The 115343-nt window shown below is 48.5% G+C and carries 97 protein-coding genes and 2 pseudogenes (2 of these 99 only partly in view); 52 read left to right on the top strand and 47 right to left on the bottom strand.

Translation table 11 applies throughout. The features are described from left to right. The 3 genes from ACJJIY_RS03300 to ACJJIY_RS03290 form a co-directional block, all read right to left on the bottom strand. Positions 1-231: the 5' portion of a hypothetical protein gene (locus ACJJIY_RS03300; RefSeq protein ID WP_445359096.1), read on the bottom strand. Its footprint begins 150 nt before the window's first position; only the first 231 of its 381 coding nucleotides appear in the window; it begins with the start codon at positions 229-231; its stop codon lies off the left edge, out of view. A 134-nt stretch (positions 232-365) separates the two neighbouring features. Continuing rightward, complete coding sequence (locus tag ACJJIY_RS03295; RefSeq protein WP_445359095.1) at positions 366-893, bottom strand: hypothetical protein; 528 nt, start codon at positions 891-893, stop codon at positions 366-368. Positions 894-1130: 237 nt separating this feature from the next. Then, a complete protein-coding gene (locus ACJJIY_RS03290) occupies positions 1131-1637 on the bottom strand; it encodes a hypothetical protein (protein ID WP_445359094.1) in 507 nt (168 codons plus the stop codon). 1054 nt (positions 1638-2691) lie between these two features. On the opposite strand from ACJJIY_RS03290, the gene ltrA reads away from it, so the two are divergent. Next, positions 2692-3963 carry a group II intron reverse transcriptase/maturase gene (gene ltrA / locus ACJJIY_RS03285; protein ID WP_444926033.1) on the top strand — a complete coding sequence of 424 codons (1272 nt, stop codon included), beginning with the start codon at positions 2692-2694 and terminating at the stop codon, positions 3961-3963. Between the two features lie 78 nt (positions 3964-4041). Here ltrA and ACJJIY_RS03280 read toward each other — a convergent pair whose 3' ends face one another. From ACJJIY_RS03280 to ACJJIY_RS03235, 10 genes are all read right to left on the bottom strand, one after another. Then, positions 4042-4542: a hypothetical protein gene (locus ACJJIY_RS03280; RefSeq protein WP_445359093.1), complete on the bottom strand. Its 501-nt coding sequence runs from the start codon at positions 4540-4542 to the stop codon at positions 4042-4044. Next, positions 4502-4912: a hypothetical protein gene (locus ACJJIY_RS03275; RefSeq protein ID WP_445359092.1), complete on the bottom strand. Its 411-nt coding sequence runs from the start codon at positions 4910-4912 to the stop codon at positions 4502-4504. Before ACJJIY_RS03275 ends, ACJJIY_RS03280 begins: the two co-directional genes overlap by 41 nt. Positions 4913-5351: 439 nt before the next feature. Beyond that, the gene (locus tag ACJJIY_RS03270) at positions 5352-5789 is read right to left on the bottom strand and encodes a hypothetical protein (protein ID WP_445359091.1); all 438 of its coding nucleotides are present in this window, start codon (positions 5787-5789) and stop codon (positions 5352-5354) included. Between the two features lie 50 nt (positions 5790-5839). Next, on the bottom strand, positions 5840-6685 hold the full coding sequence (locus ACJJIY_RS03265; protein ID WP_445359090.1) for an IS3 family transposase: 846 nt from the start codon (positions 6683-6685) through the stop codon (positions 5840-5842). 8 nt (positions 6686-6693) lie between these two features. Continuing rightward, the gene (locus ACJJIY_RS03260) at positions 6694-7002 is read right to left on the bottom strand and encodes a transposase (RefSeq protein WP_444895975.1); all 309 of its coding nucleotides are present in this window, start codon (positions 7000-7002) and stop codon (positions 6694-6696) included. A gap of 541 nt (positions 7003-7543) precedes the next feature. After that, entirely contained in the window at positions 7544-7987 is a 444-nt protein-coding gene (locus tag ACJJIY_RS03255; RefSeq protein ID WP_445357965.1) for a hypothetical protein, read from the bottom strand. Between the two features lie 287 nt (positions 7988-8274). Beyond that, positions 8275-9225, bottom strand: coding sequence for an IS5 family transposase (locus ACJJIY_RS03250; RefSeq protein WP_444895065.1), 951 nt, complete (start codon positions 9223-9225; stop codon positions 8275-8277). A gap of 56 nt (positions 9226-9281) precedes the next feature. Further along, complete coding sequence (locus tag ACJJIY_RS03245; protein ID WP_445359089.1) at positions 9282-9629, bottom strand: hypothetical protein; 348 nt, start codon at positions 9627-9629, stop codon at positions 9282-9284. Positions 9630-10700: 1071 nt separating this feature from the next. After that, on the bottom strand, positions 10701-12953 hold the full coding sequence (gene ptsP, locus ACJJIY_RS03240) for a phosphoenolpyruvate--protein phosphotransferase (protein ID WP_445359088.1): 2253 nt from the start codon (positions 12951-12953) through the stop codon (positions 10701-10703). A 108-nt stretch (positions 12954-13061) separates the two neighbouring features. Then, complete coding sequence (locus ACJJIY_RS03235; protein WP_445359645.1) at positions 13062-13568, bottom strand: RNA pyrophosphohydrolase; 507 nt, start codon at positions 13566-13568, stop codon at positions 13062-13064. Between the two features lie 338 nt (positions 13569-13906). On the opposite strand from ACJJIY_RS03235, the gene ACJJIY_RS03230 reads away from it, so the two are divergent. Both ACJJIY_RS03230 and ACJJIY_RS03225 read left to right on the top strand, forming a co-directional pair. After that, positions 13907-14575: a histidinol-phosphatase gene (locus tag ACJJIY_RS03230; RefSeq protein WP_445359644.1), complete on the top strand. Its 669-nt coding sequence runs from the start codon at positions 13907-13909 to the stop codon at positions 14573-14575. Between the two features lie 42 nt (positions 14576-14617). Further along, positions 14618-15802 (top strand): imelysin family protein, encoded by a 1185-nt coding sequence (locus ACJJIY_RS03225; protein ID WP_413663580.1) that lies wholly within the window; start codon positions 14618-14620, stop codon positions 15800-15802. Between the two features lie 68 nt (positions 15803-15870). Here ACJJIY_RS03225 and mepK read toward each other — a convergent pair whose 3' ends face one another. The 5 genes from mepK to ACJJIY_RS03200 form a co-directional block, all read right to left on the bottom strand. After that, entirely contained in the window at positions 15871-16404 is a 534-nt protein-coding gene (gene mepK, locus ACJJIY_RS03220; protein ID WP_282930973.1) for a peptidoglycan L,D-endopeptidase MepK, read from the bottom strand. Between the two features lie 862 nt (positions 16405-17266). After that, complete coding sequence (locus ACJJIY_RS03215; protein ID WP_445359087.1) at positions 17267-18445, bottom strand: L,D-transpeptidase family protein; 1179 nt, start codon at positions 18443-18445, stop codon at positions 17267-17269. 56 nt (positions 18446-18501) lie between these two features. Beyond that, a complete protein-coding gene (locus tag ACJJIY_RS03210) occupies positions 18502-19725 on the bottom strand; it encodes a L,D-transpeptidase family protein (protein WP_444907055.1) in 1224 nt (407 codons plus the stop codon). A 187-nt stretch (positions 19726-19912) separates the two neighbouring features. Beyond that, the gene (locus ACJJIY_RS03205; RefSeq protein ID WP_444907056.1) at positions 19913-21865 is read right to left on the bottom strand and encodes a L,D-transpeptidase family protein; all 1953 of its coding nucleotides are present in this window, start codon (positions 21863-21865) and stop codon (positions 19913-19915) included. Positions 21866-22279: 414 nt separating this feature from the next. Further along, the gene (locus tag ACJJIY_RS03200; RefSeq protein WP_444907057.1) at positions 22280-23101 is read right to left on the bottom strand and encodes an NRDE family protein; all 822 of its coding nucleotides are present in this window, start codon (positions 23099-23101) and stop codon (positions 22280-22282) included. Positions 23102-23189: 88 nt separating this feature from the next. Here ACJJIY_RS03200 and lgt point away from each other — a divergent pair, with 88 nt between their 5' ends. The 10 genes from lgt to ACJJIY_RS03150 all read left to right on the top strand — a co-directional run bounded on the left by lgt (position 23190) and on the right by ACJJIY_RS03150 (position 31752). Then, a complete protein-coding gene (gene lgt / locus ACJJIY_RS03195) occupies positions 23190-24041 on the top strand; it encodes a prolipoprotein diacylglyceryl transferase (protein WP_413665894.1) in 852 nt (283 codons plus the stop codon). A gap of 6 nt (positions 24042-24047) precedes the next feature. Next, a complete protein-coding gene (locus tag ACJJIY_RS03190) occupies positions 24048-24881 on the top strand; it encodes a thymidylate synthase (RefSeq protein WP_444895885.1) in 834 nt (277 codons plus the stop codon). A 9-nt stretch (positions 24882-24890) separates the two neighbouring features. Next, on the top strand, positions 24891-25400 hold the full coding sequence (locus ACJJIY_RS03185) for a dihydrofolate reductase (protein ID WP_444895886.1): 510 nt from the start codon (positions 24891-24893) through the stop codon (positions 25398-25400). Positions 25401-25687: 287 nt separating this feature from the next. Next, positions 25688-26470, top strand: a complete 783-nt coding sequence (locus ACJJIY_RS03180) for a DUF3450 domain-containing protein (protein WP_444895887.1) — start codon at positions 25688-25690, stop codon at positions 26468-26470. Continuing rightward, positions 26467-27837 (top strand): MotA/TolQ/ExbB proton channel family protein, encoded by a 1371-nt coding sequence (locus ACJJIY_RS03175; RefSeq protein WP_444895888.1) that lies wholly within the window; start codon positions 26467-26469, stop codon positions 27835-27837. The genes ACJJIY_RS03180 and ACJJIY_RS03175 overlap by 4 nt, the downstream gene beginning before the upstream one ends. Before the next feature lie 14 nt (positions 27838-27851). Continuing rightward, positions 27852-28379: a MotA/TolQ/ExbB proton channel family protein gene (locus ACJJIY_RS03170; RefSeq protein WP_108734755.1), complete on the top strand. Its 528-nt coding sequence runs from the start codon at positions 27852-27854 to the stop codon at positions 28377-28379. 112 nt (positions 28380-28491) lie between these two features. Beyond that, the gene (locus ACJJIY_RS03165) at positions 28492-28893 is read left to right on the top strand and encodes an ExbD/TolR family protein (protein ID WP_108734754.1); all 402 of its coding nucleotides are present in this window, start codon (positions 28492-28494) and stop codon (positions 28891-28893) included. A 5-nt stretch (positions 28894-28898) separates the two neighbouring features. After that, positions 28899-29516: an energy transducer TonB gene (locus ACJJIY_RS03160; RefSeq protein WP_444895889.1), complete on the top strand. Its 618-nt coding sequence runs from the start codon at positions 28899-28901 to the stop codon at positions 29514-29516. Between the two features lie 14 nt (positions 29517-29530). Continuing rightward, the gene (locus tag ACJJIY_RS03155; RefSeq protein WP_444895890.1) at positions 29531-30883 is read left to right on the top strand and encodes a tetratricopeptide repeat protein; all 1353 of its coding nucleotides are present in this window, start codon (positions 29531-29533) and stop codon (positions 30881-30883) included. Between the two features lie 224 nt (positions 30884-31107). Next, positions 31108-31752, top strand: coding sequence for a TonB family protein (locus ACJJIY_RS03150; RefSeq protein WP_444895891.1), 645 nt, complete (start codon positions 31108-31110; stop codon positions 31750-31752). 42 nt (positions 31753-31794) lie between these two features. On the opposite strand, the gene ilvD is transcribed toward ACJJIY_RS03150, so the two are convergent. The 7 genes from ilvD to ACJJIY_RS03115 all read right to left on the bottom strand — a co-directional run bounded on the left by ilvD (position 31795) and on the right by ACJJIY_RS03115 (position 41116). Further along, entirely contained in the window at positions 31795-33627 is a 1833-nt protein-coding gene (gene ilvD / locus ACJJIY_RS03145) for a dihydroxy-acid dehydratase (protein WP_445359086.1), read from the bottom strand. 127 nt (positions 33628-33754) lie between these two features. Next, positions 33755-35077, bottom strand: coding sequence for an amino-acid N-acetyltransferase (argA, locus tag ACJJIY_RS03140; RefSeq protein ID WP_445359085.1), 1323 nt, complete (start codon positions 35075-35077; stop codon positions 33755-33757). 59 nt (positions 35078-35136) lie between these two features. Next, positions 35137-36300 carry an acetylornithine deacetylase gene (gene argE / locus ACJJIY_RS03135; protein ID WP_444934355.1) on the bottom strand — a complete coding sequence of 388 codons (1164 nt, stop codon included), beginning with the start codon at positions 36298-36300 and terminating at the stop codon, positions 35137-35139. After that, complete coding sequence (locus ACJJIY_RS03130; protein WP_444934354.1) at positions 36278-37156, bottom strand: carboxylate/amino acid/amine transporter; 879 nt, start codon at positions 37154-37156, stop codon at positions 36278-36280. The genes argE and ACJJIY_RS03130 overlap by 23 nt, the downstream gene beginning before the upstream one ends. 152 nt (positions 37157-37308) lie before the next feature. Continuing rightward, on the bottom strand, positions 37309-39000 hold the full coding sequence (locus ACJJIY_RS03125; RefSeq protein ID WP_108734747.1) for a thiamine pyrophosphate-binding protein: 1692 nt from the start codon (positions 38998-39000) through the stop codon (positions 37309-37311). Between the two features lie 153 nt (positions 39001-39153). Further along, complete coding sequence (locus ACJJIY_RS03120) at positions 39154-40428, bottom strand: inorganic phosphate transporter (protein WP_282930993.1); 1275 nt, start codon at positions 40426-40428, stop codon at positions 39154-39156. Positions 40429-40438: 10 nt separating this feature from the next. After that, positions 40439-41116 (bottom strand): TIGR00153 family protein, encoded by a 678-nt coding sequence (locus ACJJIY_RS03115; protein ID WP_413663563.1) that lies wholly within the window; start codon positions 41114-41116, stop codon positions 40439-40441. Between the two features lie 146 nt (positions 41117-41262). Here ACJJIY_RS03115 and tfpB point away from each other — a divergent pair, with 146 nt between their 5' ends. From tfpB to ACJJIY_RS03100, 3 genes are all read left to right on the top strand, one after another. Next, on the top strand, positions 41263-43038 hold the full coding sequence (gene tfpB / locus ACJJIY_RS03110) for a type IV pilus assembly ATPase TfpB (RefSeq protein ID WP_445359084.1): 1776 nt from the start codon (positions 41263-41265) through the stop codon (positions 43036-43038). A gap of 169 nt (positions 43039-43207) precedes the next feature. Beyond that, complete coding sequence (glnE, locus tag ACJJIY_RS03105) at positions 43208-46051, top strand: bifunctional [glutamate--ammonia ligase]-adenylyl-L-tyrosine phosphorylase/[glutamate--ammonia-ligase] adenylyltransferase (RefSeq protein WP_445359083.1); 2844 nt, start codon at positions 43208-43210, stop codon at positions 46049-46051. A 59-nt stretch (positions 46052-46110) separates the two neighbouring features. After that, positions 46111-47064: a branched-chain amino acid transaminase gene (locus ACJJIY_RS03100; protein WP_444895899.1), complete on the top strand. Its 954-nt coding sequence runs from the start codon at positions 46111-46113 to the stop codon at positions 47062-47064. 52 nt (positions 47065-47116) lie between these two features. Here the strand turns inward: ACJJIY_RS03100 and ACJJIY_RS03095 are convergent, their stop codons facing one another. Both ACJJIY_RS03095 and ACJJIY_RS03090 read right to left on the bottom strand, forming a co-directional pair. Continuing rightward, a complete protein-coding gene (locus ACJJIY_RS03095; protein WP_445359082.1) occupies positions 47117-48460 on the bottom strand; it encodes a UDP-glucose dehydrogenase family protein in 1344 nt (447 codons plus the stop codon). A gap of 24 nt (positions 48461-48484) precedes the next feature. After that, positions 48485-49762: an O-antigen ligase family protein gene (locus tag ACJJIY_RS03090; RefSeq protein ID WP_444895901.1), complete on the bottom strand. Its 1278-nt coding sequence runs from the start codon at positions 49760-49762 to the stop codon at positions 48485-48487. A gap of 343 nt (positions 49763-50105) precedes the next feature. Between ACJJIY_RS03090 and ACJJIY_RS03085 the strand changes: the two genes are divergently transcribed. Beyond that, complete coding sequence (locus tag ACJJIY_RS03085; RefSeq protein WP_444895902.1) at positions 50106-50993, top strand: ELM1/GtrOC1 family putative glycosyltransferase; 888 nt, start codon at positions 50106-50108, stop codon at positions 50991-50993. Here the strand turns inward: ACJJIY_RS03085 and ACJJIY_RS03080 are convergent. From ACJJIY_RS03080 to ACJJIY_RS03070, 3 genes are read right to left on the bottom strand one after another with little or no spacing between them, the layout of a single operon-like run. After that, entirely contained in the window at positions 50990-51445 is a 456-nt protein-coding gene (locus ACJJIY_RS03080) for a YrbL family protein (protein WP_444898276.1), read from the bottom strand. The genes ACJJIY_RS03085 and ACJJIY_RS03080 overlap by 4 nt on opposite strands. 40 nt (positions 51446-51485) lie before the next feature. Beyond that, complete coding sequence (locus ACJJIY_RS03075; protein ID WP_445359081.1) at positions 51486-51656, bottom strand: YrbL family protein; 171 nt, start codon at positions 51654-51656, stop codon at positions 51486-51488. Next, positions 51649-52779 carry a glycosyltransferase family 4 protein gene (locus ACJJIY_RS03070; protein WP_444895903.1) on the bottom strand — a complete coding sequence of 377 codons (1131 nt, stop codon included), beginning with the start codon at positions 52777-52779 and terminating at the stop codon, positions 51649-51651. The genes ACJJIY_RS03075 and ACJJIY_RS03070 overlap by 8 nt, the downstream gene beginning before the upstream one ends. A gap of 238 nt (positions 52780-53017) precedes the next feature. Between ACJJIY_RS03070 and ACJJIY_RS03065 the strand changes: the two genes are divergently transcribed. Further along, positions 53018-53938 carry a glycosyltransferase family 2 protein gene (locus ACJJIY_RS03065; RefSeq protein WP_413663554.1) on the top strand — a complete coding sequence of 307 codons (921 nt, stop codon included), beginning with the start codon at positions 53018-53020 and terminating at the stop codon, positions 53936-53938. 103 nt (positions 53939-54041) lie between these two features. Beyond that, positions 54042-55367, top strand: coding sequence for a lipid IV(A) 3-deoxy-D-manno-octulosonic acid transferase (waaA, locus tag ACJJIY_RS03060; RefSeq protein WP_445359080.1), 1326 nt, complete (start codon positions 54042-54044; stop codon positions 55365-55367). 14 nt (positions 55368-55381) lie between these two features. Here waaA and ACJJIY_RS03055 read toward each other — a convergent pair whose 3' ends face one another. Beyond that, positions 55382-56905, bottom strand: a complete 1524-nt coding sequence (locus ACJJIY_RS03055; protein ID WP_445359079.1) for a TolC family outer membrane protein — start codon at positions 56903-56905, stop codon at positions 55382-55384. Between the two features lie 350 nt (positions 56906-57255). On the opposite strand from ACJJIY_RS03055, the gene ACJJIY_RS03050 reads away from it, so the two are divergent. The 4 genes from ACJJIY_RS03050 to ACJJIY_RS03035 all read left to right on the top strand — a co-directional run bounded on the left by ACJJIY_RS03050 (position 57256) and on the right by ACJJIY_RS03035 (position 61533). After that, positions 57256-57909 carry a paraquat-inducible protein A gene (locus ACJJIY_RS03050; protein ID WP_445359078.1) on the top strand — a complete coding sequence of 218 codons (654 nt, stop codon included), beginning with the start codon at positions 57256-57258 and terminating at the stop codon, positions 57907-57909. Between the two features lie 136 nt (positions 57910-58045). Beyond that, entirely contained in the window at positions 58046-58582 is a 537-nt protein-coding gene (locus ACJJIY_RS03045) for a paraquat-inducible protein A (protein WP_444934342.1), read from the top strand. Further along, the gene (locus tag ACJJIY_RS03040; RefSeq protein ID WP_444918388.1) at positions 58575-60959 is read left to right on the top strand and encodes a PqiB family protein; all 2385 of its coding nucleotides are present in this window, start codon (positions 58575-58577) and stop codon (positions 60957-60959) included. Before ACJJIY_RS03045 ends, ACJJIY_RS03040 begins: the two co-directional genes overlap by 8 nt. Before the next feature lie 22 nt (positions 60960-60981). Continuing rightward, positions 60982-61533, top strand: coding sequence for a DUF4136 domain-containing protein (locus ACJJIY_RS03035; protein ID WP_413663548.1), 552 nt, complete (start codon positions 60982-60984; stop codon positions 61531-61533). A 69-nt stretch (positions 61534-61602) separates the two neighbouring features. On the opposite strand, the gene ACJJIY_RS03030 is transcribed toward ACJJIY_RS03035, so the two are convergent. Together ACJJIY_RS03030 and ACJJIY_RS03025 are read right to left on the bottom strand one after the other, a co-directional pair. Continuing rightward, positions 61603-62655, bottom strand: coding sequence for a glycosyltransferase (locus ACJJIY_RS03030; protein ID WP_445359077.1), 1053 nt, complete (start codon positions 62653-62655; stop codon positions 61603-61605). A gap of 37 nt (positions 62656-62692) precedes the next feature. Then, complete coding sequence (locus ACJJIY_RS03025) at positions 62693-63733, bottom strand: glycosyltransferase family protein (protein ID WP_444892190.1); 1041 nt, start codon at positions 63731-63733, stop codon at positions 62693-62695. 146 nt (positions 63734-63879) lie between these two features. On the opposite strand from ACJJIY_RS03025, the gene ACJJIY_RS03020 reads away from it, so the two are divergent. The 9 genes from ACJJIY_RS03020 (at position 63880) to asnB (ending at position 76451) form a co-directional block, all read left to right on the top strand. Further along, on the top strand, positions 63880-64542 hold the full coding sequence (locus ACJJIY_RS03020; protein ID WP_445359076.1) for an NUDIX domain-containing protein: 663 nt from the start codon (positions 63880-63882) through the stop codon (positions 64540-64542). Between the two features lie 87 nt (positions 64543-64629). Further along, positions 64630-65151, top strand: coding sequence for a DUF1249 domain-containing protein (locus ACJJIY_RS03015; protein WP_444926083.1), 522 nt, complete (start codon positions 64630-64632; stop codon positions 65149-65151). A gap of 41 nt (positions 65152-65192) precedes the next feature. Next, entirely contained in the window at positions 65193-66017 is an 825-nt protein-coding gene (cpdA, locus tag ACJJIY_RS03010) for a 3',5'-cyclic-AMP phosphodiesterase (protein ID WP_444892187.1), read from the top strand. Positions 66018-66361: 344 nt separating this feature from the next. Then, complete coding sequence (locus tag ACJJIY_RS03005; RefSeq protein WP_444911643.1) at positions 66362-67036, top strand: hypothetical protein; 675 nt, start codon at positions 66362-66364, stop codon at positions 67034-67036. 102 nt (positions 67037-67138) lie between these two features. Further along, on the top strand, positions 67139-67732 hold the full coding sequence (locus ACJJIY_RS03000; protein WP_413663541.1) for a YqiA/YcfP family alpha/beta fold hydrolase: 594 nt from the start codon (positions 67139-67141) through the stop codon (positions 67730-67732). 12 nt (positions 67733-67744) lie between these two features. Then, on the top strand, positions 67745-69631 hold the full coding sequence (gene parE / locus ACJJIY_RS02995; RefSeq protein WP_445359075.1) for a DNA topoisomerase IV subunit B: 1887 nt from the start codon (positions 67745-67747) through the stop codon (positions 69629-69631). Between the two features lie 487 nt (positions 69632-70118). Beyond that, a complete protein-coding gene (locus ACJJIY_RS02990) occupies positions 70119-70628 on the top strand; it encodes a hypothetical protein (RefSeq protein ID WP_445359074.1) in 510 nt (169 codons plus the stop codon). Positions 70629-71990: 1362 nt separating this feature from the next. Continuing rightward, on the top strand, positions 71991-73646 hold the full coding sequence (locus ACJJIY_RS02985; protein ID WP_445359073.1) for a histidine kinase: 1656 nt from the start codon (positions 71991-71993) through the stop codon (positions 73644-73646). An 870-nt stretch (positions 73647-74516) separates the two neighbouring features. Further along, positions 74517-76451, top strand: a complete 1935-nt coding sequence (gene asnB, locus ACJJIY_RS02980; protein ID WP_445359072.1) for an asparagine synthase (glutamine-hydrolyzing) — start codon at positions 74517-74519, stop codon at positions 76449-76451. A gap of 138 nt (positions 76452-76589) precedes the next feature. Here asnB and ACJJIY_RS02975 read toward each other — a convergent pair whose 3' ends face one another. Further along, a complete protein-coding gene (locus ACJJIY_RS02975) occupies positions 76590-77381 on the bottom strand; it encodes an SDR family NAD(P)-dependent oxidoreductase (RefSeq protein ID WP_445359071.1) in 792 nt (263 codons plus the stop codon). A 111-nt stretch (positions 77382-77492) separates the two neighbouring features. On the opposite strand from ACJJIY_RS02975, the gene ACJJIY_RS02970 reads away from it, so the two are divergent. Further along, a complete protein-coding gene (locus ACJJIY_RS02970) occupies positions 77493-77849 on the top strand; it encodes a winged helix-turn-helix transcriptional regulator (protein ID WP_444907094.1) in 357 nt (118 codons plus the stop codon). A 60-nt stretch (positions 77850-77909) separates the two neighbouring features. Continuing rightward, positions 77910-78623 (top strand): NUDIX hydrolase, encoded by a 714-nt coding sequence (locus tag ACJJIY_RS02965; RefSeq protein WP_445359070.1) that lies wholly within the window; start codon positions 77910-77912, stop codon positions 78621-78623. Between the two features lie 20 nt (positions 78624-78643). Here ACJJIY_RS02965 and ACJJIY_RS02960 read toward each other — a convergent pair whose 3' ends face one another. The 3 genes from ACJJIY_RS02960 to ACJJIY_RS02950 form a co-directional block, all read right to left on the bottom strand. Further along, the gene (locus ACJJIY_RS02960) at positions 78644-79483 is read right to left on the bottom strand and encodes an ADP-ribosylglycohydrolase family protein (protein ID WP_445359069.1); all 840 of its coding nucleotides are present in this window, start codon (positions 79481-79483) and stop codon (positions 78644-78646) included. A 34-nt stretch (positions 79484-79517) separates the two neighbouring features. Next, positions 79518-80933, bottom strand: coding sequence for a nicotinate phosphoribosyltransferase (locus tag ACJJIY_RS02955; RefSeq protein ID WP_445359068.1), 1416 nt, complete (start codon positions 80931-80933; stop codon positions 79518-79520). Between the two features lie 204 nt (positions 80934-81137). Next, positions 81138-82196 carry a bifunctional nicotinamide-nucleotide adenylyltransferase/Nudix hydroxylase gene (locus ACJJIY_RS02950; RefSeq protein ID WP_445359067.1) on the bottom strand — a complete coding sequence of 353 codons (1059 nt, stop codon included), beginning with the start codon at positions 82194-82196 and terminating at the stop codon, positions 81138-81140. A 193-nt stretch (positions 82197-82389) separates the two neighbouring features. Between ACJJIY_RS02950 and ACJJIY_RS02945 the strand changes: the two genes are divergently transcribed. Further along, positions 82390-82785 carry a hypothetical protein gene (locus ACJJIY_RS02945; RefSeq protein ID WP_108734714.1) on the top strand — a complete coding sequence of 132 codons (396 nt, stop codon included), beginning with the start codon at positions 82390-82392 and terminating at the stop codon, positions 82783-82785. 57 nt (positions 82786-82842) lie between these two features. Here the strand turns inward: ACJJIY_RS02945 and ACJJIY_RS02940 are convergent, their stop codons facing one another. After that, on the bottom strand, positions 82843-83757 hold the full coding sequence (locus ACJJIY_RS02940) for a LysR family transcriptional regulator (RefSeq protein ID WP_444934325.1): 915 nt from the start codon (positions 83755-83757) through the stop codon (positions 82843-82845). A 117-nt stretch (positions 83758-83874) separates the two neighbouring features. Here ACJJIY_RS02940 and ACJJIY_RS02935 point away from each other — a divergent pair, with 117 nt between their 5' ends. Both ACJJIY_RS02935 and ACJJIY_RS02930 read left to right on the top strand, forming a co-directional pair. Further along, positions 83875-84597 (top strand): SDR family oxidoreductase, encoded by a 723-nt coding sequence (locus tag ACJJIY_RS02935; RefSeq protein WP_444934324.1) that lies wholly within the window; start codon positions 83875-83877, stop codon positions 84595-84597. A gap of 131 nt (positions 84598-84728) precedes the next feature. Then, the gene (locus ACJJIY_RS02930) at positions 84729-85259 is read left to right on the top strand and encodes a hypothetical protein (protein ID WP_444895923.1); all 531 of its coding nucleotides are present in this window, start codon (positions 84729-84731) and stop codon (positions 85257-85259) included. A gap of 67 nt (positions 85260-85326) precedes the next feature. On the opposite strand, the gene mmsB is transcribed toward ACJJIY_RS02930, so the two are convergent. Together mmsB and ACJJIY_RS02920 are read right to left on the bottom strand one after the other, a co-directional pair. After that, on the bottom strand, positions 85327-86220 hold the full coding sequence (gene mmsB / locus ACJJIY_RS02925) for a 3-hydroxyisobutyrate dehydrogenase (protein WP_444937112.1): 894 nt from the start codon (positions 86218-86220) through the stop codon (positions 85327-85329). 18 nt (positions 86221-86238) lie between these two features. After that, positions 86239-87750: a CoA-acylating methylmalonate-semialdehyde dehydrogenase gene (locus ACJJIY_RS02920; RefSeq protein ID WP_445359066.1), complete on the bottom strand. Its 1512-nt coding sequence runs from the start codon at positions 87748-87750 to the stop codon at positions 86239-86241. 325 nt (positions 87751-88075) lie between these two features. Here ACJJIY_RS02920 and ACJJIY_RS02915 point away from each other — a divergent pair, with 325 nt between their 5' ends. After that, positions 88076-89119 (top strand): hypothetical protein, encoded by a 1044-nt coding sequence (locus tag ACJJIY_RS02915; RefSeq protein WP_445359065.1) that lies wholly within the window; start codon positions 88076-88078, stop codon positions 89117-89119. Positions 89120-89294: 175 nt separating this feature from the next. Next, the gene (locus tag ACJJIY_RS02910) at positions 89295-89519 is read left to right on the top strand and encodes a DUF7661 family protein (RefSeq protein WP_282931038.1); all 225 of its coding nucleotides are present in this window, start codon (positions 89295-89297) and stop codon (positions 89517-89519) included. Between the two features lie 212 nt (positions 89520-89731). On the opposite strand, the gene ACJJIY_RS02905 is transcribed toward ACJJIY_RS02910, so the two are convergent. After that, the gene (locus tag ACJJIY_RS02905; protein WP_445359064.1) at positions 89732-90334 is read right to left on the bottom strand and encodes a GNAT family N-acetyltransferase; all 603 of its coding nucleotides are present in this window, start codon (positions 90332-90334) and stop codon (positions 89732-89734) included. Positions 90335-90795: 461 nt separating this feature from the next. Here ACJJIY_RS02905 and ACJJIY_RS02900 point away from each other — a divergent pair, with 461 nt between their 5' ends. Continuing rightward, entirely contained in the window at positions 90796-92271 is a 1476-nt protein-coding gene (locus ACJJIY_RS02900; protein WP_444908396.1) for a DEAD/DEAH box helicase, read from the top strand. Between the two features lie 126 nt (positions 92272-92397). Here the strand turns inward: ACJJIY_RS02900 and ACJJIY_RS02895 are convergent, their stop codons facing one another. After that, positions 92398-93699, bottom strand: a complete 1302-nt coding sequence (locus ACJJIY_RS02895; RefSeq protein ID WP_444907107.1) for a M20 family metallopeptidase — start codon at positions 93697-93699, stop codon at positions 92398-92400. A 714-nt stretch (positions 93700-94413) separates the two neighbouring features. Between ACJJIY_RS02895 and ACJJIY_RS02890 the strand changes: the two genes are divergently transcribed. Genes ACJJIY_RS02890 through ACJJIY_RS02880 form a run of 3 tightly spaced genes read left to right on the top strand, consistent with a single transcriptional unit; the run spans position 94414 to position 98763 of the window. Beyond that, entirely contained in the window at positions 94414-96771 is a 2358-nt protein-coding gene (locus ACJJIY_RS02890) for an efflux RND transporter permease subunit (protein ID WP_445359063.1), read from the top strand. Further along, complete coding sequence (locus ACJJIY_RS02885; RefSeq protein ID WP_445359062.1) at positions 96752-97567, top strand: outer membrane lipoprotein-sorting protein; 816 nt, start codon at positions 96752-96754, stop codon at positions 97565-97567. The genes ACJJIY_RS02890 and ACJJIY_RS02885 overlap by 20 nt, the downstream gene beginning before the upstream one ends. 11 nt (positions 97568-97578) lie before the next feature. Next, positions 97579-98763, top strand: coding sequence for a hypothetical protein (locus ACJJIY_RS02880; RefSeq protein ID WP_445359061.1), 1185 nt, complete (start codon positions 97579-97581; stop codon positions 98761-98763). A gap of 69 nt (positions 98764-98832) precedes the next feature. Here the strand turns inward: ACJJIY_RS02880 and ACJJIY_RS02875 are convergent, their stop codons facing one another. Further along, positions 98833-99426, bottom strand: a complete 594-nt coding sequence (locus tag ACJJIY_RS02875) for a TetR/AcrR family transcriptional regulator (protein ID WP_444903287.1) — start codon at positions 99424-99426, stop codon at positions 98833-98835. A 319-nt stretch (positions 99427-99745) separates the two neighbouring features. On the opposite strand from ACJJIY_RS02875, the gene ACJJIY_RS02870 reads away from it, so the two are divergent. Then, positions 99746-100045: a hypothetical protein gene (locus tag ACJJIY_RS02870; RefSeq protein WP_445359060.1), complete on the top strand. Its 300-nt coding sequence runs from the start codon at positions 99746-99748 to the stop codon at positions 100043-100045. A gap of 48 nt (positions 100046-100093) precedes the next feature. Next, complete coding sequence (locus ACJJIY_RS02865; RefSeq protein ID WP_445359059.1) at positions 100094-100405, top strand: cupin domain-containing protein; 312 nt, start codon at positions 100094-100096, stop codon at positions 100403-100405. 965 nt (positions 100406-101370) lie between these two features. Here ACJJIY_RS02865 and ACJJIY_RS02860 read toward each other — a convergent pair. Beyond that, complete coding sequence (locus ACJJIY_RS02860) at positions 101371-101544, bottom strand: hypothetical protein (protein WP_445359058.1); 174 nt, start codon at positions 101542-101544, stop codon at positions 101371-101373. A gap of 592 nt (positions 101545-102136) precedes the next feature. Between ACJJIY_RS02860 and ACJJIY_RS02855 the strand changes: the two genes are divergently transcribed. From ACJJIY_RS02855 to ACJJIY_RS02845, 3 genes and pseudogenes are all read left to right on the top strand, one after another. After that, complete coding sequence (locus ACJJIY_RS02855) at positions 102137-102850, top strand: cysteine hydrolase family protein (RefSeq protein ID WP_445359057.1); 714 nt, start codon at positions 102137-102139, stop codon at positions 102848-102850. A gap of 853 nt (positions 102851-103703) precedes the next feature. Further along, a pseudogene (locus tag ACJJIY_RS02850) lies at positions 103704-103814 on the top strand (DDE-type integrase/transposase/recombinase); the annotation flags it as partial. Positions 103815-104042: 228 nt separating this feature from the next. After that, positions 104043-104162, top strand: a pseudogene (locus tag ACJJIY_RS02845) (IS3 family transposase); the annotation flags it as partial. Positions 104163-104546: 384 nt separating this feature from the next. Here the strand turns inward: ACJJIY_RS02845 and ACJJIY_RS02840 are convergent. Then, positions 104547-105854 (bottom strand): NAD(P)/FAD-dependent oxidoreductase, encoded by a 1308-nt coding sequence (locus ACJJIY_RS02840; RefSeq protein WP_445359056.1) that lies wholly within the window; start codon positions 105852-105854, stop codon positions 104547-104549. 1097 nt (positions 105855-106951) lie between these two features. Continuing rightward, positions 106952-108826, bottom strand: a complete 1875-nt coding sequence (locus tag ACJJIY_RS02835) for an MFS transporter (protein ID WP_445359055.1) — start codon at positions 108824-108826, stop codon at positions 106952-106954. Positions 108827-109066: 240 nt separating this feature from the next. On the opposite strand from ACJJIY_RS02835, the gene ACJJIY_RS02830 reads away from it, so the two are divergent. From ACJJIY_RS02830 to ACJJIY_RS02815, 4 genes are all read left to right on the top strand, one after another. Further along, entirely contained in the window at positions 109067-109375 is a 309-nt protein-coding gene (locus ACJJIY_RS02830) for a DUF1272 domain-containing protein (protein ID WP_445359054.1), read from the top strand. Between the two features lie 188 nt (positions 109376-109563). After that, positions 109564-110526 carry a glucokinase gene (gene glk / locus ACJJIY_RS02825; protein ID WP_282931051.1) on the top strand — a complete coding sequence of 321 codons (963 nt, stop codon included), beginning with the start codon at positions 109564-109566 and terminating at the stop codon, positions 110524-110526. 170 nt (positions 110527-110696) lie between these two features. Then, positions 110697-113537: a TonB-dependent receptor gene (locus tag ACJJIY_RS02820; protein WP_445359053.1), complete on the top strand. Its 2841-nt coding sequence runs from the start codon at positions 110697-110699 to the stop codon at positions 113535-113537. Between the two features lie 135 nt (positions 113538-113672). Beyond that, positions 113673-115184, top strand: a complete 1512-nt coding sequence (locus ACJJIY_RS02815) for a tryptophan halogenase family protein (protein ID WP_445359052.1) — start codon at positions 113673-113675, stop codon at positions 115182-115184. 90 nt (positions 115185-115274) lie between these two features. Here the strand turns inward: ACJJIY_RS02815 and ACJJIY_RS02810 are convergent, their stop codons facing one another. Continuing rightward, positions 115275-115343: the 3' end of a hypothetical protein gene (locus ACJJIY_RS02810; RefSeq protein ID WP_445359051.1), read on the bottom strand. 231 nt of this gene lie beyond the right edge of the window; only the last 69 of its 300 coding nucleotides appear in the window; its start codon lies beyond the right edge, outside the window; it ends in the stop codon at positions 115275-115277.

The following is a 115343-nucleotide window of genomic DNA, read 5'->3' as shown; positions in this document are numbered from 1 at the left end:
TGATTTTCGACTAAGGACCCATGGCACTGCACCAAGTACAATCCCAGCACATACTATTGAAAGCCCAAATGCAGTAATCGCGATTTTAATAAGAAAGCTACCAAGTTTCAATTGCCCCGAATTAAGAAGCGTAATCAGAAATCCAAAAATTGCAGTTTGAACACCAACCATCCAGGCGCTTGACTCGCGAAGTAGTTTTAATGACTCGAGAGTACGTTCGTCCTCTGTCATTAGATGATTCCTCTTAGGTTAATGCCTTATAACGCCTTTGTAACGGGCCGGAGTAAGATGGCGCCGTTTTTTGGCGACAGCTTACGGAGGTCCAGCCTAACAGCCCTACCGTTGGGTGGTCGTTGATAAACTTGTTAACTGACATTGCATTGAGCTTCAAATTTATTATTGTTACTACAAACAAGATTTAAGTTTGAAAGTGTAATAAATACCATAATACCCGCTCCACCCAAGAACCAAGGAGTTAATGCAGGGTGATTGAATGCTTGCAACATTACACCCCATGATTCTTGAGTAAGAAGCAATATATCAGTATTTTTAATATCTGGCATATTCCCATTTGAGACTATTGTATATGCTGAAAAAGCGAAAAAAGCATACAGAAAAATAATATTGAATATTACAATAGGAATACTAGTTACTGAAAGTCCAGGCCACGACCAATTGCATTTAGCTTTATATATGATTGATGCCAAAATTAAGGCTATTCCTAATGCCATTGCAAACATAGCTTGATTTAACGGGCTTTCTATAGGTCTCCCACCAAATAAAATCATCATAGCTATGTGATAAATAAAGAACAACTTAAAATCGAATGACATATTTCTAGGAGAATATTTCTCATTCTTTGCTTTAAGTTTATTTAGTAATGATTCGAACATACATCAACCTCTTAAGAGAGTTAACGAGGGCGTAGAAAAACTCAGCCCTCTTTTCTTATTGTGCTTCTACGTGAAAAATAGCCTACTTATCTGTGAAAGTTAGATCAGAATTCACTTAGAATCACCATTTATGGTTAATATTTAATCACGCCCAAGAAAGCAAAGACATAAATTAGTTTTTCTACAGCCTGAACGCCAAGCTCAACCGGCGCGTTAGCGATCAGTTGTAGTACCTTGTTAACTGTTACATTCTAAATTCGACTGCATCCAGGTTAAAAGATCTTCGGCTCGCCGGATTTTCTCTAGCTTTAACCAGCGCGATTGCAACGAGGGGTTAGCGAGTTCTGCTACTACAGCCACAGGCTCTTCATCAGTTCCGGACCGAATAATCAACTCACCTGTCCTGCAAATTTGAAACAAGGCCTTAGCAAGCGATATATCTAAATCATCGTACTCAAATGCAATACCCACCAAAGATTCATTTTCTAGAAAATTGAATATTCCTAATCTTAGCGTCGTGCCACTTTCTAGTGGCACATAAACATAAGTATCTTCTTCAGAAGTTGCACCTAATTCTAACAAGAGCTGCTTGAGGTTACTTTTTGCCGAAGCGGTAATAGGATTATCTACAGATGCATAGGAAACCTCTTCAGTAAAGGGGTTTACCATCTTGCGTGTTTTGGTTGTCAAATTGATTGTATATAGGTCCATAGAAAATACAGTTAACGCTTCGATAATCGGCATGCGAAGCGCAGCGTAGCATGTCCGGTGAAGCCCTGTAAGGACGGAGCGAAATTCATCAACGTGTTATGTGCTAGCAAGCTGCAACTCAAATAGAAACAGCGTGCATATCGCAGAGATTCCGACTCCGCAACCAAGTCCGATAGTAACCATTTGAGTTTGCCAGCGATTGAGAGTATTGGATTTGAATACGAGAGGGGCTAATGAGGCTGATGTGATAGTTAAAGCCGAAGTGAGTGCGACAACCCCAATTTGAAGCTTAGTACCGTTGCCATATATCTGAATAAGTACAGTTAAAATTAGTGCGGATACTGAAATGAAAGCGATTTCAGCACAGTGATAAATACGCTTCCAATGCCTTTTCTCTTTCTGACAATACCATGCAATTTTTTCAGATAGTGACTTCAAGACTAGATCCGATTGTTGAATTTATGACTGCACATAATGCCGCGCTCAGCCGCCGGAGGTCGGTTGCAGTGCCTTGGTACGCCCAGCATGGGCGTGAACTAATGGGGTGAAAGTCCCCTGTAGGAGGATCACCGTTTAATGGATTCCATTAAATGCTAACTACTAGCGAATGGCAACTGCAACACCGTGAGGTCTTGTGGAGAGGAAGCCGCTAGCAAAGCTACGAGCTGACGGACAGAAACATCATATAAGGCTTAGCCTGGAGGCGAGGTGGCCAAGAACACCGAAGCCATGTGATCTAACGGGTAAAGTAAATGATGCAGTTGTGTAGTGAAAGTTCACGTTCTTATCTGGGGAGATCTGTTCAACCTGCTGCTGTAAAGCTGTCAGCGTGGCCGCTGACTCATAAGTAGGCCCAGCCCGCTAGCCACCATCGAGGGGGTAAACAAAATTGGTGGAACACAGCGGCGCCTCGGCCAGTAATGGCCAAGGTGATTGAACAGAAGTCAGCCGACGGCATAGTAGCCTAATGCCAAGATTAATACCTTGGATACGGTGAAGGCTTGAACCCAAAATCCACGAGTTAAAAGACAGGGCTAGCCTACCGATGTGTTGCCAGCCGGATATAAAATTGACGTAGCGCACTGCCATGACACTCAACTCAAATGAAAATCTGCTTGAAGTCATCCTCAGCAAAGAAAATCTTAATGCTGCATGGAAACACGTGCGAAGCAACAAAGGTGCAGCAGGCATTGATGGGGTCACCGTTGATGATTTTGTGCAGCACTTCAAGGTAGTTGGGAATGAAATTATCGAAGCCATTCGGCAAGGTCATTACCAGCCGTTGCCTGTTAGACGCGTCTACATTCGCAAGTCAGATGGTGGTCAGCGAGGGCTAGGGATACCTACGATTTTTGATCGTGTTATTCAGCAAGCTATCGCGCAAATCATCAACCCTATTTTCGATGTGACTTTTTCAGAGTTTAGCTATGGCTTCCGGCCAAAGCGATCACAGCATCACGCGGTGAAAAAACTACAAAAGTATATCGAGGGTGGCAAGCGAATAGCGGTGGATGTCGATCTATCCAAGTTCTTCGATCGAGTGAATCATGACTTTCTCATGAGCTTACTCGGCCAAAGAATTAACGATAAGCGTTTACTCAAACTGATCGCAAGCTACTTGCGCGTAGGCTGGGTAGAAGATGGATGTTGGCAAGCGTGTTATGAGGGGGTGCCGCAAGGTGGCCCTTTATCGCCGCTGCTATCCAATATTGTACTCGATCTGCTCGACAAAGAGCTGGAAAAACGCCGACACAATTTCGTCCGCTATGCGGACGATTTCGTGATTGTCGTTTCCTCTAAACGCTCAGGTGAACGGGTTATGGCCAGCATCAAACGCTTTGTTGAGCGCAAGCTTAAACTCAAAGTTAACGATGCTAAAAGCCAAGTAGTCCCCGTTAGCCGGTGTAAGTTTCTGGGGTTTTCTTTCCGTGGAGCAAAGCTTGTCTGGCATGATAAGTCGCTGCGCCAATTTAAATATCACGTCCGTCAGATTACAGGGCGATCCCGTGGTATTTCGATGGAGAAGAGAATGAAAGAGCTTACCGTATTCCTCCGTGGCTGGATTAATTATTTTGGTATAGCACAAGGCTACCAAAAATGTATTGATCTAGACTGCTGGATACGGCGGCGATTAAGAATGAGCTATTGGAAGAATTGGCGTAGGGTAAGAACGAAAGTTCGAAATTTGCTACGCATGGGTGTGAGTGAATCGCTGGCAGTTACCTGCGGCTCGTCTGCTAAAAGTTACTGGCGAAGCGCAAAAACTGAGGGTATTCATATTGCGCTTAATAATGAGTTCTTCGAAGAGATGGGCTTGATCTCATTGCGAGATCGTTGGGTAGAGATTCATTACGGATAGGGAACCGCCCATTGCGGACCCGCACGATGGGTGGTGTGGGGGGCGGTAGTTAGAAACTACCGGCTACCCGATTTATTACTACCCTTTTAATACATAGCTAAACGTTCTACTTTTCAAAAGCTTAAAACTTGGATCTAAGCCTTCTGATGTATTAGGAGTATATCCAGTACGTGAAATATATATACCACTTTCACTCACGAACGATTTATCCAACGTAATATAAATCCCTGTTTCACCTGTGCGAACAGAATAAGGCTTTAATTTTGACAAAGACAATGGCAGCTTTTCAATATTTACGATCGAATTCCCTGGATTTGATTTCAAAATTTCTATTGCCGACTTTTCTACTAAATCAATATCAAATTCATCTTCAGAGTGGTGCTTTACACAACCAGTTAAAATAAAGATGAGAATCAATAATTGAAAGATACGCATTACTTCCCTTTGTAGCAATAACATTTCCAGCAAGGGCAGCCGAAGCGGAGCATAGGCTGTCCAGCCCAGCCCCGAAGGGGGTGGGCGAGCTTGACTGGCCTGGTTAATTTTCGGGGCTGGCCGAGGAGTTCTTGCCTGCCTCAATGTATGTTTCTATGTAATCTTCCGTTATACTGTGTGGATATGAGTTGACCATTAGATCAAGCATATCATAGAGCTTTGTATCTTTTATTGCCGCAGACTCTGTAGCGAGCACTCTTTGAAGACTGTTGTATGTATCCATGTTCTGGACAATGAACTTTTCGCCCCATTCATACATTTTTTCTTCTTCCCCCTGCCTCGCATATCCGAGAAGAAGAGCAATCATATTTGCTTCATCTACTGACCTTCCCGATGAAGCAAAAACTGTAGAAATTTCTACACCCCGCTTGAACCCCCGATGCTCGCCAACATAGTAAGCAGCAACGACTAAAAAAATCACTACAACAGATCTAATAATATTCTTGTAAGGCATGGCTACTCTTAGAAAATTAACGCCGCTAGCAAGGGCAGCCGAAGCAACGCGTAGGCTGTCCAGCCCAGCCCCGAAGGGGTTGGGCAAGCTTGCCTAGCCTGGTTATGGCTGGCGCGCTCAGGACTACCTACTGGCACTTTGCCAGCCACAGCTTGGCTGGACCCTGCCCAATATTTAAGAGGGAAGAATACCGCACTTTCCCTAACCAATTCCTATCTTACTGGCAATCCGCGAAATTGCAGCGGACTGCCTTTTTTTACAACACCCGAGCGAACACTCTTGGAGCGAAACTGCCTGAATAGCAATCAGTAAAATTGCTCAATACCAGATGCTATTTAGTGGCACGAAACCTTCAGTTACCACGAAAAATCAATAAAACCGACCGCCACAATAACGCCCGCAACAGCCGTGAGCGTAGCGAGTCGACTACTTGCGTTTGTTAGCGCAACCGATCTAGCTCATTCTTTATTTGATTAATTTGTTTTGCAGAGAACACAGTCTGACTAAATTTTATGCTGCTTTTACTGCCTATTATGCAAATAGTCATTGGCCACCACCCCTTAACTACATAATCCTTATACTCAGAGATAGGCATGTAGCCAGATCCTGACAAGCTACGAAAAACTATTGCATCTTCAGTAACTGAAAATGAGTACTCCTCGACCTTAGACTTACCACTATTAAATACTGCGAGCCAAACTGTTACCCCAATTGGAATGGTGAAAAGTCCTGTCACGTAGAGTTTTATATAATTTTGAGGAATATCCTTTCCAAAAAATACCATTGCAATCGACATCAAGCAGATACCAATTAGAGGGGGGACTAAGTTATCTAATCTATAGATAAGCCCTTGGACACGAGTTTGTACAACTTTCATACTTATCGCTCTTATGACGTGGTCTTGCCCACAAAAAGTAGACACTCTAACTATACGTATTTTCGCTCATACTCTGCTGGACTTACATAGCCCAATGCAGAGTGCCTACGAACCCTATTGTAGAAAATCTCAATGTATTCAAACACCTCAGATTTTGCTTGCTCTTCGCTTTCGAATGTTCTGGCATAGACCAGCTCGACTTTTAGCCTGCTAAAGAATGATTCCATTGCCGCATTATCCCAACAGTTAGCCTGGCGACTCATGCTCGGCTTGCACTTGCTTTCGGACAAGAGATCCTGGTATTTCTGCGATCGATATTGCACACCCCTGTCAGGGTGAACTAGCAGTCCAGGCTTTATTGGTCGTCGCTCTAGGGCCATTTTCAATGCTCGACGTGTCAATTCATCGGTCATCTGGGAGTCGAATGCCCAACCTACAATACGTCGAGAGTACAGATCCATAACTACCGCGAGGTATAGCCACCTATCCAGAACCCAGATATACGTAATGTCACTGGTCCAGCGGCAATTTGGTCGATCCACATCAAAGCAACGCTTAAGTAAGTTGGCGGAGACGTTAATGCTCCCCTCCACGGGCTGACTATATCGAAAGCCTTTGCCGTTTCTCGCTTTAATATGTTCCTGTTGCATAAGCTTAGCGACGTAGTTCCGCGAGCATGACTCGCCTAACTCTTGAAGCTCGCAAGCAATTCTAGGCGCGCCATAACGACCTTTAAACTCAGCAAACGTCTCTCGGATTTTCTCGATTGTTCGTATCTCTCTAATCGTGCGAGCAGATGGCAATCGCCCCCGCCATCGATAATAACCCGATCTTGAGACTTCTAAACACCGACACATCAAGCTAACCGGGAATGACCCTACATGCTCTTGTATCAATGCGTACTTTACTCTTGGTGGTTCGCAAAGTACGCAGCTGCCTTTTTTAGAAACTCAACCTCCTGACGAGCTTCATGCAGCTCCTTCTTGAGTTTGCGAACTTCAGCGCTTTCCTGTTTGGAATAGTCGACACCGTCTAAACTATTGAACTGCTTATCAGACAGTCGATTAAATTGACGACGCCAGTTGTAGATCTGCTGTGCGCTGACGCCTAGCTCTCGCGCCACAGAAGCCGTTGTTGCTCCAGGCTTTTCCGCTCTCTTAACTGCTTCTCTGCGGAACTCCTCCGTATACGCCTGAGTTCTTTTCTTACCCATGATACACCTCCGTGTTAGGCCTAAACCTAACTATACAGGGTGTCTACTAAACGTGGGTAAGTCTTGACGCTAACGCCGCTAGCAAGGGCAGCCGAAGCAACGCGTAGGCTGTCCAGCCCAGCCCCGGAGGGGTTGGGCGAGCTTGACTAGCCTGGTTATGGCTGGCGCGCACTGAACCACCTACTTGCTCTCTACCAGCCAACTTTGGCTGGCCACTGCCCGATAAATTTAAAGGGGAAAATACCATACTTTCCCAACCGGTTAACTATCTGATTGGCACTCCATGATGGCGTAGCTGGCTTGCAGGGCTTGCTGACTTAAAACGATGGCACTGGAACGAAACTGCAGTACCAAATTGCAGGAAAACTCTCAGAAAAAAGTGCTCAGATAGAGATTGATGCTTGCAGCAGCTACAGAACATCTGAAAATCGGCCGCCACAATAACGCTCAGCACACGGGCGGCCGAAATGAAGCGAAGCGCAATGTAGGCCGTCCTGCCCGGCGTCTTTTGCCGGGCATTCGTGCTGCTGCTTGTTAAGTTTTACTGGTACCACTTTACGCCCTTGGTTTTATTCTTGTGTTCAACTGAATACAGATGCTCAATGGTTCCCTTGTATTCACCATGTTGAAACACGAGACGAACGTAACTACGATCATCTGGTGATACCGGTAGTTGCAAATAAAGAATATCATTTGCGCTACCCAATACGAATACTTGGCCAAGATCAATATATGTTACCGGCTTAAAATCTATTTTTGGTATTTGGATTTCTTTGCCGCCTAGCTCAAAACTCACTCCCTCAAGTTTATAGTGAACTCTGTGCGGGTAAGTCGATATCTCTACACTTGAAACCTCCAAGCTCGCCTTATAACTCAGGCCTCTAAATTCGCCAGACATACCAACATGTGTAATGGGGCGAGCCACATCCTCTACTGCATTAGCGGAAAAAGAAACCAAGAATATTAAAACTAAAAATTTACGCATAATCTGATTAAAACTTAACGCTTCACTCAGCTGCGTTTTTGAAGGAGTCCGTTTGTGCTATAAGCACAAAAAGGAGCGACGGAAAAAACGTCAGCTGGAGTGACTTGTTAGCCATGTAATTCATCGATTCTATTTAGGGACCCTCTGATCAACGAAGCATTTTTCCAGAATTAAGCTGAGCTGCTTGAAAAATTCACTTTATTACGCACAAACGCGTAATTTGCGCGTAATAGTCCACTAATTTTTCATCTGAAACCCTCAATAGGTGGATTTCAGGCGAACCACCCCTAGGCAGCCAAGTATTTTCTCCCTATTATTAAGTTGGTAAAGCCTGCCAGTAAGCACAGCCTCTCAGTATTTTTTACCAGTCCCCGATAGCGGACCTTGTCATAACCAAATACCCGTTTGATGTAGCGGAAGGGGTGCTCGACCTTCGCTCTTATCTGCGCCTTGATCTTTTCCGCTTTACGAAGTGCATCACGCCCTGGAAGAGTTTTTAGCTTGCTCGGCTTCATTGCTATATACCAATCCGCCTCCCGCTCTTTCAACTCTTCACGTTTCTCCGCACCAATGTACCCAGAGTCTCCCCAGATTCTTTTCTCCTCCCCGTGGAGAACTCGCTCTGTAGTTGTGACATCATGCGAATTCGCTGCTGTTGTATCTATGCTATGTATTACTCCGAGCACATCATCAACCCCGATATGCATTTTCATTCCAAAATGCCACTGATTGCCTTTCTTTGTTTGATGCATTTCTGGATCACGTTTTTTCTTTTTATTCTTGGTTGAAGTTGGCGCAGAGATAATAGTGGCATCTACAATCGTACCTTCACGCAGTACCATGCCATTCTCAGCAAGATGCTTGTTGATTTCATCAAAAAGAGCTGCACCTAGCTGATTGAGCTCCAGTAAGTGGCGAAAGTTAAGAATCGTTGTTTCATCGGGAATTGGGCCGCTCAAAGTCAATCCAGCAAAACTACGCATGGATTCAATTTCATACAGTGCATCCTCCATAGCGGGATCACTGAGATTATAAAATAGCTGCATGCAATGAATACGGAGCATGACACTCAATGGATATGGCTGTCGGCCACGTTTGCCTTGTGGATAGCAAGGAGTGATCTGAGCTTCTAGTCGCTGCCATGGGATGAGGGCTTCCATTTGAGAAAGAAACTTCTCTCGGCGAGTTATACGGCGCTTTAGCTTATATTCTGCTTCGGCAAAGGTGACTTGGTGCATAATTCATCGTAGTCTTGATGGGTAGGTGAATATTACCAATATTGGCTTGGAATTATTCAGAGGTTCCTTAATACTTTTAACTCGATACGCTGCCATTTAGCAATACCATCCTCTTGAGACAATATTCTTTTCCTTACTCCCCGAAGATGGTTTAACTCTTCGAAAAAGACAATTTCTGATTCTTTGCCTTTATAGGTTTCATCTTCCCCAAGACTCCAAATTGCCTCTGAAGTATCGATATTATCAAGCAGTAAAGTATCTATATCAATGTAATAGCGTTGTAGTCCTTGACTAGTTTCAACGGGACCAAGTAATACCGTTTGAATCAACCCGTCTAGACTATCCAGGGATACAATTCCTTCTAAGTAATCGCCTATTAATTCTTTAATCTCGTATTTATCCATGAGCTACTTCTTACGGCTAACGAAAATAGATATGCGGAACCGTTAAGAAAGTTGGCAGTGCCTTTGTGCAAGCAAAGGGAATGACAATTTTTAGGTTTCCGCATAATCGGGTTGTTATTTGTTGCTCGTGGCACTGTGTACAAATCCACTACAAATATCTTTCTTTTATTGTCTACCACGATTCGGAGAGAGAAACTAGCAGCACTAGGTTCGCGGCCTTGCTTCGAAGCGGCTGCGCCGTCCGCATTAACTTCGTTATGCGAGCGTCGCTGAAGCTTCGAAGCTTACATGAAGGTCGAACCGTTGGCTATGGGCTTTCCCGCCAATACTGTTTTTTTATACAGCAACCTAATAATTACCTGCTATTCTTTATTGAACCCCCGCAAAACTGGAGCGAGCGACCAATAACATTTATATAGTATTCATTCTGACCACTTTTATCATGATTACTATTTCAGAATCAATTTTCCCGCTGTAATGAAAATTTTAAATTAAAACCATAGAGTTAGATGTAATTACTACTAAAGTACAAACTACAAAAATGATCACTTTGACTACTATCCCGGTTTTTAACTCAACTTATAACTTACTGATTTGTAATGTATTTCTACACATTCTACGTGAAGCTAAAAAATAACGGTCAAAATGATCATAATTACCTGAGCTGGCATTCACTAACTTGTCAGAATTATCGGAAATTTAGAATTGTGATGAGGCCAAGGCTTCAGGGTTGAGTGTTGTGAAGGGTTAGGCATTTTTTTGCTTTGAGTGTACTAATTGAGTATCACGTGTATTTAGTAGTTATTTGTTTTTTTCTTTTGGTGGGGGATATTCTGCTATTCCATTGACACACTTAAAAATAAAGTGAGCTTGCCATTTCTGAAAAGCAGCTTAAGGATTAGGAAACATTGAGAAGCTATTTGGTGGGTCAGAATAAGGTTGAGCGATATAGCTCTTCGTTAGTCGCTTGGGCAAATATCTTGCTGTTGCGAGGGACAAACGGTTTGGTTGTTAGATATTTAACTCAGGCTTTATAAAATCGGGTAAATTTAGATTTAAATACCTCATCATTTACGGCTGCAAAGTGACCTTCAACCCTGCCTCATTAAGAAACCCTTTCACGGTACTTTCAATTTGCTCGGGGCTATTCATCTGCAAAACCTGTTGCAGGAGCAGCTCAATATCAGCTCGGCTAACGGCGCGTAGCGTAGCTTTTATTCGCGGTAAGTTAGTGGCGTTCATCGATAGCATATCGTAGCCCATGGCTACTAATAACAATGCACCGCTAGGTTCTCCTGCTAGTTCTCCGCAAATCCCAACTTTGGTGCCAACGGCATGGGCTGCCGTTACGATTTCCTGTAAAGCGCGCAATACTGCTGGGTGCAGGGCGTGGTAAATATTGGCTACGCGGCTGTTATTACGATCCACCGCCAGGAGATATTGAGTGAGGTCATTACTGCCTACTGATATAAAATCTGCATGTACGGCGAGTTCTCGCACTTGGTAGACGGCAGAGGGCACCTCTACCATTACCCCGAGTGGGGGCATAACGATTTCGTAACCTTCCTCAAGCAGCTCCCGGTAGGCTCTTTCCACCAGTTTGCGCGCGGCTTCGAGCTCGTTCAGGCCGCTGATCATGGGGAGCATAATCCGCAGGTTATTTAGCCCCAGGCTGGCTTTCATCATGGCGCGTACTTGCGCCAGGAATATTTCCGGGTGGTCAAGAGTTACGCGAATGCCACGCCACCCCAGAAAGGGATTGGTTTCCTCGATCGGGAAATAGGCCAGTGCTTTATCGCCGCCAATATCCAAGGTGCGCATAGTGACGGGCAGGGGGGCAAAGGCTTCCAGTTGCTCCCGGTAAATTTCCCGCTGCTCTTCCTCGGAGGGGAAACGGTCTCGCAATAGGAAAGGTACTTCGGTGCGGAAAAGTCCTACTCCTTCAGCGCCGCGCTCCAGGGAGCGAACAACATCGGCCATCAGCCCGGTATTTACCATCAGGCGAATGCGATGGCCATCGGAGGTGATTGCCGGGAGTTGAGCCAGGTGGTCCAGGTTGCGGGCCAGTTGCTGCTCTTCTGCAACAATATCGTCGTAGCGGCGCTTGAGTTCTGCGCCGGGGTGAATATGCAAATCGCCTCGATAGCCATCCACCACCATATCGACACCGTCGATGGTTTCGTAGGGCAGGTCCTGGACTCCCATTACTGCGGGCAGTCCCATGGCTCGGGCAATAATAGCCACATGGCTGTTAGAGGAGCCTTTAACCGATACGGCTCCGATCAGCTTTTCCCTGGGCACTTCTGCCAATACCGCTGCGGTTAGCTCTTCGCCGATCAGGATGGTGTTATCGGGGAAGTCCCGGTCGCTCTGCTGCTGTTGCCGCAGGTGCATCAGCACTCGGGCGCCCAGGTCGCGAACATCGGCAGCCCTATCGCGAAAGTAGGAGTCGGACATGGCTTCAAAGCGCCGCACATGTTCCAACATAACTTCGGCCCAGGCCCGCTGGGCACTGAGCTGTTGTTGGATGCGATCGCACACCTCGACGGCGAGGGAGCTGTCATCCAACATGCTGATATAGGCATCGAATAGCGCCCGTTCCTCGGGGCTGAGGTCGCTCTTCAGGCGCTCACCGACTTCGCGAATTTCCTCTTGGGCGGCAGTCAGGGCCTGTTGAAACAGGGCTAGTTCAGTGTCCACATCCTCGCATTCGGAGTAGGGCACTGTGCCGAGATTCGCATGCGGGGTGACAATATGTACCCGCCCGATAGCCACACCGGGGGATGCGGCAATGCCGGAAAAGTGAGTTTCCCGTTGTTGCTTGCCAATACAGGCGAGAAGACCGGTGGCCTCAGCGTGGGCGATAACGCCGGCGAGCTGCGCCGAGAGTGTGACCAGAAAAGCTTCCTCCCACTCGTCGAATCGGCGCTTCTCTTCTTGCTGCACAACTAGGACACCCAGTACGGCGCGGTGGTGAATAATCGGTGTGCCGAGAAAGGCGCTGAAGCGCTCTTCTCCTGTAGAGGGGAAATATTGGAAGGCGGGGTGGGCTTCGGCCCTTTCCAGGTTAATCGGCTCTTCGCGGGTAACTACATTGCCCACCAGTCCCTCGCCGGGGGCCAGGTGGACCTGGCCAACCGCTTTGGGGTTGAGGCCATCGGTGGCCATCAGGACATAGTTGCCGTGTTGCTTGTCGCGCAGGTATACGGAGCAGACGCGGGTGTGCATGATTTCCCGCACGCGATGCACAATGATTTCCAGCACCGCGGTGAGGTTCCGGGCGGCATTTACTTCCTGAACGATACTGCGCAGAGATCCGAGCAATGGCCTGTCCTCGCCAATCAACGGAGAAATTCGATGGCCCCGGAAAGTAGAATTTCGATGCTGATCGGGGCCATTTTGTGAAGATACGCTGCTAACTACCCTGTGCGGTCAGCTGTCCTGTCCGCGCAGCCAGCGTCTCTCCAGCTGTATTTGTTGTGGGGCCAGCTCGGTTAGTGCGCGCCGGTATACTTCACGCTTAAAGGTCACCACCTTACTCAGTGGATGCCAGTAGCTTACCCAGCGCCAGTGGTCGAATTCAGGTTTGTAACCATTGTCGAAGCTGATAGAGGCCTCTTCTGCCTCGAGCTTCAGCAGGTACCACTTTTGCTTTTGCCCGATGCACAGTGGTTCGGAGCGACGTCGAATCAGCCTTTGAGGCAGGCGATAACGCAGCCAGCCTCGAGTACAGGCAATCATACTGACTTGATCGCGAGTAAGGCCTACTTCCTCGTACAGTTCCCTATATAGCGCCTGTTCAGGGGTTTCGCCCGGATTAATACCACCCTGGGGAAATTGCCAGGCGTCCTTGCCACCTACCCGCCGCGCCCACAGTGCCTGACCGCGGGCGTTGAGCACGATAATACCGACATTGGGGCGGAACCCCTCGGCATCGATATTGCTGCTGCTCTCGCCACTCGTGCCCCGGTTCTTGTTACCGGCCGGGGCTTTATCATTGCGATTCGAATGCTTGGCGGGCTTACGGCGGTTCTTTCGTCCGGCCTGTGCCGGCTTGCCGTCGCCCAAAATACCATCCTCAATACTGTTGTGTGCGGCCGTGCGCTGCACTTACTTGTTCTGCATTGTTCCACAGCGGGGGGTTTACAGCAATTCAGTGACGCAGTCCGTGTGCTGTCGTGCGGCGCAAGGTAAAATTAGCGGCCGCGCAGGGGACGTTTCCGGCTTCCTGGCGGTCAAATGCTTATGGGGAACCTATAGTTATGGGAGAGTCGACGGTGCACTTGGCAATCTTTGATCTGGATAACACGCTGATAGGTGGTGATAGCGATCATGCCTGGGGCGAATTTCTGGTGGAGCGTGAACATGTCGACGGGACCCGTTACCGCTCGGCTAACGATCGCTTTTATCAAGATTACCAGCGCGGTGAATTGGATATTTTTGCCTACCTGGAATTTGCCTTGGAGCCCCTGGCTCAGCTTTCCCGTGGTCAATTGGATAACTTGCAAAGCGAGTTTATGCAGGAAGTTATCAGTGAATTGTGGCTGCCTCGGGCCCAGGAGTTAATCGGCGAACACCGCCGCAAAGGCCACCACATCATGATTATCACTGCGACCAATCGCTTTGTGGTTGAACCCATTGCCTCGCGCCTCGGTGTCGATACCCTGCTGGCCACTGAGCCAGAGGAGGATGAGGGGCGGTTCACCGGGAAGGTCGTTGGTGAACCCTGTTACCAGGGAGGGAAAGTTGTCCGGTTGCGCCAATGGTTGGCCCACAATCCGGAATACGCCAACAGTGAAAAGTGGTTCTACAGTGACTCCATCAATGATCTGCCCTTACTGGGCGAAGTTGAGCACCCAATTGCGGTGGACCCGGATAATCGCCTGCGCGCAGAAGCTGAGGCTCGCGGCTGGCCGGTGATCAGTTTGCGGGAAGAGAGTGAGTAGGTGCTTGCCAGTATTTGTGAAATGCACAAGATGGGGAATTGAGTGAACGGATCTATTATCCAGTACCGGGCCCTGGCTGTTTTAATTGGGGCCCTGGCCGGACTTTCTGCCTGTGAGCAAAAAGCGGTAGAAAAACCGCAGCAGGTATCGCAACAAAGTATTGCGCCGCAACCTGTGAATGAAAAGGCTGCGACCGAGTTATCCCTGGCAATTTGGCAGGCGGGTGAGGCCCAGGTTATCCACGCCCATGCCGCTGTTGAAACTCTGCAGCGTGAAGTGGATGGTCTCCTGGCTCAGCCGAATGAAAATAAGTTAGAAAATGCCAGGCTTGCCTGGCTGGATGCCCACAGGGAATTTGCTGCTGCATTGCCTTATATCCAGTTGGCTTTTTCTTCGGGAGAGTTGCGCAGCCAGGGTAGAAAATTACTGTTATCAGTAGATAGTTGGCCGGCCCAGGCGGGCTACCTGGATACAGTGCCGGGTTATTCTGAGAGCGGTATCGTTAACGATACGGCCATTGATCTGACTTTAACGAACCTGCGCAAGCAGCACCGCTTGACGGCACATGAAGAGGCCAGCACCGGTTTTCACGCCCTGGAAATTATGCTCTGGGGGCCCACCAGCGAGCGGGTTGCGGAGCAGTTTTTAGCTAAGTCCGATGGGGAAAAACCCGAGGCCCTGGCCGTCAATCGGCGCCGTGAACTAACCCGCTTGATCGTTAAAGGTGTGGAAGAGGATATGGCAGGCTTGGCCCGCCGTTGGCCGACGGCAGCCAACAGCCTGTCGCGGCCCTATCTATCCCTTGGACCGGTTGCCCGATTGCAGCAAATCCGTGCATCGCACACCCGGGTGATTGATGAGCAGCTGTTGCGCAGGTTGCCGGAGAGTTCCGAGAGCGATGTGGAAAGTAGCCGTGCTGCGGATTCAAAGCAGGCGATATTGGCAATTATGGCAACTCTCCAGTCAAACTGGATTCCCACCGGTGGGGGCGGCTTGGCGGAGCTGTTGCTGGATCGACATCAGGTGACGGCTTTAGAGCAGGCTTTTGTGGATTTCGAGAGCTTGTTGTTGCAAATGGAAGACCCGATTGAGCTGGCGGAGCTGACCCAATTGGCCCAGGCACGCAAACTTCTGGAACGTATCGCCGGGTTGATGGCAGGTACTACCCAAGTGCCAGTATCCGATCAGGATGTGATGCCGGTTAGCTTACCGGTTGATGGTGAATAAATCTTGCTCTCACAGGCATAACAAAAAACCCGGCGACTGCCGGGTTTTTTGTATCTGTTGGGTGGGGATTACCAGCGACGTACAGGGCCAGTATCCACGTGTACGAAGTTACTCTTCGGGTAGTATCCGACACCGCCCGCTTTCAGGTTGAGTGCTGCCTGGCGCAACTTCGACAGGGACACTCCCGGCATACGGATATCCAAGGCCATACCACGTGTGTGGTAACTGCGTTTCGCTACGCCTCGGCCAGCTGCACGCAGCTTGGCATTGGTTTTAGGTGAACGGTATCCAGAGATAATCTCAATGGTGCCGTTGTAATTGAACTTCTCCTTCAGCTTGTAGACGATATCTAGAAGCTTGGGGTCCATTCGGGTCACTTCGTTGGCGCGGTGGTCACGAAGCAATTTGTTGAACTGCTTCAGGCCTCCGCTGCTGTAATCTCCGTTGGTCCAGTAGGCGGCCTCCAGCTTCTCCCCGGTGTGCAGGTTGCGCATTTTCAGGGTGCGGGAGCTACCTACTTTTGCGAAAGTCGGTCCGGCGCTGACGGCCGCCGCAGTTGCGCAGGTCACTGCCAGGAATCGACGTCTGGATGGATTCTTCATAATTCCGCCTCGTCGTTAAATCTCTCGTCGGTTTGCCTTAGTTGGCGCAACCGGGTACGGCGGAAAATGTACAAAAAATAACCAGCTGTTACAAACCTGAAGCTGCTAATTCGGAAATAATTAGATAGCCTGGGTGGTATATTTTTTCTTTTCTGCTACCTGAAATTGGAAATTTTATTGCTGATCAGTCGATAGTGCTGAATAGATTGGAGACAGCGTTGTCATTGCACGCTAATCACTAAAAAATTATTTTTCTGCGACTTATAAGTTTCATCGGGCGGTTTCGTCAGTGTACTTGGGAGCTATCCGATCACCTCTTCGGTCATGAGCTCGATAGCCTTCTTTATTAGTGGCTGGTTTACCCATCTATATACAGAGGACAACCTAGATATATAGAAGATAAGAATTTGTATGTACATGTATATACATGCAGATTGGGTTCTGCTAGCGTAGTATTTCTCCGGACATTCAGCTGTTTAGGTTATCCGGCATCCAGGACCGCCCTATATTTGGGGGGGCGTATTGATCTCAACTTCCTGGAGCCTGCCATTAGCAGCAGGCGATAAAAAGAAACCTGGAAAAATAAGATCCGGCCAGTATTGCTACCACGGTTGTGAATATGGCAAAGCTCTAATTTTTTAATGACAAGGATGTAGTTTCCAAACCAAGGCCAGGGTTTAAATAGGAATGTGAGCAGTGCTTTGAAAAATTAAATCAAACTTGCTTAGGTGGTTATTCTGACCGGTGTCTTTCAAGTTCTATTGTTTGGAGAACTTTAGCGTTATAGAGCGCTGCCAGCGAAAATGAGAACAGGCAAAATCCTTTAGCGATACTTAATATTTTTCACTTGCCGATAGGCTCCCTAATTTGGATAAGGCTGTTCTTTGTCACGATGATAAATATCAGAGCGGAATTGGGGGCGCCCATCCCTATCTATCCAGGCGGTCATATAAACGATGTAAATACGGGGTGATCCCTTCACCTTTACATTCAGAGCATCGTGCCCATTGGCTGCCTGCGCTACCCGGGTTCTGTCCCACCCCTGGTCACGAAGAAGAAAATAAGCTAATTCTTCTGGTGCTTGTAGCCTAACGCATCCGTGACTTAATGCCCGCTGGCGAAGTTTAAACAGGCTTTGAGCCTGGGTGTCATGGAGAAAAATAGCCTGCTTATTGGGGATAACAAATTTCACTTTCCCCAGGGTATTCTCAGGTCCACTCAATTGTCTCAAAGTAGCGTGTCCACCGGCTGCCTTGGCGATAGTCTCCTCTGTAATAGGGGACGATTTACCGCTGCGATATTGCACTACCCGATAACCCCGTTTGTGCATAGCTGTAGGGTTGTGTCGTGCCTTGGGCAAAAGCTCAGTGACAAGAATACTTCGGGGGACAGTCCAGGTTGGGCTGAAAACAATATTGGTTATTCGTGTGCGCATATCCGGTGTGCGCGTGCTGCTTTTTCCTACGACGGTTTTCATATCGAGAGCAACTGAACCATCTTCGATAAGCTGTAAGCGATAGTCAGGCACATTAACGATTACGTAGCGATCATCCTCAGGGAGCTTTAGTTTCTCCCATCGGGATGCATTCAATTCCATTTGCTGAGCGCGCTCTATTGGAGATACGGCCAAGGCTGCAAGTGTGTCTTCATCGGCGATGCCTGTAACGTTCAGTCCGTGACGCTCCTGAAAGCGCTCCACTGCAGCTTGGAGCGCACTGTCAAATCTTCGGGGGTCTTTTTGTGGGGCGGAAAGCGGCCCGGGTTGACCGTGATAATCCTTATAAATTGCCAGCAAGTTACGTAGTTGCAGGACACGAGGGCCTTTGTCTCCGGGCTGTAAAGTTTTCCCCTGGGCAATCGGTCGCCAGTTTTTCGCTAACACTCGGTAGGCCTGAGCGGTATCGCGCAATTGCTGGGTTGAACTGATTGGCTCAATAATGACATCGGTCTGCCCAGTGAATGAAGCATTCAAAGGGCTGGCCGAGGCAATTATGAGGCTTATCAGTGCGGCGATGCCGAGCTGGAATGGGCCATTTGCCATACTGATAACTCAGTAGTCCCTATAGCTCTTTATCCGCTTCACTCCGCTACCTCCTATTACTGATCCCGGTTATAGATATCCGGCCGAAACTGAAGCTGCCCATTTTCATCGATCCAGGCAGTCCAGTAAGCGATATAAACCGGTAGGGGATTTTTAAGGGCAACACCATGGGTGCGACCACTTCCCAGCGCGCGATTGATACGGGCATCACTCCACTTGTTTTGCTGGGCTAACATCATGCGAGCAAACTGCAATGGTTTTTCCAGGCGAATACAACCGTGGCTAAAGGCTCTTTGGGATTTTTTGAATAAATGCTTGCTATTTGTGTCGTGGAGAAAAATGGCCTGCCGATTGGGGATAACAAATTTCACTCTTCCCAAAGCATTTCCCGGCCCGCCTTTTTGTTGCAGTGAAACTTGTCCTCTACGCACTGCAGCCACATTTCCACGAGTAAAAGGCACCGATCTGCCCCGATGATTCATTAGGCGATAACCCTTAGCTCTCAGTGCGGAGCTGCCCTTGGGTAAAAGTTCACGCAGCGCAATACTGGGCGGGACACGCCATACAGGATTAAATTCCAGTCGCGTCATACGGGTAGCGATTTGCGGTGTTTTGTGTTTTGGTTTTCCCACAACCACACGCATACGGAACTGCTCTTTATCGCCTTCAATTAGGCGCAAATTAAATTCCGGGACATTCACGATGATATAGCGAGGCCCTAAATCCTTGGGAAGTTGTTTCCAGCGTTCAATATTCGCTGCCAGAATTTTGGCAACTTTATCTGGCGGGGTATTGAGTCGACTCCGGGTTCCCTCATCAACCAGTGCCGTTTGCTTTAATCCGTGACGTTTCTGAAACCGTTTAACGGCCTGCTGCAGTTTTTTGTCGTAGACATCTGCTTTAGAAGTATCTGCTCCGTACTCTTCGGGGTGGTGATCACCATAGAGCATTAACAGGCTTCTCAATTGCGCAACCCGGGGACTGCGACTGCCCGGTGCGATAGGTTGTCCAGCACTGAGCGGTTTCCAGTAATTACCTTGTGCCAGGGTTTGGTAGCGTGCTAACGCTTCGCTGAGTAGGGAAAATTGCCTGCCCTGAGGTAAAAAAGGATCGCGACTGCCGATCAAGTCAGGTTCGACGGTATCTTGAGCTTCGGCGAGTATTTGTGGTGAGTGAATGCCTAGCGATATTGCTATGGCAATCGCAGCGGCACTCGCCCTGAGGGAGGTTAGTTGGTTGCGTGGCAAAAAAGCGCAAAGTGAATTGTTGGCAGCACCCATAAGTCACCCCTGCAAGCACTGAGAAATCAGTGAGATTTATCACTGTGCTCACATTGATAACTTGTGACTGATAGTCTTTAAATAATTTTCAGGAATGGCGCTGCTTAAGAAAGGCTAATTAATGGAATAACACGCTCAATAATTCCTTGGTTATAACCGGGGCGACGTATAGCCGCCCCGGTTTCTTTTAAAATTGATTATCGGTCAGTCCATCTTTGCCATAAATATCCGGGCGGAAGTTCAGGTTGCCCTGACCATCGACCCAGGCAGTCCAGTAGGTGATATAAACCTTCACCAATTGGGACATATCCACTTCCGTGGTTTCCTCTCCTGTGGTCAATTGATCGATACGCCACTGATCCCAATCCCCTTGGGGACGAAGCAGCGCTTCGGCCAAGTGGCGGGGTTTTTCCAGGCGGATGCAGCCATGGCTATAGCCCCGTGAGGTCAGGGAAAAAAGTTTGCGCGCGCGCGTATCGTGCAGGTACACGTCGTGAATATTGGGGATTTCAAATTTGACACGTCCCAATATGTTTTCCTCACCGCCCATTTGGCGCATAAGGTAGGAACCCGAACCTGCAGCAGATAGGTTTTGCGGAGTCAGGGGCAGTTTTTCACCCCTACCGCTAATCACCCGGTATCCCATTTTTTCCATACCCGCAGGGTTTTTACGAGCTTTGGGGAGTATCTCATTTACCAGGATACTGCGCGGTACTGTCCAAGTGGGGTTAAAGACTACCTTGCTGACGCGGGTGGTTATTTCAGGCGTTGCGTGTTTTTTCTTACCGACGACCACATTCATCGCCAGTTTGACCTGATCGTTTTCCACGTATTTGAGACGATACGCGGGAATATTGACCTGGATAAAACGGCTGCCCAATTGTTCCGGCAACTCTTCGCGGCGCTTGATATTCATTTCCACAATGCGGGCGCGTGCAGCTGGGGATAAGTTCAGGCGCTTGCGAGTTGAGCGACCGACAATACCATCTGCTCTCAGGCCGTGACGTTTCTGGAAGCGCACCACCGCTTGGTGAAGGCCCCGATCGAAGCGATTGCGATCAGTGCCGCCGTAGCTGTAGTAAGACTGGTAATCACCGTATAGGGAGAGCAGGTTGCGCAGGAGGCCCACATGTGGGTGGCGTGCACCCATGGTCATGGCAGGGCCCGCCGGGATCGGACGCCAGCGACCGCTGGAGGAAATCTTGCGCAGCCGTTGCAGCTCACCGCGCAGCGCTCTTACATCGTTGCCATAGGGCCGGTTTTCCTCGTAGTAAGGCCCCTCACTATTTTCAGATCTCACCGGTGGGGCGGCAGTATTTGACCGCCCCTGATTGTAATAAACGCGACTGCCAGAACCCGAACCACTATTGTTGTCCCGATAGGAACGGTATCGACTGCGTTCATAGGTGCGAGTGCTACCGGAATAATTGCGTCCTGAGTAATTGCCGGAAGTATCCGCATTGTATTCCCGCGAGTAATAGCGGCTGCGAACATTGCTGCCTAGATTGGCCGCGCGATCATATCCGCGGAAGTACTTGCGCCCGCTGGGTTCACTGGAAGCCTGCTGTTGAGCGGTGCTGGTCGCAACCAGGCGGAAACCTTCGCTATCCCGCAGAACCGGTGTGACACCCCGACGCGGGCGGGTTTTGGGCTTGAGCCTGTCCAGCTGGGTATCTTGCGCGTAGGACACAAAGGCATCGGTTAGTAAGATATCCAATACGGCTGCCATCTGCAGACGTTGAGGTGTATCGCGCAAGGTGCGATCGAAGTACCCCAGGTGGTAGCGGTAGTCGACCATGCTGCTCGGATTGCCGGAGCTGGCAGCTGTGAGTTGTTTCAGCAGGTCATTGGCACTATCACTTAGGCTGTAGTTATCGAACCAAAGCAAGCGGTAATCCGTGCGCTGGTAGATCTTGCGCACAGCGGCGGGGTTAAAAATGGGGTCCTGGGCTGGCCAGGCATCGGGGTTTTCCTCCAGCCAGTGCACTAAATGAGGGCGAACAGCGTTCTCCGGTAAAACGGGTACGGTCTTCTGGTTTGCTGCGAAAGCATAATAAAGAATGAAGACACAGAGGCTACCCAGTGTCAGCAGTGGAAGTACAGATTTGCGTCTACGATGCTCGGGGTTGAAATACGACATGGTACCTCAGCGATTCTGCGGGGGCCCGGTGCGATATTTTGGAAAATGCCGGGCGCCAGATCGTTCATACCTTCCCAACCTGTGGCGAGCCCATCCAGATACTCAGGGATATTATCGGTGACTCGCACGTGTCATGCGTCCCGCGCGACTTCCTTTTATTAAGACTGATGTCGGTGTCCTGCTTGCGCGAAACTCAACCAACTTCAGTCTGTGAAAGTAAGTATGGCAATAAATGCAAAATTTGCTTGGCGCTTCATTCTTTTTAGAGTAAGGATTTGTGAATGATGAGTTTTGCGCCAAATTTTTCGCTCATGGGTGAAAAAGGGGCGTGTTTACTGGGGCTTATTTGAATATGGTGCAGAGGCTTGCACAAAAAGTTATGCACAATTTCTCTGCCATTAGCATTGAGCCCGCTTAATTGGGCGACTGGGTAGTGAAGTAGCGCAGGGGTCCATTTTCATTGCCCTGTATAAAAGTCTGCTCCCAAAGTTGGCCACACCCCCTCTGGTCGATGGTGATTACGGTGCTCGCGCGGGTGCCGTAACCTCCATTGCGAAGCATTGGTTCTGTCGCCGAGCTATCGGCATCAATTTGAATGAATATAGGAGAGAGCGCCCGCTCAATCTCCAGTGGTAGCCCGGTATGGGGGAGTTGTTGGTCCGGCGCGGGGGTGCGATCTTTGAGCAGTGCCAGTGCTGGCTCCACAAAGCTCTCGATTGTTACCAGTTGGTCGGCCGCAGGTATTATTTCTGCCAGCCCCGCTTTGCCCCTCTCCACCTTTGGCCAGGGTTCGTCCGGTGCGCCGTTGGAGATACCGTGAATACCCGGTTCAAACGTAAATGGCTTGTGCCGGTTTCCGGCACAGAAGAGAGTGTTTTGATTCTCAACATCAAACAGCAGGGCGTTAAAGCCCCGGTACTGCTGGGATTCCAGGTAGTGGATGAAAAGCTCAGGGCTAATTTGTTGGCTGAGGAATTTCTGCGGTATTTCCCCGCGGGATAGCGCTCCTACAGGTTCCGGTGTCCCAGGCTCCCGGATATTGGTTACAGCGGCGACCCGACCGGGGGAGACGCCGGCCCAGGTTCCCTGGGCTTCAAGGTCTCTACCCGCAATTAGCTCGGTTCCTGGCCAGCGCGCAGCTGAGGCGGCTGGCCTTTGATAGAACTCATCCCGATTGGCGATCAACAGCAGCGGGTATTTAGGGTGGCATTGATAGGCGAATAGCAGTAGACACATTGGGATGTTCCCTAGGGGCAAGCTGCCCTTCCACAGCGGGGGGCTTTACGACCATAATACGCCCTTTATTGGCAATCGCGATTCCCCCATGCTGACCTATCCCGAAATTGACCCGGTAGCCTTTGCAATAGGCCCCTTAAAAGTGCACTGGTATGGGCTGATGTACTTGGCTGGCTTTGTCGCGGCCTGGTGGTTGGCATTGCGCCGAAGTGCCAAACCCTGGTCGCCGGTTATTAAATCCGAAGTTGAGGACTTGATTCTCTACTGTGCCATTGGTGTCGTTATCGGTGGCCGCTTGGGGTACATGTTCTTTTATAACTTCCCCCAGTTGCTCGAAGACCCGATATCACTGATTCGGCTGTGGGAAGGGGGGATGAGCTTCCACGGCGGGCTGATTGGGGTAATGTTGGCCACGGCACTCTACGCGCGTAAAATTGGTACAACCTTCCCGGCTCTAATTGATTTCGTTGCTCCTCTGGTGCCCATCGGTCTTGGGCTTGGGCGGATCGGTAATTTTATTGGCCAGGAGCTTTGGGGGCGTGAAACTGAAGGCCCTTGGGGCATGGTCTTTCCAAAGGACCCGGACCTTCTGGTCCGGCACCCATCCCAGCTGTATCAAGCCTTCCTTGAGGGACTGGTTCTCTTTGCGCTGCTCTGGTGGTTCTCCAGTAAGCCGCGCCCTCGACTCGCGGTGGGTGGTATGTTCGTGACGCTCTACGGTGTATTCCGCTTCCTGGTGGAATTTGTCCGGGAGCCCGATGGGCATATTGGTTTTGATTTATTTGGATGGATGACACGTGGGCAGCTTTTGAGCCTGCCGATGATTATTGCCGGCATCGCATTGCTGGTGTGGAGTTATAAAACTCAGCCGCTTCCCGAGGGGAGAACTGAGCAGAAAGGTAAGAAAGCAGGGTCTTCCCGAGTTAAAGGCGGAGCATAGCAGTAGATGAAGCAGTATCTCGATCTAATGCGCCATGTGCGCGATAACGGCACCGTTAAAGGTGACCGCACCGGCACTGGTACTCTCAGTGTGTTTGGCTATCAAATGCGCTTTAATTTGGCGGAGGGTTTTCCGCTGATCACCACTAAAAAGTGCCATTTGCGCTCGATTATTCACGAACTTCTGTGGTTTTTGCAGGGGGATACCAATATCCGCTACCTCCAGGACAATAAGGTGCGGATTTGGGATGAGTGGGCGACAGAGGACGGTGATCTGGGCCCTGTATATGGCCATCAATGGCGCTCCTGGCCCACTTCGGATGGCCGCCAGATCGACCAGATTGAGCAGTTGGTACATCAGTTGAAAACCCGCCCGGACTCCCGGCGCCTGATGGTTAGCGCCTGGAACCCTGCGGATCTGCCAGATGAAGGTGTTTCACCTGTTGATAATGCCCGTGAAGGGCGCATGGCCCTGGCTCCCTGCCACGCCCTGTTCCAGTTTTATGTCGCTGACGGCAAGTTGTCCTGTCAGCTGTACCAGCGAAGCGCAGATATTTTCCTGGGGGTGCCTTTTAATATCGCCTCATACAGCCTGTTGACCCTTATGCTGGCACAGGTATGCGGTTTGAAGCCCGGCGATTTTATCCACACCTTTGGTGATGCTCACCTCTACTCCAACCATATGGAGCAGGTCGAACTGCAATTGCAGCGCGACCCTCTGCCTCTGCCACAAATGCACTTGAATCCAGATGTGAAAGATCTGTTTTCTTTCCGTTTCGAGGACTTTGAACTCAAAGGTTACGAGGCCTATCCACATATTCCGGCACCTGTAGCGGTTTAAGGAGCGGTAATGACGGTTTCAATTGCTTTGATTGCGGCGGTTGCCCGCAATGGTGCTATCGGCAAGGACAATGAGCTCCCCTGGCGTATCTCCGGCGATCTGCAGTTTTTTAAGCGGACGACTATGGGAAAGCCAGTAGTAATGGGACGAAAGACCTTTGAGTCTATTGGTCGCCCACTTCCGGGGCGCGTAAATATTGTCATTACGCGTAATGCTGACTGGGTTGCAGATGGCGTTGAGGTGGTCCAGTCTCTGGATAAAGCCTTGAGTCTGGCTCAAGAAAGCGCTAAAGACAGTGGGGCAAGCGAGGTGATGGTCATTGGTGGAGCACAAATTTACCGCCAGGCACTGCCACTGGCTGCCCGCTTATATGTCACCGAAGTTGACGCAAATATCGACGGGGATGCATACTTTCCCGACATGGATGACTCTTGGGTCGAATCGGCACGAGAGTGTTACCCGGCCTCGGACAGGAATGAGTACAACTACTCATTAGTCCAATATGACAGATTTAAATAAAAACAATTTGATCAAAAGTTAATCGATCTGTTAAATTCTCCAACAGCCTACACAAGGAAAGTCGCCGCTAATGTGTGCAAGTAACCCGGGAATGTTACCCAAGTGTTACTTTGCTACCCAAGCGGGCCGATGCTGGCAATCGGCATTTGAATAATCAAATCGGCTGTTTACAATGTGCGGCTCTTAGCTGTCTTCTAACCAATGTTTTTAAAACAAAAGGACACCGCGTTGTGGCAGCTATCTCATCGCGACCATGTTGTGAAATATTGAACCCACTGGGGGGTCTAATGAAAACCAAGCGATTCATGGCTGTGGCGCTGACCACTGCGCTGTCTGCTGGCGCGCTCTACGGCAGCGTAGCCACTGCGGATACTCTCGATAACGTACTCGCCGTCGGCCAGCAGAAAACCACTGCGGCCCAGGCATCGCAAAAGCGCATCGACAAGATTGCCGACGAAACTAGCAGCCTGCTGCAGGACTTCAAGGTGGTTAATAAAGAAATCGATGGTCTGCGCGTATACAACCGTCAGCTGGAAAAGCAGCTGGCCAACCAGCTCGAAGTTATCAACGATCTGGACGAGTCTATTGCCAACGTTACTGTTATCGAGCGTCAGATTCAGCCGCTGATCCTGCGTATGCTGGATGGCCTGGAACAGTTTATTGAGCTGGACGCTCCGTTCAAGCTCGAAGAGCGTATCGCGAACCTCAACGGTGTTAAGAGCACCATGGATCGTTCCGATGTCAGTGTTGCGGAAAAATTCCGTCAGGTACTGGAGCTGTACAACTTTGAAGCGGAATATGCTCGTAAGATCGACTCTTACCGCGATACCCTGACTGTTGCCGGCCAGGAGCGTGAAGTGAGCGTTCTGCAAATCGGCCGTATCGCCCTGTTGGCTCAAACTACAGATGCTGAAATTTCCCTCGCTTACGACAAAGCGCAAAAAGCGTGGGTTGAGATCGATGCTGGTGAATACCGCCGCGCTCTCATGAACGGTCTGAAAATTGCCAAAAAGCAGGCCACCATCGACATCATGACCATGCCGATCCCGGCTCCGGAGGCAGCGCAATGAAAACCTCTTTCGCCAAACGCATTTTAGTGGCGGCAGCAGCTGGCCTGATCAGTTTCTCCGCAGTTGCACAGGAGAAGGCCTCTTCTCTGGATGACCTGCTGAAAATGGTTCAGCAATCCAAAGTTGCCGAGTCCAAAGAACACAAGCAGCGTGAAGCTGAGTTCCGCCGCCAGAAGGCCAACCAGAATGCTCTGCTGAATCAAGCTAAAAACACTCGTACCGCTGAAGAAAAGCGCTCTGCTGAACTGGAAAAGAAATACCAGGAGCAGGAAGTGGCTGTAGACCAGAAACGTCAACAGCTGGATGAGCGTATGGGCTCGCTGAAAGAGCTGTTCGGTCATATGTCTTCTACCGCAGCTGACCTGCGCGCCAACATTGGCTCCTCTCTGGTTTCTGCCCAATACCCCGGTCGTACAGAGTTCATCGACGGTCTTCTGGCCAAGATGAATACTGCTACCAAACTGCCGACTATCGAGGAAATCGAGCGTCTGTGGTTTGAAATTCAGCGTGAAACTGTTGAATCCGGCAAAATCGTTAAGTTTAACGCAACCGTGATCAAGCCAAATGGTGAACAGGTTGATCAGGAAGTGGTTCGCGTAGGTAACTTCAACCTGGTTTCCAATGGTAAATACCTGGAAATGAACAATGCCTACAAAATGGCTGAGCTGATCCGTCAGCCGGACGCCAAGTTCCAGGGCATGGCTGAAGCTCTGCAAACCTCTACCGGTGGTTTCAGTGCCTTCGGTGTAGACCCGACTGGTCCTACCGGTGGCTCCTACCTGAAAGCTATGATCAACAGCCCGGACATCGTAGAGCGTTGGCACCAGGGTGACATCGTGGGTTACATCATCACTGCTGTTGGTGTTTTCGCGATGCTGCTGGCTATCTTCCGTCTGATCGTTCTGACTGGCGTCGGTGCTAAAGTAAATGCTCAGCTGCGTTCCTCTACTCCGAACACCAATAACCCACTGGGTCGTGTACTGGCTGTTGCGGAAGAGAACAAAGGTGTAGACGGCGAAACTCTCGAGCTGAAGATGGAAGAAGCAGTACTGAAAGAGCGTCCGGCAATCGAATCCGGCCTCAACCTGCTGAAGATCATCGCGATGGTTGCTCCTCTGCTAGGTCTGCTGGGTACTGTTACCGGTATGATCGTAACCTTCCAGGCGATCACTATCTTTGGTGCGGGCGATCCCAAGGCAATGGCCGGCGGTATTTCCTCAGCCCTGATCACCACCGTTCTCGGCCTGTGTGTTGCTATTCCGACAGTATTGATGCACACCATTGTAAATGCCCGTGCCAAGCGTGTTCTGCATATTCTTGAAGAGCAGAGCGCCGGTATCGTGGCAGAAAACGCCGAGCGCAAATAAGAGGAGGCGGCAACATGCACGCATTAATCGACGCATGGGCCGCCGTCAACGCCTTTATGGCGTCGGGCGGGCCAGTACTGTTCCTGATCGCCGGCCTGACCTTCTTTATGTGGACGCTGATTTTTGAACGTGTTTTCTACTTTAACAAAGGGTTGAAAAGTGACGTTCAAGGTGCGGTAGATCAATGGGAGGGGCGCGGTGAGCGCAAATCCTGGGCTTCGCACCAGATCCGTTATGCAATGATTTCCCGGGTATCCGAGAAAATTCAGGACAATATGGACATGATCCAAGCTTGTGTCGCCCTGGCCCCTTTGTTTGGGCTGTTGGGTACGGTTTGGGGCATGATCAACGTGTTCGATGTTCTCGCGATTACAGGTGGTGGTGACGCCAAGCAGATGGCCAGTGGTGTATCCATGGCAACTATCCCAACAATGGCGGGTATGGTTGCGGCCCTGTCAGGCGTATTTGCCAACACTTATCTAGCCCGTAAAGCTGAGCGTGAAACCCAGCTGCTGGAAGATCATCTGACAATGGATCACTAAGCATACACCAGCGAATAACTTCGTTTATTTGCTGTGAAGGTTTAGCCAAGCCAGATACTTTTGCCGGGGGCTCCCTGAGTCCCCGCTGGAAAAGTTCGCTAAGAGAGTTGCTATGAGCAAAAGACAAAATACGGCAGAAGAAGAAGCCGGCGCAATTGACCTCACGCCTATGCTGGACGTGGTGTTTATCATGCTGATCTTCTTTATCGTCACCGCGACCTTTATTAAGGAGCCAGGTGCTGATGTTGAGAAGCCGGAAGCGACAACCGCTGAACTCAAGGCCGCCTCTATCCTGGTAGCGATCAACGACAGTGACGAGGTTTGGATTGCTAAAGAGAAGGTTGATGAGCGCCAGGTAAGAATTGTCCTGGAGCGTCTCTACTCGGAAAACCCGAAAGGGTGGTTGGTAATTCAGCCCGATAAGGGAGCAAGCATTGAGAAGATTGCCCTGATTGCAGAAGCAGCCAGGAAGATTGGTATCAAGAAAGTTTCCGTCGCTACAGAGAAGAGTTAACAGCTATGAATCCGGTAAGACTTCTTGGGGCAGGTACATTGGCGGTAGCCACGACCTTTGGCCTCATCTTCACCATGCATCAGCTGATTGCAGCAAACATGAAAGCTCCTGAGGAAAAGGAAACTTTCAAAGTTGCCGATGTGGTGATGCCTGATACGAAGATTGAAACACAGTACGACACCGCCAAGCCGGTAAAACCAGACGAGCCAGACACTCCGCCGCCGGAGATGCCGGAGCCTGACTTCGAGGAACCGAATATTGATGGCAACATCAGTATTGCTGCTCCCAAAGCGGGTGGTGATGTTAAGCTGTCTGGCTTCAGTTTTGGCGAGGGTGATTACCTGCCGATCGTTAAAGTACAACCGCAATATCCTCGTCGCGCTCAGCAGCGTGGTATAGAAGGCTATGTAATCGTTGAATACACCGTAACGACTAATGGCTCTGTACGTGATCCGATAGTGATTGAGGCGTTTACGCTGAAGGGTAAACCCACAACTGTTTTCAATCGCGCAGCTTTGAAGTCCGCGTTGAAGTACAAGTACAAGCCGCGGGTAGTCGATGGCAAGCCGACCGAAGTTCCTAATGTTAGAACTAAGATCAGCTTTAACATGGCTAAGGACTAAAAGGGGGAAGCACTATGAAGTTGACGACCATCACTAAAGGTTTGTCCAAGTTCGCTCTGCGCACGTCAGTAGCGCTACCCTTGGTTCTGGCACCGACGGTCAGCGTTACCGTGCTCGACGCGGTAGGAGTGTCTGCTCCTTTCGCTTCTGTACAAGCGCAGGAACAGAAAAAGCCGAGCAAGCAAAAGACTCGTAAAGTTCCGGCAATGCGTGAAGCTGCGTATAAGAAGCTGGAGAAAGCCCAGGAAGCTGCTGATGCGGAGGATTGGCCGGCTGCACTTGTAGCGCTGAAAGAAATGGATGAGGCTAAGAAGCGCTTCAACGGTTATGAAGTTGCCCAGATGTATAACTTCTTCGGTGTTGTTTACTACAGCACTGAGCGTTACAAAGAGGCGATTCCCTATTTTAAAAAGGTGCTAGACCAGGGTGAAAAAAACCTGCCGGTTGCCTTGGAAGTAGGAACTTTATTTACACTGGCTCAGCTCTATTTTGTCACTGAGGATTACAAGCAGGCGATTAACTACCTGAACCAATGGTTTAAGGTCTCCGATCGTATTACTGCTGATTCCTACGCTTTACGTGCCCAGGCTTATAACCAGGTTGGCAACCAGGCTAAGGCTCTCTCGGATATCAATATAGCGGTATCCATGTATGAAAAAGAGGGTAAGACACCTAAAGAAGCATGGTATGGATTGCAGCAATATGTTTATTTCGAGCGAAGCGACTACAAAAATGTAGCCGGTGTCTTGGAAAAACTGGTGCAGTACTATCCAAAGCCTGTGTACTACAAAACACTGGCGGCGATGTATGGCGAGTTGAAGCGTGACAAGGACCAGCTGCATATGATGGAAGCAGCTTACCTTGCCGGTGCTTTGGAAAAGGATAGAGACCTTTTGAATATGGGTTATCTCTTTATGGGGCATGAAATGCCTTATAAAGGGGCCAAGGTGATAGCTAAGGGTATTCAAGAGAAGAAGATCCCACGTACAGCTAAAAACCTGGAAACCCTAGCTCAGGCCTACCAGATGGCACAAGAACTTCAGAAAGCTATCCCGCAGCTGGAAGCAGCAGCCCAGCTTTCTGATAAAGGTGAGATTTACTCGCGCCTGGCTGGTATCTACTTAGATTTGGATCAGAACGAAAAAGCCATCGCTATGGGCAAAAAAGCCATGGCCAAAGGCGGTGTTAAGCGTATTGATCAACTGCAAATTGTTATGGGTATGGCCAATGCCAACCTGAAGCGCTATGACTCAGCTTTGAAGAGCTTCAAGCTTGCACTGAAAAGTGAGAGATCTGAGAAAATGGCTAGGCAGTGGATTACCTTTATCGAAGGTGAACAGAAACGTGAGAAGCAGTTGGCAATTTAAAGCTAATTAACTTTTTAAGTTTCAAAAAAGCCGCGCAGTAATGTGCGGCTTTTTTTATGCTTCTTTCTCTTCTCACGGCAATGCAAAATTTTGAGATAACCTGTATTAACAGACTATTTGCATTTTTTTGTAAATTGACTAATGATTAAGTCAGCTGATCAGCTTTTCCATTTTCGGCACAAGAATGCCGCTTATTGCACCCTAAAAATAATAGGAGAGGTGTTATGGATAGAGCTTGTCAGTCAATTCCCAACCCCGTGTTTTTCCCCCAGCATTTACTTGCAGGCTACGTGAAGGGCCTGGGATATGCTGCCGTGACAACAGTGGGGCTGCTCTTTTTGATGAGTCAGCTGGTGGCAACTGATATTGAAGAGCCAGCAGTTGAGTTGTTGCCACAGATTAAATCGGTACATATGCCGAAAAAGGTGATTGTTACCGAAAATTATGAGGCACCTACACCACCACAAACAGTCATTGAACAGCCGAATATGCGAGTTGAGCAGACTGAGGTCTTGCCGGTTAAGCTGAATATTCAAATAGGCTCTCCAACACCAGTCTCTGAAACTGGGATGAAGGTATCGCAAGATCCTTTGCCTGTGTACAAAGCTGCACCACGATATCCTAGTGCCGCTTTGCGCAGGGGAATTGAAGGATATGTTGTTGTAGAGTTTACAGTGACAAAAACAGGGGCAGTGCGAGATGCCCGTGTTGTTGGTGGTTATGACTCTAATGGTAACCCAACCCGTGTATTCGATCGTTCTGCGATAGCTGCGGCAGAAAGATTTAAGTATCGGCCTCAAATGGAAGCTGGCCAACCAGTGGAACGCTACGGGGTACGCAATCGAATCAGTTACAAAATAGCGGAATAACAAAACGGCCCTTTGGGGCCGTTTTGTTTAGAACAGTTTTAATCAGTCAATTTCCCTCACCGCCCCGCGATCTGCACTTGTGGCAAGCATGGCATAGGCTTTCAGTGCTTTGCTGACTTTACGAGGGCGCTTTTCGATGGGCTTCCATCCATTGGGGTTTTCTTCCATTTCTTGGCGCCGCTTATCGAGTTCACTTTCCTCAATAGCGATTTCAATTTTCCTCGCTGGAATATTAATACGTATTAGATCGCCATTGCGCACGAGAGCGATGTTACCTCCAGACGCCGCCTCCGGTGAAACATGTCCAATTGAGAGGCCTGAAGTTCCTCCTGAGAAGCGGCCATCGGTAATCAATGCGCAGTGCTCACCGAGTCCTTTGGACTTTAAATAACTGGTGGGGTAAAGCATCTCTTGCATTCCAGGTCCACCTTTAGGACCCTCATAGCGAACGATAACAGCCTCCCCTTTACTGACCTTCCCTTCGAGGATATTGGAAACCGCCTCTTCCTGGCTTTCTACTACATGGGCGGGGCCTTCGAACTTCCACAGCGACTCATCGACGCCGGAAGTCTTCACTACACAGCCATTGGGGGCCAGGTTGCCAAAGAGAACGGCGAGCCCTCCCTCAGAGGAGTAGGCGTACTCAGGAGAACGGATACAGCCACGCTGGCGGTCTGCATCTAAAGTGGACCAGCGGCATTCCTGGCTGAAAGCTGTTTGGGTGGGAATGCCTGCGGGGCCCGCGCGATAGAATTCCAGTACAGATTGGTCGTCCGTGCGGCAAATATCCCAGCGCGCAAGGGCATCGGCGAGCGAACCACCGTAGGCGGTTGGCAGCGAGGAGTCGATAAGACCTGCGGCCTCCAACTCCCCGAGGATGGCCATTACACCACCGGCGCGGTGTACATCTTCTATATGGTATTTCTCGGTATTGGGGGCAACCTTGCACAGCTGTGGAACCTCACGGGAGAGGCTGTCGATATCTTCCAGGGTAAAGTCAATCTCACCCTCTTGAGCGGTTGCCAGCAGGTGCAGGATGGTATTTGTGGAGCCTCCCATGGCGATATCGAGAGCCATGGCATTGCGGAAGGCTGTGCGGTTGGCGATGTTGCGCGGCAGGGCAGTTTCGTCATCCTGCTCATAGTAGCGTTTGGTCAGGGTTACGATCTCGCGGCCAGCGCGGAGGAATAGCTCCTTGCGGTCGGCGTGAGTCGCTAGCATGGTGCCGTTACCAGGGAGTGAAAGCCCCAGGGCCTCGGTCAGGCAGTTCATGGAGTTCGCTGTAAACATTCCTGAGCAGGAGCCGCAGGTCGGGCAGGCAGAGCGCTCATACTCAGCAACTTCCTCGTCGGAGGCCGTATCTGTAGCGGCGATCACCATAGCATCTACTAAGTCGAGCTTGTGGTCAGCCAGCTTGGTTTTGCCGGCCTCCATGGGGCCACCGGAGACAAAGATAACTGGAATGTTCAGGCGCATGGCTGCCATCATCATTCCTGGTGTGATCTTGTCACAGTTGGAGATACAAACCAGGGCGTCGGCACAGTGGGCATTGACCATGTACTCCACTGAGTCAGCGATAATTTCGCGGCTGGGCAGGCTATAGAGCATGCCGTCGTGACCCATTGCGATACCGTCATCCACAGCGATCGTATTGAACTCCTTGGCCACGCCGCCGGCGCGCTCAATCTCCCTTGCGACAAGCTGACCCATATCTTTTAGGTGTACGTGTCCGGGGACAAACTGGGTAAAAGAGTTTGCGATGGCAATGATTGGCTTATGGAAGTCCTCGTCCGTCATACCGGTGGCACGCCACAAGGCGCGGGCTCCGGCCATATTGCGACCGGCGGTAGAGGTGCGGGAGCGGTATTGGGGCATAGTCACAGATTCCAGCTGGCAACAATGAATGCGCCAGCTTAGCAAAAAATGGACTTTCCTGGGATGTTTTTGCGCCCAAACTACCCATTAAAGGAGTATTAAGGATGGATATTTCAAATTTCTATGACTAAGTGGGCTGACTGTTCCCCAGACGTTTGCGCAGGATTCTCGAATTACGCTGAATGTTGTACAGGGATTTACGCGTAGCAGGCAGCTCGCTGATACCGACTTGCTCAAAGCCCTGCTCGATAAACCAGTGCTCTGTCTGGGTAGTGAGGACGTAGAGTTCGTCGACCTGGACTGTTTGCGCCTGTCGCTCGAGGTGGCGCATCAGCTTGGCACCACGCCCGCCACCGCGAAATTCCGGGTGGCTGGCAAGGCAGGCGACTTCGGCGGCTGTGGTAGCGCCTTTATCATCCTTAATTGGGTAGAGTGCGGCACAGGCAACTGGAGTGCCGTCCACCTCCACAAGCGTGAAGTGTTCAATTTCTGCCTCGAGCTTCTCGCGGGAGCGCCGTACCAAAACGCCATCTTTTTCTAACGGGCGGATCAGCCCAAGAATGCCGCCCACATCGGTTATTCGCGCTCTGCGCACAACTTCGTAGCTGTCCCGGTAAATCATGGTACCGGCCCCTTCACGGCGGAATAGCTCCTGAATTAAGGCGCCGTTTTTACAAAAGCTAAGTAGGTGTGTACGGGCGATCCCTGCATTACAGGCTCGAATGGCACAGCGCAGGGTTGCGCTTTGCACCTTGGGTGAAACCTGCTCTGCCTGCAAAATACTTAACTCGTGTACCGGATTTCCGTCCACTTGAAGTTGCTCAGGTTCGCGGAATAGCACTAGTTTCTCGGCGCGCAATACTCTGGAAGCCTCAGCGGCCAGGTCCAGGTAATTGATATTGAAAAGCTCCCCGGTCAGGGATGTGCCCAGGGGAGAAAGGAGTACCAGGGAACCCTGATCTAGGTTTTGCTCCAGAGTGTTGGTGTCCATGCGTCGCACGGTGCCGGTCCAGCCCAGGTCCACGCCATCTAGCACGCCACTGGGACGGGCGGTAACAAAATTGCCCGAGACTACCTTGAGGGCCGAACGTGCCATCGGCGAGTCTGGCAATCCCTGGGAAAATGCGGCTTCAATATCGAAGCGCAGTTTACCCACGACGGACTTAACAATCTCCAATGTCTCTCGATTGGTAATACGCTGGTTCTCGTGAAATCGATTTTCAATGCCGCGCTCATCCAGGGCTCGATTAATTTGTTCCCGTGCGCCGTGCACAACAACCAAGCGAACCCCAAGGCTGGCAAGCAGCGCCATATCGTGTACTAGATTGCGGAAATTGGCGTGCTCTAAAGCGTCGCCGGGGATACCAATTACTAAAGTGCGACCGCGCAGGTCGTTGATGTAAGGTGCCGCGTGGCGAAACCAGTTCAGGGAGGCGTTATCGTCGCTCACTAATTCTTACCGTGTGCAAGTCTTGTGGTGTTAAAGCCCCGGAGGCTGTCGCAGGGAGATTAAAGGCAAAAGCGGCCAATCAAGTCGCGCAGAATGTTGACCATAGGGTTGATACGATCCAGGGCGAGAAATTCATCCGGCTGATGAGCTTGGTCAATATCGCCGGGGCCGAGCACGATAGTGTCAATATTCAAACTCTTCAAGTAGGGCGCTTCAGTACCAAAGGCAACACTTTCAGCGGGATGGCCACAAAGTTGTTCTGCAACTTTTACTAACTCTGAATGGGAATCCTGTTCAAAGGGCGCAGTGCCAGGGAATAAAGAGGCCACTTCCACCTGAATTTTAGTGTCTTGTGGAATGGTAAGGATACGTTTGGTTAGTTCTTCCCGTAGGTCCGTAAGCTGCATTCCGGGCAACGGACGAATATCAAACTGGAGTTCTGTGTGGCCGCAGATCCGATTGGGATTGTCACCCCCATGGATACAGCCTAAGTTCATCGTGGGTACTGGAACGGCGAATCCGGGGTTGTTGTACTTTTGCTGCCACTCTTTTCGCAGTGTTAATAGTTCACCGATAACTTTATGCATGGCCTCGAGAGCGTTGGCCCCCAAGCTTGGATCTGATGAGTGGCCGGACTGGCCGGTAATACGCACAGCTTCCATCATAACGCCCTTGTGCATACGTATCGGGCGAAGCCCGGTGGGCTCACCAATTACCGCGTAGCGGGCTTGGGGTTTGCCAGCCTCGACCAGGGCGCGGGCACCACTCATACTTGTTTCTTCATCGGCTGTTGCCAAAACAATCAATGGTTTTTGTAAAGGTTTGCCGAGAAAAGTCTGCACAGCCTCTATAACCAGAGGGAAAAACCCCTTCATATCACTGGTGCCGAGACCGTATAAGCGGTTGTCGCGCTCTAAAACCTTAAAGGGGTCCGATTGCCAGCGCCCCGAATCAAAGGGGACTGTATCAGTATGTCCGGATAGAACGAGCCCGCCTTTGTCACCACTTGTACCACCGAGAGTAGCAATCATATTGGCTTTATTGGGAGAGCCCTTTAAAGGCATTATCTCTACATTGAAACCAAGTCCTTCTAACCATCCACCCAGTAGCTCAACCACCGGGCGGTTACCCATATCCAGGGAAGGATCGGTTGCACTGACACTGGGACTGGCGATCAGTTGATGTAATTGGGTCTTCAGGTCAGGTACTGCGATACTCGCCATGGTGACTTTCCCTACTTTTGTTACGCCATTCATTCAGGATAACAGCGGCTCCGATCAGTCCTCCCCCAAGGGCGAGACGGGTTAGATCGGCATCCCGATTCCAGATTAACAGATTTACCAATAAACCAGCGGGAATCAGTGCATTGTTCATCGCGGCCAGGGTGCCAGTAGAAACCTGCGTAGCACCCTTGTTCCACAAAAAATATCCCAGACCTGATGCCACCAACCCTAACCAGAGTAGAACACCCCATTGTTGTGAGCCTTGTGGGTACTGCGCTTCTCCGAGTAGGAGCCAGGCGATAACGGTGACCAAGCTGGCGCCGATAAAAAACCAAGCGAAGGTTTGCCTCGGGGGGAGGCCTTGCTCGACGGACATCAGACGCTTGTAGGTTACCTGTCCCACAGCAAAACATAGGTTGGCACCCTGGACGACTGCAAATCCAATCCAGAAGTCGCTACTGGGGGAGTCCCAGCGAATAGTGGCGGCTCCCAATACAGCTACGGCTGCGATAGTGAGGTTCCAGACAGAAAAGTGCCTATTAAGGAAGTCCTCAAGGGCGGTGATATAAAGAGGGGTGAAAATAGTAAATAGCAGTACCTCGGGGACACTGAGCAGTAAGAATGACTGGTAGTAAAACAAATACATCAGCCCCAGTTGTACAGCGCCGATCACAATTAAACGGATCGCGGTGCGGAGAGGGCAAGCCTTCCATTTCAGCATGGGTAGAAATACCGCCATGGCAAGGAGAACCCGTGTCATTGCTGAAAAATAACTATCCACCTGTCCGGCCAGGTAGACGCCTATCAGGCTGAAAGAAAAGGCCCACAGCAGTGTGACAAACAACAATAATGGCATCTGGAAAAATTCGCAGGCAACAGTAAACTGGTGGGGCAGGCCCAAGTAATGACACTGAATATTACTGTTGCTTGTAATAAATAGATATGGATTTGGAATTCCAAATCTCTTTTGTGGGTTAGCCTGGCCCTCCAAGCAAGGTGAGGGAATAATTAAACACTGCGGCTTGGGCGACTATTGTTCCGAGCTACCTGGTTTCCCCATCTGAGCAAATTCACATTGCAATCATTGCGATCGATAATTGCCTCTATCAGGCAAAGCCCATCGTGTTTTAGGGCATCTTTGATTGCTTTGTCCAGCTCTCCCTCAGTGGTGACTTTACAACCCCAGGCTTTGCCTTCTCCTGCACTGAAAACTTCGATTAATTGCGCGTATTCCCAGTTTTTAATGTTGTTGTAAGGGCCGTCGTGGATCTCCACTTCAATGGTGTAGCCACCGTTATTCACCAGAAAAATAATTGGATTAACGTTATAACGGATCATGGTGGAGATTTCCTGGGCGGTCAGCTGGAAGGAGCCGTCGCCGATACAGGCAATCATCCGCCCCTCACCCATACCCAGGGCATAACCTAGAGTTGCCCCTACAGACCAGCCGATACTTCCATATTGCATCTGTATTTCAAAGCGGGCTCCATCTGGTAGCGACAGCTCCATACCGTTAAACCAGGAGTCCCCGGTTTCCACCAGCAGAGCGGTATCGCTTTTAAGCATTTTTTGAATTCGCGCAAACAGCTGACGGACTGTCAAATTGTCGCTTCGCTTGCCCGGTTGGGGGATATGTTTTGGACTGCTGACCCTGCGATAGGCTTGTACTGCACCGGTGTTGGGAGTGAGTTTATCTACCAGCGCTTCCAACAAATCATTCATGTGTACATTGCTGTAACAGGTCTCACCCAGCTGTACAGAAGTTGGCAGTGCGATAACGGTCCTGCTTTGATCGAAGCAAAGCTGGTGCCCGGTTGTGGTGTAGTCAGTAAAGAGTGGGCCGGCGAAGAGCAAAGCGTCGGCGGTATCAACTATCTCGCTGCAGCCCGGTGTACTGACCGGTCCCCAGTACATACCCATAAAGTTATCGTGGGTCTCTGACAGCAGGCCTTTGGCATCCGCCATACAGGCCACACCGTAACGGCTGCTGGCGGCGAGTTCGCGCAGGGATTCTTCCGCACAGGCAGCGCGTACCCTTCCTCCCGCAATCAGAACTGGCCGTTCGGCAGCATTGAGGAATGCGGCAATATGCTCTACCGCAGCAGAGAGGGAATCCGGGTCACTAGTGGCGCTACGTGCAAATCCACGGGGGATAGGGGCCGATGTAGGTGCGTTAGCAATATTGGCTGCAATTTCGATGTAGACCGGTTTACGCCGCAGCATGGCGGTATCAATTGCTCTGTCTATCGCTGCAGGAGCGAGGGATGGATGGTGGATAACCACGGTTTCGGCTGTTACCCGCGAATAGATTTCGCTCTGGTAGCTGTAATCGACCTTACCTAAAGTGTGATGCAAATACTCCCACTCAGCCTCAGAGTTCGTATTTGGTCCGCCAGAGATTGCAATTAAAGGGAGGTCTTCGGCAAAAGCACCGGCTACTGCATTAATCATGCTGAGGCCGCCGACGGAGAAGGTGACTACTGCCGCTGAGGGGCCACCGGTTGCGCGGGCATAGCCGTCGGCGGCATAGCCTGCATTTAGCTCGTTACAGCAGCTGATCATTTTGAGATCTGGGTGGAGTAGTAATTGATCCAGTAACACCAGATTGTAATCGCCAGGCAAGGCGAAGTAGTGCTCTATGCCTGCGTCTTTTAATCTTTGTGCCAGGTAGGTTCCCACTGTCCAGTTGCTAACAGTCATGTAATTTACACGAGTGAATTGAAGTTGAGGCGCAATCCTTAAGTGCCAGATATCTGTTTTGCTACTGGCACAGCTTAGTTGAGAATGGGGTGAGTGAGAGACATAAAAAAAGGGGCCTGGGCCCCTTTTTGATTTATCAATGATTCTACAGCTCTAGCCGAACAAGCCCTTAAAGAAGTAGAAGAACAAGATCGCAATACCAGCACCCGCCGGCAAGGTGACTACCCAGGAGGCGGCGATAGTGGTGATCATACGCAGGTTCAGTGCGCCAATACCCCGCGCCAGGCCAACACCCAATACCGCGCCCACCAGAGTGTGAGTCGTGGAGATTGGCAGGCCGGTACCAGAAGCCAGTACGACGGTGGAGGCTGCACCCAGTTCGGCTGCGAAGCCGCGGCTCGGTGTCAGCTCGGTGATCTTCTTACCGATAGTGGCCATTACCTTAAAGCCGTATGTCGCCAGGCCCACCACGATACCGATACCGCCGAGCAGCAATATCCAGGAAGGCATAGTGGATTTAACGGTGATAGCGCCGCTCTGGATGGTATTAACTACGGCAGCCAGAGGACCAACGGCGTTGGCGACATCGTTGGAGCCGTGAGCGAAGGCCATGGCACAGGCGGTGAAGACCATCAGGATCGCAAATACGCGCTCGACGTTGGCGAAACGGTTTTCAGCTTCAGCTGCCGGGTCGCGCTGGACGCGCTTGAGCATGGTGACACCGATACCGGCGACAGCAAGGCCCACCAGGGCGGCGATACCGGCATCCTGGATAAAGCTGAGCTGGATATTGGCATCTTTAAGAACGTGCTTGAGGCCCTTGGTGAGGGTCACCATGGCAATCATCCAGCCTACTGCAAACATGTAGAAGGGGATGTAGCGCTTGGCGTTGTTGAAGGGGTCTTCCGTGTCTAGGATCAGGCGCTGGACACTGCGGAATAACAGGAAAGATAGGGTGCCCGCGAGAACCGGGGAGACCACCCAGCTAGCCACGATACTGCCCACTTTACCCCAGGCCACTGCATCTGGGGATATACCTACCGCAGAGAAGCCGACAATTGCGCCGACAATAGAGTGGGTGGTGGATACCGGCCAGCCGAGAATACTGGCTACCAGCAGCCAGGTGCCGGCCGCCAGCAGTGCCGAAAGCATGCCGTATACCAGCAGCTGCGGTTGGGCAGCGAAAACTTCAGAATCGATAATGCCTTTGCGGATGGTTGCGGTAACCTCCCCGCCTGCCAAATAGGCGCCGGCAAACTCAAAGATCATGGCGATAACAATCGCCTGCTTGATAGTCAGTGCACGGGAACCTACGGAGGTACCCATGGCGTTGGCTACGTCGTTGGCACCGACGCCCCAGGCCATAAAGAAGCCTGCTACACAGGCCAAAATCAATAATATATGGCCGTATTGACTAATAATTTCCACGCCAAACCCCCTAACGTGCTAACAACAACTGCAATCGGTTGCCCACGCTGTGGGCGCGATCGGCGAGTTCACCGATCCATTCAATAACCCGGTAGAGGAACATAACGTCCACCGGAGGTAAGTCTTTCTCAATAGCAAACAACGACGCGCGAATTTCGACTTCAAGCTTGTCTGACTTGCGCTCCAGTTCATCCAGCTCTTCGGTCATGCGTTTGGCGATATCCACCTCGCGCCCGGCAAAGCCGCTTTCCAGCAACTCGTCCAGTTCGTTGATCGCGCGCAGTGCCTGTGCAGAGGTGGCGACAGCGCTCTCCACAAAGGTGGTCATCAAGGATTGGAGAGGTGCGGGAATCTGCATCTTCCTGCCTACAGCCAGACCAGCGATATCCTGGGCAGTGTTGGCTACCTCATCCTGGGCATGCAGCAATTCCAGCAAGTCGGTCCTGGACACTGGCATAAACAGGCTGTCCGGCAGATGCAGGCGCAGGTCTCTCTTGATATCGTCAGCGCGGTTCTCCGAGGCGGAGATGCGCAGTTGGATCTGTTCTGCCTCTTTGAGGTCACCTTTGATCAGTGCTTCAAAGAAGGGGATCAGGTCAGCCGATGCCTCGTGGGCCGTAGCCATATGCTTCTCGATTGGCTTAATCGGAGAGCGGCCAAATAAGTTGGCAATATTCGACAGGGCCATGGTTAGCTCCATTGCTCAGAATGCGAAAACGGCGGCATGGTACCCCAATCGGGGCAACTTCGTAACAGTGCGTTAACAGCGCACTTTCACAGCTTGATGATAGGGCTACAATGCGACGTCGCCATATGAGAATAAAGGGGTTACCAATGGCAGAGAGTAGAGTTGCAGACCGCATACTGGAACTGCGCGGATTACTGGAAGATTTGGTGGGGCAGGGCTTTGTTAGCCGAGAGGATGCCAACCGTATTGTCGGGACCCCGCGGACAGCAGAGCAGGCCCAGATGCACCCGCTCAGCTATATCGCCAGTTGTGACCTGGCCAACCGCAAGCAACCGGGTAGTCTGCTCAATAGTGAAATCCTTAGCGCCTGGTTAGCGGAGAGCTCCTCCCACCCCTTGTATCATATTGATCCTCTGAAGGTTAATGTGAGCGCTGTCACCGAGGTGATGAGCTTCCAATTTGCCAAGCGACACCAAATTCTCTGTGTTGAGGCGAGTACCGAAGAACTTCTGGTGGCGACAGCTCAACCGTTTAACCATGGTTGGGAGGAGCAGCTGGAACATACCACTGGCCGCAGAGTACGCCGTGTGGTGGCTGATCCGGCCGATATCAAACGACACTGCGTCGAGTTTTACTCCCTTTCCAATTCAATCTCTGGTGCAAGCGGCCTTCAGGGAACCTCAGCGGCAAATAATTTTGAACAGTTGCTGGAGTTAGGCGCCTTAAAGGACCCTGAAGCTAACGATCAACACATCGTCAATATCGTCGATTGGTTGTTGCAGCACGCCTTTGACCAGCGCGCCAGTGATATCCATATTGAACCACGCCGGGAAGTGGGACGTATTCGCTTTCGTATCGATGGCGTATTGCACCCAATTCATGAGCTTCCAGACCAGGTAAATGCTGCGGTTACCAGTCGCCTGAAAATCCTCGGGCGCATGAATGTGGCGGAGAAACGCAAACCTCAGGATGGCCGTATCAAGACAAAAAGGCCAGATGGCAGCGAAGTGGAGTTGCGCCTCTCCACACTTCCCACAGCCTTTGGCGAGAAGTTGGTAATGCGGATCTTCGATCCAGAGGTTCTCGCGCGATCTTATTCCGACCTGGGACTGGGTGGTGATGACTTGGCTCGTTGGCAGGCGATGCTGTCACGGCCCAATGGTATCGTACTGGTCACCGGTCCTACCGGTTCGGGAAAAACCACCACTTTGTATACAGGCCTCAAGCAGCTGGCGACTAGTGCGGTGAATGTCTCTACCGTTGAAGACCCTATCGAAATGGTGGAAGAGAGCTTTAACCAAACTCAGGTTCACCATGCTATTGGCTTTGATTTTGCTGCAGGTATCAGAACCCTGATGCGCCAGGATCCAGACATTATCATGGTGGGCGAGATTCGCGACTTAGAAACTGCTCAGATGGCGGTACAAGCGGCACTGACAGGCCACCTGGTTATCTCAACCCTACATACCAATGACGCTCCAACAGCGGTTACCCGCTTATTGGACTTGGGCTTGCCGCATTATTTATTGAAGTCCACCATTCTCGGGGTGATGGCCCAGCGTTTGGTGCGAACACTATGTCCCAGTTGCAAGCAGGAAGACAAAATTGAAGAGGCCGATTGGCAGTCTCTGGTGAAACCCTGGAGGGCGCCGTTGCCGGACAAAGTCTACCGGCCGGAAGGTTGCCTGGAGTGTCGTAATACGGGCTATCGTGGGCGTCAGGGAATTTATGAAATCCTGCCATTTAGCGAGTCGGTACAAGCTATTGTCACCTCCGATTGTGATCTACAGCAACTGCGGCGCCAGGCGATGCGCGAAGGTATGAATAGCCTGAGGCTTTCCGGCGCGAAAAAAGTAGCGGCGGGTTTGACCACTGTGGCAGAGGTATTGAGGGTGGCCCCACCGCCGGATATCGCTTTCTAGCTTGGGTGGCCTCTCTGAGATAACTGTTTGAAGATGTAGAGGCCAGTGAAGTGACGCGAGGGGCGGGCTTGCTCGGCCACTCATCATTATCCGATACCATCGATAGCTATCGGAATGCCGATAGCTAGGCAGAATTGCCCGCTGATATTCGCACCAAGGATCGACCCTCATGTTTGACAACATTCCGTGCCCAAAACCCATCCGCGCTCAACTTCAGTCGCTTTGGCATGACTGGTGTGAACTGACGGAGGCCGCGCTTGTTGTTGAGGTGGAAAGTTTGCTGTCAGATTCACGGCTTGCTCAAGGAGTGGCCCGGAGTTTTATCGGTTCAGAATTTTTTTATCAACAGTGCTGTCGCCGCCCAGAGTTTTTCCGGGATTTGTTACTTAAACAAGATCTTGGGCTCTCCCTGCCGATCATAGGAAGTGATGAGGAACTGGATCTTCAATTGCGTTTATTGCGTAACCGGGTAACGGCTGAAGTCATATTTCGCGATTTTGCCGGCCAGTGGGATATTCCCCAGGCATGTCTGCGGCTCAGTGAATTGGCTGAGCTATCCATTCGTACGGCGATGCATTGGCACCATGAGAAATTAGTTGAGCGCTATGGCGAGCCTCGTAGTATAGCTGGCGATAGTCAGTCGATGGTGGTGTTGGGAATGGGCAAATTGGGAGCCCGGGAACTCAATCTTTCATCGGATATCGATCTGATTTTTGCTTACCCAGAGCCCGGTTATACCGATGGTGGAAAGAGCATAGAGAATCAGCAGTTTTTCCAAAAGCTTGGCCAGCGCTTGATTAAATCATTGGATGGAATCAATGCGGATGGTTTTGTCTTCCGTGTAGATATGCGTTTGCGCCCCTACGGTGACAGTGGCCCCCTGGTAAGCCATTTCGCCGCTCTGGAGGACTATTACCAGACTCAAGGGCGTGAGTGGGAGCGCTACGCCATGGTCAAAGCTCGCCCTGTTGCCGGCAGGGAGGCGTTTTCTGAAGAGTTGATGGAGCTGTTGCGCCCATTTACTTATCGCCGCTATATCGATTTCAGTGCTATTGATGCTTTGCGTGAAATGAAAGCCCTGATACAGCGGCAAGTGCGCGCTCGCGGTTTAACGGACAATATCAAACTTGGGCGGGGCGGCATACGCGAGTTGGAATTTATTGCCCAGGCATTCCAGTTAATTCGCGGAGGGCGCGAACCCGCGCTGCGCGAGCGCAGCTTGCTCAAGCTACTGCCCCTCTTGGAAAGTGATGGCCATGTTGAACCGGGAGTGGCCAGTGAACTGACCAGTTGTTATTTGCTATTGCGGAGAGTTGAACACGCACTTCAAGCTTACCGGGATCAGCAGACACAGGCGCTCCCAGCTGAGGAGGGTGAAAGGGAAAAATTGGCATTTGCCCTGGGCCGCGACAATTGGGTGCAATTGGAGATTGAGCTGATCGATGTTCGTTCCTTAGTTGAGCGGGAGTTCGATACTGTAATCGCTCCACCAGAGGAGATGGCCGCCCCCAGTGTGGCTGAAGAGTGGCAGGGACTCTGGGCAAGTTGCGCCGATGAAACTGCGAATGAAGAGAATTTGCAGATTTTGGAAAGTGCAGGGTTTCTTCCTCCACCGCAGGCACTCGAGCACTTAAAGGAGCTGTGCCAGTCAACAATGGTTGCGGCACTACCTGCTTCTTCCCGTGCGCGCCTGGACCAATTTATGCCTACGCTACTGGCCGCAGCAGGGTTACAGGCTGATCCCTTGTTAGTGCTAACCCGTGTTTTACCTTTAGTGCGCTCAGTACTGCGTCGCAGTGCCTATCTCGTCCTGATTAATGAAAATCCCCCCGTGCTCAACCAGCTGGTGCGCCTCTGTAGTGCCAGTCCATGGATTGCTGAGCAACTTGCGCGCCACCCAATTCTGCTGGATGAGTTGCTGGATTCCCGCAGGTTACTGGCACCCTCTACTGCGGCAGATATTGCTAATGAGCTGCGTCTCGAGTTGTTGCGGATTGATCCTGAAGATCTGGAATTGCAAATGGAGGCGCTTCGATATTTTAAACAGAGTCAAAGCCTGCGCATTGCGGCACAGGAGGTGAATGGTGCCCTGCCTTTGATGAAAGTCAGTGATTCTCTTACCTGGTTGGCAGAGGCGATATTACAGCAGTCATTGCAACTCGCCTGGGCACAGATGGTGGATAAATACGGCATGCCTGCGGGGGCCTCGGCAGAGGATATGCACTTTGCCATTATCGCCTATGGAAAGCTGGGGGGATTGGAGCTTGGCCACGGTTCTGACTTGGATATTGTTTTTGTGCACGATGCGGATGCGATGCAGGTTACCGACGGTAAAACCAGTATTGATAACCTGAGTTTTTTTACCCGACTAGCACAGCGACTTATCCACATATTGCAAACCCGTACACTCAGCGGGCCTCTTTATGAGGTAGACACAAGACTGCGCCCCTCGGGTAATTCAGGACTCTTGGTGACTTCATTGGCTGCCTTTGAAAAATACCAGAGGGAGAGTGCCTGGACCTGGGAGCATCAGGCGCTGGTGAGAGCTCGATCTGTCGCCGGTAGCCTCCGCCTGAGTGAGTCGTTTCAACAGTTGCGTACGAAATTGCTTTGCCAGTCGCGAAAGAGCGATAAATTGCGTGATGAGGTGGTGGAAATGCGCAATAAAATGCGTGCGCACCTCGATAAGAGCAACGATAAAAAGTTTGATCTAAAGCACGGTGAGGGCGGTATTGTCGATATTGAATTTATGGTTCAATATGCTGCTCTGGCCTGGGCAAAAACTTCGCCCTCGATCGTGCGGTATACCGATAATATTCGCATTCTCGAAAGTCTAATTGACGCAGGCCTGATGCCGGCCCAACAAGCCGGACATCTGATCGACGCCTACAAAGCCTACCGATCTGAAGGTCATCGCCTGGCACTACAACAACTGCCAGGGATTGTGAGCGATGACCAATTCACAGCGGAAAGAAAGACCGTTCAAACAAACTGGCAGCAATTACTCGGTTAACACCGGGTTTCTACCTGCTGCCCGATTAAACTGTTTTTCAGGATTTGTAGGAGTTACCCATGTCTTTTGCCGACCGCGACGGCGTTATCTGGTTTGATGGTGAATTGGTTCCCTGGCGCGATGCCCGGGTGCATGTCCTCACTCATACCCTGCACTATGGAATGGGGGTGTTTGAAGGCGTACGGGCTTATGAAACCGGTAACGGCACCAGTATCTTTCGTTTGCAAGAGCACACCCGTCGGTTGTTTCGCTCTGCAAAAATAATGAATATCCCAATGCCCTATAGCACTGATGAGCTGAATGAAGCTCAGCGGCTTGTGGTGCGCGAAAATAACCTGCGCCAAGCGTATCTAAGGCCAATGGTATTTTACGGGTCAGAGGGAATGGGGTTGCGCGCGGAAAATCTTTCAACCCATGTGATTGTCGCTTCCTGGGAGTGGCCCAGCTATATGAGCCCCGAGGCGCTGGAGCAGGGGATTAAGGTGAATACCTCCTCATACACCCGACACCATGTGAATATCAGCATGTGTAAGGCGAAAGCCAATGGTAACTATATAAACTCGATGTTGGCGTTACAGGAGGCGGTGCGCAATGGGTGCGAGGAGGCGTTATTACTGGACCCCGAGGGTTATGTTGCTGAGGGTAGTGGAGAAAATGTCTTCATTGTTCGCGATGGGACTATATATACCCCGGAGTTGACTTCATGCCTGGATGGAATTACCCGCGATACAGTTATTGAGCTGGCACGGGAGTGCGGCTATAGGGTGCTAGAGAAGCGTATCACTCGGGATGAAGTCTATATCGCTGACGAAGCGTTTTTTACTGGCACAGCGGCGGAAGTATTGCCCATTAGTGAATTGGATGGGCGTTCTATCGGCAGTGGTCGTCGCGGCCCTATCACAGGGCGTTTGCAAAACCTTTATTTTGATGTGGTACATGGGCGTAGTGCCGCGCATCGGGGCTGGCTCAGTGATGTGGCGGGCCAGGCGGAAGTAAAAATGCGAATAGCATGACGGAAAATAAAAACCCGGCAGATGCCGGGTTTTTATTTTAAGTAAGGTTTACTTAGTAAGAGCTGGTGGTGTCCGGGCGCCCTACGCAGTAATAATCAAAGCCTGCCTCGCGCATTTCCTCTGGTTCGTACTGGTTGCGTCCGTCAAACACAACCGGGGCACTGAGAGCGCTGCTTACTTCATCGATATCAAGAGATTTGAACTGTTGCCATTCGGTCGCGACAATCAGGGCGTCGGCACCCTGTAAAGCCTCTGTCTTGGAGTCGCAAAGGGTCAGGTCTTTGCGATCGCCAAAAATTCGCTGACACTCCTCCATGGCCTCAGGGTCAAATGCCCGCACCTTCGCACCCTGCTCCCACAATCGAGCTAACAGCACACGGCTTGGGGCTTCGCGCATATCATCTGTATTCGGTTTGAATGACAGGCCCCAGAGCGCAAAAGTTTTGCCCTGAATATCTCCGTTAAAATGACGTTGTATTTTTTCGGCGAGATAGTGTTTCTGGCGCTCGTTGCGGGATTCCACTGCGGCGAGAATATCTGCAGCAATGCCCAGCTGTTGTGCCGAGGAAATCAGGGCTTTCACATCTTTAGGAAAACAGGAGCCACCGTAGCCGATACCTGCGTAGATAAACTGGTAACCAACTCGCGGATCTGAACCTATGCCTGCCCGAACTGCCTCAATATCAGCGCCCACTTTATCGGCAATATTTGCCATTTCATTCATAAAGCTGATCTTGGTTGCCAGCATACAGTTGGCGGCATACTTGGTGAGTTCCGCACTTTTAACGTCCATCACGAGGATCTTTTCGTGATTGCGGTTGAATGGCGCATAGAGGTGGCGAAGCTTCTGTTCTGATTCTGCTTCGGAGGTGCCGATAATAATTCGGTCTGGCCGCATACAGTCATTCAGTGCCGAACCTTCCTTGAGGAATTCAGGGTTGGAAATAACATCGAATGGCATGTCGGACTTATCCCGCTCGGTCAATTCTTCCTCAACAGCAGCTCGTACTTTGTCGGCCGTACCCACAGGTACTGTGGATTTGTTGATGATGTATTTCTTGCACTCCATGTGCTTGGCAATGGTTCTTGCAACAGTCAACACATGTCGAAGGTCTGCTGAGCCGTCCTCATCTGGAGGAGTGCCCACGGCGATAAAAATCAGCTCACCGTGTTCTACACCAAAGGCCGCATCAGTTGAAAAAGATAGATTGCCAGTGGTGATACTGTTCTTCACCATAGGCTCCAGGCCTGGCTCATAAATAGGGATAATACCCTGCTTGAGGCGGTTGATCTTGTCCGCGTCTATATCGATACAAACTACTTTATTGCCAGCTTCAGCTAAGACTGCTGCTTGCACCAGGCCCACATAGCCGGTGCCAAATACGGTTACATTCATCAGTGTGACTCTATCTCTCAGCGGTTACTGTTTTTGAGGGTTACTTTCCCGGATAGTTTTATATTGACTCAAACCCCGGTCTTCAATGCTGCTTCGCGCCAGCAGGATAGCCAGGGGGATCCAGTAAAAGAACCAAATATAATTGGGCTTAGCCAAAGGTTGCTGGGCGTATATCAGCATTGCCAGTACACCGAACAGGAACCAAGTGAAATACAAACCAGGAATCCAACTCAAAAGTCTTTCTTTGGATCTCACGGTCCACAGAGTTGCAAGCCCTTGCCAGACACAGGCTGCCAGCCCCAATAGCCCGCTAAAACGCGCGATATCCAGAAGAAAATTGTGTGGATGGGGCACCATCCTGTTTAGTGCAATAAATTTCTTATGCACTAATCCCTGGCCAAATAGTGGGGCTTGCAGGAACTCCTCAAAGGCTTTTTGCCAGAGTGTCAGACGTATAGAGTAAGCGCTACCCCGGTGTAGGAGGGGCAAGTCACCATACAAGGCAAAATAGGTCAATGGCAAAACACAGACGATAGCCACAACAACTAAAATTTTCAGCAGGCGCGAAAGGTTGCCGAATACAACCAAGAAAATTGAAAAGCCCGCCATAACAATTGGGACTTTGGTTTGTGACAAAACTATGTAGATACAGGAGGTGAGTAAGCCTGCTCCTGATAACCAGCGCCAAATACGGGGCTTTTGGTAGAGACCATAGCAACAAAAAAGAGCGTGGAAACCAAATAGCATTCCTGTTTTATCAATATTGCCCTCAAGAGATATACCGCCAATCCGGCGGAGATCCTGGAGACCGCCATCAAGGGAATAAGCAATTAGCGAGGCAATACCGGATAGCAGTCCAATCACAATAAGCGAGAGTAATAGCTTATGGAGGATGTTGTCGCCGTACTGCTCCAACAGGAAGAAAACAGCGCAGTAAAATAGAGCTAGGTATAATACCAATTTCCAGTAGTAATCAGATTGCCTATAAACATCTGCGGTATCCGGAGAGGCCCACAGTGTTGAAAGCGCTAGAATGATAGGCAGGCTGCAAAAGGTTAGGAACTGCCAGGAAATCAGGAAGTGATAGCTCTTTCGCCACGCCAGCAGTAGAAGGGCTGTGGGCACTAAAGTTAGGTAGAAGCTGGTTTGTACTCCCGATACTTTGGGGGAAACATAGTAGCCACATACCAGTATATATAACCCAAGAAAGGCCCATTTGAGCAGACCTGAAATCCACAGTGAGCTTTGCTGGCGATAAACGGGCTGGGAAAGCTTGTTTAGAGTACTTCCAAGTTCAGGCATAGGTGCAACTGTCGGCCATTCAGAAAATTTTGTATTTAGATGCGCGGAAATAGGCTGTATAGGTGAGTACTATATAAAAGTCTGTTGTCCATGAACGCTCTAATTTTGCTTTTTAGTGATAATTGTGGGGCTTTACACAAAGTAGTAGCGGATGCCTGTTTGGCTGAGCGCTTTAACGGGGTCTCCTGAGAGGCATGGATTCACCGGGGGCACCCTTTGGAGCTCCCTGGAAGGAGTATACTGGATGTTTTGGGGCTCCCATAGCCTTGTTACAGTAGCTCCACTGGAATGCGCTAGGTACACTGCCTTGTATTCCGGTGTTTCAGTAGTTTAGGGTCCTATCTTGCAACTTATTATTTGGCGTTTTTTAGATGGCAACCGGGCTCATGAAAAGCAGAGTGTAGCTCTGATTGAAGGGGTGCGCAGGAGTTATATCGGGGAGGTGCAGGTTTTTGATATATCACCAGAATATACAGCCAGCCGTATTCTCCTGAAAACGGGAGAGGAGCTGGAAGAGTTGCCAGCCCCCGACTTTTTGATCGGCACAGGTCGCCGCAGCCGACTTCCCATGCTGTCTGCCCGTTGCCGGTTTGGTGGTCGCGCGGTGGCAATTAACCGCCCTTTGTTACCCTACAGCTGGTTTGATTTTGCGGTCGTACCCGAACACGACCGTCCGCCCCCTCTACCTAATGTGATTGTGAGCCAGGGCGCATTGACTGAACCGCTTGAGAGCGATGTACTGCAGCCTGGAAGGGGGCTTATTTTATTGGGTGGACCCAGCAAGCATTACAGTTGGGATACCCTCTCAATCCGGGAGCAAGTTGAGAAATTATTGGCCCAACCCTTGAGTTGGTGTATCTCTGACAGTCGGAGAACACCGGCGGGTACCATGGAGCAGCTGGAGAAAAGCAGTGTTGAGTTGGTTGACTGGCGCTCTTGTCCGGCGGGCTGGCTTCAGAAGCAGTTGTCGGAAGCGGAGACAATCTGGGTCACTGAGGACAGTATCTCTATGCTATTCGAGTCGTTACAAAGTCGGGCCCAGGTCGGTGTAATTCGGGTTCCGAGTCGCAGCAAGTCTAATAAGGTGCGTTCAGCGGTATTACGACTTTTGGATCAAGGTTTGGTTAGTGAAAAGCTTGAGGTGAAGGCAGGAGGCCAGCGTGACCCCCTGGATCAATACCTATTGTGTGCTCAAGCATTGTTGCGTCGATCAGGGTTGCCAAGCCGTTAGCGCTTGAGTCCCTCAGCTTCATATTTTCGCCAGGGGGTTTCCTTATCGGAAATTTCCCACTCGACTCTCAGCCACATGCGCTCGATACGGCGATGGATATAGCGTTTCGCAAAGTAGCTAGAAATTTTTGGCAGAGGCAGGAAAGAGGAACAACCCAGCCCATCAATCAGGTAAGTTTGTAGTTTCCCCTGCTCTTTTCGCAGGACCAGATTGTGGGCAATCAGATTTTTGGTGAGTACTTCATACTCAAGCAGCCACTCAGAAAAGTGCTGTAAAGATTCGCGCACCTCGGTATTGAGTCCATATTTGTTTAGGTATTGGCGAAGAGTAGGTGCCGGATTGCCATCAGCGTCAAGAATCATATCAGTGACGGCAGCGGGGCCTAAGCTGGTCTCCTGTATCCCAAACCATCGAGGCAGATGTTGCCAAAGCCCATCTCGATTAGTTGCAATGGCCCGCTGGCTATAACCTTCCTGTTCGCGAAGATTGTCATCAAAATATGATTCCCCTCGCCAGGTTTTGTACCAGGGAGCTTCGCCCCAATAGCTCCGCTGTTCGGCCGGGTCGCATCACCTTGACACAGAGTTCAGACCGCTCCGGGTGTCGGTAGCAAAAGCGATTGCCTCCGCTGGCAAACGGCTCGCTCTGGCTCAAATTAATCACGCGGGTTCGCTCCGGTACGCTCTGTGAGTAGGCTCTTGTAGATTTCAATAGTGTGTTCGGCCTGCCTTCCCAATGTGAAATCGGTAGATAAATGAGGCTTTTGCCCAGGGCTGTCGAGCAATTCCTGAGTACGCGTGAATAAGGCTTCTGGATCATTGATATCAACTAGCCCTTGAGGAAAACAGGCATTAAGCGACTCTGCCGGTCCCCCAATGTTATAACCAATAATAGGTGTGCCAATCGCAGCGGACTCTATAACGGTTCTGCCAAATGGCTCGGGTCGACGTGATAGGTTATACACCAAACTGGACGCACTATACCAGTGGCGTATATCACTACGATGACCAACTAGAGTAAGGTGGTTCTCAAGCTTCATTGAGCAAATTTTTTGTTCCAATTCATCGGCGTAGTGCTGCTTGTTCTTCTCCGCTCCGCCGAGAATGATGCCGTGAACATCAGAACGGTTTTCGACTAGTTGATGGATTAGATCGATAAAGTCTTCTTGTCCCTTCCAGCGGGTCAGCCGGCCGGGTAAGAGGAGCCAGCGCTTGCCGGCAAGCTGGGGGAAATCCTGGTGTACTTTTTGGTACCAGGACTCCGATGGCTGGACATCGAGATTGAACTCATCTGTATCTACACCCCGGTAAACGATTTGTGGGGGACGCTTTAGATCGTTTGCATAATTCTCCAGTAAGTAGCTATTCACACACTCTGATATTGCGATTACCTGTTCGGTTTTCGCCATAATCGCACTATATCGATTTATGGAGTAAAGGCCATGAGCAGTGCTTACAAGGCGGGGGCGCTCAGTTGGGTCAAGATTTCGCCAGGCAAGATAGGCTAGCCAAGCCGGAACCCTGGAACGCACATGGATGATGTCAGGTTTCTCACGAGAGATAACCTTTCGAAGTGGTCTGACCTGTAACAGGCTAAAGAGAGACTTCTTATGGATTGGAAGTTCAATATGGGCAGAGCCTTCAGCTTTTAGTTGCTCGACCATGCTCCCCCCACTGGAAACAACGATTGACTGATGACCACCTGCTACCAGGTAGCGGGCAAGATCAACGGTCCCCCTCTCAACCCCCCCAGAGTTCAGGGCGGGCAAAAGCTGCATAATTTTCATGGGGAGATATACCAGGGCTTATAAGAATAGTTTTTTGAATTAACTTGACTAATGGGTTGCGTTTTAGCAAGGAAGGTCGGGCACAAGCATATAATATGGAGCATAGATGCCCTGATAAAGCGTTTGGCAAAAGTGGTATTATAGACAGGTCATTCTTAAGGGTATAGGCTGATTCTTTTTTAACCCAGCTCAGATAGCTTATATCCGATTTGTCCTTGGCCGTAATCTGGAGTTTACATTGCACCCCTTGTTAGTGATCTGTATTTGTACTTATCAGCGACCGGAGCGGCTTCGCAGTTCTCTGCAAAGCCTGGCCAAGCTACAGCTACCCACGGGCTTAAATGTGGCTGCACTGGTCGTCGATAACGATTCGGACACTCAGGCTGGTAGGGAAGTTGTGGGGGAGTTGTCGGGAAGTTTTCCCTTTCCTCTCAACTGTGCTGTTGAAGAGCGGCGGGGAATCCCTTGTGCACGTAATCGCTGTATCGATGAACTGGATAATATGGGAGCTGACTACCTAGTTTTCATTGATGATGATGAGTGGGTAGAGCCCGATTGGTTAATCCAGCTATATGATTACTCACAAAAGCTGGGGGGCAGTAGCGTGGTTTGTGGCAGTGTTGTTCGGCGTTGGCCGGATTCTGTGCCTGCCTATTACTCACGTATTTTTTATCGGCAGAAACGAAAGACTGGAGAACAGCTCAACTACTGTGCGACCAGCAATGTATTAATACCGATGAGCAGTATCCGCTCGCTAGGCCTGAGGTTTAATGAGCAGGACCCTCTAGGTGCCGGTACAGATGTGATTTTTTTCACAGAGTTTAAGGCCAAGGGCGGAAAGATTGTTTACTGCCTGGAGGCGAGGGTTTACGAGGCTGTACCAGAGAGTCGCGCCAATATGCGTTGGTTGTCGCGTAGAAAATTCTCCGCTGGTATCACTCTGGCAAAGCATAAACTTGCCAAAGGTCGCGGTCATACCAGCATCTTTGTATCAGCTCTGGGACAGCTGTTGATCTCCAGCATAGGCTGTATTTTAGGGTTGATTTTCGGTGGAAAGCGCTTGGGTTCTGGGCCTTGGCTCCGCGCTTGCCGTTCAGCCGGCATGGCTTGTGGTGTTTTTGGGGTGCGCTCTGAGTTTTACCGGGTGGTCGATCACTAATGGCCTGAGGCCTTCCTTACGGGGGTGTTTTACCTGGAAGAGATAACCGTCATTATTGCACTTTCTTTGGTGGCAATATTGATCTTTAGGTGATCCCTGCTTCATGCAAATATTTTATTCCTGGCTCTTCCGCCTGTTTTTACCTGTTGTCCTTCTACGCCTCTGGTGGAGAGGGCGTAGCCAGCCGGCCTATCGGTTGCGTTTAAGAGAGCGTCTGGGTCAGGTTCCAAAAAGGCACAGCCGGGCACCGTTAATCTGGGTCCATTCTGTATCTGTAGGGGAGACCCTAGCCGCCGTGCCAGTTATCTCTAAATTGGCTGCGCGACATACAGACTGGCAGTGGCTGGTAACGACTACAACTCCAACCGGGTCTGAGCGGGTGAAGGAAGCCCTGCAGCCAATTCTTGGTGGCCGCTTACTTCACTATTACCTTCCCTATGATCTCCCTGAATGCCTGGTGCCATTTCTCAATGCGCTTAGCCCGTGTGCATTGGTGATTATAGAGACTGAGCTTTGGCCCAACCTACTTAAGCTCTGTTCGAGTAGGAAGATCCCAATTTTATTGGCCAATGCACGTCTCAGTGAAAAATCTGCACGAGGTTACGGGCGTTTTCCCTCTTTGAGTCGGACAATGTTGAGCAACCTGGATCGTGTTGTTGCGCAATACCCAGCGGATATGCAGCGGTTTATCGATCTGGGATTACCAACGGAGAGAGCAGTAGCTAACGGCAATATCAAGTTTGACCTCAGTATTGATATGGGACTGGCCAGTGAAGCCCAGGCGCTGGCGCACCAGTGGCGGGGGGAGTCTTCCAGGCCTATATGGCTGGCGGCTAGTACCCATGTGGGTGAAGATGAGGTGATCCTGGAAGCTTTCTCTATTTTAAAGAAAAAATATAGAGATCTATTGCTCGTTCTGGTGCCCAGGCATCCACAGCGTTTTGATAGTGTTGCTCGCTTGTGTCGGGAGCGTGGCTTTGCCTTGGCTCGAAGGAGTGAAGGCACAGCCGTTAAAGCTAGTGATGAGGTTATTCTGGGAGACACCATGGGGGAGTTACTGCGCTTCTATGGGGCCAGTGATATTGCTTTTGTGGGAGGTAGCCTGGTCTCTGTTGGTGGCCACAATATGATTGAACCCGCTGCCTGGGGTGTACCAGTTATTTCCGGTCCCCACCTGCATAACTTCGCCACTGTATCCAGTTTGTTGCAGGAGGCTGGAGCCATGGTTGTAGTCGAAGACAGTGAATCGATGGCTTCACAAGTTCAGGCTTGGCTGGAAGATGTGGGGCAAAGAAAAGCCGCCGGTCAGAGAGGGAAAAAAGTAGCTTCAGAAAATAGTGGTGCTTTGCGGCGCTTACTGGGCGAGGTGGAGCGGCTGGCTACACAAAATGAAGACCAGAGAGAGAATAAAAATCCTGCTCTCTGGTAGACGCGTATACGCAGTTACTTCGAAGGTGCTGGAAGACTGGTACCGCCAGTTTCCTCCACGCGAGAGACGTTACTTGCAGGGTTCAGCATCATATCCAGATCCTGAAGGTCTTTAGGAGATAAGAGTCCTGCAGCCTGCTTCAAGCTCAGTGAGTTTAGAATGTAGTCGTACAGCGAGTTGGCGTAGTCAGTTTGTGAATCGAACAGGGTCCGCTGAGCCAGGAGCACATCTACAATATTTCGGGTGCCTACTTCGTATCCCGCCTGAGTCGCATCCAATGCACTCTTGGCAGAAACGACGGCTTGCTCACGTGCTGCTACTCTCGATACATCGGTGACAACAGCACGGTGCAAGGTGCGCGTGGTTTGTATGGTATCTCTCTCTGCAAGAATGCTGAGGTCCTGGGCCTGGAAGGCTTGGTTTCTAGCCTGGCGACGGTTGGCACTGAGAAGGCCACCAGTAAAGATGGGCACGTTTACAGTTACCCCTGCACTTGTTCCCCATTGGTCAATATCTTGCGGGTAACGCACAAATTGGCTGCCTGTTATGTCGCTGAATCGATTTTTCTCGTTACCATCTTGAGTCAGTTTATTATAAGAAAGTGAGCCAGTGACGGTGGGTAGGTGTTCACTGGCTTCTGCCCGAGCGTTATAGCGGGCGGCATCGGCACCAAGCCGTGCAGCTTTAAGGACAAAATTGTTGGCGAGGGCAAACTCAACCCAATCGGCGCGATCTGAAGGCACCGGCGGAGCTACTTGGAAGTCATCTACCAGAGGAGCTACTTGATCATGGTAGCCTCCGGTCAGTACAGATAGAGCATCAAAGTTACTGAGGAGGTTGTCTTGAGCTGTTAAACGCCGGGCAACGGAACTGTCATAGGCAGCCTGGGAGTCGTAGACATCAGTAATTGCTGTTAGACCGACTTCAAAGCGTTGTTGCGTCTGTTCCAGCTGTTTAGCTAGGGCTTGTTCTTCGGCAGCAGCTGCCTCTAGCACGTCGTAAGCACGTAATACGTCAAAGTAGGCGGTGGCGACACGAATCATCATTTCTTGCTGATTAGCACTGAATTCTGCTGTCGCCTGCTCTGTTAATCTCTTGCCCTGTTGATAATCGAACCAGGCTGGTGCGTCAAAAATAGCCTGGGTCAGGTTGGCACTATAGGTTCTTTCCTGTAAGGAATTGCTAGTTTGGCTTCTAAAGTCCACTAGTTCGACATCACTGTCGTCGTCATTATCAGTCAAATCCAGTAACTGAGCAGAATTTTGGCTCCTATCAGAGTGAGTCCTAGCGGCTTCGAAGGTAGCATTTACCTGAGGAAGCAGGAATGCACGAAACTGGTACTTAGCCTCGATATCCGCGTGGTAAGCAGCGCGATCAGCTGCTAGTTGAGGGTCATTCTCCAGGGCCTGTGTATAGATATCCCACAGGGTGTCGGCTTGCGCCTGCATGGCGCCCAGGCCCAGCAGCGTAGCGGCGATTAGTTTTTTCAGCGGACGCAACTTGCGGCCTTGCGGCTCTGGGCGGTTACTTCTTTTCATCTGTTTCGACTTCCTGTGGAGGGTACGGTCTTCAAGCTTTTGCAAGTTATTTGGAGCTGGTGTCATGTAGTGGGGATATGGAGGGCTCCAGCTTGCGATTATTACTAATATTGCCAGTCTCCCCAATAGCAGTCGCGAGAGTTTACCCGGGGTCAAACCGACCGTCGAGACGGCTTTCGGCTTTTTGCTATATCTTCGTTAAACCGACACCTATGTGCGTTTATTGGTAACTTCTTGGCAATAACACTGGCCCATTGAATAAGGTTGAGGGCCTATATTTCAATAGACGCGCCTCATAAGCATTTGGATGCGGCAAAAATTGTGCAGAATAAGGCAAGGACTGACTGTCCATGAATGATGAGCGCAACGCGGCGCTGGCCGATTGGCAGAGGGTCTGTCACGAATGCGATCTACTTTTAACCGGCGGCCTGGCGCCTCCGGGGCAAAAGCTGGTTTGCCCCCGATGTCGCTGTACTTTGCATCGCAATGGCAATCATAGTATTTACTACACTCTGGCCCTCAGTCTAACCGGCCTATTACTGTTTATTCCCTCTGTCAGTTTGCCATTGCTCGACTTTTCCCTGTTCTCATTTGGTGCAGAAAGTACCTTGCTTAATGGCGTTTACTCTCTTTTCAAGGCGGGGTTTATTTGGCTCTCGGCGCTGGTGCTTTTCTGTAGCGTTCTGGCTCCGGTAGGTAAATTTGCCCTGTTGTTATTTATTTGTTGGGGCAATGCTTGGGCCTGGCTTGACCGGCCGGTATCCAATGCTGTTCGTTTTTACCAGCACTTAAAAGAGTGGGGCATGCTCGATGTTTATATGCTCGGAATTTTGGTGGCCCTGATTAAATTACGGGATTTGGGCAAGATGGAGGTAGAACCGGGGCTGTACTGTTTTGGTGCCATGATGCTACTGGCAAATCTCTCTTCCCTGAGTTTTGACCAAACAGCAATTTGGCACCGCTTAGCACAGCGTCGTGCGCTTAAGGGACAAGCTTGTGAATAGCGTACCAAATAAAGGTTTAAAAAAAGGCTTAACCAGCTGCCTGTGCTGTCATCAATTAATTATTCTTCCCCAAAATGGTCGTTGCCGATGTCCGCGCTGTGGAGCGAGAGTACACAGCAGAATCGAAGGAAGCTTGATGTTAACTTGGGCTCTGACGATTACTGGCACTTTATTGCTTTTACCTGCCAATGTGTTACCGATAATGACAGTAGTTTATTTAGGTGCCGGTGATCCCAGCACTATCATTAGCGGGGTCATGCAACTCTATAACTCGGGAATGTGGGGAATAGCTTTAATTGTCTTTGTTGCCAGTATTGCAGTTCCTGTGATGAAGCTACTGGGATTGGGAGTGCTCCTGATTCAAATTCAGTTGCGTCTGTCCTTCGACCCCATTCAGTCCATGAAAATATATCGAGTAGTTTCCGGCATCGGGCGTTGGTCACTCTTAGACTTATTTATGATTTCAATTTTGGTGTCGCTAGTGGATATGGGATTTATTTCTCAGGTAACCGCTGGAGCTGGTGCGACTGCTTTTGCCTCTGTGGTAGTGGTAACCATGTTGGCGGCACGAACTTTCGATTCCCGTTTAATTTGGGATGCCTATGACGGAGATTTATATGAGTCTGCAGTAGAGCCAGAAACGGCTCATAGGAGCGCCGCAGAAAATGGCTGATGAGCTGCCCCCGCAGGATACGAGTGATGCGTCTCGCTTGGATGGAGGAGCTCAGCGGGGAGTAGTGCGCGCAAGCAGGGGGTTACCCCTAGTGTGGATTTTACCTTTGATCGCGGGGCTGATTGCTCTCTGGTTGCTCTATCAGGATTTGTCAGAGGGAGACGTTAAAGCCACTATTTTATTTCATTCTGGCGACGGCCTGGTAAAAGGAAAAACGGTGGTCAAATATTCCGGGGTCGATATTGGTATGGTCCAGGATGTGCGCCTTGTACCTAATGCGAAAGAGCTGAATGGAGCCGATGGCGTTCTGGCCGAAGTTAGTTTAAATCGCAGTGCAGAATATTTATTGGTAGAGGGCACTGAGTTTTGGGTAGTAAAACCCGAGTTATCTATTACCGGTATTAGTGGCTTGGAAACACTACTTTCTGGCAATTATATTGCCGTTGAATCAGGTAGTGGAAAGCGCAAACGCAATTTTGTGGCCCTGGATCAGCCTCCTGCATTTATCCGTGGGGATGGCTTGCGTGTTGTTTTGCAGTCCCGTCGTTTGGGCTCTTTAAGTCGAGGATCGCCAGTATATTATCGTCAGTTGCGAGTCGGTCAGGTAGCGGATTACCGTTTGGATCGAAACGGAACTGAAGTCAGTATCGAATTATTTATTCGTCGTGAATATGCCTATCTGGTTCATCGGGGCAGCCGCTTTTGGAATAGTTCAGGGATCTCTATTGAAGGCGGCATTAGCGGTATCAGTGTCAATTTAGAATCCCTGGCAGCACTTTTTGCAGGAGGCGTAAGTTTTTATACCCCGGAAAATCAACGTCAGTCTCCACTCGCTGTAAATGGTAGTGAGTTTGAGTTATATAAAAATTTTGCCGCAGCAGATGCGGGAATTCCAGTGACATTAAATTTCGATCAGGGGGTGAATGTTACTCCGGATTCTACGAAGGTTTACTACCAGGGCATCCAGGTAGGAGAAGTCAGTGGGACCAAGGCAAACCGCCGTTTGAACGGTATGGAAGTCAAAGTTCTGATGGATCCGACAACGGATGAATTGCTCACCGAAAATACCCGTTTTTGGCTAGCCCCCCCGAGCTTCGATTTTACTGGCGGACTAAACGATTTAATCCAAGGTAATCGCATAGAAGTAGATTTGCGCAAAGGACAGCGCTCCCAGCGCAATTTCACTGCGCGAACCTCTGCGCCACCGATGGATCCCCGTGTGCCGGGGCTGCATTTACGCCTCACTTCACGCAATCCCGGGTCTTTGCAGCGGGGCGCGCCGGTTTATTTTCGCCGTATAGAGGTAGGAAAAGTGCAGGGAATGGAATTGCGTAGGGATGGCGAGGGGGTAGAAGTTTATGTGGTGATAGAGCCCCGCTATGCCCACTTTGTGCAGGAAGGCGTTCGGTTCTGGAATGTGAGCGGATTGCGGGCTACAGCAAGCTTGACCGAGGGGGTGGAAGTGGAGGCAGATTCGCTGATGTCACTTCTGCGTGGCGGTATCGCCTTTGGCATACGCCGGGAAGACCTTGGAAAAGGCGGGCAGGCAAAAAATGGAGACCAGTTCCCTCTTTTCAGCAGTCGGGAAGCGGCTATGGAGGGAGGGATACAAATTCAAGTCAGCCTTGTCAGTGCCGAGGGGCTGAGAGTTGGAGCACCGTTGCGCTACCGCGGGGTACAAGTTGGAGAGATTACTCGCCTGAGACTCGATCGCTCTTTGGGCGAGGTGTGGGCCAGGGCCAAGCTTTACCACCGCGGAGAGCAGTTTGCTCGAGAGGGCACACGTATATGGGTGGTTTCCCCGCAAATTAGTATCGACAAGATTGCCCATCTGGATACCCTGATTACAGGGCGATACCTGGCGCTTGAGCCTGGCTTAGGAGATCCACAGACAAAGTTTTACGCTTTGGAACAGGCACCGGAAGAGGATCTTGCAGAGACTTTTACTCGCCCTGGACTGGGAATTATCCTGGATGCTGCGAGGCGAGGATCTCTGGTAGCAGGGAGTCCGGTTTATTATCGCCAGGTAAAAGTGGGAGAGGTTACAGGTTTTTCCCTGGGGGAGTATGCTGATCGAGTGTATATCTATGTTCATATCGAACCCCAATACCAGCCGTTGGTGCGAGAGCACACGGTGTTTTGGAATGCCAGTGGCGTCGATGTGAATTTCGGTCTGAAAAGTGGGCTTAATATCAACACAGAATCGGCTCAGGCCCTGTTGCAGGGGGGGATCGCATTTGCCACGCCAGAAGCCCCTTTTATGGGATTTGAAGTGGAGTCGGGCAGCCATTTCCCTCTCTACCCGAAAGCTGAACCCAAGTGGTATACCTGGAGTCCTAAGATAGAACTTTACGGCACGGTCGAACCAGTAAAATAAGTACGGGAATGTAGGAGTTTTTATGCGCTATTTATTAACAGGCTTGCTGAGTATCTTGGTATTGGCGGGTTGCCAGGAGATACAGGTTGAAAAAGCCGCTACCGGGGAGCCACCGGTTGCCTTTGCCACGTATAAATGGGGGGTAGCGCCGTTGAGTGGCTCAGAAGATGCCTCTGCCCAGCTGGTGGAGTTGGATGAAGAAATGCGGGATACCGTTGCCGCAGAGTTACAGCAACGAGGATATCGCCAAGTCTCCCAGGACCAGGATGCGGATATGGTGGTGGATTACCAGGTTGCGGTAGTCGATGAGTTTTTCTCCGGTGATACCCGGGATCCCAGCTGGGACAAACAGTTTGATAGCAATGCGCCACAGGATGTGGTGGAACTACCGCCCCTGACAGATGCCCCCTTGGTGATTATGAGTGTGGGTATTGGGCGCCCGGGCGGGGCTGTGATTTGGGGGGGGAGAGCCAGCGAATTGTTAACACGCCCCGATAGTATTGAGCAGCGTCAACGACTGATCGCCAATGGGGTTAGCGCTCTTTTGCGGGATTTGCCCCCGGCCTATCAATAAGTACGATTTTGCACGAAACGAAAAATACGATTTAGCAGCCACCGGGTATTCGGTGGCTGCCATTCACTGCTAGCGCCCTTTCTTCATCAGGTTTTCGTATAGATCGATATAGGAGTCGACGATAACCTGTTTCGCATAAGTCGTTGCGTACTCCTCGGCCGCATTTTCGATCAGGCTTTGGCGCAATTCCGGCGACTCGATAACGGACTTCATGGCTTTGGCCAGTTCATCGGCATTATCGATAGGGGTAATCAGACCGGTTTTGCCATTGGTAATCACTTCTCCAGGGCCCTGAGAGTCTGTCGCTACTATAGGGCAGCGATGGGCCCAGGACTCCATCACAATAGAGCCCAGGCCCTCATGTCGAGAAGGGCACACGAACATATCCGCAGTGCGCATCAGGGTGGTGACATCATTGCGCCAACCGAGGAAGCGAACCCGCTCTTCCAGGCCGAGTTGGTGGCATAGGGATTTCAACTTGCTCTCCTCAGGGCCACTACCAGCGAGCCACAAAGTGGCATTGGGAACCTGGGTGAGTGAATGCAGGAGGGTGTCGAAACTTTTATTGATATGCAGGCGGCCTGCAGCCAGGATCAGGGGCCGGTCTTCCGGAGTATTGAAGCTGTTTCTAGGCAGCGGATTAACTGGTGTCTCATCGGCAAAATTGGGGATATGGAAAATTTTATCCTTGGGGATGCCTCCGTCCCTTAAATGCTGGCAGATACCTTTGCTGATGCCGATCCAATAATCTGCGTGACGGTAATACTTCAGGTTGTAATAGTGCCCTAGGCGGCTTACCAACCGGTATTTTTCAGAGTTGGGGGTGATTGAAGTGGCACGTCCCATCCAAGTCATCACGATATCCGGTTGCCATTGGTTCAGGGCATCGCGGTATTTTTTTCGGCCGAGAAAATCCAGCTTGCCACCAAATTTAAAACCTTCGGTTTCAACATTGTTGCTACGCAGTGCCTGTACCCGGTGATCGTGGTTTCGAATAAACGCTTTTTCTGTAATTTCGCTGCGGGGATTTAATCCACTGACGAGACGCACAAAGAAATTCTCAGCACCACCGTGCTCAGCACCGGCGAGTATTTGTGCGACTTGAATTGGGTTATTACTCATAATCTATTGCATCTGATCGAATAGGGTGGGTGCAACACTACCTGAGAGTGCCATCCAGATTGATATCTTGAGCCCAAGCATAGTCGTGGCTAAAAGGCTGTAGGCTTGTGGCTTCGACAATGTACTGAGCGTAGAGCTTCGAGTTCATTTCATTGTGGAAAAACTCCCTGGCCCGTGCGGCCCAGGCGCGTCGCTTGGCATCGTCACCGTTAAATTCGCGGATTTTTTCCAGTAGGTCCTGCTCATCGGAGAAATAAACGACGCTCTCAGCAGGCAACAAGTCATCAAAATGTAATTTATCACTGGTGAACTGCAAAATACCGTTGCCTGCCAACTGCGCCATACGTGCTGAGGAATACCAGTAGTGGGTATCCTGGCGATTGAAATTCAGTCCCATTTTGGTTTGAGATAGGGCGTGGTCGTAGTCGCGGCCCCAAACGGGAGCCTCGCCGAAGCTGCCATAGGTTTTAAAGTTCAGCGAATCCCCCAAGGCATCTTTCAGGTTTTTAACCATTTGCAGACGCTTGGTGAAATTATTGCTGTTACTGCAGAAAAGCAGGTCGATGGCTAAATCCGTGCGTTCAGCGTTATTGAGGTTTTCAATCGAGGGTTCAACCGGGTTCGGCATGTGATAAACACGAGCACCAAAGCCCTCAAATATTTTCAGTTCTCTTCGCCCGGTGGATACAAAAACTGCATCGGCGACTTCCGCGCGGTATTTGATTCGCTCGACATTGCTGGGAACAAAGAGGGGATCATTATTGCAGTGAGCGATAAAGCAATTGGGCAGGCGTTGCTTAATGGCCTTCAGAGTGTCGTTAGTGATCATATCGCAGTGGCCTGCGATGATCAGGTCTGGCTCAAAGGCCTCGACAGTTTCCATCAAGCGTCGGTTCGCCTTTTTTACACCCAGGTCGCGAATACCAAAGGGTGCCTCAAATGCGGCGATATCGCGGTCGCTGAACACTTGGGTGTAGTGGTCATTTTTAATCAGGCCGAAGGTGAGCTTTTGTGCCCAGCTAACCCTTGTCTTGCCATAGCGCCGTAGCTGCTGATAGGCGATATTCAGCACTCTCATGTTGTGTACTCTCGAAATTCAACACGGAAACCCGGATAGCCTCTGCAGTCAGCGGCTGGTACGGTGGGCGCAGAGTATAACAGCTGGTACCCCGGTCTTGTCGCGGAAGCAGCGCAGCAAAACCGAAACCTAGGGAAAGACGAACCATGCCACAAGATAACAGTCGAACTGATTTAAACCCGGAGTTCACCGCTGATTCGGTAGACATAATTTCCAGGGAAACCGTGTTTAAGGGATTTTTCACTATGGTGCGCCTGCGATTGCGCCACCGCTTGTTTCGCGGGGGTTGGAGCAATGAAATAGAGCGGGAACTGTTTCAGCGCGGAGAGGCCGTTGGAGTCTTACTTTACGATCCTGTCAGGGACCTGTTGGCACTTACCGAGCAATTCCGCACTGGTGCCCTGGGGCGCCCAGCAGGGCCTTGGTGTCTTGAAGTGGTAGCCGGTATGGTGGAGAAAGGGGAGAGTCTGGAGGATGTAGCGCACAGAGAGGTATTGGAAGAGTCTGGATGTACTGTGGACGATCTGCATTTTATCCACAGTTATATCCCCAGCCCAGGGGGCAGCTCGGAGCGGATAAATCTGTATTGTGCCCTGGTAGATTTGGAGCAGGCCGAGGGCGTATTCGGCTTGGCTGAGGAAAATGAGGATATCCGTTTGCGGGTATTCCCGAGGCAGAACGTCGTAGATGCGATGCGGGGGGATTACGCCCCGGGAGAAAACCCGATAGACAATGCCACCACACTGATTTCGGTGCAGTGGCTAGAGTTAAATCGGAAGCGGTTTACTCATATGACGCCACCAGCCTGAGCGGTCACAGCTCTTTGCGCTACTTTACCTGCACAAAAGGTAAACTGAGATGTAAGTCACGGCGGCAATTGAATTGGAGTGTTGATAATGGCTCTAGTGCGTGAGGTAGGTGCGCGTCAGCGCAGGCAGATGAAAATGTCGCCAAATGGCAACGGTAAAGCAGTATATCGCGTCGATTTACCGTCTTATCATGCCGACTGCGACGCTAACTACCTACGTCTACTGAGGCTGCTACCTGAGCTTTCAGAGAGAGAGCAATGGTGCTATCAAATCCCTGGTGGCAGCTTAAAGCTGAGAGTGGTAGCGAGATCCAGGTACACGACAGAAGTGTCACTGGACGCAGAGGTAAATCTCAGTGAAAGCCACTGGCTGGCATCTCCTAACCTGACCGCTCGTCTCTATCACGATGCGCGGATGGCAGAGGTGATAACAGTTAATGGCTGTGGGCCGGTAGGTGGTAAAGGAGTGGATATCGCTTACCCAAATCCCCGTATGCAGCGCGCAGATGAGAGGCCTCAGGCCAACCGTTTTCTCGGTGAGTGGCTTGAGTACTGTCTTGCAAATGGTCGCGCAGAATTTCAATTAGTGCTGGATGGCCGAAAAATTTAATTCTGCGGTAGAACACATGGATGTGATTACAAGGTGAGCAAGTGATTCGCGAGCACAATGAGCCTAGCAGGTCCGATAAGACCAATTCATATCGTCTGATCCAAATAACAGACCCACACATCGGCAGCCGGCCGGATTATCAATTACTGGGTTTGGACACCGGTCATACTTTGGATGAGGTACTGTCCGCAATCGTTTCCAGGCAGCAGGCAGCGCAATTGCTGGTGGCGACAGGAGATATTAGCGCGAATGGGGCCGAGGCCTCTTACCGCCGGTTTCTTCAGAAAATGCGCAGGGTGCAGAAACCTTGGTATTGGCTACCGGGGAATCACGACTTAAGCTCTCGTATGAAACAGCTGGCCCCACAACGCTGTACAGAAGTGGTTGCCCTAGGAAATTGGCGCCTCTTGCTTCTCGATACCAGTGTTGAAAACCAGATATGTGGCGGTCTCAGCGAAGCTCAGCTTGAGCGTTTGCAGCTGCTGCTTTGGGAAACCCGGGAACACCCGGTAATGATCATGATGCACCACCAGCCGGTACAGGTGGGTAGTAAGTGGATTGATGGCCATATGCTGCGCGATGGACGTGAGCAACTCTTGCAAATGGTATCCAAAGCGCCCCAAGTCAAAGCGCTCGTGTGGGGCCATGTACACCAGCAGTTTGATAATCATGAGGGTCGGGTCGGCTTACATGCGACACCTTCCACATCTGTACAATTTACTCCGGGTAGTGGGCCTTTTGCTGTAGACGACGAGATGCCGGGATATCGTTGGTTCGATTTATATGATGACGGTAGCTATAAAACCGGGGTCGAACGGGTTGAGGTTTCAAAATACTCTGTCGATTTTGCATCTTCCGGCTACTGAGTCACTTCTCCTTGAGGTGTGCCTGCTTTTTTGAAGTCCCACTTTGTGGGATTTCTATCGTGTTATTTAAGAGTTTCTAGCTCGCCTTTATTTGTAAAGCCTCCCTTTACGAACTTACCATTATCTTTTTTGTCTTCTGACCGTACAATGAAATTTCCCCAGACTTATGATCATTGATGATATTTGTTTAATGGGGCATACCAGAATCAATAGTAGTATTTGACAGTTGATAAAATACGCTAATAGGTACTGGGGTTTTATTTGCGCTACTGCCCCTCATTTCATGCGTATTTTGCAGCTACTCCGTCCGCTAAGTGGATAACATCGGGAAGTGAGGAATAATAATGAACAGAATATTTGTTTTACCGCTCATTGGCTTGGCGTTATTAGTCGGTGCCTGTGCTCATGATCCCAGTAAGGTGGGGGACTCAAAGTTGGCTGAACAGGAGGATAGCCAAGGTTTGGTTCCCAGATCCAGCTCGTTGGATGAAGTTGCCGCAGCCTTTGCTTTTGATATGAGCGGCTCCAAAGTGTTTATTGCCCCTGTGCAAATTGACTACACCAAGCGTTTTTCTTCATTGCCGCGCACCCGCTACAGAGAGAAAGATTACGAGCTGGATGATAGGGACCTACAGCAGATGAATGCACTGTTGGTCAAAACCTTTGCCGAGAAGTTTCTCGAACCGCGTAACAGCGTGGTAGCAGAGGAGCAGGAAGAGGCAGATTACACATTGTCCTTATCCCTGGAGAAATTTTCGGTAGCTGCGCCACTGGACCCCTCTCCCTGGACCTGGCGCGTCTACACCGAGCAGAGTGCCTATGGCGTACTGGTTGGAACTCTTTATGATCGAGAGGGCAATGCAGTGATGCGCTTCCGGGATCGCCGCGATATCGGTGAGAACTTTGGTGCCTATGGCCCGGGTGGACGCTTGGAGCGCTTTACCAGTGTTACTTTCTGGTCTGATATGCGTGTAGATATGGGGCGGGCCTTTGCCAGTTTGAATCGCACATTGCTGTGATTCCCACACGGTTTGAGGCTTCTGGTTACATAGCGCCCCCGATTGACGATATGGGCGCTATAATCACCGCCTATGCAAACTAATGATCTTCAGGGAAGGCCGGTGCTGATATATCTGCACGGCTTCCTTTCATCACCACAGTCCTTCAAATGCCAGTTGATGCGGGAACGGCTCCAGGCCCAATACCCGCATGTTACCTTCTGTGCACCGCAGATTCCTCCCTATACAGAGGAGGCGCAGAAATCTTTGGTGGCTCTTGTGGAGGATCTCCTTCGGCAGTCCGATAGGGGGCCCATTGGACTGGTAGGGAGTTCTATGGGGGGATTTTGGTGCACTTACCTTGGTGAGCGCTTCCGATTGCCCGCTGTACTGATAAATCCCGCAGTGCGCCCCGCGCGCTTTATTCCAGCCTATGTGGGGAAGGTTTTAAAACCCTATAGCGGTGAAGAAGAGGAATTCCGTCTTACCCAGGTTGATGTAGATGCCATGCAGCGGGTACAGGCTGAATTGGAGAAGCCGTTACAGAGTCGCTACTGGTTACTCGCCCAGCGCGGGGATGAAGTTCTGGATTATCGCGATGCGCAGGATTTCTACCAAGGGCAACGCCAGACCATTGAAGACGGTGGCGATCATAGTTTTCAGGAGTTCGCACGCTATTGCGACCCTATCACCGAATTTCTATTTAACGAGCAGTAATCAATAAGAATTATGGCTAATTATTCCGCCGAAGATATTGAGGTACTCACGGGACTAGATCCGGTGCGTAAGCGCCCCGGGATGTATACCGATACCGCACGCCCAAATCACCTGGCTCAGGAGGTAATCGACAACAGTGTCGACGAAGCCCTGGCCGGACATGCCAAGAAAATTGAAGTGGTGTTACACAAGGACCACTCGCTTTCTGTCAGCGACAACGGCCGCGGTATGCCTGTCGATATTCACCCTGAGCAGGGACGGCCTGGTGTAGAGGTTATCCTCTCCACTCTGCACGCCGGCGGTAAGTTTTCCAATGATAATTACCAATTCTCCGGTGGCCTTCACGGCGTCGGTGTTTCGGTGGTTAATGCCCTCTCAAAAGTGCTGGAGGTTACTATCCAGCGAGATGGCAAGGTTCATCGCATTGGCTTTAAGGATGGTGAAAAGGCCTCCGACCTGGAAGTAGTAGGTGAGTGCGGCAAGCGCACAACAGGTACCAGTGTTCGCTTCTTACCAGATTCCCAATATTTTGATTCCGCCAAATTTTCAGTGGTGCGCCTGAGACACCTTCTGCGTGCTAAGGCGGTGCTCTGCCCGGGTCTCACGGTTACGTTTATCAATGAGCAGGATGGCGAGTCCGATGAGTGGTATTACGAAGATGGCCTCAAGGACTATTTGGCCGCTGCAAATCAGGGTTGGGAAGTACTGCCAGCAGAGCCATTTGTAGGCAGCTTTGCAGCTACTACAGAGGCGGCAGACTGGGCGGTTCAATGGTTGCCAGAGGGCGGAGAGGTCACCGCTGAATCCTACGTAAATTTGATTCCCACCGCCCAGGGCGGTACCCATGTCAATGGTTTGCGGGCTGGCCTGCTGGAAGCAATGCGCGAATACTGTGAAATCCGCAATCTGCTACCGCGCGGAATTAAATTGGGACCAGAAGATATTTGGAGCCAGTGTTCTTACGTTCTCTCTGCCAAATTGGCTGATCCCCAATTCTCAGGCCAGACAAAAGAAAGACTTTCCTCTCGTGAAGCGACCGCATTTATTTCCGGTGTCGCTAAAGATGCATTCAGCTTGTGGCTGAATCAGCATACGGAAGAGGGCGATAAACTGGCGGAACTGTGTATTGGCAATGCACAGAAGCGCATGCGCTCCGCGAAAAAAGTTGCACGTAAAAAAGTTACTCAGGGACCGGCCTTGCCTGGCAAACTGGCAGACTGCTCCAGTGGCGATACCACGCGCTCTGAACTCTTTCTGGTGGAGGGAGATTCAGCCGGTGGCTCCGCCAAGCAGGCGCGAGACCGGGAGTTCCAGGCTATCATGCCTCTGCGCGGTAAAATCCTGAATACCTGGGAAGTTGACTCAGGGGAAATTCTCGCTAGCCAGGAGGTACATGATATTGCTGTAGCCCTCGGTGTGGACCCGGGCAGCGATAACCTGGAAGGCTTGCGTTACAACAAAATCTGTATCCTCGCCGATGCCGACTCGGACGGCCTACATATTGCTACGCTGTTATGCGCGCTTTTCTTACGTCATTTCCGGCCGTTGGTCACTAACGGTCATGTCTATGTGGCCATGCCCCCATTGTTCCGAATTGATATCGGTAAAGACGTTTATTATGCGCTGGATGAATCTGAGAAACAGGGCATTCTCGATCGTATCAGTGCAGAAAAGAAAAAGGGCAAGATTCAGGTAACCCGATTTAAAGGATTGGGAGAAATGAATCCTATGCAATTGCGTGAAACTACGATGGACCCCAATACCCGTCGTCTCGTACAGCTCTATATCGATACCGGTGATGATAGCAACCAGCTTTTGGATATGTTATTGGCCAAGAAGCGTGCTGGGGATCGCAAGCAATGGCTGGAAAGTAAAGGGAATCTGGCTGAAGTGGGTTAAGCTTTCTAACATAGGTATTGGTGTTGCCTTAGTGTACTAAGGCAACAGATAAATGCATATGATTAACATGGGGCGCTCTTCCTTTTGAGGGGCTCTATCTCTCTTTCAGAAGTTGTATCAGTTATCCAACATTATGGATGCTAATTCAGCTGCATATTATTTAATTCCTTCAGTTTAAATTTCTTGTTTTAGCATTATACTTATTTAAAACAGATAACTTCATTGATACGAAAATATATAGCCTTAGCATCTATGTGATATTTTCGATAAAAAAGAAGTGTACAAATCAATCCATTTTATTGGTTTTACTATTTTGTCATTTCTAATTACCTATAGTCTAATTTTTTTTAAAAGATGAAATAAGCACCATTTGACAAGTGCATATATAATGTCTCAATAGTAAGGCTAGCAGTGTTGGGTATTTTGAAAGTCTAAAGTGACAGCATCAAAGGTTATATAATTAATGCCTGCTTGACGAGATTAAATTTTGAGTATGCTGTGGGATACATTAAGTGCCGTTGGTGAACTTGTTGGTGCCTTTGCGGTTGTCGCATCTTTAGTCTATCTTGCCGCTTTAATAAGAGTTCAGAATAAAGAATCGAAGATTGCTTCTATGCATGAGATATCCATTGCTCATCGAGAAGCTGTGGCAGCAATTTGTGACGGACCAATGGCTGACATCTTTGCGAAGGCGATGAAGGATTTTGATTCTTTGTCGAGTGCCGATACTTTAAGGATCATTGGTTTTGTATATCGTTTTTTTAAGATCTGGGAAGAAGCTTATTTCCAATACAAGGCAAACAGGTTGGATTTTACTATTTGGGACTCAATGACTCGTCAATATACAGCATACTTATCAATGGCACCTTTTAAAAGGATATGGGAGTTGCGCTCTGAGTATGTAGCTCCCGAATTCCGTGATTATGTTAATTCAAGAAAACCAGTAGATTTGGTTTTACCAAATTCAATTAGTAATAGAGGTGATTCTAAAGGTTAATCTTAAATCATGCCTTAATAGGGCTGTGATTTATCTAGATGTTGTAAAAGGAATCGTCATATTAAATTTGTCTGCTGGTAGCATCACTCTCAACAAGATCAATAATAATCCAATTGTGAAATAGGTATTTTCTCTTTCTGAGTACCAATAGAAGGTTGTGTAACCGATAGTCAACCTATTGTGAGGTCATGGGAGTAAGTAAATCCAGGATGAAGGTGTGGATTCGAAAATTACGTGCAGAGCGAGCTGGAAGAGTAGTTGAGTATCTAATAGCTTGAGTTCCAAATTAATATTGGAATACTCACAGATTTTTTTTACAAGAAATGAATACTACACGTTTTTAAACTGCTTTCATGTATAAAAAAGTATGAGATACGATAAAAATATTACTCTATTATCTAAATGGAAAGAAGCTCACATCTCTTAATTTTGACGTCCGAAAATTGTTAAGCTGTCATCTCTTCATCGATTTATTTTGTGTAATCATGTGGGATATCTGGCTTAAAATTGCTAAAATCTATCCGTATCTTTGTTTGCTAAGAAATTTTTAGTCATATTTCTTTATGAAAACGTACCCTCAAGTTCGGACAGATGTCTAGCCATTTAAGACTTTTAGTTGGGCCTGTTGTTCTAATTCGGGGGGCAAAAATATTTTTTTTAAAAAAAGTTCACTCTGTCAGTTGAATCTTGTAGGCTGCTTAAAAGTATCAGAATGTTTAGATATCAGTTTCATTATGAGTGCGTTATAAAGTCTCGGCTGTAATGTAAAGGGTGATAGTTTATAGGTTAAATTAATAAGTTATGTTTATAGGCATTGCTATTGATTTTGTATTGGTCGGTTGCTCCATTTGGTGTGCAGGATAATTAGCGCAAACCCAATGATAAAAGATAAATAGTGTAGACGTTGATTAGAGTTTTACACTTTGTTTAGTAGTTATTACTGCCGGCTGCTGAACAAATAAAATATATATAATAATGTCTGCTCGTCTGAGTGTTTGCTTTATATGTTTTTTCATGCTGGTTATTTCGGTCTTAAAGTTCATATTGGCTATTGTGAGTTCAAGAAGTGAATTTCTAAGTCTTAACTGGCAAATTAATAAAGCAGTCTTAGCCCTTAATCCTGTCAAGGCTCTAAAAGAGAATCAAACCTAAATCTATAAAAGGGGTTGTTTATTTACGAGTATATTCGAAGTTTATTCTAATTTTACTTCTCGCAGTGGTTCTTGTTGGAGATATTTTAGTGCTAAGACGATGCGAGAATAGTCTGTATTTTCGTGTTGGCAATAAAAATTATATCTAATTAAGAGCTAATGATAAGAGAGTTTTGAAAAATGATACGATGACCTATAAGGAAAGCATATAGTGAAATTTAATATTAACCTAGCAATCTTGATGTTCAGTGTATATCTTTCAGGTTGTAATGGATCTTCGAGTGGGGGAGATAATCCAGACACAGGTGGCGAGCTTACAGCTGCTACGATGGCGGTCCATTATGAGAAACCTAAAACGCTAACCTTTCGCTGGAGCGATGTTTCTGGGGCAACTTATTATCAGTTATTTGAAAATGCTGATGGGCACTCTGGCTTTGAACCTATTGGAAATCCCATTGCGCCAAAAGAAGAGCGCATTGAATTAGTGGTGCCTTTATTCAAAAAGCTTAATGCCCAATACTTATTGCAAACCTGCGATGATCAGAGATGTATCGATTCTGATGCAGTAGCGATTGATCAGGATGTGATAGGTAGTATCGGTTATTTTAAACCCAGTAATACGGATGCTGACGATCAGTTTGGTTGGAATCTAGCAATTAGCGATGATGGCAACCTGCTTGCAGTAGGTGCTCCTCGCGAAGATAGCGGTGGTGACCAAGAGGATAACCTGACACCTGATTCAGGTGCAGTTTATATTTTTAGTCGGGAAGATGGCGAATGGACACAGCAAGCCTATCTTAAGTCTCCAGATCCTCAAGAAGCTGCAGAGTTTGGAACTGCATTGAGTCTTAGCGATGATGGTTATACGCTTGCAGTAGGGGCATTCAAGGAGAACGGGGAAAATGATAATTTTTCTGCGGGCGCTGTTCATATTTTTTCCCGAAGTAATGAAGGTTGGGTCCATAGCGCCCGACTTCAAGCAGACAATCAAGGAAATAATGACCTATTTGGCTATGCCCTTAGCCTTAGTGGGAATGGTTCTACTTTAGCAGTAACCGCACCCAGTGAAGATGGTGGTCTTGATGGCGATTCTATTGAAGATTCTGGAGCGGTATATGTGTTCCGTAATGAGGAGGGAAGTTGGTCACAGTATGCCTATATTAAGGCTGCTGATAGTTCTGAGGGGTTAGGTTTTGGTTCTTCGATAAGCCTTGATGATGCCGGGGCTTCATTCGCAGTTGGGGCTTATGCTGACAATGCAGAGGCAGGTTCCGTTTATCTATACCAGTTGGATGGTGAATCCTGGGTGGAAGATAGCAAGATATCGGCTAGTAATCCTGTCGCTGGTGGTTGGTTTGGATTTGCGCTCAATTTAAGTGGTAATGGGCAAACTCTAGCAGTTGGCGCCCCATTAAAAAGTGGATCTAACAGTGGCGCTGTCTACATTTTTTCTCGAAAAGAAAACACTTGGCAGCAAACTGCCTACTTGGAAGCTTCCAATCCTCATGTATCGGCTTACTTTGGAGAGGCGGTAAACCTGAGTGATGATGGCAGTTTTATCGCCGTGGGAGCATGGGGAGAGAAAAGCTATAGCCAAGGATTGTTCGGAGATAGTACAGACGAATCTTCAATTAGAGCAGGAGCAGTTTATACCTATATATTTAATGGCGTAGACTGGTCTAGTGAAGCTTATATTAAGGCGAGCAACACAGACTCGGGAGACCATTTTGGTGGCTCTGTTGCGCTAAGTGGAGATGGAGCTAGTTTAGCAGTAGGGGCGAACACTGAAGATGGAGCGGATAGCGGTTTGTTCGCAAACCCTGAGAGCAATGAAGCTGAAAATGCAGGAGCGGTCTATATTTATTAATTGGGCTGTATAATTTATATTTATGTATAAAGTTAGTTGTTTGAGTTTAAATGGTATTGTTATCATTAATCTAGATCGAACGGAATACGCACAATGTAAGTTTTAGAGATCTTTATTCTAAGTATAGATTTTAGGCTGCTCAGGTAAATCAAAAGATTTTCCTAGAGCAGCAATATATCTAGAGTTTTAGCTAAAGCTTAGCTGGATAGTGAAAGAAAATACTATCTTTAAAATTTATAGCTCTCTTGAAGTCTGAGCTTGCAACCAAGTTCTGGTAGTAGGGTATCTACAAGAGAGCTACTCTGCTCAATAGTTTTGCGAATTTTTAAAAGTTTCCATAGAAGCTTATTTTTGGTTTGATGTCAGATAAACCGAAAAGCAAGGAAAGTAAAAATACACTTGTTCTCTGTAATATATATGCCATAAGTTTGATGGGGTACTTTAAGTTAAATGTTGGAATTCGGATGTGAGGAATATTCTATGAATACTCCCGCGAAAATGTTTAATATTTTTTCTAGAGTGTTTAAAGGTCCGATTTCTATGTAAAGTGAAAATTCTGAATTTAACAATCTGGAACTCAAGAATGCACTGTATATTTATCGGCAGCCCATTTTGAAAGGGTATGGGAGCTTCGATCTGAATATATGGCTCCAGTGTTTTATGGTTATGTAAATCCAAATAAACTTGTTAGCTTAGCTGGTCAAGCTCGTCTAGTGAAGTGTAAGTTCGGCCCTGAATATTAACCCCATATCTTTATTTAATTCAATTTGTTAATGCAGAGTCATTTGTCCTCTTTTTCGTGAGAATGGCGCGAAGCTCCTTTTTGCTAACCTGAGACAATCCTTTTATCGATACTGGGGAGGCAGTCAAATGTGTGGGCTGCTAGGGGTATTCTCTATTGTTGCTACGTATAGCCGGGAACAGATTTCTCGTGCACTACAGACCCTTTCCCATCGAGGACCAGACGGTGAGGGATTCTGGTCATCAGGAGATGGCCGAGCCTGGCTGGCGCATAAAAGGCTCAGTATTATTGACTTAGAGGGTGGTCAGCAGCCTCTGTTGAGCAGTGACGGGGAAATAATTTGTATTGTTAATGGTGAGTTTTATGATTATGTGAAAATAAAAAATGATCTTATTCGACGAGGATATAGTTTTCTCACGCAGTCGGATAGTGAAATTCTGATTGCTCTTTATCAAGAGTATGGTGTTTATTGTCTGGACTATCTTCGAGGAGAGTTTTCTTTCGTACTTTACGATAGTGGGAAGAAACTAATATTCTCTGCTCGAGATAGGTTTGGAATAAAGCCTCTTTTTTATTACTGGGCAGATGGATGTTTGAGTTTTTCATCAGAGGTTAAGGCCTTAAAAGCCCTTGGCTTGCCGGTAGAGTGGAACCCGCATACTTACTGGCAGGAAATTAGTTTCTTGCATGCTCCTGCATCTAGCTCATTTAGTAATATTTTTGAATTGCCTCCTGGTCATTACGGTATTGCCTATTTGGATGACTTACAATTTTCGACCCATCTTTATTGGGATCTCTATTTCCCTACTATTGTTGAGCAAAGAAAGACTCAGTTTAGAGAAGAAGAAGTTATAAGCGAAGTGCGACAAAGGTTTACTGAGGCGATTAGGTTAAGACTCAAAGCTGATGTACCAGTTGCTTGCTACTTGAGTGGAGGATTAGATGCATCCTCTGTTTTAGGAATTGCTCAGAGTATGCTTGACAAGCCGATAGATGCATTCACCTTGTCTTTTGACCACCCGACTTATGATGAATCATCCGATGCCAGGTCCATGACCGAATATGCGGGGAGTAATTATCATCCAGTTGAAATTAATGGCGATATATTGGTTTCCTGTTTTGAAGAAACGGCCTACATCGGTGAAAAAATGTTCTTCAATGGGAACGCTATTACTAAATATGTGCTTAGTCGGGCTGTCCGAGATCGAGGGTATAAAGTCGTAATAACTGGGGATGGGGCTGATGAGGTTTTTGCTGGTTACGGTTGGTTTAGGCAAGACTTTATCGAGAATTACTTAGAAGATCTTCCCCAGGAAGAAAAAGAATTGATTCTAAAAGATTTGGAGAGTGGCGACCCTGTTTCTGATGGAGTTTTTATGTCCTCTGCGAGACTGCATCAGTCAAGGGTAGTGAAGTCTGCCCTTGGTTTCTTTCCAAATTGGATGCAGAGTTTTATGGATATGGGTATAAAAATATTTCCATTATTTTGTAAAGATTATGCTGATTATATAAAGAACAATCAGATTGCAGATACTCTCATGGAAAATTTAGGTGGCATGTCTGTATTAAAAAATAGACCTGTTTTATCTAAAAGCTTGTATACCTTTACCAAGTCTATGTTTCCTCATTTTGTCTTAACAATGATGGGTGATCGAACAGAAATGGCTCACTCGATTGAAGGTCGCCAACCATTTCTTGACCACCACTTAGTAGACTATCTATCAGTATTGCCAGAAAAATATAAAATTCGAGGATTAACTGAGAAATATGTATTGCGAGAGGCTATGAAGTCGGTGTTAACAGACAGGGCCTACAAGAAGCAAAAACAACCGCTATGGACTCCGCCTCTTACAGATAAGAAAAACAAGAAACTTCATGAGTATATGAAGGATATTATCCATAGCCGTGAGACTCTAGATATGCCATTTCTTGATCAAAAAAAGCTTATTAGATTTTTTGAAAAAGATGAGGGGTACTCGCAGGCAGACCAGAATGTCGTTGATGCTATTAAATTCCTTACCGTTAGTAGTATATTAATACATAAACGATTGGTGATGTGCTAGAAGTTAATTCTCTACTCTAGGCGGTTTTGATGGTTTACTCTGGATATTAAAATAAAATTTCTTTAGCAGGATTTGCAGTGCAGGAATTTCTCAAAATTGAGCCCGAATTAAATACTTCTATCCGGGCGTTTTGGTATTCTAGTTTCTACCAGCAATTACCCCGCCATCAATGTCCCAAATGGCTCCTGTTATCCAACTTGCTTTGTCGCTTAAAAGAAAGTCTACGACATCAGCGATGTCCTTGGGGGTACCAACTCTGCCAATAGGGTGAAAGCTATCGAAGGAGGCAAGTACTTGGTCTATTTCCCCTGGATCGATAAAGGATTCATAAATAGGCGTCTTAACCACCGCAGGGGATACTGCATTAACCCGAATATTGTGATCGGCCAGCTCCATCGCCATATGTTGGGTGAGCGAATGTAAACCGGCTTTGGCCATTGAATAGGCAGAGGAGGGTGTCGCCTTTACCGATTGTTTGGCCCACATGGAGCCAATATTCACTACACTCCCTCCGCCGTTGTCTACCATGTTTCTTGTTACGGCCTGGCTAATAAAGAAGGTGGCACGGTTGAGGTCGAGATAAGTGTCGTAGTCTTCCCGGGTATGTTCAAGAAATGCAGTAGGATTAAAATATCCAGCGGCGTTTACCAGGTATTTAAAATGATGATTGCTGGATTTTATATATTCGATAATATTGCTGATATCAGCCTGTTGATAGAGGTCTGCCTGAAGTGCTTCTGCAGAGCCCATCTGAGTTAATTCGTTGTGGGCTCTTTCAAGTTTGTTGAGATTATTGCCAATAATAACTGTGTGAATTCCCTGTTTCACCAGCAGGTTTGCAATGGCGAGTCCCATACCACTGGAACCACCAACGATTAAGGCAACTTTTTTTTGTTCAGTAGAATCTGGTCTTTTAGTGGAGTCACTCATATTATTTCCTCACTGAGATATGCTCATTACGTGAGTGGAGTTTAGAAAAGAACCGGATAGGTTGAAAAGTAAGCACAAAATGGTGCACTAGTTACTTTTTGGTAAGTATTGATGAAATCAGAGAAAAATATGCTCACGCGAAAGCGCCCGCCCAAGAGAAGTGCCAGAATGGTTGAGACTATCTATGGCTGTAAATGGTCCCTTACTGTCTATCAGCTTTTGGCTAGAGGGGTAAATCGACCGGGGGAAATGGTTCGCAGCGTTGAGGGTTTGACTACCAAAGTCCTGAATGAATGTTTACGTAGAAATATGGAGTTTGGGATACTGGAGCGGATCAGCTATGCAGAGATTCCTCCCCGTGTGGAATATAACGTTACAGAATTTGGACAGAAATTCCTGAGAATTCTGGACGACTTGGAAAAGCTACAAGAAGAAATTGACGGCTCAGATTTATCTGAAAGTAAATAACTTTATCCCACCAATACCTTCGAGTTACACTAAGTGTCTAAATGATACTTGTCGCTCCCTATGAATGAAAAAGACTATATAGCTCGTTATGAGAAGCGTAACTTTGACGCTCCTTTAGTTACTGTGGATGCAGTTCTATTTACCTATCACGAAGGCTTTCTCAAGGTGTTATTGGTTAAGCGCTCTGCTCATCCAGAGAAAGGGAAGTGGGCTTTGCCTGGAGGATTTGTCTCTGAAACCGAAGATAATAGTCTGGAGGCGACAGCTAACCGAAAGCTAAAAGAAAAGACATCAGTTATACCGCCTTATTTAGAGCAGCTTTATACTTTTGGAGGGCCCAGCAGGGATAAACGGGGGTGGTCGGTAACGGTTGCCTATACTGCCTTGATTGCCCACCAATGCTGTGCAAGTGCAATCGATACTGTGTCGAGTGTGGGCTGGTTGCCTTACTCTCAGATATCTCAACTATCTCTGGCTTTTGATCATCAGGAAATTATTAGTCGTGCTCATGAGCGTTTGGTTCAAAAAGCGCTCTATACCATTGTGCCTGCATTTGCATTACCGGAAACTTTTACCTTGCCAGAGTTGCAGCAAGTACATGAGGCAATAATTGGGAAACCAATACAGAAAAAATCATTTCGCAGGCGAATTGAGCAAGCAAATCTGTTAGTAGATACTGGTGAAAAACGTTCTGAAAAAGGTCGGCCCGCAGCGCTCTATCGTTTGAGTGAAAGCTCCGCTGATCATAAATTTATAAGAAATTTAGAGCTTTAACTAAAAAATAGTTTAGCTTCTTAAGATGAAAAATTATTAACTAATTTTTTATCTAGCTCAATCAAGTATTGGTATCCATAAGTACTATTTTCCAGGCCAGAGAGTAAACTGAAAGGAAGTTCCAAATCGTACTCTCTGGTAAGTGCTGCAAGCCCGCAGGCAATTGCGGCGACACTATCAGTATCACCACCAAAATCTATACAGGTCTTCAATAGTCCAAGGAAGTCTCGATTACTTTGTAGTGCTGTATTTACCGCTGCCAAGGTTTCTAAGGCATCACAGTTGACCTTGCCAGACCAGCTTCCTATTAATTTTAGGTTGAGCTTTTTCTCAATAAGCTTGGGTAACTCAATTAGAGCTGATTTTTGGTAGATTAATAGATGTGCCATTAGGGCAACTGCTTGAGCAGATAAGATTCCCTCTTCGGTATTGTGCGTAACGCTAGCTTGGCATTTAGCCACTGTTAGTAGTTGATCAATATCGGGAATGAGCCCAAGGGGTACTGAGCGCATTGCAGCACCGTTACGTTTGCTGTGAGGCCTTATCTTGCGAGTTAAATCCTTTCCAGTTTCACAGCTATCGAGAAGGCTTTGAAAGCCTGATGCATATCCAAGGCGAGGATCACGCTTATAAGTGTGGATAAAAGCTTGTGCAAAGTCCAACTCTTGGGGATTCGAATTCTCAAGAAGGAGCTCAGCAATAGCCAAGCTCATCTGAGTATCGTCGGTATAACAACCGGGTTTGATGCCAAGGGGATGAGAGATATACCCGTTAGCATGATTGTTATTGTTAATAATCTCACGGCTACAAAACTCAAATCCGGCTCCGTAGGCATCTCCAACTGCAATTTCCAATAACATCAAAGCCCCCTAAAAGATTACCGATTAGTTAATATTAACTGGCAACAGCCAATACATCTCTACCTTCAACAATAACAGCCCGTTCTCGAATAGTTTCCAAGTCTTGTTCTATAAGTAACTTTCCGTTGCGGTATACGGTTTTTAGCAGATTATTACGGCCGCCAATATCTTGCTCACGAATAGTGTAGGGCGTTCCGTCGGTACGATTTATTAATGCCAAGCGCCCTCTCTTGGAGCGCTTACCGCTATCGGTGGCGGGGTCTTTGTAAACATCCCGCCATAGGCCATCGACTCGAACCGCACTGGCTTTCATGGCGAACCTTATGGTATCTCGGTTAACTTTTTGTAAAAGCTCACCTCCCATACCGAAGCTAATATTTTCAGCGCTCTGTTTTCTGGCCTTCATTGCGCTGAGGATACCCTCAATGGTGTGTAGAGAAATTCCGTCACCCTGGATCACCCGAATAAAGTCAGGAAGTACTCGGAAACCTTTACTATTAATGGTCGCTCCGAATATTCTCATCAAGCGCTCAATAGTCTGAGTGACTATATCAACGGGATCGCCACTATCCGGGCGAATTACCAGGGTGCCGCCATTATTTTCTACCCTCTCTTTTAATTCACCGCCCCAAATATTCTCGATAGCACTCCAAAGATCGTAGCTGTCACTCACTACGGCGACCAGACGATTGTCACCGCTGAATTGTGTCAGCATATTTTCATAGGCTTTAGCTTCCTGCTCGCGCCCCCAACTGGTCATGGTGCTGTGCTCTGCGGCGGGTATTGAAAATCCGGCCATTGGGGCTGCGTAGTAGCGGCGGCCGGCGAGTACGGCGGCAATGGTATCTGTGCCTTGGAAATTTACCAGATGGGCCAGGCCCCCAATCGCAGCAGTCTCTTCGCTGCTAGCACCGCGTGCGCCAAAGTCATGTAGCTTGAAGGGCAGTGAGTCGAGACCCTCAGCAGTTTCCAGTAAATATCGTTGAATGACCTTTTTGGCTTCCCGGCTTTGGGTGGCAACTGTGGTGGGGTACCAAATTGCGCGCAGCAGGGCGGTTTCGATATAGCTGGTTAGCCAGAAGCACTTGGGGTCTGTATTGACTACTTGGACTAAGACATTCCTAGTCGGGATAACGCTGCCCTCGGGAACTGCTTGAATCTCAATGGGCAGGTAACCCTGATGCTCCTGGAGAATGTATTCCCATCCCTCGCGATTAAATGGCAGGCCATGGGCCAGACAGAGCTCCTCTGCCTCTTCGATGTGCTCTGCGTTGATCGGGGTAGTCAGGTACTGCTTGATAAATGCCTGTAGGCCAAAGAAAACAGCCTCTTTGAACTGGCCGCCCCGGCTCTCGATATAGCTGCTGACATACTGGGTTCCCTCTGGGTACTGAAGGTAGTGGCTGGTTTTATAGCTGTCGACATTCAGGATTGGGTTGTACTGGTTCATCGCGGAAATCCTCCGTGAGTAGTTGTTAGCACCGGTCTCTCCAGTGCGGGCCTTGCCAATTATTGTCCAAAGGACACTAACTAAGTTAATAGTGTCTTTTCGATACTAAGCTGTCAAGTATTGGCGTGTTTTTTTGGGTATTGGTGGAGGTAATGCGAGTTGTTGAATGTGCAAGAGGCGGCAATTGGCCACCTCTTACAAGCTTTAGGCACCGCCAATCAGGGATTGAATGATGTAATAGTGGTCTTCAAATAGCTGCTGAGGGTCCAGATCAGCGAGGGGAACCCAGCGGGCATGGCGAGCGTCGTCACCGCCCTTTACCTTGGGAAGCTGTTGGCTGGGAGCCAGTTCTATGTAATAGGCGTGCGTGATGGTCCTTCCACGGGCCGAGCGATAGGGTTCATCGAATACATCCTGCCGGCGTATAGATCCTTTCAACACTGGTGTCGGGACTTTAAGGCGTGTTTCCTCTCGCAATTCTCGCAGGCAAGCATCGATCAGTCGCTCACCGGGGTCGACAAAACCACCGGGCAGCGCCCATAAACCCCGCCCGGGAAAAGCTCGTCGCTCTATCAGCAGGATATGGCCAGATTGGACCACTACAGCATCGACAGTAACGTGAGTTGGCGGATAGGGAGCGGTGGCCCAGGAGGATCTGTAGCGCTGGATAAATGCCATTTCTTCGCGCATCTCGCCGTAGGCTGGATTGGTCTCCACAAACTCTCTTAAAGCGCCAACAGTGCCCTCTGGCAATTGCATTTCCTGACTGAGTGAATTCAACAAGCTATCGGCGCTGTCGGTAAATAGTGCCTCCCTAAAGGGGGTTGCACTGATTTCGTTGTGATTCTCCACCCCAAGGGATTCCCACTGGGGGAAGAGGTTGAGGTAAAAACCGCTCTGGTCTTTCTGGTGCCCGATTAATGCAATTTGAGGTGGCTTGTGGGGAATGGTGTGATGAGCGGTCACTATGCCGTTAACGGAGTTTTGTACATTGCGTACCCACAGCTCATCGTTATAGGGCACATCCATTAAAGGTAGGCAGGTCAGGCGCTTGTTGTCACTCTCGCTTAAGCTTTTCCTGATAAATTGTTCCCGCTCGCGATGAGTCCAGGGGTTGCGAGGGTTGCGGGGCTGGTTGGCGGAGCCAATCAGGATAATCAGGTGCTGGGCCTGAGCTAATCCGCACTGGACTACTTTTAGATGTCCGGAATGAAATGGCTGGAATCGACCGATGAAAACGGCAAAATCGTAGTGCTGGGCCATAGCAGCAAGCTCCTTGCTGTGAATAAACCCCGGTCTCTCCAGGGCTTGAATAATAGGTCTTGAAATATTATGTGTCCAATAGACACTAATGGCAAGTGGGCTTAAATTCAATTTTTAGTGGTTTATCGAAGAGGTGGGGTTATATTCCAGTGTTCGAGCCGATTTACTTTTTTCGAGTGTGTGAGTAGAACTGATGTGCCGCTGGTTGTTGTTCATTTCCTTATTGAGTTTGGAAGCCTTTGCGCAGGAAATAGAACCATTTACTACTGATGGTTGTAGCGCATTTCCCGATGGAACTTTTGATCAACAGGAGTTGTGGCTCGACTGCTGTATTGCCCATGATTATGCCTACTGGAAAGGGGGCACATACGATGAACGCGAGCAGGCGGATAAAGATCTTGAAGTCTGTGTAGCTGGAACCGGGGAAGAAGAAGTTGCACTAATGATGTTACTTGGAGTTCGGGTTGGCGGTACGCCTTTTTTACCCACCCCATTTCGCTGGGGGTATGGCTGGCCCTATTTGCGTGGCTACAAGGCTTTGTCACCGGTGGAATTACAGGCAATAAAAAAATCAGAAGGTGAACTTTGACGATAATCAGGAAAAGCTAGTCACAGAGACAAATTGTTCGCGTTTATTTGAGGTACTTTATTCAATAGGACTAACAGTTAAAGCCTGTAAATAAATATCTGCAAAACCCTCCTTGAGCCACTGCATCAAATTGCGCACCCGTAATAATTGGTGGCGTAGGGGCGGGCATACCATCGAGAGCTCGGTAGACTCAGACCAGCCGGGCAGAATTTCAACCAGGCGTCCACTGGCAATATCTGCCTGGACATAGATATCTGCTAGCCGGGTAATTCCAAGTCCCTCAATTGCAGCGCGATGCATTACCCTTCCGCTAATCAATTTAGTGCTGTTTTCAACTTGCACAACCTGTTGATTCTTACCTCGTGTTAGCAGCCATTGATCCACACTGCCGGAAATTAGCGGTACAGATGCTAGGTCAGCAGGTTTTTCTATAGGTCCATATTCCTGAAGGAACTTTGGGCTGGCTACGTATCGGGTTTTGATAGTGTGAAGTTTACGCACGATTAGAGAGGAGTCCGGCAAACTGCCCATACGAATAACCAAATCGTACTGGTCTTGAATCAAATCTACTCGGGTGCTGGAAAAGTCCAGATGAACTCTAACTCCTGGATTGGCCTGCTGAAACTTGATCACCAGCGGAGCAATTAAGCTCTCCCCGATAACGCCACCAACAGCGTTTATGCGGATGTTTCCCTCCAGTCCCCCCTTTGATTCACTGGCCCAATCGGCGGCTGAATCCAACTGCTGCATCGCTTGCTTGCAACGCAAATAGTAACCCTCACCAATCTCGGTAAGACGCAGTTGTCTTGTCGTGCGGTAGAGAAGCTGTATATCCAGGGTTGTTTCCAGCTCAGTGACCAGTTGGCTCAAATTGGCCTTGGAAAAGCCGCTGTCCCGCGCTGCAGCGGTGAAGCTTCCGGCATCGGCCACCTGAATAAATGCACGAATAGCGCGCCATGAGATATTGTTCATAAAAACCAAACAATGTTTTCTAATTGGTTGGGCTAATCATATTAGTCGGAATTCCTATACTGGGTCTACTTAAACAAAACTATCCGCCGGGATAACTCATTGAAGGAGAGAGAGCCCATGTCCAAACCACTCGTTGTTATTACTGGAGCCAGTTCAGGTATTGGTGCTGCCATTGCCCAACATATGTCTGCTGCCGGGCACCCACTATTATTGTTGGCAAGGCGTGTGGACAAACTGGAAGCTTTAAATCTGCCAAATACTCTTTGCAGGAAAGTGGATGTGACTGATATGGCAGCCTTGCGCGAGGCAATTCGTGAGGCTGAGACTCAGTTCGGCCCGGTTGACTGTCTGATTAACAATGCTGGCAAAATGTTACTGGGCAATATTGAAACCCAGAACCCCGATGAGTGGCGGCAAATGTTTGATGTGAATGTATTGGCCTTGCTTAACGGTATGCAGGCGGTTTTGGATGATATGAAAACTCGTCATTCCGGGACCATTATCAATATCAGTTCTATTGCTGGAGTAAAAACATTTATCAATCATGCTGCGTACTGTGGTACCAAGTATGCTGTCTCTGCTATTGGTGAAACCGTGCGTGAGGAAGTGGCACCTACCGGAGTACGTGTAATGACCATATGCCCTGGCGCGGTGGAAACAGAGCTGCTAAGCCACACTACCTCAGCAGAAATTATTGAGGCCTATCAACAATGGAAAGAATCCATTGGTGGTGCAATTAATGCAGAGGATATTGCTCGTACAGCAATGTTCATGTACTCCCAGCCCCAGCATGTAAATATTCGCGAGGTTCAAATTGCAGCAACAGGGCAGGGACAGTAATCCTGATTTTGTACCGCGCAAACACTAATCGTTTTTCCAAGCAATATTTCTTTTGCTAATATTCCCAACTTAAGCCAGCTAACCGGAGCTGGCTTAGGCTGGAATGGATAGTAAAGGATATGGAGATATCAGTGCGAAGAACGATTTTAATTGCCGGCCTGATTTTATGTTCCTCTGCGTTTGCACAGCAAAATACAGATGAGCAAGAGAGTGGCGTAGCGGAAACGGCAAAATCAGTGATGTCTAACATCGTCAGCTTTGGTAAAAACCTGATGGATGGTGCCAGTGAAGGTGTGGTTGATGGACGTAAAACAGGGCAGAGTACTGATGGTGCTGTACTTATCAATACGCTGGAAGATCTCAATAAGTATCTGGAAACCGACGTTATCGCAGTGACCGCCCATGCGGAGAGTGGTTGCTATGTTGAAGTTGGTTTTAAAAATCAAAATGACTTCCCCGTGCGGTTAATCGACCTGGATAGCTCCGAGGCAGTGATCCTTATTGACCAGGATGGCTATGCAACCAACTTGTTTAGGGGCAAAGGAAACCCTGAAGAACTCACGATTCCCAGTAATGCTGGACGCAAACAAAAGTTCTACTTTGCTATAGAGTGGGATCAAGTGCGTGAAATCCGAATTCTCGGTAAAGTCATGCAACCATAGCCAGTAACTGGTGCTGGAGAGAAGTGGAGCTGCGGCTGGGGTTGTGGATACCCAGCCTGCTACGCGGCTAATCCACTTCTTGAAATAGCTTTTGAATAGATGAGAAGTCCAAATCACTACCTCCGCGCAAATTGAGAATTCCATAGAGATTGCGCGCCATTGAGCCGAGAGGCGTATAGCTCTTACTCTGAGTGGCGGCTTCCTGAGCCAATCCCAGGTCCTTACACATAAGTCTTACCATAAAACCACCGCTATAGTTTTTACTCGCTGGAACTTCGGGCATTACTCCGGGATAGGGATTGTAATTTTGTAGGGACCAGTTGGCTCCTGAACTCTTTAACATAATGTCGGAGAGCACATTGGGGTCGAGTCCATTATCTACCCCCATTTGTAGGGCTTCAGCGGTACCAATCATATGAATAGCCAGCAGCATATTGTTACAAATCTTTGCTGTTTGGCCAGATCCCGCTGCTCCGGCATAGAAAATATTGCTACCCATTGGCTCTAGAACTATCCGGGCCCTATCGACATCACCAGCCTCTCCCCCACACATAAAACTCAAAGTTCCTTTGCTAGCACCCGCCACTCCCCCGGATACCGGGGCTTCAATGGCTTGCAGGCCTTTGATTCTGGCTTCACGAATAAGGCGCTTAGAACTGTTGGAAGAAATAGTGGAGCAGTCGATAATCAAACAGTCGCGAGAAATACTGTCGAGCAGTTTGTCGGTATCAATATACAGGCACTCAACCGCCGCGCTATTAGGCAGCATGCTTACCACAAAACCTGCTTCCTCGACGGACTCTTGGGGAGAGGAACACTTTTTGATACCGCTTTCTACAGCGGCATCCAGTATTTCAGTGACCGGGTCAAACCCTTTAACTTCAAAGCCCGCCTTGACCAGGTTGGTGGCCATAGGCAGTCCCATATGGCCCAATCCTAAAAATGCGACTGTTTTAGTCATGCTGCTCTCCGGTTAACATTATTTGAGCTGTATGGTTAAATTGGTGTGCTCTGCATGCTCTATATCGCTGTCAAACCAGCGTGCTGTAACAGTTTTGGTTTCGGTGTAAAACCGTACAGCTTGTTTTCCATAAGCGTGTTGATCACCATAAAAAGACGCTCGCCAGCCGGTAAAGCTAAAGAAAGGTAACGGCACTGGAATAGGCACGTTAATACCGACTTGCCCCACTAATATTTCGTGTTGGAACTTACGTGCGGCAGCGCCACTAGCCGTAAATATTGAGGTGCCATTGCCATAGGGGCAGTTATTGATTAATTGGATTGCTTCTTCCAGGGAGTCGGCATTTACCAGGCAAAGTACGGGACCAAAAATCTCGTCGGTATAGATCGACATGTCCGAGGTAACATCGGCAAATAGGGTGGGACCAACCCAGTTCCCATTGGGAAACCCTTCGACAGTAATTTCAGAGCCATCTAACACACAGCGGGCGCCTTCCTTTTTGCCCTGGGCGATATACCCAAGCACCCTCTCACGAGCAGCGGGTGATATTAGTGGGCCGAAGCCCGCTTGCGTATCCTTCCAATGACCGGGCTTGATAGCTGACATAGCGTCTTTAATGTCGTCTACCCACTGTTGTGTCTCCCCAACAAGTACAGCGACGGAAATCGCCATGCAGCGTTGCCCGGCAGCTCCGATGGATGATCCAACAATATTATTTATAGCCGCAGCCTTATTGGCATCGGGCATCACGACCATATGGTTTTTTGCACCGGCAAAAGCTTGAACTCGTTTTAGGTGCTGGGTACCCGTCTGATAAATATGCCGCCCTACGGGGACTGAACCAACGAATGAAATGGCCTGAATGCCGGGATGCGTTAGAAGAAAATCCACCTGTTCCCTGCCGCCATGTACTACCTGTAAAACACCTGCAGGAGCCCCAGCTTCAGCAAATAATTCGGCCAGTTTGCAAGGCGTGACAGGATCCTGTTCAGAGGGTTTCAGAATAAAAGTATTCCCACAGGCAATCGCCATTGGAAACATCCACAGTGGAATCATTGCGGGGAAATTAAATGGTGTGATCCCCGCACAAACTCCAATAGGTTGTAGATAGGAGTAACAGTCGATGGTGTTGGCAACATTCTCTACGGTTTCACCCATCATTAGTGAAGCGATATTGGCTGCATGCTCAACAACCTCAATACCGCGCCAGACGTCCCCTTTGGCATCCTCAAAAGTTTTACCTGTTTCCTCGCTGAGGATTTCAGCCAGCAGCTCCTGATTTTCTTTCAGAAGCGCCTGGTACCTCAACATAATCCGTGCTCTTGCGGTAACCGGCGTATTTCGCCATTGGTCAAATGTTTCTTTGGCGGAAATTACTGCATTCTCCAGTTCAGTCGGGGTAGACAATGGCGCCTGTGTAATAACATCGCCGGTAGCGGGGTTGGTTACATCCAGCCACTCAGTACTTTTGGACTGAATCCACTCACCACCAATCAATATTGGTAACTTGGAAGGAATATTCTTATTCATGTTAATTAAAGCGCCGAGAGGAGGGAATTTTATCCAACAGTTTAGGTGTTTATTCGCGATTAAAGAGGAATATCACGCTGCTTTTATGACTATCCACTTTTATTGAGTAGAAGGTTGATTGACCAAAAAATTAAAATAAATGTATTTGATTATCTTTGTAGAATAGATCGCAAATAATTAATACCCATAAGAAATGAAAAATAATCTTGCACTGTACGGCTAGTATCTTGTGGCTGGCAATTCGGCTTTGGATTAATGCCCAGCTTAAACGTTGTTGTCGTAATGTAACTAGTGAAGAGTAAAAGAGGATTATTCAATGTATTTTATGATAAAAAGAATACTGATTGTAATCGGATTAATGATATCTCCCATATTTGTTGGTGCTACCACTCTAAGTGACTTAAGTGCACATGAGCCTAGCTCTGATGAAACCTGGGCTGAGCAATGGTTCTATAACATTGCAATTCCCGATGTGGGATATTTCAAAGTTAGCTTACAAACCTATATTGCACCTGACTTTGCAGTTGCCAAGCCTAAAGCCTATATCCATTTAGCTTTTTCTTCAGAGGCCGGAGCTACCACGAAGTATGATCTCTTTTTTGATGAAGTGATCTTGAAGCACCCTGAAGGTATTGATGAGTTCTACTATGAAGTACCGGGAGTAGTTGTGGCCGATGAGCAGGGTGTACAGGTCTTACACCCAGATTTCCTGTTTAATATGGAGTGGGCTGGTGAACACCACCATTACTGGCATGGGTTAAACCCCGGTCAAACCCCTTTTGGATTTATTCCTGAGATACCTGGGGTAGGAGGAAAGTGGTTCCTATATACGGTCGGTACCCCAGTCAATTACAGTTACTTTGATGGTTCTATGTCTCTAGCCGGTGTTGGCTATGCGCAATTGGATAAGGGCTGGTATGACAAAGAATCCAGTGCCGGTATGATCTATTCAATGGGGTTAACAGATGACCTCTACTATATGATTACCGGAGCTAAACTGGGTGACTCAGAGATTGAAATGTGGGCGGGGCGATATGTTTCTGAAGAGTATGACCTGATTTTTTTACCGGCTTTTAATGGTTTCTCTGTTAAGCGGGAAGCCGATGCCTGTTCAGGCTATTTACAAGTTGAACTTAACAAGATTTCATACAAGTTGATTGTCGAAGCAAAAGCAGATATTACCAGCTTTTATCCACTGGAGTTTCCCTCTGTAATAATTTTTGGTGGTGAGCAGAGCTATATGAAGTCCATGCAGGCAGATGTCAATTTCTATCTGTATCAATTTGGACAGTTGAAGGAGCAAATTCAAATGCCTCAGGCCTTGCTCGAATTTAGTGGGCCATTGGCGTGTGATGATTTTTTTGACTAAAGAAGAGTGGTATAAAAGAAGAACCTATTGGATTTGCAGGGGTTAAATTTACTCCTGCAAATACTTTGTTGTACTTGATGGAGAGCGTATTGTATCCATGCAAAGAAAATAGGTTTGTAAAATTTGTGTGAGCAATTGCAAAGCTTTGAGGTATTTTAGTTGTACATAGTTCTTTATGAAAAAGCTTAAATTCAATGTTTTTGGTAGAGAGGTTTTGATCGAAAGGCAGTCGAATAGCTGGGCCACATTCTATCAGGGCAATGAAGGTAAGCGTCGCAGTGCCGGGATATCAATACCTTCGGAAATTAGTGAGGAAGATTTAGCCCAATACTTGGCAGATATCTGCCATGAATGGGCAAGTGAGCGGTACCCTGCTGTGGAGCGTATAAATACAAAATAAGTATATAAAAATTTGGCGGGCGGTGGTGATCCAAATTTTCTTGAGGTCGTATTATAAAAGACCAATAAATGTAAAAAATTTTGAGGTCGCCAAGGCTGCATTAGGAAAACGATGTACAGTTAAGTAGAAAATAGATGAAGCAAGTACCAAGAGCACCTGCTTCATATAGATAAATAAATATAAATATGGACTGAAGTTCTTAAATTAATCATTTACTCCAAATTTATTCGGGAAACTTCCTCTTTGTGACTAAAGCCATTAGTCTCAATATTAGCTTTCAACTCTAATGTATAGGTGAGCAGGGTATAGTCTTTGGCATCGGCTTTACAGGTAAAGCCCATGGATTTTGCGAAACTGTCCACTCGTCTATTTTGTGCTGACTCAATCGAATAGATTCGTTCAAGCCCCTGATCCTGAGCGCAGTTGATGAGTCGCTTTAACATTAAGCGTCCCAAACCTAACCCCTGCCAGTCATCGCTCACCACAACGGCACACTCACAAGCGCGTCCGTCAACGTCAAGTGCGTAGTGTGCTATAGCAACGGCTCTTTGTGCTCTGTCACTACTGCAGAGTGCAATAAAAGCTTCATGTACATGGTGGTCGTTATCTGTGAGTAACTCCAATAGTTTTTGGCTGGCTTTACAGCTTCCGCCAATAAAGCGATCGCGGCGAGTTTCTGGAGACAACTGTTCAATTAGTTCTTTCTCAAGCTGGCCATCACTGCGACAGATGGGGCGTATTGAGACTTTGCGTCCATTGCCGAGGGTGATCAGCTCAACTTGGTGTTCAGTACTCACACTGTTGTTGGGTGACATAACGGTTCCTATCCTGGCTGCTTTGAGCAGCTTTGTTTTACAAGTTCGCAACGGGATGGGGTACCTCAAAGATAGACGCTCGCGCTGCGAACGTGAAACTATGTTACGGTCCTGAAGACGATCTCCCCAACAACTGCTCTGTATAAACCTATAAAGGAAAGGAGTTTGGCTGGGTGAAACTATACAGTCAGCCTTTGTGTGGTATAGTACCGCCGCTGATTTTTCTCAGCTGCGTCATTTGTAGGCCGGTGATCCGCCGGTAGCCCCTCCGGAACTTTTCAAAAATTCTTCCAGGAAATTTCTACTGAATGCCGCGCGCCGGTTACGAGGACTGGCGATTAGACGGCTGTACACGCTGGGAGCAATACAGGCTCCCGATGTCGACTCCGATTTCTCTCTTCATTCCCTCAGGGGGAGTGAGTGTGTTTGATTGCGCCTGCGGCGCAGTTCGAGGTTTTTTTATGTTGTTTGAAGATCTGGGCCTTGCCCAGGAGATTGCCCGTGCCGTTGCAGAGCAGGGATACACTGCGCCTACGCCAATCCAGGCACAAGCTATTCCAGCGGTAATGAAGGGCAGCGATATTATGGCCGCAGCCCAAACTGGTACCGGTAAGACGGCTGGCTTCACTTTGCCGCTGTTGCATCGTCTTAGCCAGGGGGAGCGCGCTAGAAAAGGGCAAGTACGCGCACTGGTACTCACTCCAACCCGTGAATTGGCGGCTCAGGTTTTCGATAATGTGCAGGGGTACAGCCAGTACCTGCCTATGCGCCATGCGGTGGTGTTTGGTGGTGTGAAGATCAACCCCCAGATTTCTCGTCTGCGAGGCGGAGCGGATATTTTGGTAGCTACCCCTGGGCGCTTGCTGGATCTGCACAATCAAGGGGCAATTCGCTTCGATCGCTTAGAAGCCCTGGTACTTGATGAAGCAGACCGCATGCTAGATATGGGCTTCATTCACGATATCAAACGAGTATTGAGGATTTTACCGGCTAAGCGTCAGAACCTTCTATTCTCCGCAACTTTTTCACCAGATATTCGTCAGCTGGCGAAAGGCTTGGTAAAAGACCCGCTGGAAATTGATGTCAGTCCACGCAACTCCACTACTAAAACGGTGCGACAGAAACTCCATCCTGTGGATAAGACTCGAAAAACGAAACTGCTTAGTCATTTGATTAGGGTGAATAACTGGCACCAAGCCTTGGTCTTTAGTCGAACTAAACATGGTGCCAACAGGCTGGTGAAGCAGCTCGAAGGTGACGGCATCCTGGCAGCAGCCATTCATGGTAATAAAAGTCAAAATGCACGAACTCGTGCCCTGGCGGACTTTAAGGCTGGCAAGGTTCAGATTCTTGTGGCGACTGATATCGCGGCCCGAGGCATCGACATTGACCAACTGCCCCAGGTAGTAAATTTTGATTTGCCCAATGTGCCTGAGGACTATGTCCACCGTATTGGCCGCACAGGGCGTGCGGGCGCTCAGGGGCAAGCGGTATCCCTTGTTAGCGCTGATGAGATTAAGCAGCTTCGGGATATTGAGCGCTTGATCGGCAAGCCAATTCCGCGTGAGGAAATTGAAGAGTTTGAGCCGGACCACCAGGTGCCCGCATCCGGTAATCCAAAGCGGGGTGGGTTGCAAAAGCCCGGCTCCAGCAAGCGCCCTGCGAGTAACTCTCAGAAGAGTGAAGGGCGGCGTGAAGCGCGCGGCAATAGCGAGGAACGTCGGGGCAACCGCGGCAATGGACGCGGTAAGCCTGAGGGGCGTGGAAATTCTAGCGGCCGCAGTGGTAACGCCTCTGCGGGTAAAGGGGCCCCAGCCAAGCGCGTGGGCGGTAACGGTAAAGGGCGCGGTGCTGAGGCTGGTCGCAGTGATGGACAGAAACCACAACGAGCTCCGAGACGGCGTCCTACTACTAGAGGGCGCTCTGAAAGTGCCTAGTATTTTGCTGGACTCTTAATGCCGATAATAAGGTATTCACCTGCGAAGGTGTTGTAATCTTTAATATCGAGTTATAAGAGTAACAAGCATCTAAAAAAGAGCCTCAAAATGAGGCTCTTTTTACATTTACTGTTTTTTATAGTTCGCCATATAATCCAAAGTTAACAGGGTCAGCGCTTCAGTGCCCTTGCGCAAAGCATCCTCATCCACATAGAAAAGCGGTGAGTGATTGCTTGGCGCTTGGCTGGCATCCTGATCCCTAGGAGTTACTCCCAGGAAATAGAAAAAGCCAGGGACCTCATTGGCGTAGTAGGAGAAATCTTCTGCCCCCGTGATTTTGGGTACTTCTACAACATTCTTGTCGCCGACAGCAGATCTCAGAATAGGCAGGGCCATTTCTGTCAGCTCTGCATTATTTATCGTTACCGGATAGCCTTCCAGAATCTCCACATCTGCGCTTGCACCGGAGCTTTTAGCAATTAACTCCGCAGTGGTTTTTAAGCGTTTGAAAATTTCTGCACGGTTATCCATATCAAAATTACGGATGGTGCCATTCAGATAGACACTATCGGGAATGATATTGTTGCGGACACCACCGTCAATACGTCCGAAAGAAACGACTGCGGGCTCTTTGGTGATGTCGATCTGGCGGCTGACAATGGCTTGGGTGCCCATTACGACTTGTGCGGCGGCGACAATAGGGTCCACTCCACCCCAGGGGCGTGAGCCATGGGTTTGGCGGCCATTGATGGTAATACGGAATTCATCGGCAGCGGCCATAAGCGGGCCCGAGCGATAGCCGATGACGCCGGTGGGTAGCGAGGAAGTGACATGCTGGCCAAAGGCCACGTCCGGCTTGTACTTCTTGAAGATCCCTTCTTTGAGCATCAACTCCGCGCCACCTTCTTCATTGTCCGGTGCGCCTTCTTCTGCGGGCTGGAATATAAACAAGACGTTTCCAGCCAGCTCATCGCGAAGGCCTGCCAGGACCTCGGCAGTGCCCATCAGCATGGCCACATGGGTATCGTGGCCACAGGCATGCATAACGCCAACATCTTTACCTTGGTAAGTGGTTCTCGCTTTGGAAGCGAAGGGCACATCGGTTCTCTCGGTGACTGGCAGAGCGTCCATGTCCGCGCGCAAGGCAACAGTTGGTCCCGGTTTTCCGCCTCTCAAAAAGCCCACAAGGCCGGTATGGGCGATACCGGTTTCCACTTCAAGGCCCAGTGCACGTAAGTGTTTTTCAATATATTTGGCTGTTTCAAATTCGCGATTGCCCAGTTCTGGGTTCTGATGCAGGTGGCGGCGCCACTCAATCACTTTGGACTCAGTGTTTTCCAGCAATTGCTGAGGCTTAGGGTCGCTTGCAGAAGCATGGGTAGCTAGCAGCGATGCACCGATTGCGATGGGCAGGAGCAGTTTTTTCACAGCACAATTCCTTCATTCTCATTATCGTCGGCCGATTCTACCCCAGATTTTGCGTAACCGACTCCCTCGAGCTGGCTTGCCTTTATATATTTTCAGTTTCCGCTGTTGACATGATGAACCGAACGGTTCAAGATGTTCTGCGTAGGTTGTGGAAAGAGCTATAACCACAGAACAATGAGGGTTGCAGGAGGCTCTCAAGGTTTTCACGAGACTGAGTGGCACAGAAAGTTATACTGATAGGTCATAGGTTGGAAATAATTAGAGATGTTTAACTTGTCGAGCCCTCTAATTATTTCTTAGAGGATAATTAACGGGTTAATTTATAGTGATAATAATAGGCAGGTTACGAAAATATCTGTATGTCTCAGGCATATATAAATAATTATTATATTTATTGTTAGATTTACGACACTGTAAATTAGGTATTCTCTTAACTCGGTGGCTCTCTCGTGGTGGGGAAAGTTAAGCTTTGTCTGATTATTGGCTACCATTAATTACAAAGAAGTGGTTTTTATAACGCCTAAAGCGATAACTCTTTATTGATGTCTCGGCCACATTTACGGTTTGGCTGATGGCATAGTGTGCCTTTTTATCAAATTTTGTAGCTGATCTTATATTGGCTATTACGAGATTCTGTGGCCGTAAGTAAATACCCATTTGCTTAGGTTGTTGATTAATTATTTTTCTATTAAGTTGTTTGAAGGAGCTGATTTAATGTCATCCCCCCAATTACCTTCGAATTGGGTCAGCCGTTATGCGGATTGGCTTATTCGATATCGATGGCTGGTAGCCATTGGCGCACTACTGTTAGCCTTCTTTGCGGTAAGCGGAGCAAGATTCCTGGGTTTCAACAATGACTACCGGGCATTCTTTAGTGAAGCTAATCCTCAACTACAAGCTTATGAGCAAATCCAGCGCACTTACACCAAGAATGACAATATTCTGTTTGCGGTAGTGCCTAAAGATGGCAATGCCTTTTCCAATGATACCCTGGCAGCCGTAGAGGAGATGACCGAGAAATCCTGGTTGTTACCCTATGCGCTGCGGGTGGATTCAATCACCAACTTCCAGCACACCATTGCCGAGGAAGATGACCTCCTGGTACAGGACTTGGTGGAAAATGCCAGCAATTTAGATGCAGAAACCCTGGCCTCTATCAAGGCTGTAGCGCTGGCAGATCCCACCTTGAAGGAGCGCCTGGTAAATAGTGATGGTTCCGTTACAGGGATAAATATCACCTTCCAGCTTCCACAAAAATCCATGCATGAAACCCCTGAAGCGGCTGAAGCTGCACAGGCATTGATGGAAGAGATTGAGGCAAAATACGATGTAGAGGTCTATGCGACCGGTATTATTTTACTGAGTAATGCATTTTTTGAAGCCTCTCAGTCAGATATGAGCACCTTAGTTCCGCTCATGTACCTGGTGATTATTGCAGTTGTATTTTTGTTGGTGCGGAGCTTCAGTGCGACTTTTGCAGCGCTGCTGGTTATCGTCTTCTCCATGGCCGCAGGAATGGGTTTGGCCGGTTTTATAGGTGTTAAATTGACACCGCCCTCCGCTTCTGCGCCCACCATTATTATGACTCTCGCAGTGGCGGATTCGATACATATATTGGTGAGCCTGTTTGCTGCAATGCGCCGTGGACTCAGCAAGCACGATGCAATTAAAGAGAGCTTGCAGCTCAACATGGGGCCTGTGTTCTTAACTTCGATCACTACCGCCATTGGCTTCCTGTCGATGAACTTTTCCGATGCGCCTCCTTTCCACGATCTGGGTAATATTACCGCGATGGGTGTGATGGTGGCTTTCTTCTTATCGGTTACCTTACTGCCTGCATTGATGGCGATACTTCCAGCCAAGAGTCGCGCCAGTGAGTCCAAAATTGGACGCTCCATGGATACTCTGGGAGATTTTGTGATTCGCCGTCAGCGCCCGATATTACTCGTGGGAGTCATTGTCTCGTTGGGATTACTGGCAATGATTCCAAACAATGAGATTAATGATGACTTTGTTGGTTACTTTGATGAATCTGTGGAGTTCCGAACCGATTCAGATTATATCAATGATAACCTCTCTGGTATTTACCAGCTGATTTACTCGATCGAATCCGGTGACAACAATGGTGTCAGCAATCCGGAATTTCTTGCCAATCTGGAGCGTTTCACTGAGTGGATGCAGGCCCAGCCCGGGGTGCGCCATGTCAATACCATTGGCGATACTTTCAAGCGCTTGAACAAAAATCTGCATGCTGACGATTCGTCCTACTACAGGTTGCCCGAAGACCAGGAATTGGCAGCCCAGTATTTATTACTGTACGAGCTGTCTCTCCCCTATGGCTTGGATTTAAATAATCAGCTGAATGTGGCTAAGTCGTCAACGCAGATTATTGTAACTCTCGATAATCTCAAGTCGAAAGAACTCAAAGCGGTAGCTGATGCCGGCAGTAATTGGCTGGAGAAAAACATTGGTGTAACTGCCTATGGTGTAGGTCCGGCGATCATGTTTGCCAATATTGCCGAGCGCAATATGGAGGGCATGTTGGTGGGCACTCTGGTTGCGCTGGTGTTAATTTCTGCACTGATTGGTATTGCCCTGCGCAGTGTCAAACTCGGTTTCTTAAGCTTAATTCCCAACTTGTTGCCGGCCGGCCTGGCATTTGGCCTCTGGGGTGCACTGGTAGCTGAAGTCAATGTGGCTGTCACTATGGTGACCGGTATGGCACTGGGTATTGTGGTAGATGACACAGTGCACTTCCTCAGTAAATACCTGCGCCAACGCCGTGCAGGCTATAACGTGGAGGACGGACTGCGTTACGCCTTCTCTTCAGTGGGTGTAGCGATAGTTGTGACCTCAGTCATTCTGATTGCCGGATTTATGGTGTTGGCCCAGTCCTCCTTCGGTATGAATTCTTCCATGGCACTTCTGACCGCAATTTGCATTTTGATGGCCTTGCTGGCGGATTTCCTACTTCTTCCAATTCTCTTGATGAAGCTCGATGCCAAGGCATACGACCCTGCTATTACCTCTATTGAAAATAAGGAGCAAAACTATGCAACCCAGCCGCTCTAAAAAACAGCTTTTGACACGGGCCCTAGCAGGTGCCCTGGCTCTGGCAGCTTTATCTGTTTCTGCCAGTGAACTGGACCTGGCCGCAGAAAAAGGTCTGGAAATTGCCAAGGAGGCGGACCGCCGCGACTTGGGATTCGGCGATCTCAGCAACAGCCTTACAATGACCCTGCGCAATAAATATGGTGAGGAGAGTGTGCGGGCTATGCGCACCAAAACTCTGGAGCAGGAAAATGACGGAGATAAATCCCTGGTGATTTTTGACAACCCTCGGGATGTAAAGGGCACAGCATTTTTGTCCTTTACTCATAAAGTGGGCTCCGATGACCAGTGGCTCTATTTGCCTGCTTTAAAGCGAGTAAAGCGTATTTCCTCCAGCAACAAGTCTGGACCATTTATGGGTAGTGAATTCTCCTATGAAGATATCGCCTCACAGGAGGTGGAGAAATACACCTATAAATATTTGCGCAACGAGTCTTTCGATGGTCGCGATCACTTTGTTCTGGAGTTGGACCCGGTTGATCCTAAATCTGGTTATTCCATTCAACACCTTTGGGTTGATACAGAGGAGTACCGCGCATGGAGAACGGATTACTATGATCGAAAAGGGGACCTGATGAAGACCCTCACGATTTCCGACTACAACCAGTACGGCGATCAATACTGGCGAGCCAATAAAATGGAAATGGTAAATCACCAGACCGGTAAATCCACAGAGTTGTTGTACGGCGACTGGGTATTTGGCAATGGTTTTACCGATCGCGACTTCACCAAAAATAGTCTCTCCAGGGCGAAATAGGGGTTGCGCCCATGGTTAACCGAAAAATACTCACTTTGTTGCCACTATTGGCGGCGTTGAGTCATATGGCTGGAGCAAATGAGTTGAGTGGTTATGCGGGCCTGGAGGCCCGCGCATTCACCGCAGACCCTTTGGATTCAGCACAAAGTGATGCTGGTCTTTCTGCGTCTTTAAATCTCGAGTACTACCGGGATTTTGACGATGGAAACCAGCGTGTTGTGGCCAGTGTCTTTGGGCGCTGGGATAGTGAGGATAGCGATCGCAATCACGCGGATCTCGGCGAGCTTTACTGGTGGAAAGCTTACGATAATTTCGAGCTTTACGCCGGGGTGCGCAAAGTATTTTGGGGGGTTACTGAAACCGTGCATTTGGTGGATGTGATTAACCAGGATGATGCACTGGAAAATATCGACGGTGAAGACAAGCTGGGCCAACCCATGATTAACCTCCTGATGGAGCGTGATTGGGGAACACTGGAGGTGTACGGTTTACTGGGCTTTCGCGAGCGTCAGTTTGCTGGCCGGGAAGGGCGATTGCGTGCTCCGCTGCCGGTGGATGAGGATGCTGCGGTCTATCAATCTGACCGGGAGGAGAAGCATATAGATTGGGCCTTGCGTTACAGCCATGTACTTGGGGATTGGGACCTGGGCCTCAGCCATTTTTCCGGCACTAATCGGGATCCATTATTATTGCTTACGGAAGATGGCTTGCTTGCGCCTTACTATGCACAGATCGATCAGACGGGTGTGGACATCCAAACTACCCGTGGAGATTGGTTGTGGAAGTTTGAAGCTATTTCATTTAAACCTCGCGGTGAAGATCGCCAGACAGCGGCTGTCGGCGGTTTCGAATATACATTTTATGGTATTGGCGAAACGATCTCAGATCTTGGAGTATTAATGGAGTATCAATTTGATGATCGTACCGGACCTTGGTCTACGGCCAGTCAAAATGACATTGCAATAGGTGCGCGATACGCCCTAAATAATACACAGGATACGGAGCTTTTATTTGCCGTAAGTACCGATTTGGATAACGGTAGTCGTTTTTCCAATCTGGAACTGACCCACCGACTAAATGACCGCTGGTTAATGGAAGCTGAGGCGCGTTTTTTCGGTAATGCCGATGAAGAAGACCCTACCTACAATTTGCGCAACGACGACTATTTTCAGTTGGAATTACGTCGCTATTTTTAAAAGTTAATTCTCACAGGAATACCCCCATTCCCACCCCAAAGAGGCAAGAAGTTTTGGGGTGGGCTTTTTTTAGGGAAGTGTATACTGGTCCAGAATTGTGGATAGCTGTTGGTAACTGTTTTTGCCTGCTGTGGTACTGCCCGTGCCTTTATTCAGGGCCACTACGCCTCGGCTTACCGCCATAACCATCGCGGCGAGGGCGGCACAATCGACACCGGCTTGCAATTGGCCATCGTCAATAGCCTTTTGCATACGGGTTTCGATCCGGTTCAGCATATCATTGGTACCCTTGGCTACCAGGTCAGCGAGAAACCCTTCACTGGCACCCACCTCCATTGCTGCCATAGTAGCGATACAGCCTTCAGGAGTTTCAGAGCTCTCCATACCTGACTGAAGCATTTCCAGGAAGCCGCCCATAGCTGTGCGGAAGTCCGGGTGGTTCAAGGTATCCATAGCATCGCAGGCATATTGGGTGTGGAAATGTTCCAGGCAGCGGCCATACAACCCTTCCTTGCTTTGGAAGGTGTTGTAGATACTGGATTTATTCAGTCCCATGGCCGATTCAAGATCCGACAAGGAAGTTGCTTTGTAGCCTTTTTCCCAGAAAACGCGCATGGCCTTGTCTAGTACTTGTGACTCATCGAACTGCTTGCGCCCACTCATTTATCGTTACCAAACCTCAAAAAAATGATAGTGACACATCAATCTGGGGGGGGCAAGACAGGGCAGGTTTTTGACTGATATATCACTCATGTGGATGGTTAGTCAGGCAGCTTGGCAGTCTTTGAACCGGGAGAGCGTGACCAAGGCTTCTGAATTAGAGGGCAAGAAGTCGATGGTGGCGGACCAATTTGGAACAAAGGTATGTTAAGCATTTAGGGTAGGGGTGAGTTACCGTATGGAGTGATACTATCCAGTTTCCTCTCTTTGATATTTCACCTATGATTTCTCCGTTCAATAATTAGGGGAGAGAGGAAGCCTTATGGGAATTTTTGAAAAAGCTAAGGAGCTTGGTGAAAAAGTTAACGAGTCAGTAACTGCATTCAGCAGCGATGAAGTCCTAGCAAATACTGTGATTAAGGCCGTTGAAAAGCAGGAAAAGGTCAATGCTATTTTGAAAGCCAAGGGCTGTAATTACCGGGTTGCCGATATTGACCTGGGAATGGGAATACCGCCGACGGTAACTTTTGGCGTAAGGCGAGTGGATGAATTTGGCGGTGAGACCTGTGATGAAGCTGTTAGTGAAAATTCACAGGTGCCAGTGGAGGCTGACAGAGAATAATAGTTATTCTTGAATCATAAATCGAAATATATAATTAGAGTTGAAGCTGTGGATATTTTTCGAAGTAGGGATTTTACAGGTGAAAAGCCCTGGGCATCTAAATTAATCACCAATATGAATGGAATTACCATCAGGTTGCATTGGAGTGATAAGCCTTATGTTTGGCATGTCAACGATGGAAAAGAGGTTTTTGCTGTACTCGATGGCTGCGTGGAGATGTTTTTTAAAACTGGGGGGAGGACAGAGTCCACCCTGTTGGAATCTGGTGATATATTTTATGCCTCTGAAGGAACCGAGCATGTTGCACACCCTATCGGAGAGGCCCGCATTTTGGTAGTGGAGTCGGAGGGCAGTATTTAGGAAAATTTTATTTCCTGCTGGGCCGTAAGGAAGATATCACACTAGAGTTATACTGTGAAAAGATCCCTGTCGGCTCTCAATTGGGATCTGCGTTCATGTGGTCTCTTGCGCAATGTGCCTACTTTTAAAGGATGTGACTGAATAGGTCGACTTCTTGTCATTTAAATACCAATTTCACTGAATATAAAACGGTAGAATCAATAATATTGAAACGGGACTGTGTACTTTATAGAGGTTGACTACAAATAGCCCATAAATTCAAAAAATATCACTGAAGCTATTTTTAATGCCCACCTTATCTGATATGAGGTCTATATTTCTCGTTTTGCAGGTTTTGGTAGATGCTGCTAATCACAATACTTCGGATAGTTTTAAAAATAAAACGGGCGGGAACCATAGACAGAAATTGAGAAAATAAAGTTCCTGGACCTATTTGGTTTAATACCTGTCTATGGAAGATATAGTGAAAGGTTTTTTGTTCGAGTTTCAAGTCAAAAAACTAAAAAAAATTTCATGTTCATGCTGTTTCCTGTGCTGATGGTCTTCCAGGAAAAGTGAAGTTTCTGAACATGGAACGATACAGTTTAGCCAGTGAGAAACTCAATCGTTGACAGCTTTGTCGTAACTTTTACTTCGTTAAGCTCAATGCAGGATTTTCATGCACATTTTCCTAAACAACCATGAATGTGTGATGGATATAGGTGCCGGTTTTAACTGTAAATCAGAAGAAACGACTGAGGAAATGGGGTGGTATTACAATGATATTTTTGGAACCTCACACCGTGGCCTTTAAATATCTATGATTAGCGTCACTGACCTGAAGTCGAATATTGCTGATACCATGGATGTCCAGCAGACCCTAGACGAAGATGGCTGATCTCGAAATGAGTTATATACTCACCATGCTTTCTAACTTGCACTAAATCCCTTGATCTAGATATTAATTATCTTCCTGCAGCTATTTCCTACACCAAGGTGAAATCTGTTTCGGCCATCATTCCGGCAAGATTACATATCGTTGTCAGGTGGCGATCTGACGCGAGCGGTGGCTGTATAAAAGTGTTTACAGAGGCACAGAACGCCCCAGAAGATACGATGGAGCGGTTGACTTTGTTGCCGATTTGAATCGTTTTAAACATGTTGGCGCTCTTAATGATACTGCTGAGGTTTACACAAAGACTGTCTATGTCAGTTTGTTGAAAAGAGCTATTCGTGTTGTGATGCTAAAGTTTATTAATGGCGACAAATATAGTCACGTACTACCTGCCGTATTTGACATCCCAAAACTGGATGCGATGACATGGATTACCTATTATAAGTCAATGTTTTAAATAGAATTTTCATTCAAAGATGTCAAACAGTACACAGGTCTAATCTACTGCCAGCCAGCACGAAAAGAGGCTATCAATCTATGAGTAAATGAAGTGTTGATAGTCCTCAATTTAAAAAAATAGAAGCAATAGACGAAGCAATATTTATTTAAATAGCCAGCTGGAAGCGCCATAAATTTAACTAGCATTTCATGGACAGAATTTTCAACGATTTAGGTCTGGATCTGATGTGTGGAAAAGTTTTCAGTGTTTACGAATGGTGTAGTGACTGTGGGGCAATAGCTGGATAAAGCTGTCCGAAGTATTACGATTTAAGACTTATAGGATAGTCCTGCTGTGGTTTCGTGGGACAGCTATAACAGCTTTGGTACCCCTAATATCTAACATTTGAGTAGGGCTGATGATGGAAGAGGACAATATGCTAAATTATCTGTCAGCAAATACCAACGCGGCTCTGGTTGTTGTCGATATGCAAAACGATTTTTGTTGTGCGGGAGGCTATTACGATCGCAGGCAACGGGGTTCCAGTAATATTGAATTAAAAATCCCGTCGCGACGTAGAGATTGGAGTCCGCGAATTATCCGCAAGGGTGATGATCTGGAACAGGTAGTTAATAATGTTATTTCATGTATGAGGGTTGCCAAAGAGAGAGGGATCCCTGTTCTTCTGTTGCAGACAGTTATTAAGCCAGATCATAAATATCGTAATTCTTTTCTTCGGGGCGAGGAAAATAGAGGTAGGTGTTACTACCCTTGTAAGTCAAATACTTGGGGCGCGGAGATAATAGAGCCTGTTTGGCAATTGGCAGATGAGAGTGTAGTTGTAGTTGAAAAGCATGTTTATAATGGCTTTGTTGATACCTTCCTGGAGGAGGAATTACTAAGTTTAGGGGTTGATACAATTTTTATTGTTGGTGTGGAAACACACATATGTGTTTTGGCTACTGCACAAAGTGCTTCATTTCGGTTCAAGACATATCTTTTGGAAGATTCTGTTTGGAGTGCCAATAGTAAGCTTGCTAAGCATGCACTTTCAATATTTAAAGATGGTTATGGCTATATCACTGATCATAAGGTTTTGTCTTTTGTGGGTGTACCATATGGCTCGCCTTAAGCAATAAATTAGAGATAGCTTATTCTGAATATGATTTTCTGCCTGAGCCATTTTGAATAGCCTGTCATCACCTAGACACTTTGGATAGTTTTAGGTACTAAAGCAGGTTGATGCCATGGATAGATCCTGTGAAAATAAGGTTTGCTCCTACCCGCCAACGATGGAAACCCTCTTAAGCGATAAACTACGTAGTAGCCGCGCCCAAGGTCAAGTAAATTGTAGTGGTCTATTTCTTCCGCGCAACTCGCTAAGATGGTAAAACTACTAAGCGAATCGAAATCTGACAACAGAAGGGGCACGTCAGCATTTTAAGCCAGAATTCAATAGAGACGCCGAAACTCTAGTCTCTGAGTAGAGATATTCAATTTCTAATGCAGCAGAGACTGTAGGAACCGCTGCCAATAACCTACGAGGCTGGGTAAAGGAGTTGGAGTAAAGCGGTAGTGGAGTTGGTAACGGAGAAACGAGCTGAGTTAAATCAGTTGCATATGGAGAAATAAATCCTAAAAAATCCAGTGCTTTATTTACGATAGAAATGAAATTAAGTACAGCTTAATTAAGAGTCAGCAGGGCAGCTTCCAATCAGGATGCTTGCCGGATAATTCAAGTAAATAGGAGCAGTTAAAGGTCTTATTTCCAGAATCAAGGCAGAGCCCAGGAATCCGTCGACTAATGAGATTGTTGTGCAAACAAAGCTTTGAAGTTAAGGGCCGTCGAGTTCGCAAGATCATAAATAAAATAGGTTTGGAAGTACAGCGCAAGAAGCGATTTACACTGACGACAGTCAGTAAGCACCAACTGCCGGTTGGAGAGAACTTTTTGAGTAGGGGGGGCTCCGAGTACTCAAAATCAAGTTTGGACTATGGATATAACGTACGTCTGGACTTTGCAGAGCTGGCTGTACTTGTCAGTAGTAATTTATCTTTACTCGCGTCGTATTGTTGGGTGGCACCTTGAGCATTAGATGGAAGTGGCTTTGGTAAGCCGTGCGTTGATGTTAGCTGTCAACTAGCATACGCCACCAAAGGGGCTTCTGTATCATTTTGATCTAGGGCCGGCTCTATCCAACAGACGCTAATTAAGCAGTATGAAATGGTGTGTTCAATGAGCCGTAAGGGAAATTGTTGGGACAACGCACCGACTGAACGTTTTTTTAGCGGCTTGAAGCGAGGGGTGGTTAACAGGGACTCTCTATCCAACAAGGGAGGGCTCTATAGCTGATGTGAGAACCTATATTGGTTATTATAACTCACGTAGAATACATACAACACTGGGGAAAACGACCCCCATCGAATTTAATAAATGTGTTTAAAGAAGTTTCCGGTTGGAGTTGACCACAATACCAAATGTGGGTGCGATTTTTATCAACCAGAGTGACTTGTGCTTCGAGGTGCCTTTTCCCAAAGATTGGAGCAAAGTTTAAATAGTGCCCGAGCTGCATGTCCAGGTGTAGTCCGCTAGCGCCGCCGAAGGCGATCATAGCTTTTTTATGGCGGGTGCTCTTACGGTCGATTTACTAATAAGCCGGTTCCCCGATCTTTGAAGACCTACTGCCATAATACTTTGCTGCTGGTGCGTCAGTATCCCCTGCATTGGTACTAGCTTTATTGAACTGGCGGTGTAGATTAATCTGAACTAAGGCGGCCTCGGTGGAAAGTCATCTTTTATCGTTGCGATAGCTTTTAGTTAATCCCTATCAGTGCAACTTAAGACGGGGGTTCATTGCGCGGTTGGCTTGACCAAGTAAATAGAGCAATATGGTCTTGGGCCAGCCATGAATTGTCGCCAAGTGCATTTGGTAGAAGGAGTGGTAGGCCAAACTGGCAATACGTCCCTCAAGGGTAAGGTTTTTTCTTAGTAAAGCACCCCTTAAGTTTCCTACAGCAGTGTTCGTGCTAAGGGAAACCAGCGTACCACGATCCCGGTAATGGAAGTGCCCCAGGGATTTATTTTCTATCAGGGCGACCAGGTTGGTGGAGCAGAGCTTGGCCATCTGTTGCGCGGCGAGTGCGCGTGATGGTACACGCCGATTGTTACCGTCGATGCAGCCGGCGCAATCCCCTATAGCAAAGATATGGGGGTCATTTTTGCTTTGCAGGGTGGTTTCCACCTCTATCTGGTTGCGCTGGTTGGTTATGAGGCCATCCAGCTGAGTGAGGAATTCCGGTGCCTTAACCCTGGTAACCCAGGCTCGAATTGCTGCGGGAATCTCTTTGCCGTCATCGGTAGTGAGGCTGTTGGCACTAACATTTTTAATATGGCAGTTGGTAAGTATACGAACCCCCATTTTAGATAGTTCGCGCGCGGCGCTATTGCCTAATCTTGCCGGTAAGTCCGGTAGTAGCTGGGGCTCAGCCTCGACTAAGGTAATGTCAATGGCTCCGGTTCGGATACGCCCATATTGGCTAACGTGTCTACTAGCAGCCACCAGTTCAGCAGAAAGCTCCACTCCGGTACAGCCGCCGCCGATAATGGCAATTTGTAATGTTTTATCGGGGTTTGTTTCTAGGCATAGAAAGTAATCGAGCAGGTGCTTGTGAAATTTGTGTGCCTGCTCAATGCTGTCGAGGGGAATACAGTGCTCGCGTACCCCTTCTATATTGGAGTCATCGCTTATGCTGCCAACGCAGATTACTAGATAGTCGTACTCTAGTTCACGCGGAGGTATTAGCTCGCAGCCTTTGTCATTCAGTACCGCCCCTAGGGTCAAAATTTGACGCTTCCTGTCGAGGGACTGCAGTGAGCCGAGTTGGAATTCATAGCCATTAGAGCTGGCGTGAACTTGGTACTCAAGAGCATCCATACTGGTGTCTAATGTACCAGCGGCTACCCGATAGATAAGGGGTTTCCAGGTATGGGTGCGATTCTTATCGACTAAAGTGATCTGAGCAGATGGGGCCTTATGTTTAAACCCTCGTGTTTGAGTAGAGTTGAAATGGTGCCCAAGCCGAGTTGCCAAATAAAGGCCACTGGCTCCGCCACCGATGATCACAATCTTTTTCATGGAGGTTGGTCACCCCGTTTATTACTTAAAAAGTTAACTCACTAATCTGTATATAACTCACATTGTGTTTGTATATAGGTGTTTACCGGCGTCAATTTGGGCGCAAGAATTCCCTGAATGAAGGGTGATAAAGTAATGTAGGCTAGTACGGGATTATCACACTTGGCCGTGTTCCGCTTGGTTATCGCAGGTAAGTAACTGCCGCCAGTGGCCATCTCTACGTAGGCTTACCTTTGGTTGTGGATTCTCATTACTGCTGGTCACATCAATGATAGAGGTGCTCTACAGTAGTCCGCGCACACAGCTCCGCTTTGTCTGCTGGCACTGCAGTGAACAGGCCACCACAGGCCTGTGGATCTGTGATCAAGACCTAGTGTAGCAGGGATTGCTATTCCCACGGGATCTTCAAAAAAGCTGCGACACAGGCGCGCGCCCGGCAACGGATTAATAGTCCACATTTGCAACACTAGGACATGGGAAACCTACCTCCGGTGAGTAGACGCCGGTCTTTTGAATAGGGTAGGAGAAAATGGTGCAATACTGAGTGAAGAACGTATTGTTGAATACTCAGCAGATTTCAAGGCTAGAATGGTAGCTCTCACTAATCAGCTGAAAGTAGAGAAGGCAAGTTGGTTGGGAAGCCCAGCCGCAGTATTAGCATGAAAAAGACAGCGAAATCTCAGTCTCAAAGTGATGATAAAGAAATAAACAGTCTAAGAAACTAGATTGAGATACTGCAAAAAGAAAAGGGTTGCCTAGAAAAATTGGGAAGTAATCCTGAAAGATTCGCGTTGACGGTCCTTAGTCTGTGGGGCTTTGATGTCAGGTTCCTATGTAGGTATTTGATGTTTCACACCAAGAGTTTTATAAACGGCTTCACCTTGATGAGAGTACTTGAGTCATAGGAAGTAGTCGAACTCTATAAAGTACTTTCTCACATGAAAATACTATAAAGGAGGCCCCCGTGTAGATTTCTATTTACAGTATGAGTTAATTAAATATGCAACTTGGACCCAAGAAATATAAAGGAATTATTGATTTGCTGGGTTAATAATTAAGCGCTTTGTGCGCATTCTCCTTTTAATCGTCTATTCTTGTTAGCTTTTCTTTAGATCTCGCATTTTTTTTTGCAGGCTTTTCGAATCTGTATTGATGCTCTCTACCGGTTGCCCTGCGATAACAAGAACTTCAGGAAATAAACGTCGTTTTCTTTTCTTTTTAGACTGCTGCATTGAGTTTTCGTCCTGGGTGCCGGCTCGATGTAAGGCAATGGGAATAACCGGAACAGACTTTCGCGATAAAATCTCCTCAAGATCTTTCAGGAATGGCTGCAGTTCGCCATCTTCACTGATTTTTCCCTCGGGAAAAATACAGAGTAATTCCCCATTTTCCAGGCTCTCCACTATGGTTTTGTAAGTGCGTTCACGGCTATTTGGATCATCGAGATCCAAGCCTATGGGAATGGCATCGCTCATATGCAAGATACAGCGCAGTAAGTGGGATTTATAGATTTTAGGATGTGCGATAAAGCGCACATAACGCTCGACGGTATCCGCTAATATTATTGGATCTAGAAAACTGATGTGATTACTAATAATCAGGGCGGGTCCTTCCCTGGGGATTTGATCCAGTCCTTTCTGGTTGACTCGATAGAGGATTCGCGCTGGTAGCAATAGCAGCCCGCGCATGATGAACTCTGGTAGCTTGGCAAAAATCAGGGTGACCACAATAAGGTTTAGTAAAGCGATAATGATGAAATATTTGGGGATAGAGATCTTTAGGATATCCAGGAAAGTGATACTCACGAGAGTAGCTGTCACCATAAATAACGCATTGACCATATTGCTGATTGCGATAATCTGCGAGCGGATCTTTACACTTGATCGGTCTTGGATCATTGCGTACAAAGGAACAGTAAAAATACCGCCAAAAATACCAAGTAGCGCCATATTGAGAAGGATCCAATAGGAACCATGATGGTTAAAAAATTGAGTCGGGTTTGCGTTGGGAAGTGTTTGAAAACTATCGGATTGGAGACCCAGCGCTAATCCAGCGCAGGTGATGCCAATAGCACCCAATGGCACTAAACCCGATTCGATACGACCTCGGGATAGCCAGTTGCACAGCAACGACCCCAAGGCAGTGCCTACAGTGAGGCTGCTCAGTAAGAACGTGATAACATCTTCGTTTCCACCAAGAGTATCGCGGGTAAAGTTGGGAATCTGCGCAAGGAATGCGGTGATTGTCAGCCAGAACCAGGAAATAGCAAAAATTGAGTAAAACACTGGAGGTGTTTGCCAAGCTAAGTACATGACACGCATGACGTGTGCCACCGGATTCCAATTGATGTGCAGTTTTGGGGATGAAGGTGGGGCTTTGGGAATTGCGCAGCTTGCCAGAAAACCAATGAAGGCCATGAATATCAAGGTGACCGCGATAAATGTCAATCCGTGTTGGCCGGGATGGGTAAATCCGACCAATATAGTGCCGACAATTGTTCCGGTCAGGGTACCAATAAAGGATCCCATTTGGATCAATGCATTGCCAGCAAGTAGCTCACTTCTATTTAATTGCTGGGGTATCAGGGAAAACTTTGCCGCACTGAAAAGTGTTGAGGATGTGCCATAGCAAAAAAAGACCACCAGGCTCAGGGCATAATGTTGGGTAAACATCGCAATAATTCCCACGATACCTATGCCTATTTCGGTCAATTTGTAGATTCTGATGAGCTTGCTTTTATCGAACTTATCGGAGATTTGGCCTGCCAAGGAGGAAAAGAGGAAGTAGGGAAGAATCATTAGGCTAATGGCAATATTGATCAGCGTGTTAGCTTCCTCTTCAGCCATACGAAATGCCAGTATGACTATTAACCCATTTTTGTACATATTACGACTGAAAACTGCAACAATCTGGGTTACAAACAGCGGCAGGAAACGCCGCGTACCGAGCAGCTTAAACTGGTTTTGAGCCATTATTTATCGCTCTTGTGGGCAGTGCTCCGCATGGTGTCTGTGGCGCTATAGGTTGCTGGTTAAAGGCCCAATGAAGCCTATGGTAGCTATGGCATTTTGGCTGAAATCCGAATCTGTACCTGAATATAGCGAATTCAGTAAACTGCCCGAAGTGTTGTAATTAAATTCTACGGTATAAAGCTCAGGGACTGATGGAAATTATCGGTTTGGATAAAGGTTTTAAGTTAGGATAGGTAATTCATGTTGGAATTAAGGCCAAATTGCGAGAGCTGTGATAGAGACCTACCACCGAGTTCAGAAGAGGCGATGATTTGTACTTACGAGTGTACCTTCTGTCGCTCCTGTGTTGAGGTGCTGCTGAATAATGTGTGCCCAAACTGCGGGGGTAACTTTTGTTCACGACCGATTCGCCCGCAAAGTGCGCGGCGCAGTGGGGTGAGCATCGAATATCAGCCTGCTTCAAAAAAGCGGGTGAATACGCCTTACAGCCAGGAAGAGATCCAAGTATTCGTTCAGCAAGTAAAAGGTATCCCGCCAGCGGACAGGTAAAAAGGTGACTGAAAGCATTTAGGTAGTTTCAAGCAATGCATTTCGGCAGGTCTATCTGTATCAAGCTGGGGTCATGCGGTTTCTTTATAGGGTGAGTTGTCCTCTGTAGTAAGCTTTGGGGCTGGCAATATTTTGTCTGACGCCTTAAGTTATATCGCCTTTTTTAGGGGGAAGTTAGAAGGATAACTATGACGAGTATCGTAGCGGATATCGGTGGGACCAACGCCCGATTTGCCATCGCCAAGCCTGTAGCAGAGGGTTACCAGCTGGAAGAACTCAAAGTCGTTGATTGCCAACGCTTCGAGGGATTTGATGCAGCACTACAGCACTGGCTCGATGGGTTAAACCAGCCGCGCCCGGAGAAGGCGTGTATTGCAGCAGCCGGTCCGCTGGAGATGACTCCAACAGGTGGAAAGGTTTATATGACCAATCTGGGCTGGACTATTGACGCCGGCGAGCTGGCGCAAGAGTTTAGCTTTCCCCACCTAGAGCTGATTAATGATTTTGCCGCCTTGGCTCAGTCTCTGCCCCGTCTGGCCGAATCAGATTACCAGGTACTGCGCGATACTCCCCGGCAGGCAGGTGCCCCTATGGCGGTGCTCGGTCCCGGAACCGGCCTCGGTGTTGCCGGACTGGCTGAAGCCGATGGCCGATACCATGTGCTGGCGGGAGAGGGCGGGCATGCCAACCTGACAGTCTCCACTGAGCGTGAATTGCAGTTGCTGCAAATCCTGATGAAAACCCAGCTACCCGTTTTCAACGAATGGGTTTTGTCGGGCAATGGGCTGGTTAATCTCTATCGCGCAGTTTGCGAGCTGAACGGAGAGATCGCTGAGGACCTGACGCCCCCCGATATCAGCGCCCGAGGCCTTGAAGGTTCAGATCCGCTGTGCCGTGAAGCTCTGATAGATTTCCTCAATTTCCTCGGCAGTGCGGCCGGGGATGCGGCCTTGTATATGGGCGCTCGTGGCGGGGTATTTTTGGGGGGTGGTATACTGCCCAGGATCGCTGAACTGCTACCTGAGAGCGAGTTTGAGCAGCGTTTCCTGACGAAAGGGCGTGTCGCTCAATGGATGGAGGCCGTTCCGGTATACGCGTTGAATGCGGGTTATCAGGCTCTGATTGGCGCTGCAGTACAGCTTGAGGGGTAATTACTCGGTACTTTTGTTGGGTTATGGCCTGACAAACGTGTATTAAATTACACCTGTGATTGATCTCACACTTTTTCCCGTCTCCTCCCCCCTCGGGGGAGGATGTTATGGATTAGGGGCCGCCCTAGGATGCAGGGTCTCAACATAACGATAAGTCCAGGGAGAAGATGATGAGTCTATCCAATAAAGGTAAAGGGGCGCTCAGACCCACTTTGCTATCTGCTGCCATCGCGGCCTCCGTGTCCACCTCGGTTGGGGCCTATGCTCAGGAGCAGGAAACACTGGAAGAAGTAACAGTTACCGGTATTCGCACCAGCGTTTTGGACTCCGTTGAAGCCAAGCGCGCCGCCGATGTTGTGGCCGATGTGATAGATGCGGGTGCGCTGTCATCTCTTCCCGACCAATCAATCGCCGATGCCCTGGGCCGTCTGCCCGGCGTAACCACCGTGCGATCCAACGGTCAGTCCTCACAGCTAAATATCCGCGGTATGAACGGCGACTTCCTGCAGACCACTCTGAATGGTCGTGAGCAGGCCTCTACCAGTGGTTATACCGAAAGTACTCGCTGGATATCTTTTGACCAGTACCCAGCTGAGCTGATTAATCAGGCGGCGGTCTACAAGACTCCGAAAGCCTCTCATATTGAAGGTGGTGTAGCGGGTTCTGTAGAGCTGAAAACAGCCAATCCTCTCGACGCCGAGAAAGAACACAACTTTAATGCCAATGTACGCATGTCGTTTAACGACGCAGCAGACGACGTCGGTGCCGACGAGTTCGGTGAGCGTGTCACCCTGTCGTACATGGGTAAATTTATGGATGACAAGGTGGGCGTCGCCCTGGGTTATTCCCACCTTGAGCAGCCGAACAACTTTACCAAAGCTCGTGCAGGTGCTGACGATCAGCTCGGATACTTCACCGGAACTACGGAAGATGAAGAGGAAGTAAGTGTACCCCGAGCTTTCCAATGGCAGGCTGGAACAGGTACAGATACTCGCGATGGCTATCTGGCCAGTGTTGTATTCCAGCCTACAGATAACTTCAAGGCTCAGCTTGACTATTTCAAGTCTGAATTTGAGCGGATTGATACTCGCCACGGTATTACTGTTGGCAACTTAGAAAATACCGATGGTTACACCGCTTTTGGAATGATAGATGGGGGAGTTGCAACCTCAGGCACAGCAACTGTCACCGATACAATTGTTGGTCCCTGGTTTGAAGCGCGCTCCGAAGATCAATCCACCCAGGCAGATAGCGACAGTATTGGCTTGAATTTGGAGTGGAGTTTTGCTGATCAGCATACTTTAACTTTCGATTATTCATACAGTGAAGGCACCAAGACTCGCAAGGACCAGATTGTGTCCATGCATGCGTATGACTTGGGGTATGACGATAGCGGTGAACTGGAGACTTGGCAGGAAGCGGCAAATCAAAGCTTCGCTTACTCAATGAAAGGTGATGGTATACCTTCAGTTGCTTTTGCTGGGGTAGATTTTACTGACCTGGATACCATGCGTCTTTCTCGATATGAGGAGTATCCTCACGAGTACACTGACGAGGTTGAAGCCTTCAAACTGGACTACCAATTTGATTTGGAATGGGGAGCGATCGCCTCTATTGAAGCTGGTCTTCGTTACTCTGAGAGAACTTTTGATTCTGACCGTGGAACCTTCCTGTATGGTAGTCGCGATGGGCAGTATAACGGTTACTGTGAAGACAACCTTTCAGAAATTGAATGCATACCACAAGAGCTGGATGGTTTCGTAAAAGTTCAATCCGTTGAAGGTGCTCCCGATCATTTCGTTATCTCTGATATGGATGGTCTTGCGTCAAGCATTTTTGGTGCCGGTAACTACCATGGTGTAAAAACTTTCAGTAATGGTAAGGATTGGACTTACATTGAGTCCGGTGCAGTAACTGAAGAAGTGTTCGCCTACTATGCGATGGCGAATATTGATACCCAATTGGGAAGTATACCCGTAACCGGTAACTTTGGAGTGCGCATTGTCGAAACAGACGTTAAATCAAAGGGTATCCAAAAAATTGGTGATGGCCTTGGTACCGCGATCACTGATGATCTGGGCGTGACTAGCACCGACTATGGCCATGTCGAGTATGGCCCTGAATATACTGATACCTTGCCTTCATTAAATTTAAACTTTGAGTTATCAGAACAAGATTACATTCGCTTCGCCGCTGCAAAAGTTATGGGGCGCCCACCGGTTGGCCAGCTAAAGGGCGGTGCAGGTTCTTGGAACTCAGCGGGAGAGAATGATTATAATGTTTGGACCAAAGGATCTCCCTATCTCGATCCCTTCCGTGCGAATCAATTTGACTTAGCTTATGAACACTACTTTGAAGATGGTGGCGCGGTTACTGCAGCAATCTTCTGGAAAGATATCGAGAGCCTGATCGAGAAGCAGTATATTTACCTCGACAGCCAGTCTGAGCGTACAGCCTTGTTTGAATCTTTAGGTATCGATGTTCCGGAAGGCTTTGAAGCTGGTGCATTTGAAACTTACGTGAACAATGATAAGGGTGGCTATATTCGCGGCATCGAGCTGGCTGGTACCAAAACCTTTGATCAGCTCCCAGGAATTCTATCTGGGCTAGGTATGACCGCTAGTTATTCTTACACAGAAAGTGAGACTGAGGTTACCGGCGGTAATCTCGCTGGTGAGACAATGCCTTTACCAGGCTTGTCTGAGAACGTCTGGAGTACTACAGTATTTTGGGATGTTGGGAACTTCAGCAGTCATGTAAATGTGCGCTATAGAGACGAATTTACAGAAGTAATGCCAATCCCTGGTAGTTCTACAGTAGTTCCGGCTCGTGAATATACAACTGTGGATGCACAAATATCCTATGCCTTCGATAATGGTATTGATGTTGTTTTATCCGGTAATAACTTGACGAATGAAGCTGATGTGAAATCTTATGGGGTAGATGGCGTCCTCGGTGAATACACTGAGTTTGGGCGTCAGTTCTATCTCGGCTTGAACTATAGCTACTAAGTATCGCTGATTCTTTCGGTGTAAACCCGAAGATGTGATAAGAGACCGCCCGCTGAGCTACGCTTGCCGGGCGGTTTTTTTTGAAATGTTAAAGGGCCCGACAATAAGTGCGGTGCCGATTTTTTGAGAGTCGCCATGAGCAATCAACGCAAAAAAATAATTATTCTTGGTGGGGGTACCGCTGGCTGGATAACCGCCAATCTGATGGCGACCCATTGGCAGGATAAAGGGTTTGAAATCACCCTGGTAGAATCACCGGATATTGGGATTATTGGTGTGGGGGAGGGGTCAACTCCGCCACTAAAAGCTTTTATGGAGACTATAGGAGTTAGCGAATCGGAGTGGATGCCTGCTTGTAACGCTACTTACAAGGTCGGTATTACCTTTAGGGATTGGTCGGTCAAACCGGGCTTTACCGAGTATGTTCATCCCTTTGTCGGCCAGCCTGACCAATTTACTATCCCGGCATTTTTTCATAATAGTTATCTGCGCAGGAAAGGCGTTGATCTGGAGGGACACCCGGACCACTTCTTTCTGGCCACTGAGATGATCCGACAAAAATTATCTCCAGTCGCACCGGAAAACTTCCCTTTTGAAATTGCCTATGGCTACCATTTTGATTCTGGTTTATTAGGTCAGTTCCTGCGTAGTGTTGCCGAAAAGAAAGGCGTTCGCTATAAGGTGGCCACAGTGGCTGGCGCCATGCTCGATGCACAGGGGAATATTGATCACCTGAAAACTACTGATGGTGAGGTTCTCAATGCGGATCTGTATGTGGACAGTTCCGGCTTCCGTGGAAGTCTTATACAACAATCCTTGAAAGTTCCTTTTATTAGTAGCGCTGAGAGTCTGTTTAACGACTCTGCGGTTGTATTTGCTACAGACCAGGAAAGGGAGTATGCCCCGCACACCATTTCTACCGCGATGAAATATGGCTGGGCTTGGAAAATCCCCCTGACTAATCGCAATGGCAACGGCTACGTTTACAGCTCTCGCTTTGTCGACGATGACAAGGCAGAAACCGAATTTCGCGCTCACTTGGGTTTGCTGGACAGTGATGTCGAGGCGCGTAGATTAAAGTTCAAGGTGGGACGGGTTGCCCAACACTGGGCCAAGAACTGCCTGGCGGTGGGGCTCTCCCAAGGCTTTATTGAGCCCTTGGAGGCAACGGCGCTTGATATGGTTCAGGAGACTGTTGTGCGCTTTATAGAGGCCTATAACAACGGTGATCATACAGATAAGTATAGGGATGACTTTAATAATCGTATCAGCGCTCGTTTTGATGCAGTGCGGGACTATATCGTCTGTCACTACCGTATTAGTTCGAGAACAGATACGGATTATTGGATTGCCAATGGCACTAATGAAAAGATATCTCCCTCCCTGCGTTCAATCTTGATGTCCTGGATGGCAGGCAAGAATATTACTGATGAACTACTGGATCAAAAATTGGATGTCTATTTCCCGAATGTATCCTGGAATTGCCTGTTGACTGGCAAAGGGATTTACCCGGGACAGGAACAGTTGCGTCCAGGTAATGAGTTTGCACACAAATATAAACTGGAAGAAATCAGGGATTTTAACCGCCGCTGTGCTCTGAACTTTATGCCGCACATGGATCAGTTAAATCAATTAAGGGTGGGGTAGAAGAAAACCTGGAATAGTGCTCGGTTTATCTCTGAGCACTATTCCACTTTAATCAGATAGGTAGATAAATCGTTTTAAATTAATAAATGACTATTCGCCATCCTTTACTTCTATTTTCTCTGATTCTTTTATACGTAGTATGTGCTTCTCTCCACGCTC

The organism is Microbulbifer maximicatervae (SeqCode), from assembly GCF_052468155.1.
This window is presented reverse-complemented; position numbering and strand designations above follow the sequence as displayed.

Coding starts and splice junctions, on each gene's coding strand:
- ACJJIY_RS03020 (WP_445359076.1), top strand. CDS start 63,880: ATGCCACAAGATAACAGTCGAACTGATTTAAACCCGGAGTTCACCGCT.
- argE (WP_444934355.1), bottom strand. CDS start 36,300: ATGGCGAGTATCGCAGTACCTGACCTGAAGACCCAATTACATCAACTG.
- ACJJIY_RS02950 (WP_445359067.1), bottom strand. CDS start 82,196: ATGGCCCAGCACTACGATTTTGCCGTTTTCATCGGTCGATTCCAGCCA.
- ACJJIY_RS02840 (WP_445359056.1), bottom strand. CDS start 105,854: ATGAAAAAGATTGTGATCATCGGTGGCGGAGCCAGTGGCCTTTATTTG.
- tfpB (WP_445359084.1), top strand. CDS start 41,263: ATGGCAGAGAGTAGAGTTGCAGACCGCATACTGGAACTGCGCGGATTA.
- ACJJIY_RS03090 (WP_444895901.1), bottom strand. CDS start 49,762: ATGCCTGAACTTGGAAGTACTCTAAACAAGCTTTCCCAGCCCGTTTAT.
- ACJJIY_RS02835 (WP_445359055.1), bottom strand. CDS start 108,826: ATGGCTCAAAACCAGTTTAAGCTGCTCGGTACGCGGCGTTTCCTGCCG.
- ACJJIY_RS02920 (WP_445359066.1), bottom strand. CDS start 87,750: ATGAATAAGAATATTCCTTCCAAGTTACCAATATTGATTGGTGGTGAG.
- parE (WP_445359075.1), top strand. CDS start 67,745: ATGGCTAATTATTCCGCCGAAGATATTGAGGTACTCACGGGACTAGAT.
- ACJJIY_RS03275 (WP_445359092.1), bottom strand. CDS start 4,912: ATGCCTTACAAGAATATTATTAGATCTGTTGTAGTGATTTTTTTAGTC.
- ACJJIY_RS02955 (WP_445359068.1), bottom strand. CDS start 80,933: ATGAACCAGTACAACCCAATCCTGAATGTCGACAGCTATAAAACCAGC.
- ACJJIY_RS03025 (WP_444892190.1), bottom strand. CDS start 63,733: ATGAGAGTGCTGAATATCGCCTATCAGCAGCTACGGCGCTATGGCAAG.
- ACJJIY_RS03095 (WP_445359082.1), bottom strand. CDS start 48,460: ATGAATGTAACCGTATTTGGCACCGGCTATGTGGGCCTGGTGCAAGCA.
- asnB (WP_445359072.1), top strand. CDS start 74,517: ATGTGTGGGCTGCTAGGGGTATTCTCTATTGTTGCTACGTATAGCCGG.
- ACJJIY_RS03270 (WP_445359091.1), bottom strand. CDS start 5,789: ATGAAAGTTGTACAAACTCGTGTCCAAGGGCTTATCTATAGATTAGAT.
- ACJJIY_RS02960 (WP_445359069.1), bottom strand. CDS start 79,483: ATGTTATTGGAAATTGCAGTTGGAGATGCCTACGGAGCCGGATTTGAG.
- ACJJIY_RS03180 (WP_444895887.1), top strand. CDS start 25,688: ATGAAAACCAAGCGATTCATGGCTGTGGCGCTGACCACTGCGCTGTCT.
- glnE (WP_445359083.1), top strand. CDS start 43,208: ATGTTTGACAACATTCCGTGCCCAAAACCCATCCGCGCTCAACTTCAG.
- ACJJIY_RS03015 (WP_444926083.1), top strand. CDS start 64,630: ATGGCTCTAGTGCGTGAGGTAGGTGCGCGTCAGCGCAGGCAGATGAAA.
- ACJJIY_RS02855 (WP_445359057.1), top strand. CDS start 102,137: ATGATGGAAGAGGACAATATGCTAAATTATCTGTCAGCAAATACCAAC.
- ACJJIY_RS03045 (WP_444934342.1), top strand. CDS start 58,046: ATGTTAACTTGGGCTCTGACGATTACTGGCACTTTATTGCTTTTACCT.
- ACJJIY_RS03150 (WP_444895891.1), top strand. CDS start 31,108: ATGGATAGAGCTTGTCAGTCAATTCCCAACCCCGTGTTTTTCCCCCAG.
- ACJJIY_RS03215 (WP_445359087.1), bottom strand. CDS start 18,445: ATGGCAAATGGCCCATTCCAGCTCGGCATCGCCGCACTGATAAGCCTC.
- ACJJIY_RS03055 (WP_445359079.1), bottom strand. CDS start 56,905: ATGAAAAGAAGTAACCGCCCAGAGCCGCAAGGCCGCAAGTTGCGTCCG.
- ACJJIY_RS02880 (WP_445359061.1), top strand. CDS start 97,579: ATGGTTAACCGAAAAATACTCACTTTGTTGCCACTATTGGCGGCGTTG.
- ACJJIY_RS02910 (WP_282931038.1), top strand. CDS start 89,295: ATGAAAAAGCTTAAATTCAATGTTTTTGGTAGAGAGGTTTTGATCGAA.
- ACJJIY_RS03030 (WP_445359077.1), bottom strand. CDS start 62,655: ATGAGTAATAACCCAATTCAAGTCGCACAAATACTCGCCGGTGCTGAG.
- ACJJIY_RS02940 (WP_444934325.1), bottom strand. CDS start 83,757: ATGAACAATATCTCATGGCGCGCTATTCGTGCATTTATTCAGGTGGCC.
- lgt (WP_413665894.1), top strand. CDS start 23,190: ATGCTGACCTATCCCGAAATTGACCCGGTAGCCTTTGCAATAGGCCCC.
- ACJJIY_RS03190 (WP_444895885.1), top strand. CDS start 24,048: ATGAAGCAGTATCTCGATCTAATGCGCCATGTGCGCGATAACGGCACC.
- ACJJIY_RS03290 (WP_445359094.1), bottom strand. CDS start 1,637: ATGCCGATTATCGAAGCGTTAACTGTATTTTCTATGGACCTATATACA.
- ACJJIY_RS03100 (WP_444895899.1), top strand. CDS start 46,111: ATGTCTTTTGCCGACCGCGACGGCGTTATCTGGTTTGATGGTGAATTG.
- ACJJIY_RS03185 (WP_444895886.1), top strand. CDS start 24,891: ATGACGGTTTCAATTGCTTTGATTGCGGCGGTTGCCCGCAATGGTGCT.
- glk (WP_282931051.1), top strand. CDS start 109,564: ATGACGAGTATCGTAGCGGATATCGGTGGGACCAACGCCCGATTTGCC.
- ACJJIY_RS03295 (WP_445359095.1), bottom strand. CDS start 893: ATGTTCGAATCATTACTAAATAAACTTAAAGCAAAGAATGAGAAATAT.
- ACJJIY_RS03035 (WP_413663548.1), top strand. CDS start 60,982: ATGCGCTATTTATTAACAGGCTTGCTGAGTATCTTGGTATTGGCGGGT.
- ACJJIY_RS03165 (WP_108734754.1), top strand. CDS start 28,492: ATGAGCAAAAGACAAAATACGGCAGAAGAAGAAGCCGGCGCAATTGAC.
- ACJJIY_RS02945 (WP_108734714.1), top strand. CDS start 82,390: ATGTGCCGCTGGTTGTTGTTCATTTCCTTATTGAGTTTGGAAGCCTTT.
- ACJJIY_RS03005 (WP_444911643.1), top strand. CDS start 66,362: ATGAACAGAATATTTGTTTTACCGCTCATTGGCTTGGCGTTATTAGTC.
- waaA (WP_445359080.1), top strand. CDS start 54,042: ATGCAAATATTTTATTCCTGGCTCTTCCGCCTGTTTTTACCTGTTGTC.
- ACJJIY_RS02885 (WP_445359062.1), top strand. CDS start 96,752: ATGCAACCCAGCCGCTCTAAAAAACAGCTTTTGACACGGGCCCTAGCA.
- ACJJIY_RS02860 (WP_445359058.1), bottom strand. CDS start 101,544: ATGTTTAAAACGATTCAAATCGGCAACAAAGTCAACCGCTCCATCGTA.
- ACJJIY_RS02905 (WP_445359064.1), bottom strand. CDS start 90,334: ATGTCACCCAACAACAGTGTGAGTACTGAACACCAAGTTGAGCTGATC.
- ACJJIY_RS02815 (WP_445359052.1), top strand. CDS start 113,673: ATGAGCAATCAACGCAAAAAAATAATTATTCTTGGTGGGGGTACCGCT.
- ACJJIY_RS03115 (WP_413663563.1), bottom strand. CDS start 41,116: ATGGCCCTGTCGAATATTGCCAACTTATTTGGCCGCTCTCCGATTAAG.
- ACJJIY_RS02915 (WP_445359065.1), top strand. CDS start 88,076: ATGATAAAAAGAATACTGATTGTAATCGGATTAATGATATCTCCCATA.
- ACJJIY_RS03175 (WP_444895888.1), top strand. CDS start 26,467: ATGAAAACCTCTTTCGCCAAACGCATTTTAGTGGCGGCAGCAGCTGGC.
- ACJJIY_RS02830 (WP_445359054.1), top strand. CDS start 109,067: ATGTTGGAATTAAGGCCAAATTGCGAGAGCTGTGATAGAGACCTACCA.
- ACJJIY_RS02975 (WP_445359071.1), bottom strand. CDS start 77,381: ATGAGTGACTCCACTAAAAGACCAGATTCTACTGAACAAAAAAAAGTT.
- ACJJIY_RS03050 (WP_445359078.1), top strand. CDS start 57,256: ATGAATGATGAGCGCAACGCGGCGCTGGCCGATTGGCAGAGGGTCTGT.
- ACJJIY_RS03205 (WP_444907056.1), bottom strand. CDS start 21,865: ATGTCGTATTTCAACCCCGAGCATCGTAGACGCAAATCTGTACTTCCA.
- ACJJIY_RS02970 (WP_444907094.1), top strand. CDS start 77,493: ATGAAATCAGAGAAAAATATGCTCACGCGAAAGCGCCCGCCCAAGAGA.
- ACJJIY_RS02965 (WP_445359070.1), top strand. CDS start 77,910: ATGAATGAAAAAGACTATATAGCTCGTTATGAGAAGCGTAACTTTGAC.
- ACJJIY_RS02870 (WP_445359060.1), top strand. CDS start 99,746: ATGGGAATTTTTGAAAAAGCTAAGGAGCTTGGTGAAAAAGTTAACGAG.
- ACJJIY_RS03040 (WP_444918388.1), top strand. CDS start 58,575: ATGGCTGATGAGCTGCCCCCGCAGGATACGAGTGATGCGTCTCGCTTG.
- ACJJIY_RS03160 (WP_444895889.1), top strand. CDS start 28,899: ATGAATCCGGTAAGACTTCTTGGGGCAGGTACATTGGCGGTAGCCACG.
- ACJJIY_RS03170 (WP_108734755.1), top strand. CDS start 27,852: ATGCACGCATTAATCGACGCATGGGCCGCCGTCAACGCCTTTATGGCG.
- ACJJIY_RS03245 (WP_445359089.1), bottom strand. CDS start 9,629: ATGGATAAATACGAGATTAAAGAATTAATAGGCGATTACTTAGAAGGA.
- ACJJIY_RS02875 (WP_444903287.1), bottom strand. CDS start 99,426: ATGAGTGGGCGCAAGCAGTTCGATGAGTCACAAGTACTAGACAAGGCC.
- ACJJIY_RS03130 (WP_444934354.1), bottom strand. CDS start 37,156: ATGCCATTATTGTTGTTTGTCACACTGCTGTGGGCCTTTTCTTTCAGC.
- ACJJIY_RS03125 (WP_108734747.1), bottom strand. CDS start 39,000: ATGACTGTTAGCAACTGGACAGTGGGAACCTACCTGGCACAAAGATTA.
- ACJJIY_RS02890 (WP_445359063.1), top strand. CDS start 94,414: ATGTCATCCCCCCAATTACCTTCGAATTGGGTCAGCCGTTATGCGGAT.
- ltrA (WP_444926033.1), top strand. CDS start 2,692: ATGACACTCAACTCAAATGAAAATCTGCTTGAAGTCATCCTCAGCAAA.
- ACJJIY_RS03260 (WP_444895975.1), bottom strand. CDS start 7,002: ATGGGTAAGAAAAGAACTCAGGCGTATACGGAGGAGTTCCGCAGAGAA.
- ACJJIY_RS03210 (WP_444907055.1), bottom strand. CDS start 19,725: ATGGGTGCTGCCAACAATTCACTTTGCGCTTTTTTGCCACGCAACCAA.
- ACJJIY_RS03155 (WP_444895890.1), top strand. CDS start 29,531: ATGAAGTTGACGACCATCACTAAAGGTTTGTCCAAGTTCGCTCTGCGC.
- ACJJIY_RS03070 (WP_444895903.1), bottom strand. CDS start 52,779: ATGAAAATTATGCAGCTTTTGCCCGCCCTGAACTCTGGGGGGGTTGAG.
- ilvD (WP_445359086.1), bottom strand. CDS start 33,627: ATGCCCCAATACCGCTCCCGCACCTCTACCGCCGGTCGCAATATGGCC.
- ACJJIY_RS02935 (WP_444934324.1), top strand. CDS start 83,875: ATGTCCAAACCACTCGTTGTTATTACTGGAGCCAGTTCAGGTATTGGT.
- ACJJIY_RS03200 (WP_444907057.1), bottom strand. CDS start 23,101: ATGTGTCTACTGCTATTCGCCTATCAATGCCACCCTAAATACCCGCTG.
- ACJJIY_RS02900 (WP_444908396.1), top strand. CDS start 90,796: ATGTTGTTTGAAGATCTGGGCCTTGCCCAGGAGATTGCCCGTGCCGTT.
- mmsB (WP_444937112.1), bottom strand. CDS start 86,220: ATGACTAAAACAGTCGCATTTTTAGGATTGGGCCATATGGGACTGCCT.
- ACJJIY_RS03250 (WP_444895065.1), bottom strand. CDS start 9,225: ATGCACCAAGTCACCTTTGCCGAAGCAGAATATAAGCTAAAGCGCCGT.
- mepK (WP_282930973.1), bottom strand. CDS start 16,404: ATGAAGAATCCATCCAGACGTCGATTCCTGGCAGTGACCTGCGCAACT.
- ACJJIY_RS02820 (WP_445359053.1), top strand. CDS start 110,697: ATGAGTCTATCCAATAAAGGTAAAGGGGCGCTCAGACCCACTTTGCTA.
- ACJJIY_RS03255 (WP_445357965.1), bottom strand. CDS start 7,987: ATGCGTAAATTTTTAGTTTTAATATTCTTGGTTTCTTTTTCCGCTAAT.